Origin of the sequence: Marinobacter sp. (genome assembly GCF_040882185.1) — a bacterium.
In the GTDB taxonomy this organism is placed as follows: domain Bacteria; phylum Pseudomonadota; class Gammaproteobacteria; order Pseudomonadales; family Oleiphilaceae; genus Marinobacter.
This window is the reverse complement of record NZ_JBBEBW010000020.1, coordinates 227875-342161: the sequence shown is the minus strand read 5'-3', so window position 1 is coordinate 342161 and position 114287 is coordinate 227875. Positions and strand designations below refer to the sequence as shown.

Here is a 114287-nt window from a genome sequence, read left to right as displayed (position 1 = left end):
TAAACTGCTCAGGAAGTTAAGGGCAGAAGAGGATGCCTGGGAAGTAGTCACGTTTGATGACGAAGCTATGGCACCTATCTCTTATGTAAAACCAGTGCTGGCAGTTCAGGGCTAAAGCGGGAAGCTTAATCCTGAGCGTGGCTTGCGAGTTTTTCGAGAACCTCGCGTAAGTTTTTGTCCTTCGTGTGCCCGGCTTCTTCTTGGAGAAGCCGGGCATTTTCATTACTGAGCAGTTCTCTGGCGGGCAGTGTCCGGTCGCTGTATCGAGCCGGGATAACCTTGACCTGAAAGCGCCAAACGTAACAAAACATCTCTTTCTCACGAAGTTTCTCCATAATCTCGTGCTGCCTGAGCCTCAGTTGACTTGCAATGGAGGCTGATTCGGCACTGACGGTAACATCGCCTTCGTGACTGCTGATAAATCTGACGCCCGACCTGAGTGTCGCCGGGATCGCGTCCAACACTTGCTCTTCAGCGCTCTGATGCAGCTCCGCTTTGGCCAGCAGATTGCGAAGGGCAGATGCACGACCGGTGTTGTCGGCAAGAAGCTCCAGAATTGATTTTTTTTTCATGTGCGGGCTAACCACTCGGCGAATCAGATTACTATTAGTTACACTTCGGCACGGTTTATCTGCGATGCCTGTATTACACTTTTGATTACACACTCGTAAATTGCGTTGGAGCCGATGTCCAAGGCTAATGATCTGATGTCATTACCACTTTTCGATTGAAGCTCCGTTTATTCTGCCCATGATTGAGTTGTCGGAATTTTCTTCCGCAATCAGGCGAAGGATGTCCCCGGCAGGCCGATAAGTTTACAGCAAGCGCTCGGCGGCAGGACGACGGTGCAGCTTCTGTATGAGTATAGACAAACCTATGAATATCATCCTTGTTAGTAAGGGGCACGGCAAGTCCCGTGTGCTTTCGATCAATGTACCCATTACGCTCGGGCTGACCATTCTGGCGCTGTCGTTCATTCTAGGCTCCGCATGGCTGGGTTACGCTTTGGCAGATCAGCAGCGCCTTTCTGAGAGAGAGGGCATTTCGTCCCCGGTGGTCGAGCAGTGGCGATCACGATTGCAAGCCCAAAGGGATGAGCTGAGTCGGGTCGAACGACGTACGCTCCAACAAGTCGATGCGCTCACCCTACGCCTCGGTGAAATGCAGGGTCGACTGTTGCGGTTGGACGCCCTCGGTCAGCGATTTGTTGAATCCGGCCTGATAGGTAGCGAAGAATTCAATTTTGATCAGCCCGCCGCTGTAGGTGGGCCGGAAGACTCCTTCGAAGGCGAATCGTTCTCTACGCCGGAGCTGAGTATGATGATCGAGCGACTGGAGTCACGGATCGCTGACCGGGAGCAGCAGTTGCGGTTACTGGACAATCTCATGTCCCGGAAAAAAATAGAGGATGAGCGATTTGTGGCGGGCCGTCCGATAACCTGGGGCTGGTTATCATCGCGTTATGGCTATCGGTCTGACCCGTTTACCGGTCGTCGTACCTGGCACGCGGGTGTCGATCTCGCTGGTAAGGAAGGTAGCGATATTATTGCGGTAGCTGCTGGTGTGGTCACATATTCCAATGACCGGCATGGGTATGGGAATCTGGTTGAGATTGACCATGGCGACGGGTTGATCACCCGTTACGCTCACGCCAAAGAGCTGAAAGTGGAAGTTGGCGACGTGGTTCAGAAGGGGCAAGTGGTTGCGCTGATGGGCAGCACGGGCCGATCGACGGGGCCCCATGTTCATTTTGAAGTCCTGAGAAATGGCAAAAGCCAGAACCCCGAAGACTACATTCAGCGCGCCAGCCGATAACATCGTTCGGCCGTCTTTCGCGCCCCGGTATCGACACTGTGGGCCTCTGCCTTTCGCCCTTTGATTAAATAAGGTTAGAATGCCGTCTTCACCGGCGCGGGTGAATGGCAGACCTGAGTAACTACCGGTCCGCTCCCCGGCCGAGACTGTCCGCTCGTCGTTAATGACGATGCGACTACCGATAACCAAAGAAGTAGTAGTCTATGTTCACGAAGCTTGTAACCAAGATGTTCGGCAGTAAAAATGCGCGCGAAATTAAGCGGATGCGTAAAGTTGTTGCGCGAATCAATGAGCTCGAGGAAACCTTTAGCGGATTGTCGGACTCTGAGCTGCAAGGCAAGACTGCTGAATTTCGCCGTCGTCTGGACGAAGGCGAGACGTTGGACCAGGTATTGCCAGAGGCCTTTGCGACCGTTCGCGAGGCCAGTCGTCGTGCCATGGGGATGAGACACTTCGATGTACAGTTGATCGGTGGCATTACCCTGCACGAAGGTCATATTTCCGAAATGAAAACCGGTGAGGGTAAAACCCTGGTGGCTACCGCGTCGGTTTATCTGAATGCGTTGACGGGTAAGGGCGTTCACGTCGTAACGGTAAACGATTACCTGGCCCGGCGTGATTCCGAATGGATGGGCAAGCTGTACCGGTTCCTGGGGATGCAGGTTGGCGTAGTAGTGGCTGGCCAGTCGACTCAGGAGAAGCGCGACGCTTACGGCGCAGACGTCACTTATGGCACCAATAATGAGTTCGGTTTTGACTATCTCCGTGACAATATGGCGTTTAGTACTGCGGAAAAAGTCCAGCGCGGACTGAACTACGCCATAGTAGACGAAGTTGACTCGATTCTGATTGACGAAGCTCGAACGCCATTGATTATTTCCGGTGCCGCCGAAGACAGCTCCAAACTTTATCGGGAAATCAACGCTCTGGTGCCAAGCCTTGAGAAAGGCGAGGTGCCGGAAGAAGGCGACCCCACCGGCGACTTCTCTATCGATGAGAAAACACGACAGGTTGACCTGACAGAATCGGGCCATGAGAAAGTCGAAGAGCTGCTCTCACAACGTGGCTTGCTGAAGGAAGGCGAGAATTTGTATTCCGCTACCAACCTCAGCCTCTTGCATCATGTGCATTCTGCTTTGCGTGCTCACCACCTGTTCCAGAAAGACGTGGACTATATCGTTCAGGGCGACCAGGTCGTCATCGTTGATGAGCATACCGGGCGCTCAATGCCTGGTCGTCGCTGGAGTGAGGGGTTGCATCAGGCGATCGAAGCGAAGGAAGGTGTGAATATCCAGGCGGAAAGCCAGACATTGGCGTCGACCACCTTTCAGAACTATTTCCGCTTATATAACAAGCTAGCTGGTATGACCGGTACTGCGGACACCGAAGCATTCGAATTCCGCCAGATCTATGGGCTGGACGTGGTGGTGATTCCACCGAATAAGACTATCCAGCGCATCGACTACAACGATCTTATCTATCTGACCCAGGAAGAAAAATTCCACGCAATCATTGACGAAGTCAAGGATGCGACGGCCGAAGGGCGGCCGATTCTGGTGGGTACCGCTTCTATTGAAGCGTCGGAACTGTTGTCGATGTTGCTGAAGAAAGCCAAGATCGAGCACAAAATTCTCAACGCAAAACAACACGAGAGTGAGGCTCAGATCATCGCCCAGGCTGGCCGCCCCGGCGCAGTGACCATTGCCACCAACATGGCGGGTCGCGGTACCGACATCGTACTTGGCGGCAACTGGGAATTTGAAGTTGCCGGGCTGGAAAGCCCTACCGAAGAAGACATAGCCAAAATAAAGGCGGCTTGGACGGAGCGGCATACCCGGGTGCTGGATGCAGGTGGGCTGCATATAATCGGTACCGAACGGCACGAATCTCGCCGGATTGACAACCAGCTTCGCGGCCGCGCAGGGCGCCAGGGTGACCCCGGCTCCTCCCGTTTCTTCCTGTCTCTTGAAGACAACCTGATGCGAATCTTCGCCCCCGACAGGGTCAAGAACATCATGCAGGCGATGGGGATGAAAAAAGGCGAGGCTATTGAACACCGGATGGTGACCAATGCCATCGAAAAATCCCAACGCAAAGTTGAAGGCCGTAACTTCGACATGCGTAAAACCCTGCTGGAGTACGATGACGTTGCGAATGATCAACGTACCGTTATCTATGAGCAGCGCAATGAAGTGATGTCCTCGCAGGATATTTCCGAGATCGTTCAGTCGATCCGTGAAGATGTGGTAGATGCGCTGATTACCGAGTTTATTCCTCCCCAGAGTATTTCCGAACAGTGGGATGTGGCTGGCCTGGAAGCTCAACTGCAATCGGAAATGGCCATCACGCTACCCATTCAGCAATGGCTGGATGAAGATTCCAAGTTATTTGAGGAAAATCTCAGGCAGCGCATTCTCGAGGAGATTGTGGCTGACTATAAGACCAAGGAAGAAGTTGTCGGGACAGAACCCATGCGCAACTTCGAAAAGCAGGTATTTTTGCAGGTTATGGATACCCTGTGGAAAGAGCACCTGTCTAATATGGACCACTTACGCCGCGGCATTCATCTGCGGGGCTACGCCCAGAAGAACCCAAAGCAGGAATACAAGCGCGAAGCCTTCAACCTGTTTGAATCCATGCTGGATACCATGAAGCGGGATGTTATTCGGGTGCTGTGCCATGTCAAAGTTCAAACCCGGGAAGAAATGGAAGAGGTTGAAAAGCGCCGTAAAGAAGAGCTGGATCGGCAGTTATCGGCAGCGCGTATGCGTCATGATGAGACCAGTGCTACCTCCCAGCAGCAAGGCGAGGGCGATATCGCTGAGAGCAACCCGGGAAATGTTGCGGACACGTTTGTCCGGCAGGAGCCGAAGGTGGGGCGCAACGAACCTTGTCCCTGTGGATCGGGCAAAAAGTACAAGCAGTGTTGCGGTAAAGTCAGTTAATCAGCGCCGATAATACGATGAAATGACAGCCCGCATCCTGACGCTCAGGTTGCGGGTTTTTGCTTCCGGCAGGGTCGGAAATGTGGGAATACAAAGGAGATAAACCGTGGCGGTAGGATTAGGACCATTACCTGAATTTTTTCCTGTGCGGGGCGTCAGGGTGGGCATTGCCAGTGCCGGTATCAAAAAGCCCGGGCGCAAAGATATTGTCGTTTTTGAGCTGGCGGAGGGCAGTCAGGTCGCGGGCATATTTACCCGTAATCAGTTTTGTGCCGCTCCGGTTACCGTCACACGTCGGCATCTTTCAGAGGCTGCTCCACGCTACCTGCTGATCAATACGGGTAATGCCAACGCGGGGACTGGTCGAAAGGGCGTAGTGGACGCAGAGCAATGCTGCAGTGCACTTGCCGCAATGGCGGGCGTTAGCGAGGCCGCTGTGCTGCCCTTTTCCACTGGCGTGATCGGAGAGTCGCTGCCGGTCGTCAAAATCACCGGGGCATTATCGGCAGCACTTGAAGGGCTTGGCGAGGAGCGCTGGGGCGAGGCCGCTGAAGGGATCATGACCACTGATACCCTGCCCAAGGGAGTTTCCCGACAGGTTGTGCTGGGTGGTGAAACGGTAACGATTTCCGGCATCAGTAAAGGGGCTGGCATGATACGCCCGAACATGGCAACCATGCTGGGTTTCATCGCGACAGATGCGAAAGTTGAGTCGACTTTGCTGCAAACTCTGGTCTCTGAGCTAGGGGAAGCATCGTTCAATCGCATCACCATTGACGGCGATACCTCCACCAACGATGCCTGTATCCTGATGGCAACCGGCCAGTCGGATGCCCCGGAAATAGGCCCTGATAGTCCGTTTCTGGCTGATTTTCGGGCCGCTCTGGAGGATGTTTTCATGACTCTCGCCCACGCCATTGTGCGGGACGGAGAGGGTGCCACCAAATTCGTGACGATCAATGTCAGCGGCGCCGAAACGCAGCAGGAAGCGCTTGACGTGGCCTATACGGTAGCCCACTCACCGCTGGTGAAGACGGCACTGTTTGCCTCTGATCCTAACTGGGGACGCATTCTCGCGGCGGTCGGCCGGGCTGGCGTTCCTGATCTGGATATCGACGCAATTGAAATTCATCTCGATGACGTGTGTCTGGTCCGTCACGGCGGACGGGCCGAGGATTACAGTGAAGCTCGGGGTAAGGCAGTGATGAGCCAGCAGGAAATCACTATTTACATCGATCTCAAGCGAGGCGATGTTCATGAACGAGTGTGGACTTGTGATTTCTCCCACGATTACGTGACTATTAATGCTGACTACCGGACCTGAATTCTCGCAATGGGTACATGTGGCGGTCGCCGTAATTCGACGGCAGAACCGGGTACTGGTTGCCCGCCGGCCAGATTATGTCCATCAGGGCGGATTGCTCGAGTTCCCGGGCGGCAAGGTAGAAGCGGGGGAGTCTGTACAGCGTGCTCTGATCCGCGAAATCGCGGAGGAAACCGGGCTCGAAGTGCCTGAGTATTCATTGAAACCGCTGATCGGTATAGGGCATGACTACGGGGACAAACGCGTTTTCCTGGATGTTTGGAGCACTGAGTGCGTCATAGGTGAGCCTGAGGGCCGCGAAGGCCAGGAGGTGAACTGGCGGACCGTCGAAGGCTTGCTTGATGAGGATTTTCCGGCTGGCAATCGACCCATTATCCGTGCTTTGAAGCTGCCTGATCGATATTGCATCAGTGGAGCTTTTGATGACATTTCCGCAGGCCTGGAGCGACTCGAGCGCCAACTGCGTGCCCATCGTCCGGCGATGGTCCTGTTGCGAGCCCCCTGGCTTACCGGGAACGATTATGCAGAGCTCGCACGAGGGGCCTCGCGCCTGTGCCAGCGCTTTAGTGCACCGTTGCTGCTACATGGTCGCGTCGATTTGCTGGACGAGGTGTCGGCGGCGGGCATTCATGTGACGTGGGAGCAGGCCCGGAGCCTTTCCCGGCGTCCAGTACCTGGACATAGGTGGTTCGCGGTGTCGTGCCATAGCGAGTACGAGATCGCCCAAGCGAGTCAGTTGGAGGCGGACTTTATTACGCTTGGTCCGGTCATGCCTACCCTGTCCCATCCTGGGGCAGCCACCTTGGGATGGCTGCGTTTCCAGGAACTCGTGAAGGCGGCCAATGTGCCGGTTTTCGCATTGGGTGGGATGGTGGATCATGACCTTGAAACAGCACGAATCAGAGGGGCGCAAGGCATCGCAGGCATCGGAAACTGGTGGTGACCCGGGTTTCTGTTATGCTGGGGCAAACACCATGATCCGGAGGCTCTGTGAGCAAACTGACCCACTTGGATGACAAAGGTGCCGCCCGCATGGTGGACGTCACCGCCAAAGCGGAAACCGAGCGAGAAGCACGGGCCGAGGCCCGCATTACAATGGCACCGGAAACTTTGGCAATGATCGTTGATGGTGAGCACCCCAAAGGCGACGTGCTTGCCGTAGCCCGGATTGCCGGGATTATGGCGGCCAAGAAAACCCATGATCTCATTCCTCTTTGTCACGTCCTTAATCTCACATCGGTCAAGATCGAACTCAGTCCGGAACTGGAGCCAGCGGCCGTTCGCATTGAAGCCCGCTGCAAATTGTCGGGTCAGACCGGTGTCGAGATGGAAGCGCTGACAGCGGCCAGTATTGCGGCCCTGACGCTCTATGATATGTGTAAAGCGGTGGACCGGGGTATGGTTATCGAAACGGTCCGGCTACTTGAAAAAACGGGTGGTCGCAGCGGCCACTGGCAGGCGGTGTGATATGAATAGTTCTTCCCCTTTGATCGATAATTTCGGAAGGCACGTTACCTACGTGAGAATCTCGGTGACTGACCGGTGTGACTTTCGCTGTGTTTATTGCATGTCGGAAGAGATGGTTTTCCTGCCCAAATCGCAAGTTTTGTCATTGGAAGAAATTGAAGTGCTGGCCCGCAACCTGGTCGCCTGCGGCGTAACCAAGATACGGCTGACCGGTGGCGAGCCCCTGGTGAGACCAGGGGTGGTGGAGCTGGCGAAAAACCTCAGTGCTTTGCCCGGGCTTCGGGAGCTCTGCATGACGACTAACGGTAGTCGTTTGCAGGATTTGGCTGAGCCATTGAAAGCCGCTGGCGTGGATCGTCTTAACGTCAGTCTGGACAGCCTGGATGAAGAGCGTTTTCACGAGCTCACCCGCACAGGGAGGCTTGGCAAGGTTCTGGCGGGAATCGAAGCCGCCCAGCGCGCAGGCTTTGATCACACCAAAATCAACGCGGTCGTTTTGAAAGGCCGCAATGATCATGAAGTGCTGCCGCTGGTTGACTATGCTCTGGGCCAGGGGCTCGATCTGAGCTTCATTGAAGAAATGCCATTGGGCGTCATTACCGAGCACGACCGTGCCAGTGCCTTTTTCTCCAGCGATGACATACGGGAGGTGATTCGGTCCCGCTACGCGCTTGAATCAGTGGCCGACGATACCGGCGGACCATCACGCTATTATCAGATCCCCGGTCACGCCAGCCGCATAGGGTTCATCTCCCCGCACAGCCATAATTTCTGCGGTGATTGCAATCGGGTGCGGGTTACCACCGAAGGCCGGTTGTTATTGTGTCTCGGTAATGAGCACTCACTCGATTTAAGAGAGATTCTCAGAAATGGTTCGTCTGATCAGGTTTCTGTAGACGCCAGAGTGCAAGAAGCCTTGCATGACGCAATGTTAATCAAGCCAGAAAAACATCATTTTGACCTTGACGATGAGCCCCAGATACTCCGTTTCATGAGTGCGACAGGCGGTTAGGGGCGAGACAATGCCCTGGGGCGGAGTGTGGTGTGAAGCAGGCGGCCAGTCAGTCGTTATCGGATTTCAGGAAAAAGCGAGCTGAATGCGTCTTGCCTTCGTAATTCACTCTTATATAAAGCCCGGCCAGGACGGCATGATCTTGCTACGCCCAGTAGCCCTGTTCTGCTAAAATGCGCCGCTTACAAATTCAAGACGAGGTATTTTCGTGGTGGTTCGTTACGTCGACACTTGCCGACTACCGACGCCGTTTGGCGTTTTTGACATGCACGGGTTTGAAGAGCCTGACACTGGTAAGGAGCACATTGCGCTTACGCTGGGTGCGCTCGACAGCGATGAACCCATGCTCGCCCGGACCCACTCTGAGTGCCTGACCGGAGACGCTCTTTACAGCATGCGCTGTGATTGCGGCTATCAGTTGGAGGAGGCTCTCCGCAGCATCGCCCGGGAAGGCCGGGGATTGCTGATGTATCTGCGACAGGAAGGGCGGGGCATCGGGCTATTGAATAAAATTCGCGCCTATAACCTGCAGGACCAAGGGGCGGATACGGTGGAAGCTAACGAGCGTCTCGGTTTTGCAGCTGATCTCCGCGACTACACTATGTGTCGTGACATGTTGGACCATCTGGGTATCAAGAGCCTCAGGCTGATGACAAACAATCCCCGCAAGGTGGACGCGTTGACGGCGCTGGGTATCGAAATCGTCGAGCGGGTTCCGCTACACGTAGGGCGGAACCCCCATAACGAGCATTATCTCGACACCAAGCAAAGCAAGTTAGGGCACTGGATGGAAACCCATCAGGACGACGATATCGCCATGTGAGCGGGGCCTGAGCCCTGCTTCTGCCTGATCAGCTCTAGCCTCTGTTCTATCGACGACCGTATCCCTTCCCCATCAAGACCACACTCTGCCAACAGTTCGGCATGTTTGCCATGGTCGACAAAACGGTCCGGCAGACCAAGCTGAAGTACGGGCATAACAATACCTTCGGCGTTCAGATATTCAACCACAGCGCTACCTGCGCCCCCGGCTATGGCATTCTCCTCCAGTGTAACCAACACTTCATGGCTTTCAGCCAATTGGCGGATCAGAGCTTCGTCAAGTGGTTTCACAAATCGCATATCTGCAACGGTTGCTCCCAGGGCGTTAGCCGCTTCCATGGCGGGCCCCAGTAAAGTCCCGAAATTGAGAATGGCGACTCCGCCCCCGTCCCGAACCCGGCGGCCCTGACCAATAGGTAAGGGGGTCAGCGCCTGCTGGATAGTGGCACCGGGGCCGGTTCCTCGGGGATAGCGCACCGCGGCAGGGCCATCGAACGCCAGCCCGGTCTGAAGCAGTTGCCTGACCTCGTTCTCGTCCGAGGGTGCCATAATAATGAGGTTAGGGACGCAGCGGAGGTAGCTGAGATCGAATGCGCCTGCGTGGGTTGGGCCGTCTTCCCCGACCAGACCAGCGCGATCAATGGCAAAAAGTACGTCCAGATTCTGGATTGCCACGTCGTGAATCAGTTGATCATAGGCACGCTGCAGGAACGTCGAATAAATTGCCACGACCGGCTTGGCTCCATCGCAGGCCATCCCGGCAGCAAGGGTGACAGCGTGTTGTTCAGCGATGGCCACGTCAAAATAGCGATCCGGAAAACGCTGACTGAAGGTGACCAGGTCAGAGCCTTCACACATCGCCGGTGTAATACCTACCACACGCTCATCCTGCTCGGCTATATCGCATAACCATTGGCCGAAAACGTTGGCATACTTCGGTCGTTTGGGGACGCTGGCGACAGGCGCAGGTGTTTCAGCCGGAATTGGCTCGATCTTATTAATCGCGTGATAGCCAATAGGATCAGCCTCTGCAAGGTCAAATCCTTTGCCTTTTTTAGTTACTACATGCAGAAACTGAGGCCCGTCCAGCTCCCGGATGTTTTCCAGAGTTTCCACCAACAGCGGAAGATCATGACCGTCGATAGGTCCGATATAGTTAAAGCCCAGCTCTTCGAATAAGGTGCCGGGGGAAATCATGCCCTTGAAGTGCTCTTCCGTTTTCCTGGCCAGCGCCATCAGATTGGGAGTCGCCTGAAGTACGCGTTTGCTGCTGTCACGGACCTGGTTATAGGTACGGCTGGCGAGAAGCTTGGCAAAATAATTCGATAGGCCACCGACATTGTGAGAAATGGACATGTCGTTATCGTTGAGAATAACCAGCAGATCGGCGCGAATATGGCCTGCATGGTTGAGCGCCTCAAATGCCATGCCTGCGGTCATCGCCCCGTCACCGATGACGGCAATACTTTTACGGGGTATATGTTGCATACGGGCCGCTATGGCCATGCCCAGAGCAGCGCTGATTGAGGTACTTGAGTGCCCGACGCCAAAAGTATCGAAGGGGCTCTCAGCGCGTTTTGGAAAGCCTGCGAGACCGGACTTTTTCCGTATGGACGACATAAACTTGCGACGTCCAGTCAGAATCTTGTGGGGATAGGCCTGATGCCCGACGTCCCAAACCAGGCGGTCTTCAGGTGTGTTGAAAACATAATGCAGCGCTACGGTCAGTTCCAGTACGCCCAGCCCGGCACCAAAATGTCCGCCGGTCTGGCCCACGGACCACAGCAAAAATGAGCGCAATTCTCTCGCCAGTTGCGACAGCTGATCGTCCTGTAACAGGCGAAGCTGGTCTGGCGTCTCTATCCGGTCGAGCAAAGGCGTGTTGGGCTGCTGCGCCGGGATTTCCTTGAATAAATAGGTGTCCTGCATCCGCTCGCGTCTTTTCCAGAAAATTCGGCTGTATGGTGACAGCTCATATTATAGGGGACTAAAGGGGGTAGTTTCACATCTAAAGACCCCCGAAAGCTCAATGATTACGCGCTACCACGAATCCTGCCATAGCTCTGAGGGACTCTGCTCGGCTGCCGAACGGCGTCAGGCTCTCCAGAGCAGCGTCCAGCAGCTGGGACAAATGTATACGGGCACCCTCAGCGCCCAATAAGGCCGGGTAAGTCGGCTTGGCTCGTGCGACATCCGACCCTTTGGGTTTACCCATCACCTGAGTGTCCCCCTCAATATCCAGCAAATCATCCTGAACCTGGAACGCCAACCCCAAGGCGCGCGCATAAGTGGTCAGATGGTGTAGCGTCGTGTCTTCGATACTGGCGTCTGTGAGCGCTCCGATACGTACGCTGGCCTCGATCAGCGACCCGGTTTTCAGACGGTGCATGGTTTCCAGCTCGGCCAGGGTGAGAGTCTGGCCCACAGCATCGAGATCAATGGCCTGCCCGCCTACCATACCCTGGTGGCCGCTCGCGGTCGCAAGTTCACGTATCATGCGCAACCTGATCTGGGCGCTCAGTTCAGGTGCCAGGGAAAGCCATTCAAAAGCCAGGCTCTGAAGGGCGTCACCCGCGAGAATGGCGGTGGCCTCGTCAAAGGCAATATGGGTGGTTGGCCTGCCCCGGCGTAACTCATCATTGTCCATCGCTGGCAAATCGTCGTGAACCAGGGAATAAGCGTGGATCAGTTCGATGGCACATGCGGGTACCCGCGCCAGTTGGGCAGTCTGACCAACCACCAGGGCCGCTCCAATACACAACGCCGGACGTATGCGCTTGCCGCCCCCGAGTACACTGTAAAACATGGCTTTCTGCAGCGCTTCTGGGGTGTTATCGCCGTGATCAAGACGTCGCTGGAGTTCGGCATCCACTTCTGCTCGGCAGCGGTCAATAAAGCTGGCATCGGGTGTTAATGTGAGCATCAGGCCGTGGCATCCGGGTTGAAAGGCCGTGTCTCCAGTTCACCGTCATCACGCTGAACCAACTGCTCGACCCGCTGTTCGGCGGATCTAAGCGCCTGCTGACATTCGCGGGTCAGTTTCACTCCTCGCTCAAAGGCGGACAGTGACTGTTCCAGCGACAGTTCACCCTGTTCCAGGTCCCGGACCAGGGCTTCCAGCTCATTGAGTGACTTTTCAAAGTCTGAGATCGAGCTTACGCTTGTCTGCTCGGCCATGGTGATGGACCTCCGATGGTTGCACGGTTTGGGCGGAAGTATAACAGAGGCCGTAGCTTAAAAAGACTGCCTTGCGTCGATTCAGCTATCCTGTAAATGAGCAGTTTGTAACACTATCGAGGCGATGCCAACACATACCAGGAGTCTGCCATGTGGGATGGTAAAGACCGACGACAGTTCTACCGGGTGAGTGATAGGGTGGCGATGCGATATACCCGGTTGCGGGACGAGGCAGCGGTCTCATCTGAGCAGGCGAGGTTGTCGCTCCATAACCGACTGTCCGCGCTCGACCGGGAACTGGCCCATGAGCTGGCGGCTCTGGCAGAGCAATGTCCCCGGACCCATCACGTGGCGACCCTGATAAACGAAAAGCTTGCCATGGTGATGGCCGCGCTCGGTCTGAAGGAATATCCCGACGATACGACTTTGCAACCGCTGGAGGTCAACATCAGTGCCAGTGGGCTGGCGTTCGATGTAGATGAGTGGGTTAAGGCCGGTGAGCGCCTCCGGATTGACCTGTTGTTCTTCCCGGAGGCGGAGCATTTCAGCGCTATTGTGAAGGTGCTCAGTTCCGATACCATCGCTGGCGGCTATCGTTTACGAACTGATTTCGAGCGGCTCCCGGAAAATGATCAGGAACGCCTGATTCGTCATATCCTCAGTGTCCAGTCCCGAACTATTCGCCAGCTTCGTTATCCACCCGCCACTTGAATTGAAGCCGCCCATCATCGCGACCTTCCGGACCCCAGGACTGCTCAGTCACCATCACCTGACCCATTACATCGACCGTGGCAATAGTGGTTGCTCGGGTGCCATAGTCGCGGCCGCTGATAAATGGCGAGGACAGCATGCGCTCCAGTTCGATACTCACGCCGGTTGCTGGCAGGCACTGATCCGGTGCTGGTTGAGTATCCTGCATTTGACCGATCAGCACATCGTGTAACTGACCGGTATGATGACAATCGCTCTGTGCCAGTGTTTGCCCCATCGAGTCCCGTAATTTGAGCAGTTTCGGCCATGGGCTTTGCAGTAAATGGTTGCTCACTCCGTACAGTCCGGGTAGAAGCTTCCGCCGAATAGCGCTGTCCCGGTTGCTGTAGTACTCCCCGCCCCTGGTAGTGAGACTGATGAGATTAAAGCCTGCGTAGTCATCGCCTGCTTGCTGCAAGTGTTGTTCGATATCGGATGGGGTTTCTGTGGCTGCCAGCAATGGTAAGGCGCCCCGTGAAACGTTCCGGGGCTTTGCTCCACCTTCGCGTACATTGGTAACCGCGCTGACATGGCCATCTTGGGTCACCGCAAGCCAGGTACCGCCGGAAGCCAGGTCCCTCCCGGCCAGGACGCCGGGTTCGTCCCACCAGTGCATAGCTGCCGTAGCCCGCGGGTGAAACTCATCCCTGTTTGCTGTCACCACCAGTGGAAATTGGGGGTGAAAACCCACGGAGAACACGATCAAACACATAATCACGACCTTCTGATAAACGCAGTGCGACGAGCCGAGCCTTCGGGAATGGCCTTTAGTGGTGATAATCCAGCCAGCGCTTGTGTATCATAGCGCCTTTATTCTGAATTGGCGGAAACGTCCATGACAATGCTGCTAATGACCGGACTTTACCTGATATTGGGTGCGTTCGCTGGCGTGCTTGCCAGCCTTTTCGGCCTTGGCGGCGGATTCATCATTGTACTGATCGCCAGCTTTGATTGGCATCCGTTTTCTGATCTGAACTGAGAGTCCGTTTATGCTTCGTCATCCCGAATTTGACCCGGTTGCCATATCCCTTGGTCCGATAAAAGTTCACTGGTATGGCCTGACCTATCTGGTCGGCTTTCTGGTGGGCTGGTGGCTGGGTCGGTTGCGCGCCCGAAAACCCGGTTCACCGGTCACAGAGGAGCAGATGAGCGATCTTTTGTTCTACATCGCCCTCGGCGTCATTCTGGGCGGCCGGTTCGGATATGTGATCTTCTATAATTTTGATCAGTTTCTTGGTGATCCGCTCTGGTTGCTGCGGGTGTGGGAGGGGGGAATGTCCTTCCACGGGGGCCTGATCGGTGTGATGCTCGCGTTCTGGTGGTTTGGTCGTAAAATCGGCCGCAGTTTTTTCCAGATTGCCGATTTCGTTGCCCCTCTTGTACCAGTAGGTCTGGGTGCTGGCCGGATTGGCAACTTCATCAACGGTGAGCTTTGGGGCAAGCCGACCGATGTGTCATGGGGGATGGTGTTTCCGCAGGCCCAGGATACCCTGGCGCGACACCCTTCCCAGCTTTATCAGTTTGCCCTGGAAGGTGTGCTGTTCTTCATTCTGCTGTGGTGGTTTTCATCGAAACCCCGACCTCGCATGGCGGTCAGCGGCTGTTTCCTGTTGCTCTATGGCATTTTCCGGTTTTTGGTGGAGTTTGTGCGTCAGCCGGACCCGCAGCTTGGCTACCTGGCATTTGACTGGCTCACCATGGGACAGGTGTTATCTTTCCCGATGATACTCGCCGGATTGGCGATGATTGCTTTTGCCTACAGGAGAGACGTTAGATGAAAGCCTACCTGGAGCTGATGAAAGACGTGGTTGATAACGGTATGGATCGTGGAGATCGTACCGGCGTGGGTACCCGTTCGGTGTTTGGTCGCCAGATCCGTTTCGATCTGACCGACGGTTTTCCGTTGGTCACCACCAAGAAAATCCATCTGCGCAGCATTATCTACGAATTGTTGTGGTTCCTGGCGGGTTCTACAGATAATCGCTGGCTGCAGGAGCGCAAGGTCAATATCTGGAACGAATGGGCGTTAGAGGACGGTGATCTCGGGCCAATATACGGCAAGCAGTGGCGAAGCTGGCAGTGCCCCAGTGGTGATGTGGTTGACCAGATTCAGGAGGTGATTCATCAGATCAGGACCAAACCCAATTCCCGAAGACTGGTGGTGTCGGCCTGGAACCCGGCTGAACTACCGGATGAATCGTTGAGCCCTCAGGCCAACGTTGAAGCTGGCCGGATGGCGCTCGCACCGTGCCATTGCCTATTTCAATTCTACGTCGCTGACGGTCGGCTCTCCTGCCAGTTATACCAGCGCAGTGCAGACCTTTTCTTGGGGGTGCCTTTTAACATTGCCTCCTACAGCCTGTTAACTCACATCATTGCGCAGCAGTGCGATCTGGAAGTAGGTGAGTTTGTGCACACCTTTGGAGACTGCCACCTTTACCAGAACCATCTCACGGATGACATCGTGTTTGAACAACTCAACCGTCAGCCTCGCCCTTTGCCAAAGCTGAAAATAAAGCGCAAACCAGCGTCGGTGTTTGAGTACGAGCTGGAAGATTTTGAGTTTGAGGGTTATGAGCCATATCTGGCGATTAAGGCCCCCATCGCAATTTGAGCCGTTCTTGTGCTCAGGTTCTGTCGCCAAACAAACCGGAGGTGAGTCCTTATGCGAAAGGCACTGATTGTCGCTATGTCAAGGAACCGGGTTATCGGTCGGAATAATGCATTGCCCTGGTACCTGCCGGAGGATTTACGTTATTTCAAGCAAGCGACTATGGGAAAGCCCATTATCATGGGCCGTAAAACCTGGGATTCAATTGGACGACCATTGCCCGGGCGGTTGAATATAGTGGTTACCCGTGACAGGGATTGGCAGCCGCCCGCAGGTGCCGTCAGAGATACATCCCTTGAGCAGGCCTTTGTCCGCGCCACCGCGCAGGCAGAACTTGAGGATGGCGACGAGGTCATGGTGATCGGAGGTGGGCAGATTTTTGCCGATGTGCTGCCACAGATAGATCGGATGTACGTTACCGAGGTGCACGCAGAAGTTGAGGGTGACGCGTACTTTCCGGAGGTCAATTGGGATGAGTGGGAGGAAATCGGACGGGAGGATTTTTCCGCGTCCGATAATAACCCTTACGACTACAGCTTCGTCATTTATCAGCGTTTGTCGTCGGTCTGACGGACGGGTCGCTTGCTTGGTGGCTTGCCGCCGGGCTTACCACCAGGCTTGCCGCCTTTAAATGGGGGTTTGTTAGGACCCCCTCTGCCAGCGCCTTTCTTGAAGCCCGGCTTGGGCCCGCGACGCTCATTGCCGCCATCACGACCGCGACGCTCCGGTGACGGAATTGGCAGCGCGGCAGGTTGCTCCAGTGGCAACGCGCCGGGCTGAGCCGTTTCCATCCAGCATGCCATCGCACCGGCGAGAATGGTCATATCGATGTTCTTGCGTTCTGAAATGCCTCTCAGCATCTCAACCGCTTTTTCAAGTTTACGGTCTTCTGCAAAGGTCATCAGTTGGGTTTCAAACTGCTCTTCCCGCATTTTCTGCAGGTCGGTAGGGGAAGGCAACTGGTAAGCTTCCATTGGCGAGTTGGTAGCGCGCTCAAGGGTGCGCAGCCAACTGCGTTCCCGTGGCGTAACCAGCAAAATCGCCTTGCCTTCGCGGCCAGCACGACCGGTACGGCCAATACGGTGAATATAAGCTTCAGTATCGTACGGTACGTCGTAGTTGATAACGTGAGTGATCCTGGGGACATCAAGACCCCGCGCCGCCACGTCCGTAGCAACTACAATATCCCGTTTACCGCTTTTAAGATCTTCGACGGTCAGCTCGCGCTGGCGCTGATTGAGATCACCGTTCAACGGCGCTACCGCATGACCGCGGGCTGAGAGCTTTTCTGCCAGCAGCGTGGTTTCCGCTTTCGTGCGCACAAAGATAATGGTGGCATCGAAGGGCTCAACTTCCAGTATGCGGGTCAGGGCGTCGAGCTTACGTTCAGCATAAACCGGTAGAACAAACTGTTTGGTGCGCGCAACAGTCTTGGTCTGACTTTCAATTTTGACTTCAGCGGCATTGCTCAGGTAGGTCTGCGCCACTTTCCGGATCGGGCCGGGCATGGTGGCAGAGAACAAGGCGCGTTGGCAGTTGTCCGGCGTAGCTGCCAGTATTTCTTCAACGTCGTCAATGAACCCCATGCGAAGCATCTCGTCGGCTTCGTCCAGAACCAGTGCTTTGACGGTATCAAGTTTCAGAGTGCCGCGACGCAAGTGGTCCAGTGTGCGTCCCGGGGTGCCAACGATAACCTGCGCTCCGCGCTTCAGCGCTTTCAGCTGCGGGTAAAAGTCCTGGCCGCCGTAAATCGGCAGAACCTGAAAGCCGCGGATTTTACTGGCGTAGGTGGTAAACGCCTCGGCCACCTGAATGGCCAACTCGCGGGTTGGCGTCAAAACAAGAATCTGGGGTTCTTTGGCATTGTGATCGATGCGACTCAGCAACGGCAGCGCAAAGGCGGCCGTTTTACCGGTGCCGGTCTGGGCGGTACCCAGCAAATTATCGCCGCTGAGCAACAGCGGAATGGCCTGTTCCTGAATCGGAGATGGTTTTTCATAACCGACAGCAACCACGGCTTCGAGGACGGCGGGATCAAGACCGAGATCGGCAAAAGACAATTCAGACATTAATGTACTCGGAATTCTGGGAAGGAGGAGATGCATCGCAAGGCAATGCGTTAATAGTGTTTATGGTAGTCGATTTGGTCGGGATTTGATAGACATGATTCGTTCATAACTGTATGCATTTGCCCTCACCGAGTTCGGATCGGGTTATGGTGACGGATGCAAATCGATTCCGAACTGAGGAAACTTCGTGAAACCAATAGAAACAATAAAAGTGCTAGCAGCCAGCGTGATTGCGGTTGTGGTCATGGTGGGTATTGCCCGGTTCTCCTACACGCCGATGATCCCCGAGATGGTAGCGGCGCTTGGGTTGAGCAAATCAGTGGTAGGCATGTTGGCAACGGTGAATTACGCCGGATACCTCACCGGTGCGGTCGTTATCACCCGGATCAGCGATCTTGATCTCAAAGTGCGGTTGTACCAGCTCGGGCTGGTGGTTGCGGTGATTTCGACGGTTCTCATGGGGTATACAACCAACGTGTGGTTGTGGTTCCTGTTGCGCTTTGTCTCTGGCCTGAGCACGTCAGCGGGTATGTTGCTGGGGGCAGGTCTGCTGATGAGCTGGCTGATCAAGAATAATCAAAAATCAGAACTCGGGGTGTTCTTCTCAGGTATCGGACTCGGGATTGTGTTAACTGCGGTGGTGGCAGAGCTGATTAAGGAGACTTTTGCCTGGGATCAACAGTGGGTGATTTACGGGCTGGTGGCGCTGGTGCTGCTGGTGCCTGCCTGGCGCTGGATGCCGGATTACCGGGCCTGCACCTTGCCCCGGACTGGAGGTGCCGCCGCCGGGGATGAGAGAAGCCGGTTTATCCGAATTCTGCAACTGGCCTATTTCTGTGCCGGGGTTGGCTATGTAGTGACAGCGACGTTTTTGGTGGCCATCGCCGAGTCCATGCCCGAGCTCAGGGGCCACGGCTGGCTGATCTGGCTCATTGCCGGCCTTGCCGCTACACCCGCCTGCTGGCTCTGGGACGTGTTCTCGCGTCGCTGGGGGCAATGGCTGGCGCTGTATTTGGCCTATGCGCTCAATGCTGTGAGTATTCTGATGTTGATCGTCGATACCAGCATGGCCAGTGTGATGCTCAGTGCAGTGATTTATGGCGCTGGCTTTATTGGTATTGTCAGCATGATGCTGGCGATGGTAGGGCGTGTGTTTCCCGAAAACCCGTCCCGACCCATGAGCCGACTGACCTTCAGTTATGGTATTGCCCAGATGCTGGCGCCCGCCGTGGTGGGGTACCTGGCCGATGTGGAGGGTAATTACACCAACGGCCTCTGGCTCACCCTGATTGTGATGGCACTCGGTGTGGTCGTGCTACATTTTGCGCGCAAGACACAACAGCGAGAGCAGGGCGCGCCCGCACCGTTCCCGGATTAACGTCCGGGCGTCTGACTCGCAGTGCCGTTAGTCCATTTCGGCTAACGTGTCGCTGACGATACCTGAATCCCGAAGACCTCCGAATCGCTTGTAAAACTTGTCACCTGGCCCCGGCAATGGGCCGGAGGCGTTCTCCAAGGTCTGATCCAGCCATTGTTCGGCGCGCACATGGATTTTCCGGTACAGGTTGCGACACAGCTGCTTGGCACTGCGGCCCTCCCAGTCACCCGGTAAAAGTTCTTCGGGCAGCAGCGGGTCCCGGAGCAGGATTTTGCGATATTCGTGAATCAGGAGGATCCGGAGAATCAGGCATTCCTCCGGGCCCAGGGTGTCTTCGGACTGCAGCTCACGCCAGAGGGGTCGGAATTGCGTCAGGAAGCGTCGGTAACGGCCTCCAAGCTCCTCCAGGTTCCAGCTTTCGCGGACCTGCAGGCGAAGTGCCCGGGGACTTTTCTGCTCCATCGGAATGGTTTGCATCACGACGGTGTCGTCCAGAGCGCCCCATTCCTGCAACATCGGAATCAGTTCGCTGCGGGTAAACCGAGGGTGTTCCATCAGCCCCGGGGCCATGCTACCAAAGCTGAGCCACTTCAATTCTTCCCGAACCTTCTGGCGTAGTTCCGGGGCCAGCTGATTCAGGTATACAAGGCACCAGCTACCGCTCCATTCCTCAGTATCGAGATTGTAAACGTGCTGGAAGGCCTGTTCGAACCGACGTAGACCCTGGCCTGTGAGGCTGTAATAGCTGCAGCGTCCGACCTTTTCGGTTTGCAGCCAGGATTCCTGAACCAGTCGATACACTGACGTGCGTACTAGCCGCTGGCTGATACCCATGGGCTCGAGCAGCTTCATCAGGCTGCCAAGCCAGACATTCCCACCGCGGGGAACGATGGCATCACCATAGATGCTAATGATGAGAGAACCGGCCCGGAGTGGTCGCTTCTTTTGGAAGTTTTTGACGAGCAGTTCGAGTTGGCTTTTTGCAGTCATGGGCCTAGGTTCGCAAACAAGAATCAATGAAACACGTGGCCCGTATTATGCGGGTCTTGCGTGTCAGGTAAAGGTTTGTCTCTTTCATGGCCATTCTGGCGCCTTGGCTCAGTGTCGGCTTTACTTAAGAAGTGTCAGTCAGGCTCCCTGAAATCGGTTGACATGAAAGTTATGATACAATAACTTCGTTTGATATTCGTCTGTGGTATCGAATTATACCGAGAACGAAGTAACAAAAAATATACTCATAAGCCCCTGCACAATTCGGGAGAACAAAAATAATGCTTAAAACAATGATACGTCGCGCCGGGAAATGCGCAGCGGTTGCAGCTGCCGGTCTCATGATGATGAGCGCCCAGGCTGCTGAACCGATTAAAATTGGGTCGTTCCTGTCTGTGACAGGTCCGGCGTCCTTCCTTGGTGATCCCGAGCTGAAAACGCTCGAGATGTACGTGGAAAAAATTAATGAGGATGGTGGTGTTCTGGGCCGCCCACTCGAACTGATCCATTATGACGATGTTGGAAACGCCTCTTCTGCGCGCAACTTCGCCAGCCGTCTGATTCGGTCGGACCAGGTAGATATTATCGTTGGCGGCAGTACCACTGGCGCCACCATGGCGGCGGTGCCTCTGATTGAGCAGGCGCAGGTTCCCTTTATTTCCCTGGCGGGCGCTGTCGTTATTACCACCCCAGTGAAAAAGTGGGTCTTCAAGACGCCTCAGTCGGATCGCATGGCGGCAGAGCGCATTCTCGCTGACATGAAAGAGCGCGGTATCACCAAGATCGGTCTGATTTCCGGTACCGATGGTTTTGGCAGTTCCGGTCGTACCCAGACTCTTGAAGTGGCAGAGCAGATGGGAATGGAAGTATTGGCGGACGTCACTTACAGCGGATCTGATACAGATATGACGGCCCAGCTGACCAATATCCGTAACACGAAAGGTGTGGAAGCGGTTCTTAATTTCGGTTTCGGTCAGGGCCCGGCAATTGTAACCCGCAATTATGCTCAGCTTGGTATGGAACTGCCGTTCTACCAGTCTCACGGCGTCGCCTCTGATGGTTTCCTCGAGCTGGCCGGCTCCTCCGCCGAAAGTCTTCGACTGCCAGCTTCACCGCTACTGGTTCCGGACTCATTGCCGGATAACGACCCCCAGAAAGAAGTAGTCCAGAACTACAAGGCTGAATATGAGGCCCGGTGGGATGCCAAGGTGTCAACCTTTGGTGCCTATGCCTACGACGGCCTGATGTTGGCGGTCCGCGCCTTTGAAGAGGCCGGTTCGACGGACCCTGAGGCGGTTCGAGAGGCGCTGGAAAACATCACGGGTTATGTTGGTGTAACCGGTGAATTCAACATGTCTCCGGAGGACCATAATGGCCTCAATGCAGATTCGTTCCGCATTCTGGAAGTTAAGGATGGCAATTGGAAGCTGATCAACTGATACCCCTTTAACCTGTCTCTCGGCTGGCGGCTGTTCTCGTAGGACAGGTCGCCAGCCGATGTTCGACCGGAACCACCGCTATGCTCGCAGAATTCCTACAGTACCTGTTTACCGGGATTACTATCGGCGCGACCTATGCCCTGATAGCTCTTGGTTTTACCCTTATTTACAACGCCAGCCACGTTATCAACTTCGCCCAGGGCGAATTCTTGATGATTGGAGGCATGGCGACGGTTTCCCTGACGGCGATGGGCGTACCGATGATTGTGGCGGTCGTGCTCGCGGTTATCCTGGCTGGCCTCCTGGGGATTGCGCTTCAGCGTCTCGCGATCGCTCCCGCCAAACAGGCGGATGTGGTGACCCTGATTATTATTACCATTGGCGCGTCCATCTTTATCCGCGGTGTCGCCCAGGTAGTGTGGGGCAAGCAATACCACGTGATGCAGAATTTCAGCACTAGTGAGCCGATCGAGGTATTCGGTGCCGTGCTTAATAGTCAGAGCCTCTGGGTTTTGGGTGTCGGCGCGGTGTTGGTGGTCGCGCTGGTGTTGTTCTTCACCAAGACGCTGATTGGCAAGGCTATTCTGGCCACCTCCATGAACAAGGAAGCAGCACGTCTGGTCGGTATCCGTACTCAGATGGTTCTGATGCTGGCGTTTATGGTTTCTGCAGTGCTTGGTTCAGTTGCTGGCATTGTGGTGGCTCCCATTACGTTCACGTCCTACGACATCGGCATCATCCTCGGCCTGAAAGGTTTCGTTGCTGCGGCCATCGGTGGCCTTGGCAGCGGGGTGGGTGCTGTGGTCGGGGGCCTCGCCCTTGGCGTTGTTGAAGCCATGGCGTCAGGCTATCTCTCCTCTGATTACAAGGACGCGGTGGCGTTTTCCATGATTCTGCTGGTGCTTTTCTTCATGCCCCGCGGATTATTTGGTGCCAAAGTTGTGGAGCGCGTCTGATGCTGAACCGGTTTATGCAATCGCGCCTGCGAGGTCTGGTGATCCTCGCGCTCATTCTGATTATTCTTCCGGTCTTTCTGGGCAATCCGTTTCATTATGAACTAGTCATCCAGATGGCTATTATTGCCGCGACCGTTATCGGCCTGAACCTGCTGGTCGGCTTTGCTGGCCAGATCAGTCTCGGCCACGCCGGTTTCTTTGGCCTCGGCGCCTATTTCTCTGGTATTGCCACGGGAACCTATGGCTGGTCGTCATTGCCAGCGTTGGTGGTGGGTGCCATTGTCGTGGGTTTTATTGCCTGGATTGTAGGGCGCCCGATCCTTCGTCTTAAAGGGCATTACCTGTCCATGGCAACCCTGGCGGTCGGCTTTATCATTGCCATTATCTTGAACAACGAGCGTGCCATGACGGGTGGCCCCGATGGTATGCCAGTTCCTGCGTTCGAAGTATTCGGCTGGGAGCTCAGTACCTTTGGCCAATATTCCTTGTTGGGGCTGGAGATTTCCGGCGTTCAGGCCTGGTATATCCTGGCCAGTGTGGTTCTTCTGCTGGCGGTCTGGTTCGCCCTGAATCTGATTGAATCGCCCATTGGCCGGGCACTACGCTCCGTGAAAGGTTCGGAAGTGGCTGCCAGCGTGGTGGGAGTGAACACCGCGAAGTACAAAAGCCTTGTTTTTGTTATCTCCGCTGTTTATGCGAGCGTTATGGGAAGTTTTTACGCCCACTTTCAGGGTTTTATCACGCCGGCGGTTGCAAGCTTCGAATTTTCCATTCTCTTTATCACCATGGTTGTTCTCGGCGGCATGGGCTCGACCTTCGGGGTAATTCTGGGCGCGGTGGTACTGAAACTATTGCCTCAGGTGCTGGCTGATTTTCAGGAACTGGAAACGGTGATGTTCGGCCTGATCCTGATGCTTACCATGATTTTCATGCCCAAGGGTCTGCTCCCGACTCTGACCGCAATCGTCTCCAGACGAATGCGTAAGAAAGCGGGAGATGGGGCATGACTGCACTGGTTGAAGTCAAAGAGCTGGATAAGGCCTTTGGTGGTGTTCATGCGGTGGAAGGGGTCAGTTTCGCAGTGGAGGCCGGGCAGGTTTTTTCCGTGATCGGCCCCAACGGCGCTGGCAAGACCACGCTGTTCAACCTCATCACCGGCCTCTACACCCCGACAAAAGGCGAGATTCTGCTTAACGGTGAGAGTACCGCCAAGCTGGAACCGAATCAGCTAGCGGAACGGGGTATGTGTCGGACCTTTCAACAGATGCAGATCTGCATGAATATGACCGCCATTGAAAATGTAATGCTGGGCCGGCACCTTCATCTCAAAAGCAGCCTGTTCACCACGCTGTTCCGGTTGCCGTCGCTGCGGCGTAACGAGGCAGCTGCCCGTGAGCGCGCGGCCGATCTGATGAAGTACGTTGGCTGTGGTAATTACCTGAATTCAGAAGCCTCGGCGATGTCATACGGTGCTCTCAAACGCCTCGAGATTGCACGGGCTCTTGCTGCAGAGCCCAAGGTCATCCTGCTGGATGAGCCGGCTGCTGGCCTGAACGCCGTAGAAACGTCGGCTCTGGAAGAGTTAATCCGGAAAATCGCGGAACAGGGCATCACTGTGATGCTGGTTGAGCACGACATGAAGCTGGTGATGAATATATCTGACCGGTTACTGGTGCTGAACTATGGTCGCGTTCTGACCCAGGGTACACCCGAGGAAATCCGTCAGAACCCGGAGGTTATAGCCGCCTATCTGGGTGGCAGCTGTACCCAAGAGCAGTTTGGTGGCCGGGGCCTCAAGCACGCGGATCGGGTGACAGCGCCGCATGCGAAGAAGGAAATGCTGTCCATTAAGGGGTTGGCAACCTCTTACGGTCAGATCGAGGCGCTGCACGATATTGATGTCCGCATCAATAGCGGTGAGATCGTTTCGTTGGTGGGCGCCAATGGTGCGGGCAAATCCACCCTGCTCATGACCATTTCCGGATTACAGCCCACGGACGGGGGCACGATTACGTTCGAGGGCAAGGATCTGGCGAAGGTTCCTGCTGATCAACGGGTTGCGGATGGCATCGTGCAGGTACCGGAGGGGCGACAGGTGTTCAAGAACCTCAGTGTGCACGACAACCTGCTGCTCGGCGCCTACAGCCGTGGCAAGACGCCGGAGGTCCTGGAGGATCTGGAACGCATATATACCAGGTTTCCTATTCTTCGCCAGAAGCGTCATAACCTGGCGGGCGAGCTGTCCGGTGGCCAACAACAGATGCTGGCCATGGGTCGGGCGCTTATGGCCAAGCCAAGACTGCTGCTTATGGATGAACCCAGCATGGGTCTGGCGCCGCTGATCATCGAAGAGATTTTCAATATCGTCAAAGAGCTCAAGGAAGAAGGTATTACCATCTTCCTGGTCGAGCAGAATGCGTCCCAGGCACTGGCGTTGGCCGACCGTGGTTATGTGCTTGAAACCGGAAAAGTGGTTGTTGAAGGAACTGGCCGCGAACTGCTCAGCAATGAGAAAGTTCGCGAGGCTTACCTGGGCATGTGATGTTTCAGGATCCGGTGCACTTGAAGAGTTGTAAGGGCTTCAAACAGGGTTTACCTCTTTGTCCTGCCGGGTGCGTATCAAGGTAGGACGGCCGGTGTCCAGCGCCTTGATCAACTGCGACTGTTTTTCCCGGATACCTTCTGCCGCCTGTTGCCGTACCGGCCCATAGCCACGCACGTCGGCTGGCAGTTCTGCCAGTTGCAGAAAGGTCTCATAGTTGCTGGTGTCCAGTTCCCGACCAATACGGGCCACCAGGTTCTGATAGTCAGTCAGCATGGCGCGATCCAGCTTCCGGTCCGCGGAGTAACGGAACGGATCCATCACCGTGCCACGCAGAGTGCGGAGTTTTGCCAGTAGTGTGAAGGCCCGGAAAATCCAGGGGCCGAACCGGCGCTTTTTCGGGCGCCCCTGCGCATCGGTTTCGCTGTTGAGCAGAGGTGGGGCCAGGTGGAAGTGCACTTTGAAGTCCCCCTCGAACGTTTCCTCCACCTCTTTCATGAAGCCGGTTTCTGCGAACAAGCGGGCCACTTCGTACTCGTCCTTGTAAGCCATAAAACGATACAGTTGCTGTGCCACGGCTCGGGTCAGCAGCAGGTTGCTTTCTCCCAGAACTTCCTCGGCTTTGCAGACGTCGGCTACCGTGCTCCGGTACTGGTCGGCCCACCGCTGATCCTGATAGTTGATCAGGTGGTTGTAGCGGGTCTCGATAAGCTCATCCAGTGTCGGTTCGGCTTTCAACTCAGCTGTCTGCGAGTCGCTGTCTTCCAGCAGATTCGTGACTGCATTCAGTTTGACAGCCGCCAGTTGGCCCCAGCCGAAGGCTTCCTTGTTGCGTTCGATGGCGACGCCATTGAGTTCAATGGCCTTCATCAGAGCTGCTTTGGACAGAGGTAGCAGGCCTTTCTGCCAGGAAAATCCGAGCATCATCACATTGGAGAACACGGTATCACCCATCAGCTTCTCGGCGATGCCAGTGGCGTCGAGTTGATCAAGATGGTCCCCACCTACGGCAGCCCGGAGCAGGCCCAGCCGTTTGCTGGCCTGCATATCGGCGTCGCGGAAGAGCACGTAGTCGGCGGTGGGCAGTTCTGCTTCGTTGGCGACAATCCGGGTATGGTTCGGCCGCAGTACACTTAACGCTTTCTGGGAGGAAGCGACCACCATATCGCAAGCAATCACCGCGTCGGCCTGGCCATTGCTGATCCTTACCTGATGCAGTTTGTCCGGGGACGGCGCCAGGCGTACGTAGCTCAGAACGGTGCCGCCTTTCTGGGCGAAACCGGTGAAATCCAGTACCGAGGCGCCCCGTGATTCCAGGTGCGCTGCCATAGTGACCAACTGGCCCACTGTGACGACGCCGGTGCCGCCAACACCGCCAACGAGGAGATCATAGGAGCCGGTCAACACAGGAATTCTTGGGGCCGGTACCTTAGCCAATCTGCTGGTCAGTATCGAGCCGGTGTCCATGCCACGGGACTTGCGTAGTTGGCCGCCTTCAACGGTGACAAAGCTGGGACAGAAGCCGTTAACGCAGGAGAAATCCTTGTTGCAGGAAGACTGATCGATCTTGCGCTTACGGCCCAGTTCGGTTTTGCGCGGCACCACCGCAAGGCAGTTGGACTGCACCGAGCAATCTCCACAACCCTCACAGACATGGTGGTTGATAAAGACCCGTTTTGCCGGATCCGGGAACTGGTTACGCTTGCGGCGCCGGCGCTTTTCAGCGGCACAGGTCTGGTCGTAGATCAGAACGCTGCAGCCGGAAATAGTCCGGAGTTCCCGCTGAACCGTATCCAGCTCGGAACGGTCGTGGAAGCTGACGTCTTTCGGAAATTGGTCTCTGTGGCCATCGTACTTTTCTGGTTCGTCACTGAGCACGACTACTCGGCGAACCCCTTCCGCCGCTACCTGCTGGGCAATCATCGGAACGGTGATCTGGCCATCCACGGGCTGGCCGCCAGTCATGGCCACGGCGTCATTGAAGAGAATCTTATAGGTGATGTTGATGCCTGCAGCCACGGCCTGGCGGATGGCCATGGAGCCGGAATGGAAATAGGTGCCTTCCCCCAGGTTCTGGAACACGTGGGGGTTGCCGATATAGCGGCTCTTACCGATCCAGTTGACCCCTTCGCCACCCATCTGGATCAGGGACTCCGTGTTCCGGCCCATCCAGGAAGCCATAAAGTGACAGCCGATGCCCGCGAGCGCTTTGCTGCCGTCCGGCACTTTGGTGGAGGTGTTGTGAGGGCAACCGGCGCAGAAATAGGGAAGCCGCCTGACGCCCCCCGGGTCCTGGGCATTGGACATGGCGCTGATCTCAGCCATACGCTCGCTGTAGTCCATGGAGAAGAAGCGACCGAGCCGGGCGGAGAGGAAGCCGGCCACCAGCTTCGGACTCAGCTCGCCCACATAGGGAATCAGCGGGCGTCCCAGTTCGTCCTGTTTGCCGGTAATCAGCACCTCCCCGGGGCGGTCCGGCTCAGACATATATTCCTTGATCTGGCTCTCGATGATGCCTCGCTTTTCTTCGATCACCAACACCTCTTCCTTACCGTGAACGAAGCTGAGGATGCCGCGACGCTCCAAAGGCCAGACCATACCGATTTTGTAGATATCCAACCCCATATCCCGGGCCCGGTCCTCAGTAATACCGAGCAGGTCCAGAGCTTCGAGCAGATCCAGATGGCCCTTGCCAGTCGTGACAATGCCGAAGCGAGCTGCCGGGTTATTGAACAGGCAGCGGTCGATAGGATTGGCTCTGGCGAAGGCCTGCACGGCGGCGAGCTTATGTTCGATACGGGTTTCCAGTTGCGGGCCGGGCAGGTCCGGCCAGCGGTAGTGGAGGCCGCTTTCGGGGGCGGTAAAGTCGTCGGGTGTCAGGAATTCCGGCTGGGGTGGCAGCTCCACGGACGCCGCACTTTCCACGGTTTCGGAGATGGCCTTGAACCCGACCCAGCAGCCGCTGTAGCGGGACAGGGCGTAGCCCCAGAGGCCGAATTCCAGATACTCGGCGATGTTGGCCGGGTTGATGGTGGGCATAAAGAAACTCATGAAGGCCACATCGGACTGGTGGGGCATTGATGAGGAGACGCAGCCGTGGTCGTCCCCGGCGACAACGAGAACGCCGCCATGGGGGGAGGAACCATAGGTGGTGCCATGCTTGAGCGCATCACCGGCTCGATCTACGCCTGGGCCTTTGCCGTACCAGAGGCCGAACACCCCATCCACCTGCCGGTCGTCGTCGGTTTCTACCTGCTGGGTGCCCAGCATAATGGTTGCCGCGAGATCCTCGTTGATGGCCGGAACAAAGTCGATGCGGTTTTCATCCAGCAGGGTTTGGGCTTGCCAGAGCGCCAGGTCGTAGGCTCCTAGCGGCGAACCCCGGTAGCCGCTGACAAGCCCTGCCGTGTTTAATCCCTGTTTTCGATCAAGCTCTGCCTGCATCAGGGGAATGCGAACCAGTGCCTGTGTTCCGGTCAGGAAAACCCGGCCTGACGTTCGCAAGTAGCGGTCTTCCAACTGGTAGTCGTCAAGCTGGCGGGTATCAGCGGCCATGGCGCGCTCCTTATTGTTTACTTTATGACCAGAATTCTAGAGGGAAGTGCGCAAAAGGTGCTTGCTTATTTAGAGGGTTTTTTTCAATGTAGAGAAAGAAAATTTTTTAAATCACTATAAAAAGAAAGAACCTTTGACAAAAATTGGGTGTTACCAAATGAAACAGGTTGATCTGGACAAGCTGGACCGGCGCATTCTGTCTGTATTGCAGCAGGACGGGCGCATCAGTAACCAGTTATTGGCGGAACAGGTGGGGTTATCGCCGGCGGCCTGCTGGCGGCGGGTACGGACGCTTGAGGAAAGCGGTGTGATTCAGGGCTACCAGGCCAGAGTGGACCCGGAGCGTGTTGGGCAAGGGCTGTGTGTGCTGGTCAACCTGTCGCTGCAGCGCCACAACCTCGACAGTACGGCTGAGATCGAGCAGCAGGTCAGCAGCTATCCGGAGGTACTGCAGTGCTTTGCCGTTACCGGAACTGCCGATTTTGTGTTGCGGGTTATTCTGCCGGACATGGCCAGCTATGACCGCTTCCTGAACCAAAAGATCTTCACCTTGCAGGGCATTGCTCAAGTGAATTCAAACTTTGCTTTGCGGGAAATCAAGAATACCGAGACCATCCCGGTGGATGGTCTGGTATGAGGGCACAACGAAGGGCGCCTAAGCGTATAACGAGTAACCCGGTGTTACTCGGGCTTCTTGGCAACCAGTGTGAGGATGTCGTAGCTCGCCACCAGTTCGTCGTTCTGGTTAGTAACCTGAACATCCCAGACCACCACACCCTGCGGGTGGCCATCCGGTGAGGTGCGGCCCTGATCAATCTTGCGCTTGCAGGTCAGTCGGGCACGGATAGTGTCGCCCGGGGCCACCGGCTCGATAAAGCGCAGGGTATCGAGGCCATAGTTCGCCAGCACCGGACCTTCGCCTGGATAAACGAACAGACCAGCCGCAGCGGAAAGCACGAAATAGCCGTGGGCAATACGCTTGCCGAACTGGGAGTCCCGCGCCGCAATTTCGTCAAAGTGCATGTAGAAATGATCGCCAGACAGGCAGCCGAAGTTCACGATGTCCGCCTCGGTGACGGTACGGCGGTGGGTTAGCAGAGATTCATTAATCTGCAAATCTTCAAAGTGGCGTCGGAACGGGTGCACCTCAGTTTCGATCAGATCAGCACCGCGTACATACTCTCGGGTGACCGCAGCGAGCATGATCGGGGAACCCTGGATCGCGGTTCTCTGCAGGTAATGGTGTACTGCACGGATACCACCAAGCTCTTCACCGCCACCGGCGCGCCCGGGGCCGCCATGTTTGAGCATGGGCAGGGGAGAGCCATGGCCGGTGGATTCCTTCGCCGCTTCGGCATCCAGAAGGTGCAGACGTCCGTGGAAGGCCGCCAACAGGGGGACAATCCTGCCAGCAATGGCTGGATCGCGGGTGGTCAGGGTAGTGACCAGTGAACCACGACCTTTGGCGCACAGAGCGACGGCGTCTTCGAGGGTGTCGTAAGGAATGACCGTTGCCACCGGGCCAAAGGCTTCAATGTCGTGAGCGCCACAGCCGTTTTCAGGATCCCGGCACAGCAACAGGTGCGGTTCGATGAACGCGCCTTTCTCAGTGCCTTCGCCGGTCGGCTTGAAGCTACCGTCGCCACCAAGGACCAGTTCGCTGGTCTTCAGCAGTTCCTGGATGTTGGTTTTGACGTCTTCAAGCTGGTCGAGGGAAGCCAGGGCCCCCATGCGAACACCTTCGACGGAAGGATCGCCGACCGTGACTTTTGATAGCCGCTCCTTGAGCTTTTCGCAGATAGCGTCCACCTGGCCTTTTGGTGCCAGGACCCGGCGAATAGCGGTACATTTCTGGCCAGCCTTCGCGATCATTTCACGGCTCACTTCATTCACGAAAATATCGAATTCTTCGTGTTCGGGGGTTACGTCCGGCGCCAGAATGGCGCTGTTCAGGGAATCGGCCTCGGCATTGAACGGAATCGAGCGGTTGATAATGTTCGGATGATTTTTGAGTTTGCGAGCGGTGGCAGCGGAGCCGGTGAAGGTCACCACGTCCTGCTCTTCAAGGTGGTCGAACAGGTCGCCGGTGCTGCCGATGATGAGCTGCAGGCTGCCTTCGGGCAGCGCACCGGATTCCTGCATCAGGCGCACGGCCAGTTCGGTGACATAACAGGTCGAGGTTGCTGGCTTAACAATGGAGGCCATGCCCGCCAAGAAGGAGGGTGCAAATTTCTCCAGCATGCCCCAGACCGGAAAATTGTAGGCGTCGATGTGCACGGCGACACCGCCCCGGGGCACCAGGATATGGGTGCCCGCAAAGTGGTTGTTCTTACCTAACGGCGTTACCGGGCCTTCGTGCACGACATTGCCGGATGGCAGCTCGCGCCGGCCCATGCTGGAATAGGCGAATAAAGTACCGAAACCGCCGTCAATATCAATTCCGTTGTCGCCTTTGCTGGACCCGGTGTGCATCGAAAGTGCGTACAGTTCTTTCTTGTGCTCCTGCAGGTAGAGAGCCATCGCCTTCAGGGCCAGGGCGCGCTCCTGGAAATCCATGGCCATCAGGTTCCTACCGCCTACTTTGCGGCCGTACTCAACGGCTTTCCTGAAATCCAGCGTGTCATCATGGGTATGCGCCACGATGTCGCCATTGACGGCACTGGGCAGGGCCTTGGCGGGTTTTTCACCGACCCACTGGCCGGCGACATAACTTTTGAGAACTGACATGGGACGCTCCATTCGTTTCTGAAACGCCAAGGCAAATCACCTCTACGCGAGACTTGCCTTGGTTGTTGACTGGCTGGGGCCTACATCTCGTCGTAATCGAGAACAACCTTGTCGCTCACCGGATAGCACTGGCAGGAAAGCACGTAGCCGGCTTCTACCTCATAATCTTCGAGGGCAAAGTTCTGGTCCATTTCCACTTCGCCTTCCACTACCTTGGCGCGGCAGGTAGAGCAGACGCCCGCTTTGCAGGAATAGGGCAGATCGGCGCCTTCCTCGTTGCCGGCTTCAAGGATGCTCTTGGTGTCGCGAACCAGTGGGAAGGTCAGTGAGCGGCCGTCGGCGATGACCGTGACTTCACTCACCGATTGTGGGTCCACTCTGGACGGAGCACGGTCCTTACGGGCCCGGGGCGCGCCACCGGCGGGCGTGAACAGCTCGAAATGGATTTTGCTTTTGTCCAGGCCGTGACGAAGCAGAGAGTCCCGCACGGTTTCGGTCATCAGTTGGGGGCCGCAGATGAAAGCGGCCGTGAGATCTTTGGCGTTGATCCAGTGGTCGAACAGGGCATCGCACTTATCATGATCAATTCGCCCGTTGTACAGGTCGATGTCCTGCTCTTCACGGGTAAAGATATACACCAGGTTCAAGCGGGCCATGTATTCATTCTTGAGGTCCTGGAGTTCATCCCGGAACATGGTGCTGCTCGTGGCCTTGTTGCCGTAGAACAGGGTGACTTCGCTCCTGGACTCGGCTTCCAGGGTCGTTTTGACGATCGACAGGATCGGGGTAATACCACTGCCAGCGGCGACCGCCAGGTAATGGCCCCGATGTTCGGGGTCGAGATCAATGGAAAAGTGGCCCTGGGGCGGCATGACTTCGAGTGTTTCGCCGGGTTTTAGCTGCTCATTGGCGAACGTGGAGAACAGACCGCCCGAAACCTTCTTGACGGCAATGCGCAGCTCCCTGTCATTCACGCTGGTGCAGATCGAGTAGGAGCGGCGGACTTCCTCGCCATCCAGTTGGGTTCTGACAATCAGGTGCTGACCCTGCTTGTAGATAAATTTGTCCGCCAGGTCTTCCGGTAAGTCAAAGGCAAGTGATACGGCGTTTCTTGTTTCAGGTCTGACCTCTCTAAGGGTCAGCGGATAGAATTTATTCATAATCGTATCGGCTCTAGATGCATTTGAAATAGTCGAAGGGCTCGAGGCATTCCTTGCAACGGTACAGGGCTTTGCAGGCGGTGGAACCGAATTCGCTGACCCGTTCGGTGTGCTCGCTGCTGCAAAGCGGACAGACTATAATTTCCGGTTCGCCGAGCAGGCTCATCTTGCTGGAACTGCCCTGTGGCGGGGCAATTCCGAACATCCGAAGCTTGTCTTTTCCTTCGGCTGTAATCCAGTCGGTGGTCCAGGCAGGGGTCAGCACCCGGTTGATCTTCGGATCCCGGAAGCCCGCGGCGCGCAAGGCTTCGGTAATCAGTTCCTCAATCAACTCAGTCGCTGGGCAGCCCGAATAGGTCGGGGTGACATCAACGGATAACGTCTTGCCATTCCAGTTGACGGAACGGACGATGCCGAGTTCCACAACACTCACTGCGGGCACTTCAGGATCTTTGACATTCTTGAGAAGTGCCCAGATGTCGTCCTCCGTCAGCAGATCGAGACGGACGTTTGCCGGTACCCGATCGCTGGCAATCAGGGTGTCGACAGTTGACCGGCTCTCTGAATCACCAGGTTGTGGCATCGGGATAGGTCCTCTGCAGAAACTGCATTTCCGCCAGAATGAAACCGAGGTGTTCGGTGTGCTCGCCGTGCTTGCCGCCCAAATACATCCAGGCGTCTTCGGCACCAGGGATCAGGGTTGCCTGGGTGAGTACCTCGTTGACCATTCCGCACCAGTCTTTGGCAAGCTGGTTTGGATCCGGGCCAATGCTGGCCTCGGCCATAACATGATCGGTGTCGTCTGGGGTAATCAGTTCGCCGGTAAAGCGCCATAGGATATCCACAGCCTCCTGCATGCGACGGTGACTCTCTTCCGTGCCATCGCCCAGACGCTTGACCCATTCGGACGAACGACGCAGGTGATAGGTTGCTTCTTTCGCCGCTTTGGCGGCGATGCTGGCTATGCGCTCATCGCTGGACGAGGTCAGGCTCCTGAGCGTGAAGTAATGCCACACGTCAAAGAAGAACTGTCGGCCCATGGTGACCGCATAATCCTCATTGGGCTGCTCGGTGAGCAGCAGATTGCGATAATCGTGGGCATCGCGACGAAACGCGAGCTTGTCGGCATCCCGGCCATCATCAATCACCTCGGCAGCGTATTCATACCAGTTACGGGCCTGGCCGACGAGGTCGAGGGCAACATTCATCAGTGCCATTTCTTCCTCAAGAGCCGGGGCCTTACCGCATAATTCGCAAAGGCGCTGGCCCAGAATCATGTCGGAATCTGCCAGGCGCAGCAGGTACTCTTTGAATGCTTCTGCTTCTGCTTCTGCTTGTGTCATGGAGAGCTCCTTACATGTGTCCGACTTCATCGGGCAGCTTGTAGAACGAAGCATGCCGGTAAATCTTGTCTTCCGACGGATCGAAAAGAACCTCTTTTTCATCAGAGGCAGAAGCCGTGATGGTATCGGAGGGTACAACCCAGATGCTCACACCCTCGCTACGGCGGGTGTACAGATCGCGGGCGTTTTCCATGGCCATTTCGGCATCTGCGGCATGCACGCTACCCACGTGTTTGTGGTTCAGACCGTGCTTGGAACGCACAAAAACTTCGTAAAGGCGCCATTCAGACATGCGGTATTCCTCCGGTATCAAGCAGCATTTGCGCGCTGTTTCTGTTTTTCGGCATAGGCGACGGCCGCTTGGCGAACCCAGGCGCCTTCATCAATGGCTTTCTTGCGCGTATTGATGCGTTCGCGATTGCAAGGGCCGTTGCCCTTGAGCACGTCGTAGAATTCCTGCCAGTTGATTTCGCCAAAATCGTAATGACCGGTTTCTTCGTTCCATTTCAGGTCCGGATCCGGCGCGGTACACCCCAGGAACTCGAGCTGCGGAATCGTCTGGTCAATGAACATTTGACGCAGTTCGTCGTTGCTCTTGCGTTTGATCTTCCAGGCCAGGGACTGTTGAGAGTTCGGGGACTCGTCATCGTGCGGACCGAACATCATCAGGGCAGGCCACCAGAGCCGGTTTATGGCGTCCTGAACCATGGCTTTTTGCTCTTCAGTACCTTCACGCATCATGTCCAGCAAAATCTGGTAACCCTGGCGCTGGTGGAAGCTTTCTTCCTTACAGATGCGGACCATTGCGCGGGAGTAAGGGCCATAGGAGGTGCGTTGAAGCACTACCTGGTTGACGATTGCCGCGCCGTCCACAAGCCAACCTACCGCGCCCATATCCGCCCAGTTCAGGGTCGGGTAGTTAAAGATGCTGGAATACTTGGCTTTGCCCTGGTGCAGTTTTTCAATCTCTTCATCGCGGTCAGCACCCAGGGTTTCCATGGAGCTGTAGAGATACAGGCCGTGGCCTGCTTCGTCCTGAATCTTCGCCATCAGTTGAAGTTTGCGCTTGAGATTGGGAGCCCGGGTCACCCAGTTGCCTTCCGGCAACATGCCGACCACTTCGGAGTGGGCATGCTGGGATATCTGGCGAATCAGGGTTTTCCGATAGCCTTCAGGCATCCAGTTCTTGGGTTCGATCTTGATTTCGGCATCGACCTTCTCCTGAAATTCACGTTCTTCAGGCGACATCTCTTCTTTGGTCTTCAGGCGCTTGGCGCCTGTTTCAACGAGCTGGGCGTACATAAACAAATACCTCCGGATCGGGCCTGTTGTGCTGTTGTCCGTGAACAGCGACGCCCTCAGGAATGACTGAAGGCCAATGACCCCATATTATATGATACTGAATAAATATCAATATATGTCTTTGTGTGTCACGTTAATATTTTCAGTCTGTTGGGTTTCTTTTATCATGTTGATTTAAAATATAAAAAATATGATACGCAATAAAATTCTATTGAGATTGATGACGGAGAAGAAAACTTAAACCGCTGAGCCAGATAGGGGGTGCCGTGGCTGGGGGCTGCGGTAGCGGGGAGTCAGCAGCCACTGCAGCCACTGGAGGGACTGGCTCCCTGCCCGACTGGTCCCGAAGCCCTATTTATTGCGGCGATCAAACACGCGCTTGGCTTTACCTTCAGAGCGGGCCAGGGTATTGGGTTCCACCACTTCAACACGGATGCTGATGCCGACGTAAGACTTGATGTGGTGGACCAGTTCCTCGGCTGCCTTGGCGCGCACTTCATCGCTGGAAACGCTGGGCTTGAGCTCCGCGCGAACATCCATGCAGTCCAGGTTGCCTTCCCTGTAGACCTCGATTTCGTAGTGTGGTGCCAGCGCCTCGCATTTCAGCACCTGCTCTTCGATCTGGCTCGGGAACACGTTCACGCCCCGAATAATCAGCATGTCGTCAGTGCGGCCGGTAATCTTGTCAATCCGGCGCATGGGCCGGGCGGTTCCCGGCAGCAGTCGGGTGAGATCCCGCGTGCGATAGCGCAGAATCGGTAGGGCAACCTTGGTCAGCGAGGTGAACACCAGTTCGCCGTACTCGCCATCGGGCAGCACTTCGCCGGTTTCCGGATTAATGATTTCCGGATAGAAATGGTCCTCCCAGATGGTAGGACCATCTTTGGTTTCGATGCATTCCATGCCAACGCCCGGACCCATAACCTCGGACAAACCATAGATGTCCAGGGCCTGGATGCCGACCCGTTCTTCGATTTCGGTACGCATGGCGTTAGTCCAGGGTTCCGCTCCGAAAATACCCAGACGCAGAGGCAGCTTGTGCGGATCGATCCCCTGGCGATCCATCTCATCAGCAATGTTCAGCATGTAGGAGGGCGTGACCATAATGATGTCGGGCTCGAAATCCTTGATCAGCTGAACCTGTTTTTCAGTCTGGCCGCCAGACATGGGAATGACCGTACAGCCGAGACGCTCGGCGCCGTAATGAGCGCCTAGACCACCTGTGAAAAGGCCATAACCATAGGCCACGTGTACTTTATCCCCGGCATGGCCGCCGCCAGCGCGAATGGAGCGGGCGACAACGTCTGCCCAGGTGTTGATGTCATCCTGGGTATAACCGACGACGGTTGGTTTGCCGGTGGTTCCGCTGGAGGCGTGCACCCGGACCACGTCTGACATGGGCGTGGCAAACATACCGAATGGGTAGTTGTTCCGCAGGTCCGCCTTAGTGGTGAACGGTACCTTCGCGAGATCTTCGAGGGAATGAATATCCATCGGCTTGAGACCGATATCATCGAACGCTTTTCGGTAGAACGGCACATTGGTATAGGCGTGAATCAGGCTCCAGCGCAGGCGCTGCAGCTGTTCGTGACGGAGCTCGTCAATACTGGCGGTCTCCATCCGGTCGAGTTTGCCAATTTTCTGAAGTGGTAAGCTCATGATTCTGTCCTGCTTTGTTCTTATAGGGTAATAGAAGCTGGTAATGCCTGGGCTCGAGCTTATAAGCTTTTTGCCAAATCGCGTACGGTGCCACGAACCTCGTAGGAGCGGCCCCGAAACAGGGCCACCTTGCGCCCGTCCTGGTTGATTAATGTGATGTCGTAAACGCCGGTGCGGCCGCCGCGGGCCTGCTCCTCGGCAGTAGCGGTCAGCCGGTCGCCTTCTTTGGCGCCATACATGTAATCAATGCTGCAACCGGAGGCTACGGTGGCCCGGTCATAGCTGTTGCAGGCGAAGGCGAAGGCGGAATCGGCCAGCGTGAACAGATAGCCGCCATGGCAGGAGCCGTGGCCCTGAATCATGTCTTCGGTGATGGTCATGGTGAGCACGGCCTTTCCTGGGCCGACGGACTCTATACTCATGCCCAGGTTCTGACTGGCGCGATCACGGGCGAACATGGCTTTTGCGCATTCTTCAGCAAGTGTTTGCGGGTCTGTTTCGCTCATGAATAATGCCTCTTCAGTGCAAGAACGTTTTCTGACCTGGCGTTAGAGTTTCGGGTGGCAAGGGTGGGAAAGGTGAAAAGTACCGGCATGAATCATTTCCCCTTGAACGCTGGCGTCCGCTTTTCCATGAAGGCGGCGACGCCTTCGCGGTAGTCTTCGGTCTGCCCGGCCATGCGCTGGAAATCCCTTTCCAGATTAATTTGCTCTTCAAAAGAATGGCTGGCACTGGCGTGGAGAGCCTGTTTGATCATCGCAAGACCTTTGGTGGGCTGGGTGGCAAAATGGCGGGCCAGTTTCATGGTCTCGTCCATCAGCTGATCGTTATCCACGCAGCGCCAGATCATACCCCAGCTCTCGGCCTGTTCGGCGCTGATTTTTTCGCCGAGCAGAGCCATACCTTTGGCTCGTGCCATACCGGCCACGCGGGGTAAAGTCCAGGTGCCCCCGGAATCGGGCACCAGCCCAAGTTTGCAGAATGCCTGAACGAAATTGGCAGAGCGCGCCGCCAGTGTGATGTCGCAGGCAAGCGCAATATTGGCACCGGCCCCGGCAGCGACACCGTTGACGGCACAGACGACGGGCATAGGCAACTCCCGCAGGCTGAGCATCAGCGGGTTGTAGTAATTCTCCAGGGAGGCGCCCAGGTCAGGCGCTTCCTGGTCCGGGGATACGCTGCGGTCAGAGAGGTCCTGTCCGGCGCAAAAGCCCCGGCCGGACCCGGTAAGAACCAAAACCCGAACGGACTCGTCGTTGCGCACGGTGCTGATGGCGCCCCGCATGCGTTCGTGCATGTCGACATTGAAACTGTTGAGGCTGTCCGGGCGGTTCAGGGTAAGGAGAGCCACACCCTGATCGATTTCAAGAAGAATGCTCGGCTGAGTCATGGCGGTATCGTCCTGTCGTTTGTTTTTGGGATAGCTGGAAAAGCCTGTTGGACCGGTACGGCGCTATCGATTGCAAAAAATGAGTATATCTAAGAATTGATACTGGTCAATCATTAGGGTTCGTTGATTTTGTATCGCTTTAGTTCGGCGAATCGAAAGATGTTATATATGCCATTGATAATATTATTTAAAGTTTCTTATTATGTGATTTATTATTGGTTTTATAGCAGTTTTAGCGGCTTTTATGACATGATAAATCGTTCGTAATGCGATAATGTGATACGGAAAATAATTTAAATTAACTTTTCGGGTTCTGTTTTTTGCCTTTGCTCAGGAGAGCGTTATGCCCAGTTACAGTATAGAAGGCGTTGTTCCCGTCGTTCACCCGTCCGCTTATATTCATCCCACTGCCGTGCTGATCGGCGATGTCTGGATTGGTCCTGATTGTTATGTGGGACCGGCTGCCTCGCTGCGCGGAGATTTCGGCCGGGTCGTACTTAAGGAAGGCTCCAATATTCAGGATAACTGCGTGATGCATGCCTTCCCCGGTATGGATACGGTGATTGAGAAAGATGGCCATGTAGGTCACGGCGCTATTCTCCATGGTTGCATCGTCGGAGAGGGCTCCATGGTTGGCATGAACGCAGTCGTTATGGACGAGGCTGTTATCGCTCCCCGTTCCATTGTCGGCGCCGGGGCCCTGGTGAAAGCCGGTTTTCAGTGCGAGCCTGCGTCTTTGGTTGTGGGTACGCCCGCAAAGGTATTACGGACGCTGAGCGATCGCGAGATAGCGTGGAAAGCGAAGGGAACGGAAGAGTATCAGAGACTGACCCGGCGCTCCCTTGCGAGCCTGGAGGAATGCCAACCCCTGACGGAAGCGGAGTCTGATCGGCCCCGGGTTAATGCGGGTAATTACGAGCCAAAGCACCACAGTTAAAAGCTGTGTGAGCGAGGCAATGTGCGGCCTGTAGCTCGGGAGTGTTTCAAACAGCGGCTTCAGACTTTAATGCGTCGTTGATAATGCGGGCAAAATCTTCTGGTGAATCTTCCTGAAGGAAGTGGCCGCCTCTCAACGTGATGTGGGGTTGGCCGTGGGCGCCGGGGATACGTCTTTGCATATAACGATCGCCCCCGCGTGTAATGGGGTCGCCGCTGCTGAAACAGGTAATGAAGGGCTTCTTCCATTTTGCCAGAGCCTGCCAGGCGGCCCGGTTGGCCAGGCTGGCAGGGTCTTCAAGCGACACCGGTACCAGCTTCGGAAAGGCGCGTGCGCCAGCTTTGAAATCAGCTGAGGGAAACGGAGCGTCGTAGGCGGCCATTTCGGCTGCGGTCAGGGTTCTGCCGGTTCCCAACTGCACGATCCGGCTGACGGGAAACCAGGGGCTGTAGGTCGCGAAGGCTTTCCACAGGGTGAATGCAGCGGGCACCGGGGTTTCGCCGGTAGGCAGCATGCCATTACCGACGATAATGCACTGAAACCTTTCCGGATGCTCGGCTGCCAGTCGCAGGCCCAGCAGCGACCCCCAGTTCTGACAGACCAGCGTAATGTTGGTGAGGTTGAGTTGTGTCAGCCACTCGGTCAGCCATGTCATGTGGCGTTCGTAGCTGTAATCACTCACATCTGAAGGTTTATCGGATTTTCCAAAGCCGATCAGATCCGGTGCCAGCACACGGTGGCCAGCCCCTGCCACTCGGGGAATCATATGGCGATAAAGATATGACCACGACGGCTCGCCGTGAAGCATGAGCACGGGATCACTTTGGCGGGGACCTTCGTCCACAAAATGCATCCGGAGTTCGGGTTGAACTTCCAGATAATTGGGATCAAAAGGATAGTCTGCCAAGCCCGCAAAACGGGAGTCATCGGTTCTCAGAATACGCATGCCATCGACTGTCCTGACTGATCGGTGCGCAGCCACTTATAGGGCCAGATCAGCACAGCATAAAGCAGATGGTAAAAAGGTGTGTTTGGTTTCGGTAACAGTGCGTAGGCCTATTGCTTCAGGAGTCCTCAGGATGCCATCTTCCTGATCGGTTCAGAGCTGTCGATCTCGGCCATGGCCTCATCACAGCAATTAACGGCACCGCAATCATCGGCAGAGCAGAGGCCGAGGGTCTGACAGGCAATATCAAACCGATTGCGACCTTCATTGCGGAAGATCTTGGCTCTGGATAAGGTCGAATTGCAGTGCCCGCAAAGCAACGTGGGGACGGCGCTACCTTTAGCTAATAATGCGATAAAATATTCGTGTTGACTCATAAAGCCTCCTGAAAAATCACTGTATCTTCAAAGTGTGACAGTTGGGGGTCACGGCCACAGTGAAAATGCGGTAACAGGTGTTTTGGCTTCTGTGTTTGGCGCGATCAGTCGTCCAGGCCTGGTAGGGGGCGGCGATTGGAGCGTTTGTCTTCCCAGTCAAGATCCTGGGGGTTATACCAACCCATGGCTCGATACACCCTGGTGTGGGTGGTCGCTGAAAGCGTTTGCCAGAGCGCGGCGAAATCCTCCAGCCCCTGATCCCGATGACGTTGCTGACGGCTTTGCAGGCGCGCAATTATCCTGGGTAGGTGAAGCGCTTCCCCAAGTTGGCCAGGAACGATGACTTCCTGCCCCAGAACCTTTTTGCGATGGGTTCGGCTGGCCAGTATTGTCTTCAGAGACAGCGCTGCTTCCAGCGCTGTCTCGGTTGTAAACGTTTGGATGTTCAATGGGGCCGACCTGTGCTTCTGTTTCCGCACGTCTGTGCTTTTTCCGGGTGCAATTTCCCACTATACAATGAGCGTGGTCACAGTGGCCACGGGTGTCATGGTAGGGTATAACATGCGCTCTCTGTCACGGGTTCAATGGACGGACACTGTATATGTACGAAGATCTTGAAAGGCGGTCTTTTCTCGCCATGCTGGTGCTGGTGTCACTGGCATTCATCTTCCTGATGATGCCTTTTTTCGGGCCCATTTTCTGGGCAGTCGCCATTGCGCTGATCTTCCACCCGGTACAGCATTGGCTAAAACGAAAAATAGGTGATCGGCCGAACAGCATTGCGTTGCTCACGCTACTTTTATGCATGATTATCGTGATAATTCCTGTAATCGTGCTTGTGTCTTCGCTCATCGCGGAAGGTATTGGGCTTTACCAGCAAATTCAGGATGGACAGATCCGTCCAGGCGATTACATAGACCAGGTTAACAGCTCGTTCCCGGCGATTGAGGCTTTTCTTGCCCAATTCAATATAGATTTTGCGGCGCTGCGTGACCGGGCAGCCAGTGCTTTTGTCGGTGGCAGTCAGTTCATGGCGAAACAGGCGCTGGGAGTGGGTCAGAATACCTTTCAGTTTTTTCTCGGCCTGGGGCTCATGATTTATCTGGCATTTTTTCTGCTTCGGGATGGCACCAAACTGGTGGAGTTGTTGATCCGTGCGCTCCCGCTAGGGGATGAGCGAGAGCGGCTTCTATTTGCAAAGTTCGCAGAGGTTACCCGGGCAACTGTGAAGGGTAACCTCCTGATTGCGATCATTCAGGGTGCTTTAGGCGGTTTTATCTTCTGGGTTCTTGATATCAAAGGCGCATTGCTGTGGGGCGTGGTGATGGCTATCGTCTCTTTGCTGCCAGCGATCGGCGCTGCAATTGTATGGGTGCCTGCTGCGATTTACCTCGCCGCAGTTGGCGATGTAGTCTCCGCCCTGGTGCTGACAGCCTTTGGCGTGGTTGTGATAGGTCTCGCAGACAATGTTTTACGGCCCATATTCGTGGGGCGAGACACCAAGCTGCCGGATTATATCGTGCTGCTCTCAACCCTGGGGGGCATCGTTATGTTCGGCATCAACGGCTTTGTGATGGGGCCGCTGGTGGCCGCGCTGTTTATGGCGTTCTGGGGTATTTTTATCCGGGAGTTCAGTCAAACCGATGTTACCCCTGTTACACCTGGAACCATTGAGCAACCCAAAGACAACAATGAGACCTGATCCCCTTACAGGGCCCTGTAGTATGCTAATGTGTAGCGTGACTATGCAGGCCTGATGGCCGCTTCACAATGATAAAAATAACGCTGTGCAGGAGTGAATTATGACTTCCGGAATTTGGCAGAATCGTAAACTGGCGACGGTGGTAACCGGTGTTCTTTTGAGCGCAGGGGCTTTCCATGCCTCAGCCAATGAAACGGTTGCCCTCAAGAACGCGCTCTACGGCGCAGGATACGAGATCCAGAGCGTCAGCGCTTCCATGGATGCGGCGACAAGGTCAGCACTTGAAGCGTTCCAAAGCGACCATCCAGATCTCAAAGCTACTGGGGAGTTGAACGAAAATACCAAAAAGGCATTGGGTTTGGTGTCTGTTGAAGTGGCAGTTTCTAAGGCGCCAATTACCCAAACGGCCAGCGCCGTTACGGTTCAGCCCCCTGAGGAAGAAACTGCTCAGGCGCAGGTAGAAGATGAGGTTGAGGAAGATGATGACGGAGGTTGGTCATTCTTCGATTAATCGCCAGCAAAGCGTAGGCCTCGAGTGCGGCTGATACTTTACTTGGGCGCGCTTCGAGAGGCTGCCATCCTAGGCGGTCCCGCTCTTCACGGCGCCTTCTTCAACGTCATCCCCGGGAATCCCAGCGACTGTGGCTTCCTGGCTTTCAAAGACTTTAGCCGGAACCTCGAAGACGTAGACCTCTTCATCCACTCCCGCGATTTTCACCACGCAGCCGTTCAGTGCAATATCGCCCAGCCCGCCCTCGGCGGAGTAGATGCTCAGTGAAAGGACACTGGCGTCATCGTGTTCGTAATAGCGCTTTGCATTCTCCACAATCTGACGGCCAGCTCTGAGAAACAGTCGCTCCCGATCCGCTTGGGTGGCCAGCATTGAGCCATTGCCGGGCAGAGAGAGCCCGATTGCTTCGGTCAGGAAGGCAGGGAGTAAAGCATACCATCGTGGCCCATGGCGATTACCTCTTATGTTATCGGGTCAATAAAGCCCAAAAGGATATCAGATAAACCCATTCGCGAATGGTTGTTTTGACGCCCCACAGTTACACTTGGTTGCCTTATGCGAAGACCCTGCGCCGCGGATTAAACGGGGAGCGAGGCTGCAATGACTGAACGGAAAAGGAGTTTGCCTATGGCTGGCCGTGAGAGCTTACCTCTGCGCCGCCTTAAACTGTTTCAACCGCTGAACCGTCTGACCGACGATCAACTGATACTGCTTGCCAGCAGGGCGGAACGCAGAACACATTCGCCCGGCCAGAAAGTGGTCGAGCGTGGTGTTCGTGACGGCATGGATTATTTCCTCGTCGCAGGCACAGTAGAGCTCAAAGCGGGGGACGGGCGCACCTCGAAAATCGAGGCTGGCGGTGAGAAAGCGCTCACTGCCGTCGCCCGCCTGCAACCCCGTATGTATGACGTGGTGGCAGTCGCATCCTGTGATTTCCTTGTCGTCGAACAGGATATTCTGAACCAGATGCTGCGGGACGCCCCTTTGATCCAGGCTGACTTGGACTCCATGGTGGATGAAACCAGCGGTGGAACCGACGAGCATCGGCTGCTAATGGAGTTCTACGCGGAGCTGAGATCAAATCAGGTGTCGCTGCCGAGCGTGCCCGATGTAGCCTGGAAAGTCCGTCGTACTGCCGACCGCGAAAATTCAACAGCGGAAGAAGTTGCCAGCGCAATTACCGCTGATCCATCAATCGCCGCAAAGTTGGTGCGCGCCTGCAACAGCCCGCTTTATCGCGGGTTCAACGATGTCCGGAATGTCAGGGAAGCCGTAATCAGGCTTGGCACCCGTACGACCCGTCAGTTGGTCACGGTGTTTGCTATGCGGGAGGTGTTCAGCACCAAACAGCCCTTCCTGCAGAAATCCATCGACGCTCTGTGGAAACACTCCCGGGAAGTGGCGGCGCTGAGCTGGGTGTTGGCGGACAGAGCAACCCGGATCGACCCAGACGAAGCCTTACTTGCAGGTTTGTTGCACGACATTGGCGCTGTCCCGGTGCTGGTGCATGCAGAGCATTATGCCCGGCTTTTCGCGGACGCAAATTTGCTTGATCATGCGCTTGGTGAATTGAAGAGCGATGTGGGAGCCGCGATACTGGAAGCCTGGTCGTTTCCGGCGACCTTTGTTGAGGTGGCTCGGCACGCAGAGGATTGGCAATATGAGTGTCGGCAGGATCTGCCGCAACTGGTGGATGTCGTTCAGGTCGCGCAACTTCATGCGATGATTGCTGCCCAGCAGAATGCCGATCTTCCGCAGTTTGAAGATGTGCCGGCTTATCGCCGGTTGGGCGGGCTTGAACTGAATGCATCGCGCAGCCTCCAGATGCTTACGGAGGCGCGTGCCCGGGTTGATGAAGTGCACCGCCTGCTCGCTATTCACTAACCCCGGAGTCCTATTCAAGGTGGCTGAACCTTTTATGCATGTACCTTTGTTTCCACTGAATTCGATTGTTTTGCCGCGGGGGAGAATCCCCCTCCAGCTTTTTGAGCCGCGCTACATAGATATGCTCACCCGTTGCCTGAAGGAAGATCGGGGATTTGTGGTGGTGTTGCTCCGTGAAGGGCTGGAAACGGGCACTATGGCAGCCTTTTACGATATCGGTACCTATGTACGGATTATCGATTTTCAGCAGCTGGATAATGGCTTACTGGGCATTACGGTTGAAGGTGAGTCCAAGGTTTCTGTTGTTAAGGCCTGGCAGGCCCCCGATGGCTTGAACGTAGGGGACGTTGAGTGCCTGCTGGACGAAGCCGAATTGGAAGTGCCCGACGAGTACTCCGAATTGCCAGTCGTTCTGAGAGCCTTACTCAAGCATCCTGTGGTTGATGATCTGGATATGGAAGTGATCTTCGACGACGCTCGGGATGTGGGCTGGCGCCTGACTGAGTTGCTGCCTCTGGACAAGCAGGAGAAACAACGGCTGGTGGAACTACAAGATCCGATCGAGCGTCTTGAGCGCTTGCATGCCTTGCTCGAAGCATTGGAATAATCAGGGTGATGAAGGGTTCAAAGGCGCATATCCCACGACAGCCTCGGGCCACTTGAGCACCAGATACACCGCCAGACCGACCAGCCAGAGCAGAATGGCGATGATGGTTGAGGAGTCGAGTTTGAGGGGTGTATGGTCATAACGGCTGTAACTGGCGCGCAAGAATCCACACAGGGAAAGCCCCAGCAGGGTGCCGCCGACCACATCGGTGAACCAGTGGACACCAAGGAAAAGTCGGCTCCCGGCCACTAACAGCATGGGGAGGCTAAAAGCAAGATAGACCTGCCAGCGTTTTCGGTTGCTGAATTCTCGTGCGACAAAACTGGCAGCCAGCCCGGAAAACATCGCAATACTGGTGGCATGGCCGCTTGGAAAAGCCCAGGAGTCGGGCAGCGTTGCCACCAGTTCAGGCCGTCCGACAGCAAAGCTCGCCTTCAGGCCCGTTACGGTCACGCTGGTGATCAGCAAGCCGGCTGCGACGTGGATCGCCGCCGCATAATAGCCTCGGAAGGCAAAGACTGCGATCGCCAACAGCGCTCCCAGGCTCAGGGGCCAGATATCTCCCAACAGCGTAAAAAATAACGCGGGCGAATCGAGAAGCGGCTGACGTAGAGAGCTGAAAAAGCTTGCTACCTGTTGGTCGAAACCCCCAAGCAGATCGGTGGCAAGATTGAGCGTGGCCCAGATTGCAAACAGGGCGCCAGCGCCAAGCCCAAGGCTGAGAGATCCCAGGGGGAATTCGCCACCCTGAGCCGGGCGGGCACTGGAAAATGATCGCCAGAACTGATGGGTGGCATTGTAACGCATCGTCCACCGCCGTAACCGGTTATAGAGGCGGCTTTCGTTGTCCAGCCCCCAGCGAAGCCGGAAAAATACCAGATAAATAGCCGCAAGAATCGCCACGCTGAGCCCGATGACAGGATAAAGCTGAGGCGGTAACTTGATATCAGAAGCCAGTGCGCTCCCGACCAGATATCCGGGCAAAACATAGACGGGTGCCCAGCCAATCGCAGAAAGAATATTGAACGTGAAGAAGCGTCGGGAAGGCATCCGGAAAGCGCCAGCGATCAGCGGAAGGACCGGCCTGATCGGCCCTAAGAACCGGCCGATAACCACACTTTTGCCACCGTGCAGCATGAAAAAGTGTTCTCCCCGCTGCAGCATCCTGGGGTAGCGACTGAACGGCCAGACCGAGTGCAGGCGACCTTTTAACTGGCGGCCCAAACAGTAACTCAGGCCATCCCCGAGTATTGCTCCAGCCCCCGCCCACATCAGCGCCTCGCCCAATGGCACGCCCGCCTTACCAGCCAGGGCAGCAACGGCAAACAGGATGGCGACCCCGGGTATGACCAGGCCCGCGATAGCCAGGGATTCCAAAAACGCAATCAGAAACAGGCCAGTGGCAAGCCACGCCGGGTTGGCGGAGAACCAGCCAGTGAATGTTTCCAATACGCCGGGTGTCATGTTCAGTGACGATCTCCGTGGCTGTACCAGATGTTGTCATGACCGCGTTGTCGGGCCTGTTGAAGTGCTTTCGCGGTGCGGCCACGCAAGGCGTCGCTGCGGGTATCGCTGGCTATTCGGGTAGTGCAGCCCAGGCTCACGGTGAGCCGTCCGATTACCGGCCATCGGTGTTCCGCCAGGGTGCGCCGGATGCGTTCGGCAATCACCCGGACGCCTTCTTCCGGGGTAAAAGGAAGGATGAGGAAGAATTCGCCATTCCCCAGCGTGTAAAGTGTGTCGCCGGCCCGAATCACACCGAACAACTGCTGGGTCACTTCCCTTGAAAGATTCTGCATGGCGGTTTCACCGTGCAGATCCTTCGCCTCTCCCACGTAGTCCATGCCGATCAGGATGACCGAGACTGAGTGACCAGTGACGTTGGCCCGGCTGATTTCCTTCTGCAAGGTCTCGTTCAGGAAGCGGGCATTGTGGGCACCGGTGACGGGATCCGTGATGGCGAGATCCTCGGCTGACTGAGCCATATGGTTGTAGTGCCATATGTACAGAGAGGCTGCGCTGAGGACGATCAGCAGCGCCATGGTAGTTAACAGGGTTTCAGAGATCGGCAGGGTGGCAAACAGGTAGCTACAAAGCAGCAAGATGACCGCAATCGATAGAATGAGCCCCTGGCGCAACGGCAGAATCAGCATATTCAGCAATATCGTCGGCAGGCACCAGTAGCTGATGTCCGCTCGGTCGAGAGTGAAGAGCGCCGCGACAATGGCTGCATTCAGTAATGCAAGTATCACCAGATGCCCCGGAGCCTTGAGCTGCTGGCGCCGCGAAATCAGGGTATAGACTGCGCCTATGCCGGTTAGCAATGCCAGACCCGTGGCCAGGTAGAAAAGTTCGTAGAATCCGTACCGCAGATTTTGGGATGCCAGTGCGATGATGAACAGGGTGGCAAGGCCATAGCCCGCAAGGTGCGTATAGGTACGAAGCCGGGTTTCAGTCACGCTAGACTCCTCCCATTGATTTAATCGCAGTGCCGGACCAGGGACTGTATGACTGAACACGGTTGCCACCCTGTTGTTGCGCTCGTTTCAGGGCGTTGGCAGCAGAGTGCTGCAAGCTGTCAGCGTCGTCGCCGATGTTGAGCCCTGCGATACCGGCGCTGATGGTCAGATCCAGTTCATGGGAGATCAGGAGTGACCGGAGCCCTTTGCGGATTTGTTCGGCTTTGGCAGCGGATTCTGCCGTCGTATTGCCTGGCAGAATGATCAGGAACTGGAGGTCGGCGACGCGGTAGTAGCTGTCGAAGTCCCGTAATTGGGAGTGCAGGAAGCGCCCGATTCTGGGCAATATGGCGCGAATGTCAGCATCCAGGTCAGAATCATTAAGATGTGTGTCCAGGCCAATCATGATGATGGCCATGTCGGTGCCCTCCCGTTCGCTGCGTTGTATCTCCTTATGAAGGTCCGCGGACAGGTAGTCCCGGCTCGCGGCTTGGGTCAACTCATCTGTGCGGCGTAGCGGAGCGAGTTGCCGCGTTTTGTACTCGCGCAGGAATACCAGCAACCCGGCGATGGCTGTGGTCAGCATCAGTGAGCTTACAAGCTGGTGCCTGGCAGGGCCCGCTTCTGGCATCAGGGTCGCTACCATGACGGCTACCATAGCAAGCATCACCAGCAATACGGCCCAGGCCAGGGGGAACAACGCGAAGCTGATGAGAGGGACGGCGTAGAGCCAATGTGTCAGGCTGGCAGGGCCGAGCCAGAGACTCGCTAACAAAAAGACCGTCAGGGCCAGTGCGATAGTGCGGTTGATGCCTACCCATACTGTGCGCTCGTGACCAGGATCCATGGCAGGTGTGGTCCAGACCAGCGCGGCAGCCAGAAACGCTGCAGCAGCTGCAAGCCAACTTGAGATGGCGGCTCCGTAAACGGCGAGTCCGACTAATAACAGGCAGCTTAGGCGGGCAAAGCGACTGAGCAGAAATTTGTCGGCCATCTGGGCCATGCTGTCCGTCCTCGTGTTTTATCCGTTCTGCCACAGGGTATCCTAAAATCCACCATGCTGTGACTTGTCATGCAGCGGTATAATAAACACTTGAGGTGCGTACTTAAATCCGTGAAGGTAAAGTGTGCACTTTATTTTGACGTTGATTGCATTTTGACGTTGATTACTTCAGCAAGGGTAATGGGATGGACATTGCAGGTTATATGGTGGAAGTCGGCCAGCAGGCGCGTGCAGCCGCGGCGCAGGTAGCGCGCTCTGCGACCAGCACGCGCAATCGTGCGTTGTTGGCGATGGCAGAGGCGCTGGATGATGCCCGGCATGAATTGGCCCTGGCAAACTCCAGGGATCTCGAAAAAGGGCGTGAAAATGGCCTGGAAGCGGCGATGATGGACCGGCTCGAGCTCACCCCTACGCGAATTGACGGTATGATAGAGGGGCTGCATCAGGTTGCTTCGCTGGCAGATCCGATCGGCGAGATCACCAATATGACCTACCGGCCTTCCGGCATTCAGGTAGGCAAGATGCGGGTGCCACTGGGCGTTATCGGGATTATTTACGAATCACGGCCCAACGTGACCATGGAGGCCGCCAGCCTCTGCCTTAAATCGGGTAATGCGGCCATTCTCAGGGGTGGGTCCGAAGCGATCCATTCCAATCAGGCGATTGCCCAGTGTATTGCCCAGGGGTTAGCGGAGACTGGCTTGCCCGACGCCTCGGTGCAGGTCATCAAGACAACAGACAGGTCTGCCGTGGGTGAGCTGATAACCATGACAGACTATGTTGATGTCATAGTGCCACGGGGTGGTAAAAGTCTGATCGAGCGTATCAGCCGTGATGCCCGGGTCCCAGTCATTAAGCACCTCGACGGCATTTGTCACGTCTACATTGACAGTCACGCCGACCCTGAAAAGGCAATCAATATTGCAGTGAATGCCAAAACGCATCGATATGGCACCTGTAACACTATGGAAACGCTATTGATTGATGAAGAAATCGCTGAGGACCTCCTGCCCTTGTTAGGCCAGGCCTTCCAGGCTAAAGAGGTTGAGCTGCGAGGTTGTGAGAAAACAAAGGCGGTATTGCCCGGCGTGACTCTTGCCACGGAAGACGATTGGCACACGGAATATCTTGCGCCGATTCTGGCGGTGCGTGTGGTGAGCGGGCTTGATGGCGCCATAGCTCACATTAACCACTACAGCTCGCAGCATACCGACAGCATTGTCACCGAAAACTATACCCGTGCAAGAAGGTTTATCACGGAAGTGGACTCCGCATCGGTCATGGTCAATGCCTCGACTCGCTTTGCGGACGGGTTTGAATACGGCCTGGGCGCAGAGATCGGTATTTCCACAGACAAGATTCACGCCCGCGGCCCGGTAGGTCTGGAGGGGTTGACCTCCCAGAAATACGTCGTCTTTGGCGACGGTCATGTGCGGACGTAGTCGGCGATGCATCTGATTTTCGGGGGCACGTTTGATCCTGTACACAATGGTCATCTCCGGCTGGCCATCGAGCTCAAGGAACGGCTGGGGTTGACTCAGGTAGCTCTGGTACCGTGCCACATTCCGCCGCACCGGGAGCGTCCTGGTGCTGACAGCTCCGAGCGTCTGGATTTACTGAAACTGGCGATCTATGGAGAACCCGGGTTGGTAGTGGATGACCGGGAACTGGTCCGCGACGGGCAGTCCTTCACGGCCGATACGCTGCGCCAGCTGCGCGCGGAACTGGGTGAGCAAAAGCCCTTGGCGATGGCCGTGGGCACGGATGCCTTTGCAACCTTTGACCGCTGGCAGGACTGGCAACAGATACCTGAGTTGGCGCATATCATCGTGGTCAATCGCCCGGATTCGGCTCTCGCCCCGGAGAGCGAGCCAGCCAGGCTCTTGATGTCCCGCCGTGCCACTGAAGCAGGTCAGCTTCATCTGCAACCAGCTGGCCTGGTGTTGGAAGTAGAATTGCCTCAGCTATCGATTTCCGCTACCGCAATCCGGAGCACCATCGCGCAGGGACAATCCCCTCGTTACCTTTTGCCAGACAGGGTCTGGGATGCGATTCGTTCAAACAGCCTTTATGGAGCCCGCTCGGGGGAGCATTGAAAGGTGCCGTCCACGGTTATTTCTGCGTGCCCTGTATCGATGTTTTAGTGCTACAATCGCCGCTGAATCTCAATTTGTCGGGCGGTAACCAGAGTTGCCGGCCGCGTTACAGGGTAATTATGCAGGCAGAGCAATTGAAAGAAGTGGTTATTAACGCGCTGGAAAATGTGAAAGCTAAAGATGTGAGTATCATCGACGTGCGTGACCGGACCAGCGTAACCGACTACATGATCGTTGCCTCCGGTACCTCCAACCGGCATGTGAAATCCTTGGCAGACTCCGTCGTTACAGACGCACAGGACAACGGCGTTCGCGCGTCCAGTGTTGAGGGCGCAAGTGTCAGCGACTGGATTCTTGTAGATCTGGGTGATGTGGTTGTCCATGTGATGATGCCTGCTACCCGTGAGTTCTATGATCTTGAGCGGCTGTGGCGGGATGCTCCGAGTGTGGGCGCTGCAGGCAGCGAATAAAGGTGCGGTTGCGGCTGATTTGCGTAGGGCAGAAAATGCCCGACTGGGTAACGCTGGGGTTTAATGACTACGCAAAGCGCATGCCTCCCGAGCTCGGTGTCGAACTGTCAGAAATTGCCCTTGCCCATCGTGGAAAAAACGCCGATATCGTTCGCATGGTACAACGTGAGGGCGAGTCGGTGCTTGCTGCCGCTGGCAAGGGTGATCGTTTGGTTGCGCTTGAAGTTGGTGGAAAAGCCTGGTCCACGGCGCAGTTGGCGAAGCAACTGGAAAGTTGGCAGCAAGACGGCCGCGATGTCAGTTTTATGATTGGCGGGCCGGATGGCCTGTCAGACGATTGCCGGGCGCAAGCGGACCAGATGTGGTCGTTGTCGCCGCTGACGTTACCGCATCCACTGGTCAGGATCGTGCTGGCCGAACAGCTTTACCGGGCGTGGTCCATCACCCGAAATCATCCATACCACCGCGCTTAGGACGACACCATGCCTTGGGGCGAGTTCAAAGACACGGTCGCCGAACGACGTATTTTTCAGCATCGGACCCTGGTGGCTCTGCTATTGCTGTTCGTCATGATGGGCCTGCTGATGGCCCGCATGTATTACCTGCAGGTAGTCCAGCACGATACCTACACCACGCTCTCCGATAAAAATCGTGTTCAGGTTCAGTCCGTCGCGCCAACCCGCGGCCTGATATATGATCGTAATGATGTCTTGTTGGCAGAAAATCGTCCGGTTTTTAATGTCACCATCGTACCGGAGAGGGTCGCCGATATTTCCCAAACCCTCAGCGACCTCCAAGCCATTCTGAATATCTCAGAAGAAGACCTTGACCGCTTTCGTGGCCGGCTGCTTGAACCCCGCCGACCCTTCCAGGAAATACCGCTGCGCTACGATCTTACCGAGCAGGAAATCGCGAGTATGGCGGTCCACCGTCATAACCTTCCGGGAGTTGAGGTGAATGCCGAGCTGGTTCGATACTACCCCTACAGCGAATTGACTTCCCATGCCCTCGGATATGTTGGCAGGATCAATCGGGATGAACTTCAGCGTATTGACCCGGTCAACTATGCTGGCACCAATTACATTGGTAAATCGGGTATAGAGCGCTTCTACGAACAGGCACTGCACGGCAAGGTGGGCTATCAGCATGTTGAAACCAATGCCCGGGGCAGAACGTTGAGAGTACTGGAGCGGGAAAGTCCGGTACCTGGCGAAGACATCCGTTTGCACCTTGATATTCGTCTCCAGCAATATGCTCATGATTTGCTGGATGGCCGACGGGGAGCCATCGTAGCCATAGAGCCAAAGACGGGGGGTGTGCTGGCGCTGGCGAGTGTACCCGGCTTTGATGCCAACTTGTTCGTCACCGGTATTGGTGTCGAGGCTTACCGTGAACTTAACGAATCGCTGGACAAACCGCTGTTTAATCGCGCCTTGCGAGGACAGTACCCCCCGGGATCGACTATCAAACCGATGCTGGCGATTGCAGCCCTCGATAGTGGCTCCACCACCCGGGACCGTGAGATCTGGGACCCGGGCTATTTTCAGTTGAAGCCAACCGGACGTCGCTTTCGTGACTGGAAGCGTGGAGGCCATGGTTGGGTTAATCTGAAGGACGCCGTGGAACAATCCTGCGACATCTATTTCTATGATGCTGGCGTGCGCATGGGTGTTGATGTCATGCATGATTACCTGAGCAAATTTGGTTTCGGGGAGGAAACCTCACTGGATATCAGTGGCGCATTATCCGGCCTGGTACCTTCCCGGGAGTGGAAGCGAGCTCACCGGAATGAGCCCTGGTATCCTGGCGATTCTGTCAACATGAGCATCGGTCAGGGGTTCAACTTGGCGACACCGTTGCAATTGGCCACAGGCACGGCGGTTTTGGCGAACAGAGGCGTCTGGAATCAGCCACGGCTGCTGGCCGAGATTCTGGGAGATCATGACTTTGAGGAAGGTCTTTTTGGTGAGGAGCGGGAAGATATTGTCTTGAAAGACCCAGCCACCTGGACATTTGGCATCGAGGCCATGGAGGCGGTCATGCACGGTGCCAAGGGCACGGCGCGTGGGGCTGCCGGTGATGCACCCTATCGGATGGCTGGCAAGACGGGGACTGCACAGGTTTTCAGTCTCGCCGAGGACGAAGAGTACGATGAGGAAGAGGTGCGGGAGCGGCTTAGGGACCATGCGTTGTTTATCGGGTTCGCCCCCGTGGAAGATCCTGCCATAGCGGTGGCAGTGATTGTGGAGAACGGCGGCAGTGGTAGCGGAACGGCTGCACCGGTTGCGCGGGCCATTTTTGATGCCTGGTTACTGGGTTTTCCGGCTGCTGATGAGCCAGTATTGGTGGAATCGAATCCGGAGGCTGGCGAGTAATGGGGTTGCGCGATTTTACTCGTCCAATGACTCATCACCCGCTTTCCGGGGCTCGGAGTATTTGGGCAGCTCTGCATATTGACCCTTTTTTGCTGGTACTTTTGTTGGTGCTGCTCAGTTTTGGTTTGATCGTGTTGTTTAGCGGGGGTGATGGCCGAATCGCCCTGGTTAAGGCGCAAAGTGTCCGGATAGGGCTCGCGCTCGTGGTGATGTTTGTATTTGCCCAGCTGGACCCGTCGGTTTACCGGCGTTGGGCGCCCTGGCTATACGCTTTAGGGGTACTCGCGCTGGTAGCGGTAATACTGGTCGGCGTAGGTGCCAAAGGCGCTCAACGTTGGCTGGACTTGCCGGGTTTGCCCCGTTTCCAGCCCTCGGAACTGTTGAAAATCGTGGTGCCAATGACAGTCGCCTGGTATCTCTCACGACACTTTCTGCCTCCGAAGTTGTCTCATGTTGCGCTTGCGTTGGCGATGGTGCTGGTTCCGGTGGCGTTAATCGCGAGACAGCCGGATTTGGGTACCTCGGTGCTGGTGGCTGCGGCCGGGTTGTTCGTGGTGTTTTTTGCCGGTATTCGCTGGCGCATAATCAGCGCCTTTTTTGTGTTGGTATCGATTGCGGCCCCGTTACTGTGGTTTTTCGGTATGCGTGATTACCAAAAGCAGCGCGTACTGACGTTGCTGGACCCGGAGAGTGATCCGCTGGGGGCTGGCTGGAACATCATGCAATCAAAAACGGCGATTGGCTCCGGAGGTTGGAGCGGCAAGGGGTGGATGCAGGGAACGCAGTCGCACCTGGAGTTTCTGCCCGAAAGTCACACCGATTTCATTGTGGCCGTGCTCGCAGAAGAGTTCGGGTTTGTGGGCATTTTCGCTTTGATGTCATTGTACCTCCTCATTCTCTTGCGCTGTCTTTACATTGCCGTCAATGCTCAGGATTCCTTTAGTCGTTTGCTGGCGGGCGCCTTGAGTATGACGTTTTTCATTTATGTGTTTGTCAATGTGGGCATGGTAAGCGGCTTATTACCAGTAGTGGGGGTGCCGTTGCCTCTGATCAGTTATGGCGGCACCTCTATTGTCACACTGATGGCGGCATTCGGTATCCTGATGTCGATCCACACCCATAGGCGTATGATCGCCGCTTAGCGCGGGTTACTTTTTGGTTAGGTTGGTCGCGAACCCATGGTGAATGTCAAACGCAGCATGATAGTCTCCTCGGCATTCTGCGTGCCCTGTGTTCACAGGTAATTGTTAGCAATCCTCAGAAATGATTTTGCAAAAGGGTTTCCATGAATATGCAGCCGGTCAGTCGATTCTTCCTGTGTTCTGCGGGCATCTTATTGTTCGTCGTCGGGGGGCAGGTGTCAGCCGAGGGGGTATCAGAAAGCAATTATGCGGAATCCCGGGCAGGTAAGACTTTCATTCAGGCCTTATCCGATGAACATGGGTTTGAGCGCGCTGAGCTGACCCGTTGGCTTGGCCAGGCTGAACGACAGGACGGCATCCTGAAGTCCATCAGCACCCCTGCCGAGAAAACTCTCGAATGGCATGAATACCGAAGAATATTCATACGTGATGAGCAGATAAAGGATGGCGTAGCGTTCCTGGATAAATATCCGGAAGCGTTCGAGCGTGCAGAGAATGAGTTCGGCGTCTCGAAATATATTATCGCGGCAATTATCGGGGTTGAAACCCGATATGGTCGTTACCTCGGGAGTCACAGAGTGCTGGATGCGCTGGCGACACTAGCGTTCGATTACCCGCCCCGAAGTACTTTTTTCCGTCGTGAGCTGGGCGAGTTTTTTCTGATGACCCGGGAACAGGACTTTGATCCGTTAGAAGTGAAAGGCTCCTACGCGGGAGCCATGGGCTACGGTCAGTTCATCTCAAGCAGCTACCGTCATTACGCGATTGATTTTGATGGTGACAAAGTTGCCGATCTTCTGACTAACCCGGTGGATGCCATTGGCAGTGTAGCTAATTATTTCGCCCGACATGGCTGGGGCAGTGGCGCCCCGGTGGCGGAACAGATCAGGGATGCTGGTGCCCTGGATGCAAATTCTGCGTTATTGACGACGGGTCTGAAGCCGTCCAGAACGGTTTCAGACTATCGCACGGCCGGGCTTTCGCCGGAGGCTGGAGTGTCTGACGATGAGCCTGCCCGCGCCATTCTTCTGCAAGGTGAAGACGAACCGCAGTTATGGCTGACCTATAAGAACTTCTACGTTATTACTCGCTATAATCACAGTCATCTATACGGCATGGCGGTTCTCGAATTGTCTGATGCACTGCGGAGTCTTCATGAGGAGTCATCATGACGAGTCATAAGTCACTTTGTGCCGCGCTGACATTGCTGGTACTTGCTGGTTGCAGCTCTGCTCCCAAGGAGACGGACCATTCTTCCCGATACACCATAAGTCAGGACCGGGCGCCGTCTGGGAGCTTCGATGTGAGTGGTCTCGAAGATGCCCGGCCACGTTATGAAGCCCCTCGCAAAGCGGGCAACAAGTCGCCTTATACCGTTTGGGGCAAACAGTATCAGGTGATGCCGTCGGCTGATGGTTATGTCGAGCGGGGTATTGCCAGTTGGTACGGTGAGAAATTTCACGGTCATAAAACATCTAACGGCGAAACGTTTGACATGTACACCATGTCGGCGGCTCATAAATCGTTTCCAATACCGGGTTACGCTCGCGTAACGAATCTGGATAATGGTCGATCCGTGGTCGTAAGGGTGAATGACCGAGGCCCTTTTCACGGGGACCGGTTAATTGACCTTTCGTACGCAGCGGCAAAAAAACTCGGGTATCAGTCCAGGGGAACCGCCCGCGTGGAAGTGGCGGCCATAACGGTTCGCCCGGATGGCGGCATGAGCCTGGCGGGCGAGCGCTATCCTCAGGTAGAGACGCCCGTTGCGGTGGCAGAGCAAACCACGGAACCCGGAGAAGCGCTATACGTGCAGTTGGGCTCGTTCAGCCAACGCAACCCGGCGGATGGATTGCGGGATAAAGTACGTCAGCAGACCGGAAAGTCGGTCCGGGTGCGCAAGGTGGAAACCGCAACCGGTTCGTTTCATCGTGTACAGGTGGGTCCGTTTGGAAACGCGGATGAAGCAAAGCGTGAACAACAAGCGCTGGCGAGTCGTGGGTTTGACCAGGCTATTGTCCTGACAGATTCTCGCTAATACCCGGTATTGGACTGTTCATCAATGCGATGGACCGATACTGAAATACATCTAATGATACTGAAAGCACTCATGGCAACTTCTATGTTCAGACACATCATTGCAGTACTGCTTCTCTCGTTCACGGTTGGCAGCGCCGTGGCGCAATCGGTCCTGATTCCTTCACCGCCGTCTATTGGGGCGGGTTCCTTTGTTCTGATGGACCCATTCAGCGGCAAAATACTGATTGAAGGGAATAGCCACGAGCGCCTTCCCCCTGCCAGCCTGACCAAGATGATGACAGCCTATATCGTCGAGAGAGAGCTGGACGAAGGGCGAATTGCCCTGACCGATATGGTGCCCATCAGCGTCAATGCCTGGCGTACCGGTGGCTCACGCACCTTTGTCAAAGAAGGGACGCAGGTATCGGTGGAAGACCTTTTGAAAGGCGTAATTATCCAGTCGGGTAACGACGCCAGCGTGGCACTCGCGGAGTTCGTTGCGGGCAGCGAAAGCGCATTTGCCGATGTGATGAATCAGCAGGCTCAACTATTGGGCATGAAGGATACTCAATTCGTTAATGCCACCGGCCTGCCTTCGCCGGAGCAATACTCTTCAGCTTACGATCTTGCGCTGCTGGCAAAAGCCATCATCAATGATTATCCGGAAAATTATCCGCTCTACTCGGAAAAGAATTTCACCTTCAATAATATCCGGCAGCCCAACCGCAACACGCTGTTGTGGCGTGACCCTACGGTTGACGGGCTCAAAACCGGCCATACCGAAGAGGCGGGCTATTGCCTCGTCGCTTCTGCTCAACGTGAAGATACCCGCTTTATTGCAGTGGTCATGAAAACAGACAGTCCGAATGCCCGCGCTCAGGAAATTCAGAAGATGCTCAATTATGGTTTTCGTTACTACACCAGTGAGCGACTTTTCAGTGCAGGTCAGAAGTTGCTCGACAGTCAGATTTGGGGTGGCCAGTCGGACCATATTAAACTCGGTGTGAAAGACGAGGTGTTTGTCACCATCCCAAGGGGCTCGAAATCATCGCTTGAGTCCGTGGTGGATGTGGACAACGTCATCAAGGCGCCAATCGAGATGGGTCAGGAACTGGGTAGGGTCAAGGTATCGCTGGATGGAGACGTTCTGGTAGATGAGCCTATTCTTGCGCTCGAGGGCGTTCAGGAAGGCGGTTTTTTCAAGCGTATTTGGGATGCAATCAGGCTATTCTTCGTCCAATTATTTTAATGGCAGAGCAGGAGTCAACGGTTGTGAGTGAACCGACACCGCCAAAAATCGAATTTCCCTGTGATTACGTGATCAAGGTCATTGGTGACGCTGCGCCAGACTTTATCGAGTTTGTCGTGTCTGTGGTTGAGGGGCATGCCCCCGGTATCTCAGATGGAGATATTACCGTCAATGACAGTAGCAAAGGCCGTTTTTGCTCCGTCAGCCTGAAAATCGTAGCTACTGGAGAGCCTCAGCTCCAAGCCCTGTTTGAAGAGCTCAAGGCGAGCGGTCGCGTTCATATGGTGCTGTGAACCCTGTGCCCAAGTTGATTATCCGGACGCTGGGGGTGCAGCCTTACCTCGAAACCTGGCAGGCCATGAAAGACCTGACAGCCTCCCGGGGACCGGAAACACCAGACGAACTCTGGTGCGTGGAACACCCGCCGGTATACACCCAGGGCCAGGCGGGCAAACCTGAACATATTCTTGCGCCGGGGAATATACCGGTCGTTCAGGTGGATCGCGGTGGTCAGGTGACTTACCACGGCCCTGGCCAGTTGGTGGTCTACCTGATGATTGACCTCAGTCGGTCAAAAACGGGTATCAGATCGCTTGTGGACCTGATTGAGCAATCATTGGTGAGGGTTCTGGCTTACCAGGGCATCGACGCAGCTCCCCGTCCGGACGCGCCCGGTGTATACGTCGGCGATTCGAAAATAGCCTCACTCGGGTTGCGGGTTCGCCGTGGTTGCTCTTTTCACGGTCTGGCGTTGAATGTTGCCATGGATATGGAGCCGTTTGCGCGTATTAACCCTTGTGGCTACGCCGGTCTGGCGATGAGTCAGGTACAGGATTTTGCTCCCGGCGCTACGGTGACCGAATTGGCCGCTGGCCTGACCGATGAGCTGGCATCACGACTCGGCTACAGCCCCGCAGACCGCCTTACGTACTGAAGTGGTTATGGTGCAGATGTGGTTGCGGTGCAAACGTGACCGTGCAACGCTATGTAGCCGTATAATGCTGTAAAGCTGAAATTCCCGAATCCGGAAAGGTATTGATGGCCTCCAAACGCCCAAGAAATTCCGTAGCCCGTATTAAAACCGGCAGTTTTGAGCGAAGACTGACCCTGACTCGCGCAGGGCTTTTTGCAGGTACCCGTGTGGCATCCCATATGGCGACCAACTGGTTCGGCAGCAAGGATCACCGGGAGGATCGTCACCGAAAGATGCTCTCGAGTCAGGCCGAATTTCTGGTAGACGAACTGGGAAAACTTAAAGGTAGTGTCGTCAAGATCGGCCAGGTTATGGCGCTGTATGGCGAGCATTTTTTACCGGAAGAAGTAACTGAAGCGCTACACACTCTGGAAGATCAGACCACTTCACTGGAATGGACCGCCATTGAACGAGTGCTCAAGGACGAGTTGGGGGAGCAACGTTTCGGCGAGCTTGATGTTGACCCCGACCCCATCGGTGCAGCGTCTCTTGGTCAGGTTCATCGCGCCCGGCGTCGCAGTGATGATCTCGAACTGGTGCTCAAGGTGCAGTATCCGGGTGTCGCTGATGCGGTAGATAGCGACCTGGATTCAGTGGCCCAGCTATTGCGTATCGCGCGCCTGGTTTCGTTTGGCCCGGAATTCAAGGACTGGCTTGAAGAGGTAAGACAGATGATGCATCGGGAGGTGGATTATCATCTGGAGGCCAAAACCACTGAAAAGTTCCGTCAGATGCTGGATGGCGATTCCAGATTTGTCGTGCCGCGGGTGCTGCCTGAATATTCGACGGATCATATTATCGCTTCGACCTATGAACCTGGCCATTCGGTCAGTTCGGTGGCGGTAAAGGAACTTTCGCTCGATCGCCGCAGTGAGCTGGGGCGTGCAGCACTGGAACTGTTCTTCAGGGAACTGTTCGAGTGGGGAGAGATGCAGACGGATCCCAACTTTGGAAATTATCGCATTCGTATCGCCGGTGAGCCCGGCAATACTCATGAACGGGATCAGATCGTTCTGCTCGACTTCGGGGCAGTGCAAAGTTACCCCGAAAGCTTTCTCGAGCCGGTGATAAGGATGATCCGGGCCTCCTACGAAGGTGACCTCGAAGCTGTCATAGAAGGTGGCGTAGAACTGCGTTTCATGAGCGCCGACTGGCCCGACGACATACTCAAACGATTTGGTGAAGTCTGTATGTCCGTGCTTGAACCCCTTGCGGAAGACGCCGACCAATGGCCGCCAAATGCTGTCAATGAGCATGGACAGTATCGTTGGAAGCAGAGTGACTTGCCTTCCCGGGTAGCCCGGCAAGCTGCACGCTCGGCTATCAGCCGCTACTTCAGGGTGCCTCCCAAGGAGTTCGTATTCCTGAATCGCAAACTGATCGGGGTGTACACGTTTATTGCGGTGTTGAATGCCGAGTTTAATGGTGAAGACATGCTTCGGCGCTACCTGTACGGTGCACCGGATGCCTGAACGATTGAGAACCAGAGCCTCAGCCCACAGAGCCCCTCAGCCCACAGAGCCCCTCAGCCCATCGTGGCTGAGGCCTCCAGTACCAGCCAGAGCACCACGGCGTAACGGGCGCCCTTACCGATAGCCACCAGGATCACAAAGTTAAGCCAGGGTACTCTCATAATTCCGCCTATCAGGGTCAGGGCATCGCCACCGATGGGCAACCATCCCATCAGGAGCGACCACTGGCCAAAACGGTTGAACCGCACCTGGGCACTCTCCAACTGCTTATCCGTAATCGGAAACCAGCGTTTATTCTTGAAGCGCTCCACTTGCCTGCCGATAACCCCATTAACAACCGAGCCAAGGGTGTTGCCAAGGGTTGCCCAGAACCAGAGCCATTCGATGGGGTAGCCCTGAGTGGCCATGCCGCCCAGCAAGACTTCCGAATACGCCGGTAAAACCGTCGCTGCCGCAAAGGCTGTCAGAAAAAGACTTAAGTACTCCAAATGCAGCTCCGAAAGATTAAAATCCTTTCAAATCAACAGGCCTGCCCGCTGATGAAAACATTGTCCCTGAAAGTAAAACTCTACGTACTGCTCCTGCTGATGGGGCTCAGCACGATCATTCCAGCCCAGCCCAGCTGGAAGAGCGCATGACAACAGATAGCCGTAAAATGGTACAGATTATGGTGGTTGAGCGCCTGAATGCAACGGCGGGACACTAGTTAACTCCTGATGAGAATTGATTGCTTTTCGCTATAGGAAACATTTGAACAGTGCTGTTTGATTTCGAAAGTAGCCCTGTCACTATGGAAGCGTTCTCAATAGCAAAGACGGGGACAGTGATTGACGTTGCTTACACTGATTGAATGTTGGGGAGTCCTGTTATGGAACGTGTAACGATTTTTGGCCGCTCAAGTTGTGGCTTTTGCGTGCGTGCCAGAGAGTTGTGTGAGATTAAAGGTATTCCGTTCCGTTATGTCGATATTGTAGAAGAGAGCATAAGCAAAAGTGATCTTGGAAAGACCATTGGCAAACCTGTTGAGACGGTTCCCCAGATTTTTGTGGGTCAGGAACACATTGGCGGGTTCGATCAGTTTTCCCGGTATGTGGAGCAAAGTGAAACCGCAACGACCCAATAATGACTGGCAAAATTATCAAGAACCAATAAAAAGGCGCCCGTTCTCTGAGGGGGCGCCTTTTTATTGGCCAGTTACTGTTTGACCTCTCAGACCTCAAAGCCCAGCTTCAACTTTTTCTCCGCGAGAACGCCTTTGATGTGTGCGACTCGGGGCAGGCCGTTGTCGAATGGTGGAAAACTCTCCCCGGCAATCAGCGGCTCCAGGTAGTCACGGCAATCCTGGGTGATGGCAAAGCCGTCGTCGCTGATAAAGTGGATGGGCATTTTCTTTTCCTGGTTCGCCACTTCACTTAGCGGAGCTTCACCAATTCGCCAGCGGTAGGGCCGACTCTGCTCACGCACAATAATGGGCATAACCGCCTGTTTACCGGCCAGAGCCATCTCTACCGCCGCTTTACCAACGGCGTAGGCCTGTTCCACATCTGTGGCAGACGCAATGTGTCGTGCCGAACGTTGCAGGTAGTCCGCCACCGCCCAATGATACTTGTAACCCAGAGCCTGCTTCACCATGTTCGCCAGTGCGGGTGCAACGCCGCCAAGCTGAGTATGGCCAAAGGCATCCTTGTTGCCGGCATCGGCCAGGAAGCGGCCATCTTCATACTGCGCTCCCTCAGAGGTCACAATCACGCAATAGCCATACTCAGTGACGCAGTGCTCAACGCGTTTCAGGAAGGTATCGCGGTCAAAGGGAATTTCCGGAAACAGGATAATGTGCGGTGGCTCACCTTCGCCTTGTCCTGCCAGACCCCCGGACGCGGCAATCCAGCCAGCGTGACGCCCCATAACCTCCATTATGAAAACTTTGGTGGATGACTCACACATTGAGCGGATGTCCAGGCTGGCTTCGAGAATAGAGGTAGCCACGTATTTGGCGACCGAGCCAAATCCCGGGCAGCAATCGGTGAAGGGCAGGTCGTTATCGACGGTTTTCGGAACCCCGATGCAGGTGATCGGGTAGCCCATACGATCAGCGAGTTGAGATACTTTATAGGCAGTATCCTGAGAGTCACCGCCACCATTGTAGAAGAAATAACCGATATCATGGGCCTGGAATACTTCGATCAGGCGCTCGTATTCCCGACGATTTTCGGTGAAATTCTTGAGTTTGTAGCGGCAGGAGCCAAATGCTCCACCGGGGGTATGAATCAGGGCGTCGATGGTTTCGTTGGTTTCTTCGCTGGTGTCGATCAGTTCTTCCCTGAGCGCGCCAATAATGCCATTGCGACCCGCATACACAGTACCAATTTTATCGGGATGCTTGCGGGCAGTCTGGATAACGCCTGCTGCGCTTGCGTTAATGACGGCGGTTACGCCACCGGATTGGGCATAAAACGCATTCTTGATGGCCATCTTGGGCTGGTGCCTCCTGCTGATTGAACTCGTGCCCGGCATAATACGCCAATTGACGGCATTTTTCATGACCTCCGGGCAACCAAAATACCCTTGACGTCATAGCCTGTATAGCCGACGCTTGGCACCAATTAGTAGTAGCGGGACAGGTCAAGAATGCGCATTCATATATTAGGGATTTGTGGCACCTTTATGGGCAGTCTCGCTGTGCTGGCACGCCAGCTTGGCCATGAAGTAACCGGTTCAGACCAGGGCGTCTATCCACCCATGAGTACCCAGTTGGAGGCTCAAGGTATCGAGCTCATGCAGGGGTATGACCCGGCTCACCTCGAGCCTGCTCCTGACTTGGTGCTGATTGGCAACGCCATGTCCCGGGGCAATCCCGAAGTCGAAGCGGTGCTCAACCGGAATATAGACTACATGTCTGGTCCTGAATGGCTCGCCCGGGAAGTTTTACGTAAGCGTTGGGTGCTGGCGGTTGCGGGTACCCACGGTAAAACGACAACCACATCCATGTTGCTGTGGATACTGGATCAGGCCGGTTTTGACCCTGGTTACCTGGTCGGTGGCGTGCCCTGTGATTTCCCGGTTTCTGCCCGGTTAGGTTCCAGTGATTTTTTTGTCATCGAGGCGGATGAATACGACAGCGCTTTTTTCGACAAGCGGTCAAAGTTTGTACACTACCGCCCCCACACAGTTATCCTCAACAACCTTGAATTCGATCACGCCGACATTTTTGATAATGTCGAAGCCATCGAACGTCAGTTTCACCATCTTGTCAGAACCGTGCCATCCAACGGTTTGATCGTGCGTCCGGCCCGGGATACGCACCTGGACAGAGCCCTTGAGCTCGGATGCTGGAGCCAGGTGCAATCCACATCCATTGGCGGTGAGGTTGACACTGCCGATTGGCGTGCGGAACTGCTCGCTGATGACGGCAGTCAGTTTGTCGTGATTCACCATGAACAACCGGTGGCGACCCTGAAATGGACTCAAACCGGGCTGCACAACGTGCGCAATGCGCTCGCTGCCATTGCGGCGGCGCGCCACGTGGGGGTGACGCCTGACCACGCAGTTACGGCGTTGTGTCATTTCTCCGGGGTCAAGCGCCGTATGGAGTTGCTGGCGGATATTGGCGGCGTGAAGGTATACGACGATTTTGCCCATCACCCTACCGCTATTGCCACCACACTTGATGGATTGCGGAACAAGGTCGGGGAGGACACCATCATCGCCTTGATCGAGCCGCGGTCCAACACCATGCAGCAGGGGGTGCACCAGGATACCTTGCTACCCAGTACGGATCAGGCAGACCGTGTGATCTGGGCTAACCTTAACAAGATGACATGGCTCCCCGCCCTGATTGACCAACAGCGGGGTCTCGATAAAGAGCGTCATATTCTTGAGTCCAGCGTACAACGTCTGGTGGCCAGAGTGGTCGACGAGCTGACCCAACCCTGCCATATCGTCATCATGAGCAACGGGGGGTTTGGCGGCATCCACCAAAAACTGATTTCCGAATTGGAGCGCACCTTTGGCTGAGCACTGTGCCGACGATTTCAAGCAGACCGTCAACCTTGCACTCACTGGCGCTTCCGGTGCTCAATATGGCCTTCGCCTGCTTGAATGTCTGGTCGCGGCCGGGTGTCGCGTGCATGTGATGATCAGCCGAGCAGCCCAGGTTGTTATTGCAACCGAAACCGAGCTGAAGTTGCCCGGTTCGGCGAAGGCGATGCAAGCGACCCTCACGGATCTTTACGGCGCCCGGCCTGGCCAATTATTGGTATTCGGGCGGGAAGACTGGTTTGCGCCACCGGCCTCCGGTTCCGGGATCAAGGCCCCAATGGTCGTGTGTCCCTGCAGTACAGGCACCCTTTCGGCGTTGGCGACCGGTGCCAGTAATAATCTTATCGAACGAGCGGGCGATGTAGCCCTTAAAGAACGGCGCCCGCTTATTCTGGTGCCCCGGGAAGCGCCGTATTCCGAGATCCACCTCGACAATATGCTGCGCCTGACCCGAATGGGCGCCACGATAATTCCAGCCAGTCCCGGGTTTTATCACAAACCGGAGCGTATTGAAGACCTGGTGGACTTTATTGTGGCCCGTCTTCTGGACCATTTGGGGCTCTCGCAAGACCTGATGCCACGGTGGGGGGAGGACCGGGTAGCCCGGAAAATCGCTCACGACTGACGATTGGTTGGTTTTGGCTACTGCAAATGATGCTTTTCACCATTGAGCAAAACCGGCTACCCGTCGAGACTCTGGGGACGACAACGAAAACACAGTCACCCACAGAGGTTCATCATGATTCCACGCATACTCTTCGACGCCGACCTTGATGGTTTCAGGGATTCCGTCCGCCGTTTTCTCGAACAGGAAGCGGCTCCTCATCATGCCCAATGGGAAAAAGACGGCCAGGTCAGCCGAGAACTTTGGGAGAAAGCGGGTGCGTTAGGCTTCCTCTGCCCGATGTTACCGGAAGAGTACGGCGGTGTTGGTGCGGATTTCCGATACAGCGCGGTGATTATGGAAGAAGTATCGCGGGCGGGGCTGTCAGGCATTGGCTGGACTTTGCATTCCGATATTGTCGCGCCCTATATTCTGAATTACGGTTCGGAAGAGCAGAAGAAGCACTATCTTCCGCAGCTTGCGACCGGTGAAATGATCGGCGCAATAGCGATGACCGAGCCTGGCGCCGGGTCTGACCTGCAGGGCGTAAAAAGCAATGCCATCAAACAGGGCGATCACTACATCCTCAATGGCTCGAAAACCTTTATCACCAATGGGCAGATGGCAGATCTGGTGATTGTAGTGGCGAAGACAGAGCCCAAGGAAGGGGCCAAGGGCACCAGTCTGTTTCTGGTGGAGTCGGCCTGGGACGGTTTCGAAAAGGGTCAGAACCTGAACAAGGTTGGCATGAAAGCCCAGGATACTTCTGAGCTTTTCTTTCAGGATGTGAAGATACCGGAAACCCATCTGCTCGGTGGCCGTGAAGGCCAGGGTTTTATCCAGCTCATGCAGGAACTGCCTGCTGAGCGTTTGCAGGTTGCTCTGACAGCCGTGGCCGCGGCAGAAGCCGCCTGGGGCTGGACGCTGGATTACGTCAAAGACCGCAAGGCCTTTGGCAAGCCGGTCATTGCTTTCCAGAATACCCGGTTCAAAATGGCAGAAATGAAAGCGGAGATTACCGCGGCGCGGGTGTTCACCGATCGCTGTCTGGAGTTGCATCTTGATCGCAAGCTGGATATTCCCACTGCGGCCATGCTGAAACAGCTCACCACCGATCTGCAATGCAAGGTCATGGACGAGTGCGTCCAGTTGCACGGTGGCTACGGTTATATGTGGGAGTACCCCATCGCCCGGGCCTGGGCTGACTCACGGGTTCAGCGCATTTATGCTGGTACCAATGAAATCATGAAAGAGATCGTGGCGCGCTCGTTTTAGAAATTAGCGCTTGTAGCTTTCTTGAGCTGTGACTTTCGGGGGTTTAAAACGAAGTGGTCAAAAGCCATTTCCTGGGGAAGGAAATGGTGCCGAGGAGAGGACTTGAACCTCCACAGGGTTGCCCCTACTAGCACCTGAAGCTAGCGCGTCTACCAATTTCGCCACCTCGGCAGGTGACTAACAGCCTTCGTGTGTTTCGATGATCTGCATTAGATCACTGATATAGGGAAGGTTCTGCAGTCGGTTAAGGCAAGCGCCTAAACCAGTGGCGCGTACTTTAATCATTCGGAAAATCGCTGTCAAACGTTTTTTTAGTAGGTGATTGTGCCACCTTGTTAGGCACCTTCGTACTCAGGACGTTATACTCCGTTTACACTCATAGCGCCGCCCGCACAATGATGTGCCCTGCGGCAAAAAGGCATAAGACGGAATGTTTTTCAGAAAAAAGAAGCAAACAAAAGTAGATCAGGATCCTCACGCCAAGCGTGAGGCGCAGAATTACGATAACCCCATTCAAAGCCGCGAGTTTATTCTGGAGCATCTGCGAGAGCGAGGAGCTCCCGCAACTCACGAAACCTTGTGTGAAGAATTGGGACAGCATAGCCCTGAGGGCATTGAAGCCCTGCGCAGACGTTTAATCGCAATGTGCAGGGACGGGCAGGCGATCTGTAACCGCCGTGGCGCCTATCTCCCTATCGATGAAGCGGATCTGGTGACGGGCCGTGTGGTCGGACATCGCGACGGGTTTGGTTTTCTGGTGCCTGACGGTGAGGGCTCCGACCTGTTTCTGAGCGCCCGCCAGATGAAGCTGGTATTCCATGGCGACAGGGTAGCCGCCCGTGTCGATAGTACGGATGATCGCGGTCGTCGGGAAGGCGTTATTGTAGAAGTACTCGAACACCGTACCCAACAAACAGTCGGGAGATTGTTCAGGGAAAGCGGTATCTCGTTTGTGGTACCGGAGAACGCCCGAATTAACCATGAGGTCCTGATTCCGGAAGACCAGTGTGGCGAGGCCTATCATGGCCAGTACGTAGTGGTGGATATTGTGCGCCAGCCGACTGCTCGTACGAAGCCGACAGGCAAGATCGTCGAAGTGCTTGGTGACCATATGGCTCCGGGTATGGAAATAGACGTAGCAATACGCTCCTATGATATTCCCCACAGCTGGCCGCCCGCGGCTGGTGAACAGGCAGCTGCTATTCCGGCAGAGGTCACCGAGACCGACAAGGCCAACCGGGTCGATCTGCGCGGGATGCCATTGGTGACCATCGACGATGAAACCGCCAGGGACTTTGACGATGCGATTTTCTGCGAGCGTCGCCCGCGGGGTGGATTTCGGCTGGTTGTGGCTATTGCTGATGTCTCGCACTATGTCCGGCCAGGAACGCCGCTGGACGAGGAAGCCATCAATCGCAGTACCTCGGTGTATTTCCCAGATCACGTTGTGCCCATGCTGCCGGAAAAGTTGTCCAATGGCCTGTGTTCGCTGAACCCCGGCACAGACCGTCTATGTATGGTGGCGGACATGACCATCAGCTCTGCTGGCCGAATCAGCAGTTACACCTTTTATCAGGCTGTCATGCACAGTCATGCCCGTCTGACTTACAACAAGGTGAGTGACATTCTGGAGCGTCCGGACTCCGAGCCAGGGCAGCAGCTCCGTGAGCAATACGCTAATGTATTGCCTCACCTCGAAGTGCTTTATGACGCCTATAAGGTATTTCGCAAGGCGCGCACCGAGCGTGGTGCTATTGATTTTGAAACGACGGAAACCCGGATCATTTTTGACGCCACCCGCAAGATCGAAGAAATCATTCCGGTCTATCGCAACGACGCTCACAAGATTGTCGAAGAGTGCATGCTCTGCGCTAACGTGGCGACTGCGCGGTTCCTGAAAAAACACAAGATCCCGTCGCTGTACCGGGTTCACGATGGACCGTCAGCCGAGCGGCTCAGTGCGCTTCGCCTGTTCCTGGGCGAGCTTGGCCTGCAGTTGACCGGGGGGGAGAAGCCGACTTCCGCGGATTACCAGAAGCTGTTATCGAGTATTAAGGAGCGTCCGGATGCCAATGTCATCCAGACTGTAATGCTGCGATCTCTCAGTCAGGCGGTATACAGCCCCGAGGAGAGTGGCCACTTCGGCCTCGGCTTTGGCAGCTACGCTCACTTCACGTCTCCCATCCGTCGTTATCCGGACCTGATTGTTCACCGTGGCATCAAATCGATCATCCACGGCGGTAAGAAGACGGACACGGTTATCCGGCCCGACAGTTCAGATGCCGAGCTTGGCAAGTATCCCTACGATCTGGCCAGTATGGTGAAATTTGGCGAGCATTGTTCCATGGCAGAACGTCGTGCCGACGATGCCACCCGCGATGTTGAAGCCTGGCTCAAGTGTGAATACCTGAAGGAACAAGTCGGCGAAGAGTATGATGGCGTCATTGCCGCCGTGGTGCCCTTTGGTTTCTTTGTTGAGCTTAGTGGCGTCTATATAGAAGGCCTGGTTCATGTGTCCACGCTCAGTGGTGATTATTTCCACCACGATGCAGCCAAGCACCGGCTGATCGGGGAGCGGACGGCAATCAGCTTCCGTCTGGGCGATAAGGTGCGTGTAAAGGTTGTTCGCGTTGGCCTGGAGGATCGCAAGATTGATCTGGAGCTGGTAAGTGAGCCGCCGCGCCGACAGGCAGATAGAGATGCATTGAAAGTGAAAGATCGAGGGCCCAAGAAGGATAAGGCTCGCGGCGGCGAGAGCCGTGGTAAATCCGGCGCTCGCGGCGAGCGTTCCGGCGCCAAAAAATCCGGTGGGCGAGGTGGCAAGCCGGTTTCCGCAAAGGAACGCCTGTCCCAGGAAGCAGCGAAAGGCGCTGCCGGAGGTGGCGAAAAGTCAGCTCCAGGCGCCAAGCCAAAATCCGGAGGTCGGTCCAGAAAAACGGGTGGTGCTTCTAAATCACCGAAAGCAGGGAAGTAAGCTGTGGCGGATGAATTCGTCTTTGGCTGGCATGCAGTAGAAGCAGTTCTGAAGCGGGAATCCAATCGCCTCCAGCGAGTCTGGATTCAGACTGGTCGGCAGGATCGCCGGGTGCAGCAAATCAGCGAGGCACTGGATGAACTCGGAGTTCCCTGGCAGGTGGTTCACCGGCGGGAACTGGATGCCAGGGTCGCCGGTGTGCATCAGGGTGTTGTTGCCCAGGTGGGGGAAAGCAAGGAGTGGACTGAGACCGACCTGATGACGCAGTTGTCGGCAGGCGGGACGCCGCCATTTCTGCTTGTGCTTGATGGCGTTACGGATCCCCATAATCTGGGAGCGTGCTTGCGCACCGCCGATGCTGTTGGCGTGCAGGCGGTGATTGTGCCGAAAGATAAATCTGCGGCACTCACACCTACTGCTCGTAAGGTTGCCAGCGGTGCTGCAGAAACGGTACCGCTGGTGCGGGTGACAAACCTCGCCCGGTTCCTTCGTTCACTACAGGATGAAGGTGTCTGGCTGATAGGCACTGCCGGGGAATCGGCAACCACGCTTTACCAGGCTGATTTTACCGGCCCTGTGGCGCTGGTAATGGGGGCCGAGGGCAAGGGTATGCGGAGGCTCACCCGTGAGCACTGTGACCTGCTGATCAATATCCCCATGCAGGGCCACGTTGATAGCCTCAATGTCTCGGTGGCGACGGGCGTCTGCCTCTATGAGGCCCTGCGTCAAAGGCTTGCATAGTCCTCCATCGACGCTTAGAATGCGTGTCCCCCTTTTTGGGGGTGGCGACTTATTGTCTGGAATTCGTTTCTTGCATCCGACGCCCTGTTGATAAAACAGAAAAAGCGGTAGCTGCCAGCGAGCACTACCACCTCCTTGCTTTGTCCGGGCACCCCCGGGGAAGCTGCATAAACCGTAGGGAGAACTCATGCGTCACTACGAAATCGTATTTATGGTACACCCTGATCAGAGCGAGCAAGTGCCCGCGATGATCGAGCGTTATACTGGTGTCATCGGTGAAGATGGCGGCCAGGTACATCGCCTTGAAGATTGGGGCCGTCGTCATCTGGCCTACCCGATCAACAAGATCCACAAAGCTCATTACGTCCTGATGAACGTTGAATGTTCGCAGGCAGCGATGGACGAGCTGACTCACAACTTCCGTTTCAATGACGCGATCATACGTGATCTGATTATTCGTCGTGAAAGTGCGGATACTGAGATGTCCCCGATGAAGGCCTCCGAGTCTCGGGAAGATCGTCGTTCTGGCGGTGAAGAACGCCCACGTCGTGCAGCGGAAGCTGACGATCGTAACCAGGCGGAAGATGACACCCAGGACGAAGAAGAGTAATCCACCACCGGAGTTGAGGAGTTAATTCATGGCTCGTTTTTTTAGACGTCGCAAGTTTTGCCGCTTTACCGCGGAAGGCGTAAAAGAGATCGATTACAAAGATCTTGAAGTCTTGAAAGGTTACGTTACTGAAACTGGCAAAATCGTGCCCAGCCGTATCACCGGCACCAAGGCACGGTACCAGCGCCAACTGTCGTCCGCGATCAAACGCGCTCGCTACCTGGCACTGCTGCCTTACTCGGATGGTCACGACAACTAAGTAACTAAGTAACAACAGGATTCGGGACCATGCGTGCATTGGCACAGTTTGTAATGCGCGGTCCCATGCAGGCAGCAGGGGTTGCAGCATTTACGACGGCAGTACCCTTGCTGTTCTGGATTGGCGCCGCAGTTATTGGCCTGGTCATTCTGAGACTGGGGCTGCGCCAGGGTTTGAGCATTGGTCTGTGGGCATTGCTTCCGGCACTTGGCTGGAGCTGGTTCGGACAAGACCCGACCGCTCTGGCGGTACTGCTCGAAGTCGCGCTCATGGCCGCGGTTCTGAGAACTTCCCAGTCCTGGCAAAAAGCACTGCTATCGGGAAGCGCGCTGGCATTGATTTTCGGTTTGCTCTTGCCAGTCCTGTATCCGGGGCTGCTGGAACAACTGATTCAGACCGGAGTGTCGTTCTACCAGCAGTACAACGCAGAGGTCGCCCGGGAAATGGGCGCCCAGCTGGAGCCGGTGATCCGGCAGACTATGAACGCAAGCATGGCAGGCACCTTTCTGGTCGCCGGAGTTGTGCTCACCATGGTCGCCCGAAGCTGGCAGGCAGGGTTATATAACCCTGGCGGGTTCCGCAAGGAATTCCATGCGCTGCGGTTGTCCGGGCCGGTGGCGACGATGTGTATCGTCGCGATGTTTGCCGGGCCTGTACTGGGGTTGAACTCCTTGCTGGTGGCCTGGGTAGCGGGTTTACCGCCCATCATTGCGGCAGTGGCCCTGGTACACGGGGTTGTCGGACGCAAGGGGTTGAGCAAACAGTGGTTGGTTATGTTCTACATAGCGATGCTGTTGTTGGGGCCGAGTCTGTTGTTGCTGTTGCTAATTGTGGCATTTGTGGATAGCTGGCTGGATATCCGGGGGCGAATAAAGCCTTCGAAACCAGCCGAATAAAGCATAAGAGGTTAACGAGATGGAAGTTATTCTGCTCGAAAAAGTAGCAAACCTGGGTACCCTGGGTGACAAGGTCAAGGTCAAGGCTGGTTACGGTCGTAACTACCTGATGCCTTATGGTATCGCCGTACCGGCAACCGAGGCCAATCTGAAGGCGTTCGAAGAGCGTCGGGCGGAGCTGGAAAAAACAGCAGCTGACAAGTTGGTTTCTGCCAAGGCACGCGCTGAAGCCCTTGAAGGCGCTTCCTTCACCATCAGCTCCAAAGCTGGCGATGAAGGCAAACTGTTCGGTTCTATCGGTGTTCGTGACATTGCTGATGCTGTCAGCACCAGTGGCACGGAAGTCGAGAAGAGCGAAGTACGTTTGCCGGAAGGCCCGCTACGTTCGATTGGCGAATACGACATTGAGCTGCAGCTGCACTCTGACGTTGTAGTCGAGATCAAGCTGTCGGTTGTTGCTGAGTAAACTGCAACACGTGCGATGATGCCTGGCGCTCCGAAAACCCCGGTTTTGAGGGGCCTGAGCTATCAACTGCACTGAGTGAGCAACGGCTTGCGAACGGGTATAAGTTTGTATTCCGGTGTCACTGACGAGCCCGGTCCGCGAGAGCGGCTTCCGGGCTTGTTGCTTTCTGATATGCTTACACCTTCAAGTGATCGTCCCGGCCAAACCGGCCTCACGATCTGGCATGGCAGACACCTCACTGAAGAAGTATTTCATGGCAACGACCAACCTGAAGCCGTCATCGATGGACAGCGAAACCAGCAGAATCAAAGTGCCGCCTCATTCACTTGAGGCAGAGCAGGCGGTTCTGGGTGGTCTTATGCTGGATAACCGTCGGTTCGATGAAGTCTCGGAAATCATTACCTCGTCGGATTTCTATCGTCAGGATCACCGGTTGATTTTCGGAGCTGCGGAGCGGCTGGCTGCCGAAAGTGAGCCGTTGGATGTAGTTACCCTCGCGGAGTTCCTTGAGCGGGCGGGAGATATCGAAGATTCCGGCGGCCTTTCTTATCTGGCCGAGCTGGCCGAAAAAACGCCGGGCGCGACAAATATCAAGGCGTATTCCCAGATTGTTCGTGAACGCTCCGTGTTGCGTCAACTTATCGAAGTATCGGGCGGCATATCCGATTCGGCTTTCAATCCGCTGGGGCGCACCAGTGATGAGATTCTGGACGAGGCCGAGCGTAATGTGTTCCGAATTGCGGAGTCCCGTACCCAGTCGGGTTCCGGCCCCCAGGCCATCAATCCGATCCTCACCAAGGCGTTAACGCGGATTGAAGAACTGTTCGAGTCGGGAGACACCATCACCGGTCTGACCAGCGGCTTCAAGGATCTGGATGACTGGACTTCCGGTATGCAGCCGTCGGATTTGATCATCGTCGCCGGGCGGCCCTCCATGGGTAAAACCACCTTTGCCATGAACATGGTCGAGAATGCATTGATCAGTACCGGCGAACCCATTCTTGTGTTCAGTATGGAAATGCCAGCGGATGCCCTGGTCATGCGTATGCTTTCCTCGCTGGGTCGCATAGACCAATCCCGGATGCGCAGCGGCCGTCTGGAAGAGGAAGATTGGCCCCGGCTGACCTCCGCGGTCAGTCTGCTCAAAGACAAGCCACTGTATATTGACGATACACCAGCTCTGAGCCCGACCGAAATGCGCTCCCGCGCTCGCCGGGTGGCCAGGGAGAACAATGGCAAGTTATCAATGATCATGGTGGATTATCTGCAGCTCATGCGAGTACCGGGCAGCAATGAAGGCCGGACTGCAGAAATATCCGAGATATCTCGCTCCCTTAAAGGTCTTGCCAAAGAGCTCAACTGCCCGGTCGTGGCGTTGTCGCAGCTTAACCGAAGCCTTGAGCAACGACCGAACAAACGGCCCGTTAACTCCGATTTGCGGGAATCAGGCGCCATTGAGCAGGATGCCGACATCATTATGTTCGTCTATCGGGACGAGGTGTATAACGAGGATACTCAGGATAAAGGTATTGCGGAAATTATCATCGGCAAGCAGCGTAATGGCCCAATTGGGACCGTTCGCCTGGCCTTTATCGGCAAATTCACCAAGTTTGAAGATCTTGCTCACGGTGATTATGGCGGAGATTATTGATGCCAAGAAATACCGTAGCCCGAATAGATCTGGATGCCCTGCGATTTAACTTTGAGCTGGCCGCCGCCAAAGCTGGCAGCGCCAGGCCGATGGCGGTGGTCAAGGCCGATGGTTATGGACATGGCATTGGCGCGGTCGCCCGCGCACTCGCAACTGCGGCTGAATGCTTTGCGGTTGCCTGTATTGAAGAAGCTCAGGCTATTCGTGCTGAAGGCCTGACGCATCCGGTGGTTTTGCTGGAAGGAGTTCATGATCAGGCAGACCTCAAGACCTGCCTGAAAGAAGGTTTTGAACCGGTGCTGCACAGCAGTGTACAGGTAGATTGGCTGATTTCAGAACAGGTCCGTCCGGTTATCTGGCTGAAGCTGAATACCGGTATGAATCGCCTCGGGTTTAATGCCCGAGAGTTGGACAATGTAGTGGAGCGGCTCGCACCCCGGGAAGGCTTGATCAAGGGCCTGATGACACACTTCTCCTGCGCTGATGATCTTGATAACGCCGAAACTGCCGCGCAGACCGAGGTGTTCGTAAATGTTTCCGAGGCCTATCCGGATTTTCAACGCAGTGTCGGTAATTCAGCGGCTCACTTCCGTCCAGGCCAGGCACTCTTCGAGTGGAGTCGGCCTGGCATCATGCTTTACGGGGCGACCCCGATGATAAGCCAGAGTGGGCCTGAGCTCGGGCTGCGCCCGGTGATGTCATTGGAATCCGAGCTGATTGCTGTGCGAACGCTCGCTGTTGGAGAGCAAGTCGGTTATGGCGGTTCCTGGACCGCCGAGAAACCGACATCCATGGGCATTGTCGCGGTGGGTTATGGCGATGGCTATCCTCGCCATGCCGGAACGGGAACACCGGCCTGGATCAGTGGCTGTCGGGTAAATCTGATCGGGCGAGTCTCAATGGACATGCTGGCGCTTGACCTCTCGGCAGTGCCAGATGCCAGCATCGGTGACAAGGTGGAACTGTGGGGCGCCCATGTGGGGGTGGATGAGGTAGCGCGCCATGCTGGCACCATCGCCTATGAACTATTGACCGGCGTAACAGCCCGGGTACCCAGGCTGTATAGCGAATAGCCGCGCAGCGAATTCCTGTGGTGATCCGTCAGCCTCAGGCTCGCAGGTTAGGTCGTTAATAGAGTCAACGAGGCCTTGAAGGCCCTCGCCTTTGGCTAGAATGTGTATGCGCGATTATCAGATTAGTGATACAAATAGCGTTAAAGACGCTGGAACTGTATAGCAATCCGTTCAAGATATGGAGTGACGTTTACCCTGTGAATGTTGTCGTAGTGCACGATTATGGTCCTTTGGGACAAATTTTGCTGGAGCGGTTAAAAAAAACCTCGCTTCAACTAAGCCCGCTATTGGTTAGCGAACCGAGCAAGGCGGACCTTTCAGCCCTGGCTCAGTGGGTACCGGATGATACGGACCTGATCGTGAACGCCCTGTGGCTGGCGGACCCAGAAGAGGCGGAGATTGATCCGGAAGCAACCCGTCAGGCTGCGTTCAGCATCCCGATGGCGCTGGCGGAACATGCGCGGAAGCACAATCAGGCGGTAGTGCAGCTGTCAACGAGTTACGTATTTGATGGTCGTAAGCAGAGCGCCTATATCACGTCCAATCCGGGCCAGCCATTTACCCAGCTCGGTAACTGGCAGTGGGAGTGTGAGCAGGCTCTGCGCACGCTTATGCCCCGCCATATTATCCTGCGCACGGGTTGGAGTCTGGCGCGTTTTATTCGCAAGATACAGGACAGTGCCTCCGCCCATGAAACCATTGAGCTTTCCAGCCGGTACCGCGGTCAACCGGTCTCTTACAGTGACCTTGCCCGGGTCATGGTGGCCATCATCCAGCAACTGGATTGCGGTGCCGAGGTATGGGGAACCTATCAGTACGCCGGTGCAGAGACGATATCCCAGTACGATCTGGGACTGGCGCTGGTGGACCTGCCGGGTACACCCGGGGATGTCAGGGTAGTCGATAAAGTGCCGGGCTGGTCGTCACTGGAACTTGAGAACGCAACGCTGGGCTGTATCAAAATCCGGAACACGTTTGGCGTCAAGCAATTATCCTGGCGTTCCTGCCTGGAAGACGAACTTGAGGCGTTGACACTGACCCACGACTCCCCGGTCAGGGAAGCCGTGAACTGAGTTGCTCGCCGATGCCCTCTCGCCGATTCTATTCTGGCGTCTGCCGGTCTGTTCAGGCCAGGACGGATTATAGTTTTTTGAAGATCAACGATGCGTTCGTGCCACCGAATCCGAAGCTATTGGACATCACTGTTTCGAGATGAGCCTCTTTGGCATCAGGCCCGACCAATGGCATTCCAACGATTTTTGCATCCGTGGATTTAAGATTGGCAGTGCCGCTGATGAAGTTGTTCTGGAGCATCAGGAGTGTATAGATGGCCTCATGGACACCGGAAGCGCCGAGTGAATGGCCCGACAGCGATTTGGTGGATGATATTGCTGGAATGTGTTCTCCGAAGACTTCTTTAACTGCCCCCATTTCCGCTACATCGCCGACGGGCGTGCTGGTGCCGTGAGCGTTGATGTAATCGATTGGTGCCTCGACGGTAGCGAGTGCCTGACGCATGCAGCGCCTGGCGCCTTCGCCAGAGGGCGCTACCATGTCATACCCATCGGAGGTGGCGCCATAGCCGACAATTTCGGCGAGAATGTTGGCGCCGCGTTTTTGGGCGTGCTCAAGTTCTTCCACTACAACCATTCCACCGCCCCCGGCAATGACGAAGCCATCACGGCCACTATCGAACGGTCGTGATGCCGTTTCCGGGGCATCATTATATTTGGTGGAAAGTGCCCCCATGGCATCAAACAGCATGGTGAGGCTCCAGTCTTCCTCCTCGCCGCCGCCGGCGAAAACAATGTCCTGTTTGCCCATCTGAATCTGTTCCATGGCGTGGCCGATACAATGGGCGCTGGTAGCGCAGGCTGACGACATGGAATAGTTCACACCCCGGATTTTGAAAGCAGTGGCCAGGCACGCTGAAACCGTACTGGTCATGATGCGGGGCACCATGTAGGGACCGATGCGTTTGACGCCCTTGCTTCGCATCAGGTCAATCGCTTCCACCTGACTGGCACAGGACGCACCCCCAGACCCGGCGATCAGGCCGGTACGGTCGTTGGAGATCATTTCGTCGGTCAACCCTGAAGCCTCGATAGCCTGCTGCATCGACAGATAGCTGTACATGGCAGACTGGCCCATAAACCGCTTCAGTTTGCGATCAATGGCTGAGGTATCCACATCGATCGAACCGGATACCTGGCTGCGAAAACCGTTATCACGATAGGTTTCGTTAAAGCTAATACCGGATTTTCCGGTTTTTAAACTGTTTAGTACGTCATCGGCAGAATTGCCGAGGCACGACACTATGCCCATGCCTGTGATTACAACCCTTCTCATAAAACCTCCTTTCCGGACCTGCCTGCGGTAGCGCGGTGCAGGTTCCGTCGCTTGATCTGTAGTGCTATCAGTGTAGGCGGTTTCACCGTTAACCGGTATTTGACCTTTGCAGGGGGCTACTTCTTAGCGTTCTTTTTTTGTGCGCTGACTTGCTGTTCCGAGTGCAGCAGCTCTGCGGTTTCCTCCGCCACCATAGTCGGGGTTTCGAGACTGATCGGGCCAAGTCTTCCCGCGCGCAGTTCGTTGAGCAGTATTTCCGAGACTTTATGCAGATCCGGCACGCCGCCTCGGGCAAAGAAATTGCGTTGTACGGCAATGGCGTCCATCAATGCGAGGCCGTCGACCGGCAGAGTCTCGAGCTTGTAGCGTTCCATCAGGGCAGCCGGATACGCCTTCAACAGGTAATCGGAAGCAAACAATGCGACATCGTCAAACTCGATGACAGCGCTACGGATGGCACCGGTGACTGCCAGGCGATAGCCGCAGGCTGCGGGTGACAGCTTAGGCCACAGGAACCCGGGAGTGTCATACAGAAGAATGTTGTCCGGTAGTTTGATCACCTGCTGGGCCCGGGTGACCGCAGGCTCGTTGCCGGTTTTGGCTGCCGTCCGCCCTGCGAGTGTATTGATCAGGGTGGATTTGCCCACGTTGGGGATGCCCAGAATCATGACTCTCAGGGCACCGCGTTCACGGTTTTTGTGGCTGGTCATATCCTGGGCCACCTGGAGTATCCCCAGGGCTTCTGAGCGCTGATTATGAGTCAGGGTAATGGCCCGGAGCCGATCCTGCTGTTCCAGGTGTTGCTGCCACTGCCTGGTGATTGCCGGGTCAGCCAGGTCTCGCTTGTTGAGGACCTTGATCACCGGCGTGTCCCCGCGAAGGGCAGGCACAAGCGGGTTTTCACTGCTGAACGGAATGCGGGCGTCAAGCACCTCAATGATGAGGTCCATTTGCGGCATTATTTGTTTGATCTCCTTGCGGGCCTTGTGCATATGCCCGGGAAACCAGTTGATAGCCATGCTCGAAACTCCGTCGTAAACTGCAATTCGCGCCATTATGGACGGGAATGAATAATTTTTCACACTAAAGCCTATGCCGCCTCTGGTGCGGTGCTTGGGCGGTCGGGGCGTGACGTATGTACAAATTAACGGGGGAAGGGGTGAACATTTACCGATTTTTGTTTTAGGGTGTACGGTCTTGACTAGCTGAAACAAATGTTTGAACGGCGGAGAATACTATGAAACTGGTTAAAATGTTCGGAATTGCGTTGATTACATTGAGCTTCGGCTCTACGGCAATCGCGCAGCAAACTGCACCTACCACACCTGGTGGTCAGCCGGATCAGGTGGATCAACTTGCCGAACTGGTTGGGCTTGACGATGCTCAGCAAAAAGAGATTCGCGGCATTATTGAAGAAATGCAGGGTGAAATCAGTGAAATCCAGGCTGAAGCTCAAGCCCTTCAGCAGGAACTGCAAGCCCAGATCAAACCTGATTTTGATGAAGATCAAATCCGCGAGGACGCCGAAAAGCTTGGCGATCTGACCGGTGAAATGACTGCATTGTCTACTCTTATGCAGGCGAAGGTCGATAAAGTGTTTACTGAAGAACAGCGCGCAGAGCTCGAAAAGCGCATGCAGCAGATGCAGCAGCAGATGCAGCAGCGCCAGATGCAACAGCAAATGCAGTGAGTTCAGGCCTGAAAGGCTGAATTGAGAAAGCCGTTCCCGGTTTCCGGAAGCGGCTTTTTTTGTTCAGGAGAGCGTCAGGCGGCCTCTGGTCCGAATGGCTTGACCAGCACGATCAGTTTGGGCAAAAGGGTTAACGCGCCGAGCAGCGCCATCAGCATGGCGAATCCGGTAAGCAATCCGAAGTAGATGGTCGGTATGAAATTGGACAACACCAGTATTGAAAAGCCGATGATGATGGTCAGTGACGTATAGAACATGGCGCGACCGATGCTTTGATGACAGCGGTGCATGGTGTCGTGGTAATTGTGATCCTTTGCGAACTCGACCTTGAAACGATGGATGTAATGGATCGTATCGTCCACCGCGATGCCCACCGTAATGGCGGCAACGGTAATGGTCATCAGGTCCAGCGGTAACCTCAGCCATCCCATTAGCCCCAATACACTGCTGGCTGCCAGCACATTGGGGGCGATGCCGATCAGAGCCAGCTTGAGTGACCGGAACAGAATCAGGAACATTAGCCCGATGGCAAGAAACACGATGCCGAGGGTCTTGATCTGCGAGTCGAACAGGCTTTGCAGCATGTTGTTGTACATCACCGTCATGCCAGTGAAGGTAACCTGATCGTCCTCGAAGCCAAGCTCCCCCGTCAGGTGTTGATGAATCTGATCAAGCAGTTGCTGGCGCCTCAAATCTGGCGACGAGTCAATCAGACGCATGGTAAAGCGGGCCTGATCGTGTTCTTCAGAGATGTAGGGCATCAACAGAATTTCCCGCAGGTTATCCGGCAGCGCAGCGGGCACAAATGCCAGTTCCAACGCATTAAGTGGCTGGTCCTCATTCACCTGGGCCAGTAACTCGAGTGTGGTGGTGATGGAGAGAGTCTTGCCGGTTTCCGGTAAACCGTCCAGGTAATGGTGAACCTCCTCAAGGCGCTGCATCTTCTGATAAGTGAACCAGGTATCACGATAGCCTTCGTCCTCACCACAGTCATCGACAAACGGGTCGCAGTCGCTGGCAAACTCATCTTCAGCGAAGGCATCGTTGGTGAACGAGTCGCTGGTGAAGGGATCGCCGCCGCTGGCGGATTCGGGCGGCGCTTCGTCGGTAATAATCACATCCAGAGGCGACGTGCCCCCGAGTTCATTATCTATGGTCACCATGCCGCGATAGATTTCGGTGCTCTCCTTGAAGTAGTCGATAAAGCTGTTTTCCACCGTCAAACGGCTAATGCCGATAACGCAAAGCACCGCCAGCAATGCACTGGTGACCAGCACAGTGCCTCCAAACCGGTCAGTGAAGGTCGCGAAACGACGGGTGAAGGCGCGGCCCTCGTCGGCAGGCTGATTGCTCACCTTTGGCGGTAGTAGGGTCAGCAAGGCCGGAAAGATCACAAAGGTAATGATAAACGCCAGTGCCAGGCCCAGGGTCATCATCCAGCCAAAATCAATCACGGGTCTTATACCGCTGAACGTCAGTGACCCAAACGCGACAATGGTGGTGATGGCCATGAAAAAGCAGGGCTTAGCCATGCTGCGCACGGTATTGAGCATATGTTCACAGGGGTCGGCCTCCGGTGCATCGTGCTGAAATTCCCGATAGCGAACGATGAGGTGAATCGTCATGGATAGCGTCATGATCAGCAGCAGGGAGACGAAATTCGAGGAGATCACCGTGACCGGCTGTTGTATCCAGCTCAGATAGCCCATCACCAGCCAGACCGTAAACAGGCAGCACAGTAATGGCACCGCAACCCACCGCCACTGCCGGAAGATAATCGCGAGGGTCAATATGAGAAACAACACAACGCCAATGCCAAAGGTCGACAGATCACTCTGGATGAAGCTGATCATATCGGCAACGATCATTGGCACGCCGCCCAGATGCAATTCTGCGTCAGCCCGATAGGTGTCGAGCACGGCACGAACTTCGGCAATGGTTTTTTCCTGCTGATCGCTAACGGTTTCAGACAGCGAGGTGAACTCGTCACTGACCGCCTGCAGGCGTTCCTCGTCCGCGCTGGATAGCTCGCTTTCCCGGGCTTTATCCCGCAGCGAGTTGCGCTCTTCTAACAGTTCGAGATAGCTCTCGGGCGTGGGCAGGTTGACCTGAATGGCGGTTGTTCTGGCATCCTCGCTGATTAATAGATTGGGGTACAGCGGATTGCCCAGCAGCGCCTGGCGGGCGGTATCCAGAGGGACATCGTTCTCATCCAGGGTGCGGATTTGTGAATCCACGGTGTCCAGTGTGAGTTGTGGGCTGTGAAGCAGCGGGATATTGAGGATGCTGTTGGTCGAGGATACGCCTTCAAGCCCGGCCAGTTCATCCCGTAATGACCTGAGTGCACCCATGCCCTGGTCGGAGAACAGATCCGCTTCCGGGCGGTAGGTCACCACCAGAAAGTCATCGGAGCTGGTAAACCGCTGGGTCATGGTGCGGTATTGCTCAAGCGCCTGATCGTTCTCCAGCACCAGTGACTCCGCTGAAGCATCGAGCCGGAACTGGTCAAGCCGGAGACTGGCGATCACCAGAATCAGGGCAAATCCGATCAGAATGGCGACAGGGTGGGCGAGTACGATTCGACGGTACAGCGACGTGGCAGCGTTCATAAACATCCATGGGAATCCGATTCAGGTCAGGACGCAGTCTGCCACAGATCGGGCCCTAATGGGCCTCAATCCAGTACTTTGACCGGGATCTGGTTAACAGGAATCTGATTGGTGCTCGGTGTCGGGACGGCAGGCACGGCCAAACCAAGGTTATTCTTTTCGAACACCCGGTCTGCTCGGTAGCTGGAGCGCACCATCGGGCCGGACGGCACTTCCAGGAAGCCCTTTTCGAGACCGATTTCCCGGTAGCGGTTGAACTCTTCCGGTGTTACGTAACGCTCGACCGGCAAGTGGTTCGGGGTAGGGCGCAGATACTGACCCAGCGTCAGGATGTCGACGCCGATCTCGAGCAGGTCATCCATGGTTTGCAGAATTTCTTCCTCGGTTTCGCCGAGTCCAAGCATCAGGCTGGTCTTGGTGAGAACCTCCGGACGGTATTGCTTTGCGTGGGCCAGCACAGCCAGAGTCTTCTCATAACCTGCACGGGGGTCGCGGACACGACTGGTAAGGCGTTTGACGGTTTCGACGTTCTGGGCGAACACATCCAGTCCTGAGTCCACCACTTTCTCTACATGCTCCATAACGGCATCAAAATCTGGCGTGAGCGCCTCGACCGCGACTTCGGGGGTGCGATGTTTGATTGCAGACACGCAAGCCGCGTAGTGAGCCGCTCCGCCGTCGTCGAGATCATCCCGATCCACCGAGGTCAGTACAATGTAGCGAAGCCCCATGAGCTCAACGGACTTGGCGGTATTTTCCGGCTCGTCGTGATCCAGCCAACCCTTGGGGTTACCGGTATCGACGGCACAAAAACGACAGGCGCGGGTGCAGACCGATCCCATCACCATGATAGTGGCGGTACCGTTGTTCCAGCATTCGCCGATATTGGGGCAATGGGACTCCTGGCATACGGTGCTGAGCTTGTGATCCTTCACATTCTGTCGCACTGCCTCAAAACGTTCTCCGCCGGGCATACGAGCACGCAGCCACTTGGGTTTCGGTCCGGACGGCATGTCGTCATGGACCGTTCGTTTAATGCCATTTTTGATGGCAGAGAAACCATGCTCGTGACGGAATTTGGAACCGCTGGCAATACTGGATTTTGCGCTGTCGCTCATGACAACCGGGCTCTTGAATTGCGAAGAATTAGTTCTTAAGGGTAAGGATTACGGCAGGTTGATACAAGCCAAATAGGGGTAAACACGGGCCCACACGGACCGACATTGGTCTTACAGGGACGGTTTGAAAGCAGCAGCGACGGCAAAGACAATGTTCTTTGCCGTCGCAACCCGGGACCCGCTATGCGGTGGCAGTATTTAGCGCCTGGGTGATGTCGGCAATAATGTCATCGACATGTTCGATGCCGATGGACAGCCGGACCAGATCCTCACTGACGCCAGCGGCCTTTAGCTCGTCCGGATTAAGCTGGCGATGGGTGGTCGTTGCCGGATGGCAGGCCAGGGATTTGGCATCACCGATGTTCACCAGGCGATAGATAAGTTGCAGGGCGTCAATAAAACGGGCACCCGCCTCCAGGCCACCGGTGATTCCGAAGCTGAGAATGCCGGAAGCCTTGCCGCCGCATATTTTGTCGCAAGTAGCTTTGTAAGGGCTGTCAGACAGGGCGGCGTAGTTTACCCATTCGACCGAGGGATGATTCTGCAGAAAGTTTGCCACCTTCTCCGCATTCTCACAGTGGCGCTCCATTCGCAGAGCCAGAGTTTCCAGACCCTGCATGATCAGGAAAGCATTGAACGGTGCCAAGGCCGCGCCGGTGTTACGAAGGGGTACCACGCGGCACCGTCCGATGAACGCGGCTGGCCCCAAGGCATCGGTGTAGATTACGCCGTGGTAGGACGGGTCCGGCTCATTCAGCATCGGGAACTTGGCGGCGTTGGCTTTCCAGTCGAACGTGCCGGAATCGACCACCACACCCGCGACCGTGGTGCCATGTCCGCCAATGTACTTGGTTAGTGAGTGCACCACGACATCAGCGCCGTGCTCGAACGGTCTGCAAAGGAAGGGTGTCGCAACGGTGTTGTCCACGATCAAGGGTATCCCATGTTTGTGGGCGATTTCCGCCCAACGCTGGATATCCACGACGTTGCCCGCGGGGTTGCCGATCGACTCGCAAAAGAGGGCCCGGGTGTCGTCATCAATCGCCTGTTCCACCGCGTCGAAATCATCGTGGGGCACCATGCGGCAATGGATGCCCTGATTCGGCAATGAGTGGGCGAACAGGTTGTAGGTTCCGCCGTAGAGCTGACTCGTGCTGACGATGTTATTGCCGACTTTGCAAATGGTCTGCAGGGCATAGGTTATGGCCGCCATGCCGGAGGCGACCGCCAGTGCTCCCACGCCGCCTTCGAGTTGCGCCATGCGTTCTTCCAGCACTGCATTGGTAGGGTTCATGATACGGGTGTAAATATTACCCTGAACTTTGAGGTCAAACAGGTCGGCCCCGTGTTGGGTATCGTCGAACGTGTAGGACGTGGTCTGATAAATGGGCGTAGTGGCCGCGTGAGTAGTCGGATCGCCTTTAAAGCCCGCATGCAGGGCCAAAGTTTCGGGTTTCATGGTATGGCTTCCCTTTCAGTTATTATTGGGTGGAACGGCTGATCGAGTATGCCACAGAGAAAATTAAAATCGCAGGAGGCGAATTTCAGCCATAAAAAAACCCGGCTCTTTCGAACCGGGCTTTTCGAATACTGGTAGCAAGGGGCGGAGTTGAACCGCCGACCCCAGCATTATGAGTGCTGTGCTCTAACCAACTGAGCTACCTTGCCAACACCGTCAGAAGCCACATCGGCTCTAAACGAGGCGCGTATTCTCTGGATTTTGTCGGAAAGTGTCAACCCCTTTTGATTTTGGAAAAATTAAATGCGAACGCGTGTCATTTACCGAAAGCATCGATTGCTTTAGAGTACCGGTTCCTGTTTGTTTGCCTGGGTTGCTCTGTCATGTCTGTGCTCTCTTTATGCTAACCGGGTTAAAATCGTTGTTGAGCGGTGATTTTGAGCAGTTTCAGCAGGCGCTGGTGCTTGCTGATGACCCGCGCCCTTCAATTCCCATGAGAGATTGTCTCGCTCCCGAGCAGTTGGACAACTTGCTGAACCTGTACGCAGGCGACAACCGCGATGTCGATCGTAGGGCGCTGGCGTCGCTTTGGTCTCGAACTTATTTCCTGAGACTGGCGGTGCCGTCGATAACAGCAAATCTGGTGTTGGACTGGGAGTTACCGGTCGAGCTGGATGACATTGAGGTGATACTGACGCCGGACGGCCAAGCTGAGGCCTTTCGCATTTCCAGCGAGGGCAGGGCGTTGCCCTCATCCGGGGAGACGGTATTTGAGCGCTTCCAAACGCTGGTGGATGATAATTTCTCGCCTTTCATACAGGCGCTTTCCCGTCAGATAAAAGTGTCGCCAAGGGTACTCTGGAACAATGCCGGCAACTACGTGGAGTGGCTGGTGGGTGCGCTGGAGCATCATCTGGGGCCAGACCAGGTGTCTGCCGACGGACACCAACTGATCAACCTGCAGTTGCGCCCGGATGGCAGTCGAAACCCGCTATACCAACCGGTACGTTATGTGGAAAGATCGTCAGGGCCATCGCCGCTGCGGCAGCGTCGGCAATGCTGTCTTCGCTACAGGCTGCCTGAGCTTGGTCTGTGTGAGAATTGCCCCCATATAGACTGCCCACCGAAAGCCGCCCGTTGAGCAGGAACCTTGACGGTCAGCGCGTACCTGTTGCAGTAACGGGCACCAAGCTCAGTAAACGACCGCCCTCCAGGCTGACGCATGCCGTGAGCTGCTGTCCTGCGCGCCAATCCCCGGAGAGGTCTGTCAGAAGTCGCACGGTGGCGAGCCCGGGCTCGTTCCATTCAAGCAGTTCTGCATCCTCGAAATAGAAGCGTTTTCGGGTCAGTGGATAGAGCGCCTTGAACAGGCTTTCCTTGACCGAGAAGGCGAGGGTTGTCAGATGCCCCGGCCGCTGGGCAAGGTCCAGCTGAAATCGCTGGCGCTCAGAACTGGTCAGAATTTTCTGAACCAGCTTTGTGGCCCGGCTATCTGACAGCACGACTTCTGCATCCAGCCCCAGGCTAAGGTAATGTTGATTGCTGGCACCGATGGCAGCAGCACGGCCATGGCTGTGGGTGACCGAACCCGTTATGCCTTCCGGCCAGCAGGGTGCACGGTCGGCCCCCAATGAAGGCGCTGAGGCGTGGCCGGTAATACGTTTCACCGCTTCCCTGGCGCAAATCCGACCCACGAGATATTCGGTTTTGCGCTTATCAGCCGCGTCGGTGAGCTCTGAGGGGAGCATTATCTCGCTTTCGGCATACGCTTCGAGAGTAAACCCGCGATAGTCATAACTGGTGCTGATAAGCTGAACAGCCGGAAGTTCCTCTGACCATGGCCAGATACTCTCCAGAGGGCTGCAGCAAGGAGGAAGGTGGTTCACAGGAGACGGCAAAGGCACGACGAAATGGCCCGCAGGCCATTCCCGTGCGACACGGATAGCGGTTGTTTACACGTTAAACCGGAAGTGCACCACATCACCGTCCTGGACGATGTATTCTTTGCCTTCCAGCCGCCATTTGCCAGCATCTTTCGCTCCTGCCTCGCCGTTGTACTTAACAAAGTCATCATAGCCAACCACTTCGGCCCGGATAAAGCCGCGTTCAAAATCGGTGTGGATGACGCCAGCAGCTTGGGGCGCGGTAGCGCCGACCCTGACCGTCCAGGCCCGGACTTCTTTCACGCCTGCGGTGAAGTAGGTTTGCAGGTCCAGCAGGCTGTAGCCGCCACGAATAACGCGGTCAAGGCCTGGCTCATCCATGCCCATCTCTTCCAGGAAAACCAGTTTCTCGTCGTCCTCCAGCTCGGCAATTTCTGCTTCAAGCTTGTTGCAGATCGGCACTACGACTGCATTTTCCGACTCGGCGATTGCTTTGACCGTATCCAGGTAAGGATTATTCTCAAAGCCGTTCTCATCGACGTTGGCGATGTACATGGTGGGTTTGCTGGTCAGCAGGCAAAGTTCTCGTATAAGCGCTTTCTGGTCGCTGCTCAGGTCCATGCCGCGTACCGGATTGCCTTCATTCAATACCGGCAGTAGAGTCTGGAAGATTTCCAGTTGGGCTTTAGCATGCTTGTCGCCGCTTTTTGCAACCCGCTCAACTCGCCTGATGGCTTTTTCGACGGTATCCATGTCCGCCAGAGCCAGTTCGGTATTGATTACCTCGATGTCTGCGGCCGGGTCGATCTTGTTGGCGACGTGAATGACGTTGCTGTCGTCGAAGCACCGGACCACGTGGGCGATGGCATCGGTTTGCCGGATATTGGCCAGAAACTGATTGCCCAGGCCTTCACCCTTGGAAGCGCCAGCAACCAGGCCCGCGATATCAACAAACTCCATGGTTGTTGGCACCACGCGCTGGGGTTTGACCATTTCAGCCAGTTTGGTCAAGCGGGGGTCTGGCATGCCGACCACACCGGCGTTGGGTTCAATGGTGCAGAAAGGGAAGTTCTCGGCGCCAATACCCGCCTTGGTCAGAGCATTGAACAGGGTAGATTTGCCGACATTGGGAAGGCCGACGATGCCGCAATTAAATCCCATGGAGTGCCTCTAATTTGGTACTGAAAATGTTGCCGGATTATACCGGTGTCTGATAAACGGTGCGAGCAGTCCAGGGCTGAAAGGACCGGTCAGGGTGCAGGTTTGAAACTGTGAAGACGATTCATGGCTACAGGCAGTTTGCCGCTCGCGGCCTCAGGAAGCACGCGTATTGCTTCCTCAATAACCAGTTCAAGCTGGGAGCCTTCTTGCTTGCCGAGTCGGCCGAGTACATAGTTGGTCACCTGGCGGCTATCGCCAGGATGCCCGATGCCAAGTCTCAGGCGTAGAAACTCATTACTGCTCAGATGGGCAATGATATCCCGGAGGCCGTTATGACCACCGTGGCCGCCGCCTTTCTTGAGTTTGGCGGTACCGGGGAAAAGGTCGAGCTCATCGTGTGCAACCAGTATCTGATCAGGCTGAATCTTGAAAAAATCCGCCAGGGATTTCACGGCGAGGCCGCTGCGATTCATAAACGTGGTGGGGTACAGCAAATGCAGATCAAGACCGTGGAGACTGGCTCTGGTGTAAAGACCGTGATACTTCTTGTCGGGACGAAGGCTCTGGCCCGCAGCGCGGGCCAGAGCTTCAACGAACAGGGCTCCGGCATTATGACGCGTATTTTCATAGTCGGGGCCGGGGTTTCCCAGCCCAACCACCATGACAATTTGCTGCGCCATGTGCCATTACCCCCGGAGTAATTACTCCTTGTCTTTGTCCTTGCCTTTTTCTTTTGGTTTAACTTCGTCTTCTTCTTCAGCTTCTTCGGCGTCTTCAGCTTCGTCAGCCTTGGTGCCGCGTGGCATGTGGATCGAAACAACCGGAAGGTCGTGGTCTTCACCCTGGACCAGAGCAGCAACACGAACGCCTTTCGGTAATTTCAGGTCGCTCAGGTGAATAACCTGATCCATCTCGATGTCCTGCATGTCGACTTCGATAAACTCTGGCAGATTCTGCGGCAGACAGATAACTTCCACGTCGTTCATCTGGTGCGTCGGTACGCCACCCTGAAGCTTGACAGCTGGCGCTGTTGCTTCGTTGAGGAAGTGCAGCGGTACGTTGACGTGAATCTCGTGATCTTTGTCAACACGCAGGAAGTCAGCGTGGGTCAACAACGGCTTGTACGGGTGACGCTGCAGATCCTTGAGGATCACGCTCTCTTTCTTGCCGTCAAGTTCAATCGTCAGGATGTGAGAGAAGAAAGCTTCGTTCTCAAGAGCTTTTTTCAGCTCGTTGTGCCAAATGGAAACCGATACGGGAGTTTTCTCACCACCGTAAATGATTGCCGGGATTTTACGCTCTTCGCGACGCAGGCGGCGGCTCGCACCTCTCCCCTTAACGTCACGCGAGAAAGCTTCAATGATAAATTCCTGGGCCATGATACATACCTCAATAAGCATCTACAGGACTCGCGACCAAGTACACTGCAGATGTTTTTCTGATGTTCCCGAAAATAAAGATTATCTTTTTCGGGGAGTTAAACAAACCGGGAGCCTTAAAAGGCTCCCGGTTTGAATGTGTTCGGAAGGTGTTGCTTACTCAAACATGGCGCTGATGGATTCTTCGTTGCTGACGCGACGAATAGATTCAGCCAGCAGACCAGCCATTCCGAGGGGACGGATTCTACCACATTCTCGGGCTTTGTCACCCAGTGGAATGGTGTCGCAGACAACCAGTTCATCCAGTTCGGAGGCATTAATATTGTCAATCGCGGGCCCGGAAAGTACCGGGTGAGTGATATACGCGATAACTCGTGATGCGCCATGCTCCTTCAGAGCCTTGGCTGCCTTGCACAAGGTGCCAGCGGTATCCACGATATCGTCCACCAGAATACAGGTTTTGTCTCTGACATCACCGATGATGTGCATCACCTGGGATACGTTCGCCTTCGGACGACGTTTATCAATGATGGCCAGGTCGGCGTCGTCGAGGCGTTTGGCGATTGCACGTGCGCGAACCACGCCGCCAACGTCAGGAGATACCACGATAAAGTTTTCAAAGCGTTGTTTTTCAATATCTTCCAGCAGCACGGGTGTGGCGTAGATGTTGTCGACCGGAATATCGAAGAAACCCTGAATCTGGTCAGCGTGCAGGTCAACGGTCAGCACCCGGTCGATGCCGATGCTGGTAATCATGTCGGCTACCACTTTGGCGCTGATGGAAACGCGAGTGGAGCGAACGCGGCGATCCTGGCGTGCGTAGCCATAATAAGGGATTACCGCAGTAATTCGGGTGGCTGAGGCGCGACGGAGGGCGTCTGCCATAACGATCAGTTCCATCAGGTTATCGTTGGTTGGATAACAGGTAGGCTGGATGATAAATACATCGTGGCCGCGAACATTCTCGTTGATTTCTACGGTGGTTTCGCCGTCACTGAACTTGCCGACGGTGGCTTCGCCCATGGGGATGTGCAATTTCTGAGCGATACTTTTGGCAAGTTCCGGGTGGGCATTGCCCGCGAAAATCATCAGTTTGGACACGATTGAATCCTTCTCGGTATCAGAAGTCATATTGAAAAAATCAGGAGGGAATTGGCTGGGGTGGCAGGATTCGAACCTGCGCATGACGGGATCAAAACCCGTTGCCTTACCACTTGGCGACACCCCAGTATCGTGCTTTTGCTTGGCATCATCTCAGCTCTGTCAGCTTTCGGTGTAGTGGTGATAGGTTCACCCCTTTAGCTACGAACCCGGTGATGCCGGAAGGTTTGCTTGCCCAAACATTTTGGGCTTTGGATTCTGTTGGGAAACGTCCAAATATGCAAGCCCCGGTTCCGGTTAATCTTGCAGGTCCGAATTTCGACAGCCATTCCAGGCTTTGCTTAACCTCTGGATACAGTCTGCAAACTATATCTTCGCAGTCGTTTCGGTACCTCAAGGCGTCTCCCTCAAAAGCGGGCGCTATTTTGATTCTAGGGGTGTCCCTTGTCAACCCTTGCTGGGAAAAAATCAATCCTGTGTTGACGTTGCATGGCGGTTTCAGCACGACAAACCAGTCCTCCGGTGGCTGAGTCGCCGTGAGCTTTTCCCCGATACCTTCGCCAAAGGCTGCGAATCCCCGGATAAATACCGGCACATCGGCCCCCAGGGTGAGCCCAAGTTCAGCCAGTTCCTCCAGAGAGAAGTTCAACGCCCAAAGGTGGTTCAGCCCGAGCAGGGCCGTGGCGGCATCAGAACTGCCACCACCCAGGCCCCCGCCCATTGGCAGGCGTTTGGTCAGCGTGATACTGACACCGGGCACCGTTCGTCCTGCCTTGGCTTTCAGCAATCTCGAGGCGCGGAGGATCAGGTTGTCATCCTCAGGCACATCGGGAAGCCCAGGCTCAAGTGTGATCTCGCCGCCCTGCCGGAGAGTGAAGGTTAGCTCATCACCGAAATCGAGAAACTGAAACAGTGTTTGCAGCTCATGATAGCCGTCTCGTCTGCGCCCGTTAATGTGAAGGAATAAGTTCAGTTTGGCGGGTGCAGGCAGGATGAGTGTCATGGCTGACCTGGTGTGTGGGTCTGCCAGTCGGTAACGACCAGGCGTACCCGTTTGTCTTCTTTCAAGGCCGTAATCCTGGCCGGGAGTGGGGGTTGCTCATCCACAAAAGACCGCCAGCGTTCATAGCGAATTTCCCATCCCTGCTGGCGGATGACCGCCAGATCACCGGCGTCATTGAACAGCAATCGAAAATCGCTGGCCGGATCAGGTAGGCCCTTGACCCACCAGATCAGGCTGTCGATCGGCAATTGCCAGCCGGTGGCGGCTTCAATCAGTGCATTGGGATCGTTGGAGCGATAGGTCTCGCCATCGGGCAATGTCAGTTCAAGAAAGCCTGGAACCCCTTCAAGTTCCGTCCTGCCGAGGCCCAGAAACGCCGAGGACAGCGACAGTTGGTAATGCTCGTTATCCTGTACCCAGCGGTTGATATTAGCGGTACCGCTGTCTGAGGGTTGACGCACCGCGAGTTTCCCTTGTAACCGCCAATGCTGAAAGGCTTTAAGGGCCTCCTGACGCTGGCTCCAGCCCGTCGGTGGTTGCTCCGTCAGGCCTTCAGGCAGAGGTTCTGGAGGCGTCGTCGCGCAGGCGCTCAACCAGAGTGAGATGCAAACGATAAAAGTTGCTCTGAAACCCATTACAGATTCCGCTCCACGCCCAGGCGTTCAATGGTTTCCAGAATCATTTCATCGGACGGGTCCTGCTCCAGGCCTTCCCGCCAGATCATTCGAGCCTGCTCCTGCTGACCATTTTGCCAGAGGGCTTCACCCAGGTGAGCAGCAACCTCCGGGTCCGGGAAGGCCTCGTAGGCCGCCTGAAGGTAATCAAGCGCCTTGGTGGTTTCGCCCTTTTTGAACAGTACCCAGCCCATGCTATCGAGAATGGCCGGATTTTCAGGATCAAGGCTGAGCGCCCGTTCGATCAGCGCCTGGGCCTCATCAAAACGCGCAGAGCGGGTGGTCAGAATATAGCCCAGAGCGTTCAGGGCGACGGCGTTCTCCGGCTCCTGTCTGAGAATGGCGCGCAGGTCCTGCTCGGCTTCATCAAACTGGCCTTCGCTGTCATGCAGCATGGCTCGGGCATAGCGTATCCGGACGTTCTCGGGGTACACAGCGAGTGCCTCGTTGGCAGCGTCCATCGCCTGATCATTCTGCTCCATATCCAGTAAAAGGTTGATCTCCAGCAACCATAACCCCTCTGCATTATCCGGTGTTTTTTCCCTCAGATTCCGGAGATTCGCCAGCGCCTCGTCCAGATTGCCGGATTGCGCTCGAAGAGCGCTGACGCGGGCCAGGGCAGCCAGGTAATGGTTGCTGTCTTTGACCCGGTCATAGTAGCCAATGGCCGATTCGATATCGCCTTCTTCATCAGCAATACGGCCAAGATAGTAGTGGGCTTCGCTGCTGTGTTGGCCTTGCTCTATCAGTTTCGTCAGTTCCTGTCTGGCAAGATCGGTTTCGCCATTCTCAAGGGCAACGAGGGCATGTGAAAGCCGAAGGCCTGGGACGTTGGGGAATTGGTCAATCAGCCGCTTGAACTCGTCCTGAGCGGCCTGAAGTTGCCCTTCACCAATTAACATGCGCCCGTAAAGGGTGCCCATCTGGCGATTTTCAGGGTAGCGCCGGGTGTTGTAGAGCAAGTGGTCCAGAGCTTCCTGCTGCTGGCCTGTCTGGAAGAGCAGGTCGCCTTTCAGCACCAGCGCCGGTTGAAACTCCGGTTCTTCATCCAGTAATTGCTGCAACTGGGTGAGTGCGGCTTCGTTGTCTCCGATGACTTTCAACAGCAAGGCGATGCTGTAACGGATTTCATGGTTATCGGGATGGCGCTCTGCGATATCCTCATAGAGTCGCAGGAGTTCAAGCTGACTGGTGGGTGGAAGGCTGGTCGCCATGGCGGCGAGGCTGTCAAAGTCTGCATCGCCCCCCAGGTCCATGATCTGTTCCATGTGATAAAGCGCTTTTTCAAGATCGTTGCGCTTTACGCTCTGAATAGCGGCAACCCGGTGAGCCTGCAAGCTGTTTGGGTCGGTTTCCAGCCATAATTCTGCCAACTGGCGTTGGGCGTTATCCGCCTTCAGAGATTGCGAGATTCGCATCGCGCGCTCAATCACCGTCCGATCCTGGGATTGTTTGGCGGCCTCAACATAGTTCATCAGGGTGATGTCATACCGGCCACGCTGGGCGGCGATTTCTGCTGACATCAGAAGGTAGAGAATATCCGGCTCGAAATCCGCGTATTTGATCTCTGCGTTTCCAGTTGCGATGTCGGCAGTGGGTGCTAATGTTTCCGACTCTGGGGAGGGTGCGTCGTCATCATTCATCAGATTGGCGCAGCCGGAGAGCCCGAGCAGGCAGGTGGCTAGCAGAAAGGCCGATTTTTGCATGTGACTTCCCGTATCTATTTACGATATGCATGAGTCGGAATGACCTCATTCGCCGGAGCCTATGATGGCATAAGCACCTGGGCTTGCCCAATCTGTTGATCACCTGTTGATCAGCCCGACACACGCATTCAATGACCCGCCGAAGGCTTGTTCTGTCGGCATTTACCGAAGCATTTCGGGTTTAGGTAGCACCCGGCTGGTCAGGTCGGTAAAATAATGTTCATCAATTCTTTAGGCAAAAAGGTAGCCTCAATCGTCTTATGGCATTGCTAACGCTGGGCATTAATCACCGTACGGCTCCCCTGGAGCTGCGCGAGCGCGTCGCTTTTACGCCGGAGCGGATGGCGGAAGCGTTTGCCGAGTTGCGTGCGACAACCGGTGCCAGTGAAGCGGCAATCCTCTCGACCTGTAACCGCACCGAGCTCTACCTGGCCGGGGACGACGATTGTGCCCAAGCGGTGCTACGGTGGCTTTCGGGGTTTCACGGCCTTGAGGTCGCGGAGCTTGAGAGCGCGTTCTATATTCATCGGGATTCCGAGGCGGTTCGCCATATGATGCGGGTGGCTTCCGGGCTTGATTCCATGGTGCTGGGCGAGCCACAGATTCTGGGGCAGCTCAAGGATGCTTATGCGCTGGCCCGGGAACACGGTGCCAGCGGAGTGTTCTTGTCGAGGTTGTTCGATCAGAGCTTTACCGTCGCCAAACGGGTCCGCACCGAGACTGCGATCGGAGAAAATCCGGTGTCAGTTGCCTATGCGGCGGTAAGCATGGCGAGCCATATCTTCGCCGATATGTCGAAGAACACAGCGTTACTGATCGGCGCTGGCCAGACCATCGAACTGGTGGCTCGACACCTGGCCGAGGCTGGCGTCAAGAATTTCCTGGTTGCCAACCGCACCCTGGAGCGCGCCCAAACCCTGGCTGAAGCCCGGGGCGGGCGAGGCATTACACTGTCAGAAATTCCGGGCGTGCTCGCGAAGGTTGATATCGTTATCTCATCCACCGCCAGTCCGCTGCCCATCCTTGGCAAGGGCGCGGTGGAACGGGCCCTGCGAAAGCGTAAACACCGGCCCTATTTCATGGTCGATATTGCGGTACCCCGGGATATAGAGCCGGAAGTGGCGTCGCTGGCGGATGTCTACCTGTACACCGTTGACGACCTGCACACTGTCATTGAAGAAAATGTCCGCTCCCGTGAGGGTGCCGCCCGCGAAGCGGAAAACCTCATTCTGGCGGGAACCCAGACCTTCCTGTCGCAACTGCGAGCACTGGATGCGGTGGCAACCCTCAAGCAATTCCGCCAGCGCGCGGAGATCCTGCGGGATATCGAAATCGAAAAAGCCCTGCGTTCCCTGCGCAACGGCAGTGATCCCGAGACCGTGCTGCGCGGTCTCGGACGGGGCATCACCAATAAACTGCTACACGAGCCCTCGGTGCAGGTCCGCAAGGCGACTGCCGAAGGCCGGGTGGAAGTGACCAACTGGCTGCGCGAGTTGCACCAGCTTGAAGTCCAGGACGACGCCGTTTCCCCCACCCCGGAAAAAATATGAAAGCATCGATACAAAACAGACTCGAACGGTTGAATGACCGTTTCGATGAAGTCAGTGGCCTTTTGAGTGATCAGGGGGTGATTGGCGATCAGAATCGTTTTCGGGATCTTTCCCGGGAGTTTGCCGAAATAGAACCCATCGTCAATTGTTTCAGGGCCTGGCAACAGACTCGCTCTGAAATGGCTGAGGCGCTTGAGCTCGCCCGGGATTCGGATGCGGATATGCGCGCCATGGCCGAGGAAGAAATGGTCTGCGCTGAAGAGAAAAGTGAGGTGCTGGCGGAAGAACTCCATCATTTGATGCTCCCCAAGGACCCCAACGACACCAAGAATGTGTTTCTGGAGATCCGCGCGGGTACCGGGGGTGATGAAGCCGCTATTTTTGCGGGTGACCTGTTCAAGATGTACCTGCGTTACGCCGAAAGCAGACGCTGGCAGGTTGAAGTGATCAACGAGAGTGAGGGTGAGCATGGGGGCTACAAGGAGATTATCAGCCGGGTCTCCGGTACCGGGGTTTATGGTGCCCTGAAGTTCGAATCGGGCGCTCACCGGGTTCAGCGGGTTCCGGAAACCGAATCCCAGGGCCGTATTCATACCTCAGCCTGCACCGTGGCGGTTATGCCTGAAGCCGATGAAGCTGAAGCCATTGAAATCAATAAATCTGACCTGCGGGTGGATACATTCAGGGCGTCCGGTGCTGGCGGTCAGCACGTCAATAAAACCGATTCGGCCATCCGCTTGACCCACATACCCTCGGGTATCGTGGTGGAATGTCAGGATGAGCGCTCCCAGCACAAGAACCGCGCCCGGGCTATGAGTCTGCTGCAGGCTCGCCTGCAGAACGCAGAAAACGAGCGCAATCAGATCAGTCAGGCCGCGACCCGCAAAAGTCTGGTCGGCAGCGGGGATCGCTCCGAACGCATTCGCACCTACAACTTCCCTCAGGGGAGGGTGACAGACCACCGCATCAACCTGACGCTGTATAAGCTCGATGAAGTGATCGGCGGTGACCTGAGCTCGGTGATTGAGCCGTTGCAACAGGAGCATCAGGCCGAATTGCTGGCTAGTCTGGCGGATGACTGAGTCGTTGCTTACTTCGGAAGCAATGCTTCAGAAAGCAGCTGACGAGATTGACAGCGATACACCGAGGCTGGATGCCGAATTGCTGATGGCCCAGGCTACCGGTTGGTCCTGTACTTCGCTGAGGGCCTGGCCTGAAAGGCGTCTGACCGATGAGCAAGAAGAAACGTTTGAACGTTTTCTCGCTCGCCGGATGGCGGGTGAGCCCATCGCTCACATTCTGGGACAGCAGGAATTCTGGTCGCTTACGCTTAAGGTTAACAGCGCTACCCTGATTCCCCGGCCGGATACCGAATGCCTTGTGGAAACCGCGCTCGCACTGGCTCTACCCGTTGATGCCAAGGTGCTTGATCTTGGCACCGGCACCGGTGCCATTGCACTGGCCCTGCGCTCCGAAAGACCCAGCTGGCAGGTGACGGCGACAGATGTTGTACCAGAAGCTACAGCCCTTGCCCGCTTCAATGCTGAGCAACTTGGGCTGACAGTCGATGTGGTGCACAGCCACTGGTTCAGCGAACTGCGGCCGGAGCGTTTCAACCTGATTGTGTCCAATCCGCCTTATATCGAGGCTGACGATCAGCATCTGAACGAAGGCGATGTCCGCTTTGAACCCCGTTCAGCCCTGACGGCAGGCGCAGACGGCCTGGAAGACTTGCGCCTGATAATTTCGCAAGCACCCGAATGGCTGGCACCCGGCGGCTGGCTGTTGGTGGAGCACGGTTTTGATCAGGCTGCGGCGGTGCAAGAACTTTTCACCGCAGCGGGTTTTGACGCCGTAGCCTCTCATCAGGATTACGGTCAACAGGACCGCTTGACGCTGGGGCAGCAACGAGCCGCTAAATCAAACCATTACCCCCTTCAACTGCAGGAGCCGACCGGATGTTAAATGACGACGAGCTGATGCGTTACAGCCGCCAGATTCTGCTGCCCTCGTTCGACATTGCTGGACAGGCCCGCCTGGAGTCCGCCAGGGTACTGGTGGTGGGCGCTGGCGGGCTCGGGTGTCCGGTGGCTCTTTATCTGGCCGCTGCTGGAGTAGGGCATCTTACGCTGGCAGACGATGACGTTATCGAACTGGCCAATCTGCAGCGCCAAATCGCTTTTGAAACTAGTCAGTTGGGAGAGTCTAAGGCCCAGGCTCTTGCAGAGCGAGTGCAACGTATTAACCCCTCGGTCACAGCGAAGGCCATCACGGAACGGCTTGAAGGTGGTGACCTGTTAGAGCAGGTGAAATCCTGTGATCTTGTGGTCGATTGCACCGATAATTTCTCGACCCGGTTTGCCATCAACAAAGCCTGTGTAGCCAGCAAGGTACCGCTGGTCTCTGGTGCCGCTATCCGGGGCGAAGGCCAACTGGTGGTTTTTGATTCCCGTCAAACTGAAAGCCCCTGTTACCACTGTCTTTATCAGGACCAGGGTGACGAGGAACTCAATTGTTCTGAAGCGGGAGTGATCGGCCCGCTGGTGGGTATAATCGGAGCCTGCCAGGCCATGGAAGCGATCAAGGTTCTGTCAGGCGTTGGCATGCCCTTGACCGGGCGCTTGTTGATTCTCGACGCTTGGCGCATGGAGTGGCGGGAGATGAAACTGGCCCGGGACCCCGAGTGTCCGGTTTGCGCTGAGTAGCCATGGGTTAGCAGGGCGGAGGCAGGTTTGCCCAAAACACGCCGTGGATACGTCCGTGTAGGCTCCGCTCCGCCATCCCTGGCTCCGCAGGGTTTCGGGCAAACCTGCCTCCGCCCTGCTGCAAGCTCCTTAGTCCTTTAACGCCTGAAACTTGGCAATCGCCTCTTTCCGGCTTTGCTTCAGGTCGACGATCGGTCTTGGATACCCTTTCGGGATAACACCGCCCTTTGTGCCGGGCTCGTGAATGCCCTTGCTGTCCAGCCTGGCCAGTTCCGGAACCCATTGGCGGATGAACTCGCCTTTGGGGTCAAAACGTTCGCTCTGGGTCGCCGGGTTGAATACTCGGAAATAAGGCGCGGCATCGGTGCCGGTTGAGGCGCTCCACTGCCAGCCACCATTGTTTGAGGCCAGAAAACCGTCCACCAGTCTGGACATGAAATAGGCCTCCCCCAGACGCCAGTCGATGAACAGGTTCTTGGTGAGGAACATGGCGGTAATCATCCGCAGGCGGTTGTGCATCCAGCCGGTCTCATTTAACTGTCTCATGGCTGCATCCACAATCGGCACACCGGTGCGGCCTTCTTTCCAGGCTTCAAAATTGCCCTCGGGTGTATTCCACTCCAGCGCTTCGGTTTCCGGTTTAAACGCCCGGTGCATGCTCACTCTCGGGTAGTGGAACAGAATGTTTATGTAAAAATCCCGCCAGGCAATCTCGGTCACCCAGGTAAATAAGCCTTCGTTCTCGCCGGACGCCAGCGCCTGCTGACCCGCCAGCCAGCATTGACGGCCGGAAAGTACGCCGTTGGCCAGATAGGGAGAGAGCAGGCTGGTGCCGTCAAGGGCCGGAAAATCCCGCTCCTTTTTATAGCTTTTGGCCCGCTGTTCTATAAACTCATCGAGCTGCTTGTGCGCGGCGTCTTCGCCCACCGACACCAGGGGTTCCGGAGCGTTCTGATAACCGGCCAGGCTGGTGGAGAGATAGTTCGGGGCTACGGGGTCAGCCATTTTAGTTGGCGCTGGAAACGGGTTAGGCGTGTTGTCTCCGGCCCACTCGCGCCAGCGGCGGGAAAACGGCGTAAACACCGAATAGGGTTCCTCCTGCTGCGTCAGGATAGTACCGACGGGCGCAACAGTCTGGTCGCGGTATTTGTTGACCTTGATATCAGCGCTGGTGAAGCTTTGGTGAACGGCTTTATCGCGCCGCCGCTCATTGACGCCGTATTCCTCGTTAAAGTGAAGATGCTGGACGCCCTGGGTCTGGCAATAGGACAACAGTGTGTCGATGCTGTCGTCGAACCTGCGGGCTTCGAGAATATCGAGGGTAATACCAAGGCGGGCCAGAGCATCAGATAAAGCGTTGACGTGATCCACTACAAAACGGATACGTGCCAGCGACCAATCATGCTCCTGCCACTGCTCCGGGGTCACCAGAAAACACGCTCGCACGGCCTCGCCCTGCTTGCAGGCAGCTGTTAAAGCAGGGTTGTCAGAGACGCGCAGATCATTCCTGAACCATACTAGTTGTGTCATTCGTATTCCTGTTGGGCAAATCAATATAAATCACAGACTTGTGTATTCGCTGGCGCCTGGCAATTGGATTATAGTGAAGGCCACTGCGTAACTTGCCCAGCACTCGCTGCAGAAACAAAGGAAATGGCCCATGCCAACTCAAACGGCTGAGATTCACGCCGAGAATATCGCCATCTCAACCAAACTGGTACCCCTGGGCTGGCGTGAGTGGGTCGCCCTGCCGGAACTGGATATTCCGCGCATCAAGGCTAAGGTAGATACGGGCGCCCGAACCTCGTGCCTGCATACATTTCGTATGGAGCCCTACACTGACGAGGCGGGTAAGCCCCGGGTAAAATTCTGGGTTCATCCTGTACAGCATGATTTACACCAGGTGGTGGAGTGTGACGCAGCCGTGATTGATGAGCGCATGGTGTCGGACTCCGGCGGCCACCGGGAGCAACGCCTGGTGATACAGACAACTTTGCTGGTGGGTGAGTCCCACTGGCCAATTGAAATGACATTAACCAATCGGGACTCCATGCGTTTTCGCATGCTGATTGGCAGAACCGCGATGGCAGGTAACAGCGTCGTACTGCCTGAATCTTCCTATTTAGCCGGGGAACCGGTGTTAAGGACCCTTAAATGAAGATAGCCGTCCTGTCCCGTAATAAATCACTTTATTCCACACGACGCCTGATTGAAGAAGGGCTGAACCGTGGTCATGAAATGCGGGTCATTGATTGTTTGCACTGTTATATGAACATCACCTCCGCCAAGCCCCAAATTCATTATCGCGGCGAGACCCTGGATGATTTCGACGTCGTCATCCCGCGTATTGGCGCTTCTGTGACCTTTTACGGTACGGCGGTATTGCGTCAATTTGAAATGATGGGCGTATTTCCGGTTAACGAATCTGTTGCTATCACCCGAGCCCGCGACAAACTCCGCTCCTTGCAGCTATTGGCCCGAAAGGGGCTGGGCATGCCTGTTACAGGCTTCGCCAACAAGCCGGATAACATTCCGGATCTGATCAAGATGGTGGGCAGCACTCCCGTGGTCATTAAGCTGCTACAAGGCACCCAGGGCATTGGTGTGGTACTGGCAGAAACCCGCAAGGCGGCAGAAAGTGTGGTCGAGGCCTTCATGGGCCTGAAAGCAGACATTCTGGTACAGGAGTATATAAAAGAAGCGGGCGGCGCCGATATACGCTGCTTCGTGATTGGTGACAAAGTCATCGCCGCTATGAAACGCCAGGCAGCAGAAGGCGAGTTCCGTTCCAACCTGCACCGTGGTGGTACCGCTTCCCTGATAAGGATCACGCCGGAAGAGCGGCGCACCGCCATCGCTTCCGCCAAGGCCATGGGCCTGAATGTGGCCGGTGTCGACCTGTTGCGTTCGAGCCGTGGCCCGCTGGTGATGGAAGTGAACTCCTCGCCGGGGCTGGAAGGTATTGAAGCCGCCACCGGTAAGAATGTGGCTGGCATGGTCATCGACTGGACCGAGAAAAACCAGGCACCCTGGAAGACCCGTACCAAAGGGAGAGGTTAAGTTGGCAAGAGCACCCTTTAAGATTGCCGGTGTCGAAATCAAGGCTGGCACCCGGCAAACCGTAGAAGTACCGGTTGCCAAGTTATACACCCACACACCGCTGCACATCCCCGTAGAGGTAGTGCATGGCCGTCGTGAAGGGCCAGTGATGCTGGTCTGCGCGGCTATTCATGGTGATGAGATCAATGGCGTCGAAATCATCCGGCGCGTTCTGCGGAACGCCTCCCTGCGACACCTCCGGGGTACCCTCGTGGCGGTGCCGATCGTCAACATATTCGGTTTTGTACAGCGTACCCGGTATCTGCCAGACCGTCGTGATCTCAACCGCTGCTTTCCGGGCAGCGAAACGGGTTCTCTGGGGGGGCGTATTGCTTACCTGTTCCGCACCCTGATCATGGAAAACGTGACTCATATTATCGACCTGCACACCGGCGCCATCCACCGCTTCAACCTGCCGCAAATCCGGGCCGAACTGAAAAACCCGGAAACCGCGAGAATCGCCGAGGCCTTCGGCGCCCCGGTCATACTGAACGCCAGTCTACGGGAAGGCACACTGCGGGAATACGCCGATTCACTGGACATCCCCGTCATCACTTTCGAGGGGGGAGAAGCCCTGCGCTTTGATGACGTGGTCATAACGAGCGGCGTACGGGGGGTAATCCGGGTGATGCGTGCGCTGGAGATGCTGCCGACCAAGGCCGCGCGGAGTAAGCCGAGGAAGCGTTCCGAGATTGCCGCCACCTCTACCTGGGTGAGGGCTGATATCGACGGCATCATGCGTCCGATCGTACGGCTGGGGCAGCGGGTGCGCAAAGGGCAAAAACTGGCGGTAGTGGCAGACCCGTTCGGTGAAACGGAAACGGCGATCATCACCCCGGTATCGGGAATCGTCGTGGGCATGAACAACCTGCCATTGGTGAATGAAGGCGAGGCCATCTATAACGTGGCCCGATTCGATGAGCTGGACGAAGCCGAAAAGGCCATGGACTACTTCCGCTCTCGCTTCGACCCGGAAACCACCGAGGCTCTCATGCCGATGCACCCGTGGGATGATCAGCAGAAATAGAGCAAGCCAAAACAGGAGGCGCAAGCACCATGATCTGGGACCAGGCCATCATCGAATTAGAACCTTATTCCCGGGGTTTTCACCTCATCACGGATATCGTGGCCGCCCAGGGGCCGTCCCTTAAAAACTGCGAGATCGGCCTGCTTCACCTGTTCATCCAGCACACCTCTGCCTCCCTGGCCATCAATGAAAACGCCGACCCGGACGTGCGTGGTGATATGGAGCGCCATTTCAACGTGATGGTGCCTCAGAAGGCACCCCACTACGAACACACCACTGAAGGCCCGGACGACATGCCGGCCCACATAAAAAGCGTGCTCATCGGCCCTTCCGTTACCATTCCCATCAGCAACGGCCAAATGGCCCTCGGTATCTGGCAGGGCATTTATCTCTGTGAACATCGCGATAGTGCAGATGGGCGCCGGATTGTGGCTACATTGCAGGGGCGTTGGTGATTGGGGCAGCCATTTGCTCAATTTCTCCCTGGCTATACACATCGTTGGCCAAATTGCATTCTTCTGCCACCTGAATCAAAATATACCAAACATTGGTACTATCGAGGTGGCACCATGCAAAAGAATACCAGCATATCCCTGGGTCAACATTTTGATGCATTCATTACCGAACAGCTCAAAAACGGTCGATACAGTTCAACCAGTGAAGTAGTGCGTGCTGGTTTGCGTCTGCTTGAAGAAAGCGAAACCCGCCTGACCACACTCCGAAAATTGCTTAAAGAAGGCGAAGACAGCGGTTTTGAAGACTATTCCTACGATTCGTTTATTCGTGAACTAGACAACGAAGGACGCTGATGTCGAATTTCAAGCTTTCCAGGAATGCCAAAGCTGACCTCAAAGCTATTGCTTTTTACACGGAACGTGAATGGGGCCTGGAGCAACGAAACCACTACATTCTTCAGTTCGATCAATGCTTCCACCGTTTGGGAGAAAATCCGAATCTTGGGCAAACTTGCGATGAGATAAGTTCTGGCTACCGACTGTTTCTTCAAGGGAGCCACATTATTTTTTATCGGAACGTGTCGGGAAGTGTCGTAGAAATTATTCGTATCCTCCATAAGCGCATGCTTCCTGAAAAGGCAGTGAGAGGGTGACCAGTGAGCCTTAAAACTGTGACCGATATTTCAGTAACAGCTCAATCCTTGACGAGAGAACTTCCGCGTAGAAAGCGAGCCGCGAAAAAGCCGACGAGCTGCCGAAATTTTCCAGCGTCCAGACACTGGCAATAAAATCCCGCTCCGCTTCCCTATAGGCACTTCAGGCTGCCGACAACAGTGTCGCCAACAATAGAGCGATGACCTTAAAAGCCCCGCCCCTGATCGTCATTGATAAGCTCCCTGGTCGAGTAGTTTCCATCCCACAGAGCGCCGACTCTTAAGCCCCTCCATCACCTTTCCTCGAGATTTGTTCCAAGCTTTCCATCCTTGGTTAACATAGCGATCCACCTGATTGTGGCAAAATTTTTCCTGGAGGCGTCTTTGCAATAGCAGGTCAGCGTTTCTCTGACGGAGACTCGTCGCCGTTTTACAGTACGCCCTCAGAAGCCTGTGAAGCCGCATTGAGCCATGGCGCTAACAATTAATCGACTTCGTTTTAAATCCGAGTTCCCCTCTTCAATCCGCAAGCATAATCGCCACGGCCTCTTGGCCGCACTAACAGCCCCCCACACCAACAAAACGAAACAAATCTCCTCCCAGATGTGACCTCCATGGTCTGAATTGTGCTCCACAATACCGCCAGTAAGGCTTTGTTCTCCAAACAGGTGAAGTATGAATCAGCATTTTTTCAGGGCACTGTTTACCAGTCGTTTGTTGTTGCCGGTTTTTCTGGTGTTGGTGGTGGCCAGTGCCTTGCAGCTTTCGGTCAGCCAGTGGTTGATTAGCAGTGAGGTCGACGCCTTGACCCGTTCGGTGGAGGCTTCTTTGCAAGCTGGACGTGAGCGGGTGGGCGCCGGGTTTTCAGAGGCTAACGCGGATGTGGACAGGCGCCTCGGCGCGATGCGGGAACAGACTGCGTCAGAGCTGACGGGTCAGCTACAGGTTAAGCTGGGTGAGCGTCAGCAGCAGATTGCCGCCAATCTGGAGAAGGCAGTGATAGCCGAGGCTCAGGGCTTGGCGGATGCGGTGGCGGCGGTCGCCGCGCCGTTGATCTGGGATCGGGATGTGCCAAAGTTGACCGAGCTGGTGGAACTGATCGATTCGCGCGAGGCGGTGCTGTTTGCGGCGTATTTTGACCAGTACGGTGAGCGTCTGACCCGTTATGTCGACCGCACTGATGAGCGCGTAAAAGCGCTGATGGATCAAGGCGAAGGCCGGGGCGCCATCACTAAGGTACTGGCCGCCGCTGATAAAGCCGACGATGTGGTGATTATCACTGCGGACATTGCACCCCAAGGGTCTGTGATTGGCCAGCTCAAGCTTGGTTTGTCTACCCAGGCTATCGCAGAGGACATGCGCCAACTGGATGAACAGTTTGATACCACGGTGACGGAGAGCGCCGAGGCGGTCAGCAGTATCCTGCTGCAGGAGACGGGGCAAGTCAGTCAACGTTTACAGCAGCAGTTGGCAGATATTGAAACCATGACCCAGCAGGAAATACAAGCCACGGTGGATAGCATTAATGCCAAGGCTGCCGGGTTGTCTGGCAACCTTTCAGTGTTCTCAATTGTGTCGAGTCTTGTGTTGCTGGTGTTGATTGCGCTGGTGCTGGGTGCAGGGGTGCTACTCAAGATTAACCGGCTGAACCGGGCGATCTGGGATATTGCCGATGGCGAGGCAGATCTTCGCCAGCGGGTTGATCTGAAGGGGAAAGATGAGCTGAGTCATATGGCCGGGGGCATCAACCAGTTCATCGCCCGGATCCAGGCCATGGTGAGCCAGGTCAATTCGGCCGCCAACACAGCAGCGGGGCAGGCCGGTGAGCAGGGCAAGGCAAGTCGGGAAGCGGTTGAGGTGGTGAATAATCAGCAGCAGGAAATTGACCGGGTGTCCGCCACGGTAAGCGATATGTCAGGCTGTATTCAGGAGGTTGCTGAGAACATTCAGCAGGTTGCGGATTCGATCCGGGGTATTAATTCGGAAAGCGAGGCCACCGCCGATATTTCCCGCCAGGCGCGGGCTGAGCTGGACAGAATGGTGACGGAAGTAACTGAGGCAGTTGAGGTGGTGACCGAGCTCAACAATGAAAGTAGGGAGATTGGTTCAGTGCTGTCGGTGATCGGTGCCATTGCCGAACAGACCAATTTGCTGGCGCTGAACGCGGCTATTGAAGCGGCCCGCGCAGGCGAGAGCGGGCGCGGTTTTGCGGTGGTGGCGGACGAGGTACGAACGCTGGCCAACAGAACCCAGCAGTCCACGTCTGAAATACAGGTGATTATTGATCGTTTACAGAGCGGCAGCCAGAGGGCGGCGACCTCGATCAATAAGGCCTCCGAGCGAGTGGGTGCCTCCGCCAGCCAGTTCCGGTCTGCTGATGAACACTTCGAGAAGATCAATAACCTGCTGACCCAGCTACAAGACCGGGCTTTGGTGATCTCCGCCGCGGCTGAGGAGCAGAGTACCCAGGCCCGGGAAATCACCGGCAATGTTCACGACATGGAGCAGTCAGCAGAAGCAGCGGTGGTGGCCATTCGTCGTTCTGACAGCGCCAGCCAGGCGATCGAAACGGTGATCCGGGAGCTTCAGCAGGCATCGAAACAGTTCAAGGTTTGAACCTCGAGGGCCTGATTCGGGGAAAATGTCAGAGCACCGAAATGGTGCTCTGGTTGAACAGCCTGTTCCCCAGCTCGCGAATCATAGTCGGGCCGTTATCAATAAGCTAAAGTAACTCGTTAACTCGACTTGTAGCTGGAAAGTTTAACGATGGAAGATGCCCTTCACAAAATAACGCTTCGTCAATTACAGATTTTCCTGATCGCAGCGCAGACTTCGAGCTTTATACGCGCAGCGGAAATTTTGAGTCTGACCCCACCTGCGGTCTCCATGCAAATGAGCAGTCTGGGAGAAGAGTTGGGGGCGCCGTTGTTTGAGAAAAGGGGCCGTAACCTGGTGCTAACCGTGGCCGGAGAAACCCTGATTCCTTATGCTGAGCGCATCACCCAGACATTGGGTGACGCTAATGAAGCCATTGGAGCGTTAAAGGGCGTACAGCGCAGCACGGTTAAAGTGGGTATGGTCACCACCTCACGCAACTTTGGCCCTCATCTGGTGGCACGGTTCCAGGCTGAACATCGGGACACCAAGCTGGATATCGTCATTGCCAATCGCCGTAGCATCATTGAAAAGCTGGAACATCAGCAGGTGGATGTGGCATTGATGGGGCGCTCTCCCCGGCGTATTCAGGTTGAGTCAGTGCCGTTCGCGGATCATCCGTATGTGGTCATTGCCAATGCAAATCACCCTCTGGCGGGTAAGTCCTCAATTGACCCAAAGGAGCTTGGCACCGAAACTTTTCTGGTGCGGGAAAAGGGATCGGGAACGCGTATGGTACTTGAGCGCTTTCTGGAGGATAGCGGTCTGAGCGTGCCACGAATCCAGGAAATAGGTGGCACCGAAAACATCAAGCAAGCGGTAATGGCGAACATGGGAGTGGCGGTAATCTCCGGCCACACCATTCATTTAGAGCGTCAACTGGGGCTTCTCAGCGTACTCGACGTGCAGGGTATGCCGCAGATCCGGACCTGGTTCGCCGTTCACCTTAAAGGGCGTGAACTGAGTGAGGCGGCGACGAGGTTTGAGCAGTTTGTCAAAGAGCAGGGGCCTCAGTTCATGGCGGAGTTTTTTGGCGAATCTGCTACTCAGACCCCGTCAAAGGGCGCGAAATGAGGCTGTAGGTTAAGGCACGGACAGCAACGCCCGAGCGCGGGTGACCACCGGAAGGTCGACCATTCTGCCATCCAGAACCACCGCTCCCCGATGTTCCGCAATGGCGGTTTCGTAGGCTTCAATCACTCGTTTTGCGTGGCTGATTTCCTGTTTATTTGGCTGAAAAGTCTGGTTCAGGATGTCGACCTGACTGGGGTGAATGCAAAGCGCGCCATCAAAGCCCATCGCTCGCCCACGGTTCACCGAAGCGGCAAATTCATCCAGGTCGCCATATTCCGTAATGCTGCCTGGAAACCCGAAGGCTTGAATGCCAGCCGCCCGGGCGGCAAACACCACCTGCTGGCAAGGTTGAAACAGTATCTCCGGTGTTGGCTCAAAGTGGCCATCGGCACTCAGATCCTCGCCCCCGAGCGCGATGCCGGTCAGTCTGGTGCAGGACTTTGCCAGCTCGTTGACCTGGCTCAAGCCAGTAACTGTTTCAATCAAAGCCATGAGGTGAATGCTGCCGCCGGGCAGGCCTCGTTCAGTTTCCAGCTCGGTGATTAACTCGTCGATAAGCTGAAGGTGGCTCGCGCTCATGGCCTTCGGCACCAGAATTATCTGGACCCCCCGCACCACTGAAGCTTCGAGATCCCACACAGCGTTTCTCATATCGCGATTGATACGAACGCCCACCGTCAGGCCGTGCGAGTCGAGGTGGTTTACGGCGTCTGTGAGTTGGCTGCGGGCGGACGCTTTAAGATGTGGCGGTACGCTATCTTCCAGATCAAGAATGATGGCGTCCGCACCCCGGGTGTGGGCACTGTCTACAAAGCGTTGAATGTGAGCCGGAACAAACAGCAATGAGCGGCAACGAGGCAGCAGGGTAGTCATTCCGTTAACTCCTGTTCAGATCATGTTGAGGTACGGCAAATTCGTCGCGAATGGCCTGCGTATGCTCACCGGGCCCTGGAACCCGGCCATAGCTTGCAGCCTCAGGCTCGTATGAACGCCTGATCGCGGGTGCAACCAACTCTGCGTTTTCACCATCCGGCAGCGTAACTGAACGGCGGCGCAACTGTGGGTGGTCTGCAAAGGTTTCCACTGAGTTGACGGCACCGTAGGCAATGTCAGCCGATTTAAGCCGGTCTTCGAGAATCTGTCTCAGGCTGGAAGAAAAGACATGGTTAATGTAGACATCCAGCGCCTTTCGGTTGCTGACGCGGGCCTCGCCAGTGCTGAAGCGGGGGTCTGATGTTAGCCAAGGGTTTTCCAGTATCTCATTGCAGAACCGTGCCCATTCCCGTTCGTTCTGGACCGAGATGGCCAGGATTTCTCCATCTCTGGTTTCGTATCCGCCATAGGGTGCGATGGACGGATGATGCAGGCCGACCCGTTCCGGGGCTTTGCCTCCGTAGGTGGTGTGCAGAAGTGGCACGGTCATCCAGTCGGCCGCGGTGTCGAACAGGGACACTTTAATGCCGCTGCCTTTTCCGGTTCGCTCCCGCAACAGCAACGCTTGTTGAATTCCGATGACCGCATTCATGCCTGCGCCGATATCACAGATGGATACCCCTATGCGGCCATGGCCTTCGGGCGAGCCATTAATAGCGACCAGGCCGCTTTCGCATTGCACAAGAAAATCATAGGCTTTCATGTCCCGGTAGCGACCGGTTTCACCGTACCCGCTGATATCACACGTGATCAGGCGGGGGTGTCGGGAGCGCAACTCGCCGGTGTCGAAGCCAGCACGGCTTATGGCGCCGGGCGCGAGGTTCTGAACGAATACGTCCGCGCCTGAAAGAATTTGGTGCAAGAGCTTTGCGTCCTCCGGGTTTTTGATGTCTAGCGCGAGGGATTCCTTGCCATGGTTGGCCCAAACAAAGTAGGACGATTCGCCCTTAACCACGGTGTCGTATTTACGAGCAAAATCGCCGGCGCCACTGCGCTCAATTTTGATGACCCGGGCACCGCCTTCGGCGAAATGACAGGAGCAAAGCGGAGCCGCGACGGCCTGTTCTATGGTGACGACCCGAAGGCCTTCATAGGGTTTGGTGAGGGCGTTGCCGCCGCATTCGTTAATTGGCATTGATTGATCTCGCTGTCGGAGTGGGTTTTGCCGGAGGCAGCATGGCGATGCTGCGTCGCATTTCGTTGGCCACGATGTTCATGCCTTCATCAAAGCCCATGCCGGGCTTGACCAGCATTCGCATAGGGCGAGCGGCGAGAGCCAGGTGAACACAGGTGCGGGCGGAAACATCGGTTTCATTGCAAGTACCGCCCTGGTAAGCCTGCACGCCTCTGTCGTTGCAATAGCGGATGGCGTCTACCACGTTGTGGATGCTGCCGAGATCCGGTGTTTTGATCTGAACCATGTGGCAGCACTGGGCGTTGGTAAAATCCACCACGTCCTGGTAGGTGTTGCACCACTCGTCGGCTACGATGCCAACGTCCGAACCGAGCGCCCTCAGGCGGTCAGAGATAGCCCTGAGGGAATCGATCTGAAGTATCTTCTCACCGGCATCAATAGGCCCCTCGATTTGCAGGGGAAACTCGCCAGCGGCCTTGCCCAGGCGAGCCAGGTACTCTGCGATGCGTTGGGGATTCTGGTCGAAGATCAGGCCGATGGTGCCGTAAACGTCGATATGCAAATCTGGCCGGTAATCCGGGTTTTGACGTAGAGCACGGATGCGTCTCTCAAGCCAGGTCACGTATTCCAGCAGTTTTTCGCCGCGCTGCCCAAGCTTGTCTGCCACGTTGTTTATCAGCCCATGAGGCAGGGCATCGACTTGCTTGATGATCATCTTGTCGACTGCACGATAGCGATCATCACCGCTTTGGCCGAATAGAGGGACGGCCTCTGGTATCACTGGCAGCCGGTATTCACGACAGATCACCTCCATTTTCAAGCAACGGCTAGCGAGCGCGGCGGCTTCCAGCAATGCCTGGGAGACTCCGTACCGGATGGCGGTGTGCAGACGCTGGCCATTAATTTCGAGGTTATCGAAAAACCGGGTATTCTGGAGGAAGCGATCAACGGTCAAGCCCTCCAGAAGCGGTTTCAAATGAGTATTCATAAAAGTGACGAAGTGATCGGCGGTAAACAAGGGGTCACGGCCCCCGGCACCGGAATACTGCACTGCTGCACAATCCCCTACGGCGACGCTGCCATCTTCCAGAGTCAGTATCACTGACACACATTCACCGGCCTGACGAATGGAGCGAAAGCCTGGAGTCAGTACCTCACCCTGATAGGTGAAGCCGTCTTGTTTGGAGCCCCGTTTGATGGCTTTCTGATCGTCGAAATAAAAGGCGGACAAGCCACCCACAAATAAAGCGCGTGTTATTTTCATGAATCGGCTCGTGCTTTCCTGGCAAAGTGGTTAGGGTTTTAGCAAGGTCGCCCGATCAGGCGGCTGTTTGAGATCGCGTTGACATCATCAATAACCATCTGGAACGATGGCGCCCGCCCCTCGCTCGATGCCCGCTCGGCGATTTTGTCCCGGTGAAAAGCGAGTACGTCATCCGGCAAGGGGGCGTTGCCTTTATCGAGCACCCGTAAGGCCCCGTTGTCATCACGTATCGGCATCAGAGTGCCAGCGTTGGCCCGCGCAGGGGCGAAGGGAATATCCATAACCCCGGATTCAAATGCGCGGATGGTTCCGAGTGCAATATTGCCCTCACCAAGGGCGAACACCCGAGAGAGTACGGCCCGCACTTCGCGTTTTATCATGTCGGTTTCCAGGGCGACGTCTTCGCCTGCTGGCTTTTGCTGCTCGCCCAGCATGTTGATCATCTGGCGGGTTGCGCGGAGACCATCCCGGTTGGCTGCCATGGTTGGCACACCGCCCGCTTCATGGGGTGTTTTGACGATCACCTTGGTCGCCCCGGCCAGGGAAGCCGCTGCCGCGCCAAGGCAAATGACGCCGTAGGCTGATGACTCCTCATCCGGGAAGCCGCCCATCCATTGATGAAAGACGGCGCTGAGCTGGTAACCCGTAAACCCGGCTGCATTGAAATACTCGTCACCAAGCTCCCGTAGCGAGCGGATTGCCGCGATATCCTGAACCAGATTGCCGCCCTGGCCGTAACCCAAAGTGAGGCATTTGACCCCCTGCTCCAGGGCCAGCAAGCCTTCCAGAATCATTACGCAATGGGAGACAAACGGCGGCACCAGCGTTCCGGTCAGCGGGCCGAATGGTTCACGGTTGATGTGTACGCCCTCATCCTCATAACGGCCAACAAGCCGATCGCAGTACTGCCAGTGCCGAATGCTATCTTTGAGTTTCACGCTTTTTGCGTAGGGGATGTTGTAGGAGATGCCACCGCCTTCGTAACTGGTAAACCCTGCCGCCAGGGTGATCTCGGCCAAGAGGCGGGCGTCGGGCGTGCCATGTCGAACCTGAACCGGTTTGTCCAGTGCTTCGACCAGTTCCCGACAGCCATGGAGGCCGTGGTTGACTGCGGGAAAGCCGTTCATAAGGGAGCGGCCAGCTTCCCGTGAGCGGGCGATGCCGTTAGCGCATTTGTCGTATCGGTTGTGCCGGGTATAAGCGTCAATCGTGGTCGGTAACACATCGCAATGGGGCTGTAAATCCGTCAACAGGGTTATCTGTTCCTGCAACAGAGCTACCCCTGCTCGCGGCTGTAATAACGTTCGGCCAGCGTCGTCCGCCGCTTTCATCACGGCTGAAAATTGCTTCTTTTCCGGCAGACCGAGCTGATAGCGAACGCCGTCCTTGAAATTGACATCCGCTCCCGTCGGCCATGTACCGAGCACCACTTCTCGTTCAGAATCAAATATCCTGTCGCTCAGGCGTTTATTAACAAGCGGTTCCATCGAATCAAAGGGCATGGGTAGTTAGCTCTCGGGCTGCTGCTTCTGTAGAAGCGTTTAGCTGGGCGATACCGGCATGAGCTGCAGCTTCAGGGTAACCCCGGGCGACGTTGGCCAGTAACGGAAACAGGTAGTGCTTGTCGCGGTAGAACCTGACATTTCTTGGGGTCAGTATTTCTTTACCTTGCTCATCCAGGGCGAGGCATGCCAACCATGGGTTGGGATCAAACTGCTCCACTCTTGAGAGGTAACCGCCGGAACCAATGACTCGACGGATGCCCGACAAGTCACGGCCGGTCTGAACGTTCACCAGGCCATCAGTCTTACTCACCTGATGGATTCGTCCTGCATGGCGGCTGCAGGCATTTACGACGCAGGTACCGGCAAGGGCATCATCAAATACCCGTCCTGCCATGTCTTCAGGGATCGTGTCGGGGTTTTTGAATACTTGGTCCAGATGGGCGCGGAAAGCCTCGTTGGCATACCCGGTTTGCAGCAACATGCCCTGGATGAGGTCGTCCCCTGCGATAGCAGTTGTGACTGCAGAAACCCGCATGCCCAGATCGCCCTCGACGGTGCGCTTGACCAGCGGTTCTGGTAAGCCCCGTCGCACAGTGCCGCTAACGAGCTGTTCCTGGTGACAGGAATAAACATCTGTAGTGGCCCCACCGAGATCGATCAGCATGAACTCTTCCCATCCCGGAACGTGGGCCCGGATGTGTTCGCTGTATTCATAGATGGCATAGGGAGTGGGGGTTGGCTCTTCGCCGGTGGCCTCTACGATGATGTCCAGCCCTTTACCGCTGACAATGCTCGCCAGGAAAACCTCACGCATGGCTAACCGCGCAGGTTCGGGGTTCGGGCGCTCCAACGCCGGCAACAGGTTCTCTACGCAGGTCACATCCCGTCCCGAAAGCAGGTCGGTAACCTCGTACTGAATGGAGCGGTTGCCCGCGTAGACAATGGGGCAGGTCAGGGTGGATGCGGCAATAGCGGCAGCATTGTACAGCACGCAATCGGTATGGCCTCCGTCAGTACCCCCGGCAAATAGCAGGATGTCGGGGGGCGCGTCTTCCAACGCTACAATGTCATCGCGCGTCAGGCGGTAAGAATAAACCTGACTGAGCTTCGCGCCCGCCGAATAAGCAGCAATACGTGCCATCTCAGAGGTGACTTCGGGCACGATGCCCAGTGCTGCCACGGAAAGGCCACCCTTTGCTGATGAAGAATAGAACAACTGATCGGACGCGCCGCTCTGTTCAAGAGTGCGGTATACCTCGAAAAAACTGTCCGACAAGTTGTTGACAGATGTCGGGCGCGACGCCTGAGCAAGTAAGTGCAGCGTTCCGCAAGAACTCATTCTGAAGGCTGCACCTTTGGTCCAGGTGGACCCGATGTCTATGGACGTAATGATCATGCGGATTTGGTCAATGGCTCGCGGGCGAACCTCTGCTCGATGATGTCGTTTTTGAGGCACGTGATCAGTTCATGAAGATCAACGCGAGGCGAACAGACGCGGTCGAACCCCATTTTCCTGAACAGTGTTTCAATATCACGAAAATCGGACTTACCAATAACAAGGTTGCCGCCGACATACAGCAAAATGTCGTCCAGGCCTCGTTCGAGACAACGACCACGAAGGCCGTGACAGTCGATTTCGCCGTGGCCATAAATCGAAGACACCAAGATCGCATCGGCACCGGTTTCGATTGCCGCATCGATAAATTCATCCTGACTGACCATGACGCCGAGGTTAATCACTTCGATACCGGCCTGGCTCAGTACGCTGGCGAGAATCTTGTTGCCCACTGCATGACAGTCGGAACCGATAACACCCAGAACAATGGTGTACTCACGCGTATTCGATTTAGCTTTCATGGCGTTAATCCTTAACTTGCGGCCTGGCTACAGGAAAAGCGAGGCGGAAATAATCAGATGACGATATATATAATAGATAAGAAAAAGTTATTTATAAAGGTTTTAAAGGTAAGTTTGTCTGATTAATTAGTATTAGACAAATATTGCGCTCTTATGCAAATTTTGTTGTTTTGCATAAGGTGAAAGTGCGAATTTCGGTATTAAAGCCAGAGATGACAGCAGCTTAGGCAATAAAGTGGTCTGGCGCTGAAGATGAGTCTGGGAGGGGGAATGTTCCCAGGCAGGGAGATTTAGCTGGGACCCTTCATGACGCGGCCCCGGTCTTCTGTGGAAATTACAGGTGGGTGTTCGCTGCTCAGAGCTGAGCCAGCCGGGCATCCCAGAACGGTGTCAGCAAGTTGGGTAATTCTTTCGAAATACCCAATGAAGGCTTTAGCAAATCCAGCATGATAGGCACAGCAATCTGGGTATTGGCCCACTTCTGGCCGTACCAGTTTGTCATCAGATTGAACCACTCAACATTGCTTGTTGTCAGTACGCTGGCAGCTAGCCCGGCAAAAGGAGATAACAATGGCGCCTCGACAGAGCCGGGCACCGGAAAGTAACCATGGGGAAATCGCTCGGAGTTCTCCTCGATACGGTAGTTGTCATCATCGTCAGGCTGACGGTAGTAGAATACTTCACCCCGGGCAGTGGCCTGGAATTCGATGTCATCGGGTGCATCCATAAAACCCAGGTCCAGCAGTGAGCTGGTGACGGGTCGGCGCACTTCCACATCAATGGAGCGCCCGTTTTGCTTGGCATCCAGGCCATAGGAAAGGCCGTCGGTCCAGGGCAGTTCGGTCAGGGCCATGTACATAGGCACGCCCTGATAGGTGGGCCAGAACTCTTTCGCGGTAGCACCGCCCCAGGCCAGTTCATTGCCCTCCAGGTCAAATTTGGAAGCAAACAGGGTTTTCGGGATATTGATAAACGGAAATAGGGCCTGAAACTTGGGACGC

The 114287-nt window shown here is 55.6% G+C and carries 109 protein-coding genes, 3 tRNA genes and 1 pseudogene (2 of these 113 only partly in view); 63 read left to right on the top strand and 50 right to left on the bottom strand.

What is annotated here, in order from left to right; all coding sequences use genetic code 11:
• Window positions 1-115: the 3' end of a UDP-3-O-acyl-N-acetylglucosamine deacetylase gene (gene lpxC / locus WEB64_RS12320; RefSeq protein WP_368058178.1), read on the top strand. 803 nt of this gene lie to the left of the window's left edge; only the last 115 of its 918 coding nucleotides appear in the window; its start codon lies off the left edge, out of view; it ends in the stop codon at window positions 113-115.
• A 10-nt stretch (window positions 116-125) separates the two neighbouring features.
• Here lpxC and WEB64_RS12315 read toward each other — a convergent pair whose 3' ends face one another.
• The gene (locus WEB64_RS12315) at window positions 126-572 is read right to left on the bottom strand and encodes a DciA family protein (protein ID WP_368058180.1); all 447 of its coding nucleotides are present in this window, start codon (window positions 570-572) and stop codon (window positions 126-128) included.
• Between the two features lie 304 nt (window positions 573-876).
• Here WEB64_RS12315 and WEB64_RS12310 point away from each other — a divergent pair, with 304 nt between their 5' ends.
• The 7 genes from WEB64_RS12310 (at window position 877) to ribA (ending at window position 9386) form a co-directional block, all read left to right on the top strand.
• Window positions 877-1815: a M23 family metallopeptidase gene (locus tag WEB64_RS12310; protein WP_368065644.1), complete on the top strand. Its 939-nt coding sequence runs from the start codon at window positions 877-879 to the stop codon at window positions 1813-1815.
• 203 nt (window positions 1816-2018) lie between these two features.
• Window positions 2019-4760 carry a preprotein translocase subunit SecA gene (secA, locus tag WEB64_RS12305; protein WP_368058185.1) on the top strand — a complete coding sequence of 914 codons (2742 nt, stop codon included), beginning with the start codon at window positions 2019-2021 and terminating at the stop codon, window positions 4758-4760.
• 106 nt (window positions 4761-4866) lie between these two features.
• The gene (argJ, locus tag WEB64_RS12300) at window positions 4867-6084 is read left to right on the top strand and encodes a bifunctional glutamate N-acetyltransferase/amino-acid acetyltransferase ArgJ (RefSeq protein WP_368058187.1); all 1218 of its coding nucleotides are present in this window, start codon (window positions 4867-4869) and stop codon (window positions 6082-6084) included.
• Complete coding sequence (locus WEB64_RS12295) at window positions 6065-7027, top strand: Nudix family hydrolase (protein WP_368058189.1); 963 nt, start codon at window positions 6065-6067, stop codon at window positions 7025-7027. Before argJ ends, WEB64_RS12295 begins: the two co-directional genes overlap by 20 nt.
• 47 nt (window positions 7028-7074) lie before the next feature.
• Window positions 7075-7551: a cyclic pyranopterin monophosphate synthase MoaC gene (gene moaC / locus WEB64_RS12290; RefSeq protein WP_368058191.1), complete on the top strand. Its 477-nt coding sequence runs from the start codon at window positions 7075-7077 to the stop codon at window positions 7549-7551.
• Window position 7552: 1 nt separating this feature from the next.
• A complete protein-coding gene (moaA, locus tag WEB64_RS12285) occupies window positions 7553-8563 on the top strand; it encodes a GTP 3',8-cyclase MoaA (RefSeq protein WP_368058193.1) in 1011 nt (336 codons plus the stop codon).
• Between the two features lie 208 nt (window positions 8564-8771).
• Window positions 8772-9386 carry a GTP cyclohydrolase II gene (ribA, locus tag WEB64_RS12280; RefSeq protein ID WP_368058195.1) on the top strand — a complete coding sequence of 205 codons (615 nt, stop codon included), beginning with the start codon at window positions 8772-8774 and terminating at the stop codon, window positions 9384-9386.
• On the opposite strand, the gene dxs is transcribed toward ribA, so the two are convergent.
• The 3 genes from dxs to WEB64_RS12265 form a co-directional block, all read right to left on the bottom strand.
• Window positions 9362-11314 (bottom strand): 1-deoxy-D-xylulose-5-phosphate synthase, encoded by a 1953-nt coding sequence (dxs, locus tag WEB64_RS12275; protein WP_368058197.1) that lies wholly within the window; start codon window positions 11312-11314, stop codon window positions 9362-9364. The two genes, ribA and dxs, sit on opposite strands and share 25 nt — an antisense overlap.
• A 97-nt stretch (window positions 11315-11411) precedes the next feature.
• Window positions 11412-12308: a polyprenyl synthetase family protein gene (locus tag WEB64_RS12270; RefSeq protein WP_368058199.1), complete on the bottom strand. Its 897-nt coding sequence runs from the start codon at window positions 12306-12308 to the stop codon at window positions 11412-11414.
• Window positions 12308-12562, bottom strand: coding sequence for an exodeoxyribonuclease VII small subunit (locus WEB64_RS12265; RefSeq protein ID WP_368058201.1), 255 nt, complete (start codon window positions 12560-12562; stop codon window positions 12308-12310). The genes WEB64_RS12270 and WEB64_RS12265 overlap by 1 nt, the downstream gene beginning before the upstream one ends.
• A 150-nt stretch (window positions 12563-12712) precedes the next feature.
• Here WEB64_RS12265 and WEB64_RS12260 point away from each other — a divergent pair, with 150 nt between their 5' ends.
• Window positions 12713-13273, top strand: coding sequence for a PilZ domain-containing protein (locus WEB64_RS12260; RefSeq protein ID WP_368058203.1), 561 nt, complete (start codon window positions 12713-12715; stop codon window positions 13271-13273).
• Here the strand turns inward: WEB64_RS12260 and WEB64_RS12255 are convergent.
• Entirely contained in the window at window positions 13239-14024 is a 786-nt protein-coding gene (locus WEB64_RS12255) for an NRDE family protein (protein WP_368058205.1), read from the bottom strand. The two genes, WEB64_RS12260 and WEB64_RS12255, sit on opposite strands and share 35 nt — an antisense overlap.
• A gap of 123 nt (window positions 14025-14147) precedes the next feature.
• Between WEB64_RS12255 and WEB64_RS12250 the strand changes: the two genes are divergently transcribed.
• The 4 genes from WEB64_RS12250 to WEB64_RS12235 are packed head-to-tail and all read left to right on the top strand — an operon-like array spanning window position 14148 to window position 16493.
• Window positions 14148-14291, top strand: a complete 144-nt coding sequence (locus WEB64_RS12250; protein ID WP_368058207.1) for a hypothetical protein — start codon at window positions 14148-14150, stop codon at window positions 14289-14291.
• Between the two features lie 10 nt (window positions 14292-14301).
• Entirely contained in the window at window positions 14302-15090 is a 789-nt protein-coding gene (gene lgt, locus WEB64_RS12245; RefSeq protein WP_368058209.1) for a prolipoprotein diacylglyceryl transferase, read from the top strand.
• Window positions 15087-15926, top strand: a complete 840-nt coding sequence (locus tag WEB64_RS12240; protein ID WP_368058211.1) for a thymidylate synthase — start codon at window positions 15087-15089, stop codon at window positions 15924-15926. Before lgt ends, WEB64_RS12240 begins: the two co-directional genes overlap by 4 nt.
• 51 nt (window positions 15927-15977) lie before the next feature.
• Window positions 15978-16493 (top strand): dihydrofolate reductase, encoded by a 516-nt coding sequence (locus WEB64_RS12235; RefSeq protein ID WP_368058213.1) that lies wholly within the window; start codon window positions 15978-15980, stop codon window positions 16491-16493.
• On the opposite strand, the gene WEB64_RS12230 is transcribed toward WEB64_RS12235, so the two are convergent.
• Window positions 16472-17992 (bottom strand): DEAD/DEAH box helicase, encoded by a 1521-nt coding sequence (locus WEB64_RS12230; RefSeq protein WP_368058215.1) that lies wholly within the window; start codon window positions 17990-17992, stop codon window positions 16472-16474. The genes WEB64_RS12235 and WEB64_RS12230 overlap by 22 nt on opposite strands.
• Before the next feature lie 187 nt (window positions 17993-18179).
• Between WEB64_RS12230 and WEB64_RS12225 the strand changes: the two genes are divergently transcribed.
• On the top strand, window positions 18180-19370 hold the full coding sequence (locus WEB64_RS12225; RefSeq protein WP_368058217.1) for a YbfB/YjiJ family MFS transporter: 1191 nt from the start codon (window positions 18180-18182) through the stop codon (window positions 19368-19370).
• 27 nt (window positions 19371-19397) lie between these two features.
• On the opposite strand, the gene paaX is transcribed toward WEB64_RS12225, so the two are convergent.
• On the bottom strand, window positions 19398-20360 hold the full coding sequence (gene paaX / locus WEB64_RS12220) for a phenylacetic acid degradation operon negative regulatory protein PaaX (RefSeq protein ID WP_368058219.1): 963 nt from the start codon (window positions 20358-20360) through the stop codon (window positions 19398-19400).
• Between the two features lie 281 nt (window positions 20361-20641).
• On the opposite strand from paaX, the gene WEB64_RS12215 reads away from it, so the two are divergent.
• The 4 genes from WEB64_RS12215 (at window position 20642) to WEB64_RS12200 (ending at window position 25297) form a co-directional block, all read left to right on the top strand.
• On the top strand, window positions 20642-21799 hold the full coding sequence (locus WEB64_RS12215) for an ABC transporter substrate-binding protein (protein WP_368058221.1): 1158 nt from the start codon (window positions 20642-20644) through the stop codon (window positions 21797-21799).
• Window positions 21800-21879: 80 nt separating this feature from the next.
• Window positions 21880-22755 carry a branched-chain amino acid ABC transporter permease gene (locus WEB64_RS12210; RefSeq protein ID WP_368058223.1) on the top strand — a complete coding sequence of 292 codons (876 nt, stop codon included), beginning with the start codon at window positions 21880-21882 and terminating at the stop codon, window positions 22753-22755.
• Window positions 22755-23762 (top strand): branched-chain amino acid ABC transporter permease, encoded by a 1008-nt coding sequence (locus WEB64_RS12205; RefSeq protein WP_368058225.1) that lies wholly within the window; start codon window positions 22755-22757, stop codon window positions 23760-23762. Before WEB64_RS12210 ends, WEB64_RS12205 begins: the two co-directional genes overlap by 1 nt.
• On the top strand, window positions 23759-25297 hold the full coding sequence (locus WEB64_RS12200; protein WP_368058227.1) for an ATP-binding cassette domain-containing protein: 1539 nt from the start codon (window positions 23759-23761) through the stop codon (window positions 25295-25297). The genes WEB64_RS12205 and WEB64_RS12200 overlap by 4 nt, the downstream gene beginning before the upstream one ends.
• A gap of 39 nt (window positions 25298-25336) precedes the next feature.
• Here the strand turns inward: WEB64_RS12200 and WEB64_RS12195 are convergent, their stop codons facing one another.
• Window positions 25337-28852 (bottom strand): indolepyruvate ferredoxin oxidoreductase family protein, encoded by a 3516-nt coding sequence (locus WEB64_RS12195; RefSeq protein ID WP_368058229.1) that lies wholly within the window; start codon window positions 28850-28852, stop codon window positions 25337-25339.
• Between the two features lie 157 nt (window positions 28853-29009).
• Here WEB64_RS12195 and WEB64_RS12190 point away from each other — a divergent pair, with 157 nt between their 5' ends.
• The gene (locus WEB64_RS12190; protein WP_368058231.1) at window positions 29010-29489 is read left to right on the top strand and encodes an Lrp/AsnC family transcriptional regulator; all 480 of its coding nucleotides are present in this window, start codon (window positions 29010-29012) and stop codon (window positions 29487-29489) included.
• Window positions 29490-29533: 44 nt separating this feature from the next.
• Here the strand turns inward: WEB64_RS12190 and paaZ are convergent, their stop codons facing one another.
• The 9 genes from paaZ to paaG form a co-directional block, all read right to left on the bottom strand.
• Window positions 29534-31579 carry a phenylacetic acid degradation bifunctional protein PaaZ gene (gene paaZ, locus WEB64_RS12185; protein ID WP_368058233.1) on the bottom strand — a complete coding sequence of 682 codons (2046 nt, stop codon included), beginning with the start codon at window positions 31577-31579 and terminating at the stop codon, window positions 29534-29536.
• 80 nt (window positions 31580-31659) lie between these two features.
• Complete coding sequence (paaE, locus tag WEB64_RS12180; RefSeq protein WP_368058235.1) at window positions 31660-32739, bottom strand: 1,2-phenylacetyl-CoA epoxidase subunit PaaE; 1080 nt, start codon at window positions 32737-32739, stop codon at window positions 31660-31662.
• Between the two features lie 13 nt (window positions 32740-32752).
• Entirely contained in the window at window positions 32753-33322 is a 570-nt protein-coding gene (gene paaD, locus WEB64_RS12175; RefSeq protein WP_368058237.1) for a 1,2-phenylacetyl-CoA epoxidase subunit PaaD, read from the bottom strand.
• Window positions 33306-34082: a 1,2-phenylacetyl-CoA epoxidase subunit PaaC gene (gene paaC, locus WEB64_RS12170; protein ID WP_368058239.1), complete on the bottom strand. Its 777-nt coding sequence runs from the start codon at window positions 34080-34082 to the stop codon at window positions 33306-33308. The genes paaD and paaC overlap by 17 nt, the downstream gene beginning before the upstream one ends.
• A gap of 10 nt (window positions 34083-34092) precedes the next feature.
• Entirely contained in the window at window positions 34093-34374 is a 282-nt protein-coding gene (gene paaB, locus WEB64_RS12165) for a 1,2-phenylacetyl-CoA epoxidase subunit PaaB (RefSeq protein ID WP_166268559.1), read from the bottom strand.
• 17 nt (window positions 34375-34391) lie between these two features.
• A complete protein-coding gene (gene paaA, locus WEB64_RS12160) occupies window positions 34392-35384 on the bottom strand; it encodes a 1,2-phenylacetyl-CoA epoxidase subunit PaaA (protein ID WP_368058241.1) in 993 nt (330 codons plus the stop codon).
• A 351-nt stretch (window positions 35385-35735) separates the two neighbouring features.
• The gene (gene paaK, locus WEB64_RS12155; protein WP_368058243.1) at window positions 35736-37043 is read right to left on the bottom strand and encodes a phenylacetate--CoA ligase PaaK; all 1308 of its coding nucleotides are present in this window, start codon (window positions 37041-37043) and stop codon (window positions 35736-35738) included.
• A 59-nt stretch (window positions 37044-37102) separates the two neighbouring features.
• Window positions 37103-37549: a hydroxyphenylacetyl-CoA thioesterase PaaI gene (paaI, locus tag WEB64_RS12150; RefSeq protein WP_368058245.1), complete on the bottom strand. Its 447-nt coding sequence runs from the start codon at window positions 37547-37549 to the stop codon at window positions 37103-37105.
• A 92-nt stretch (window positions 37550-37641) separates the two neighbouring features.
• Window positions 37642-38433 (bottom strand): 2-(1,2-epoxy-1,2-dihydrophenyl)acetyl-CoA isomerase PaaG, encoded by a 792-nt coding sequence (gene paaG, locus WEB64_RS12145; RefSeq protein ID WP_368058247.1) that lies wholly within the window; start codon window positions 38431-38433, stop codon window positions 37642-37644.
• A gap of 343 nt (window positions 38434-38776) precedes the next feature.
• On the opposite strand from paaG, the gene WEB64_RS12140 reads away from it, so the two are divergent.
• Window positions 38777-39370, top strand: a complete 594-nt coding sequence (locus WEB64_RS12140; protein ID WP_368058249.1) for a phenylacetic acid degradation protein PaaY — start codon at window positions 38777-38779, stop codon at window positions 39368-39370.
• Between the two features lie 46 nt (window positions 39371-39416).
• Here WEB64_RS12140 and WEB64_RS12135 read toward each other — a convergent pair whose 3' ends face one another.
• The 3 genes from WEB64_RS12135 to WEB64_RS12125 form a co-directional block, all read right to left on the bottom strand.
• Entirely contained in the window at window positions 39417-40316 is a 900-nt protein-coding gene (locus WEB64_RS12135; protein ID WP_368058251.1) for a haloalkane dehalogenase, read from the bottom strand.
• A gap of 128 nt (window positions 40317-40444) precedes the next feature.
• The gene (locus tag WEB64_RS12130; RefSeq protein WP_368058253.1) at window positions 40445-40693 is read right to left on the bottom strand and encodes a hypothetical protein; all 249 of its coding nucleotides are present in this window, start codon (window positions 40691-40693) and stop codon (window positions 40445-40447) included.
• 104 nt (window positions 40694-40797) lie between these two features.
• A complete protein-coding gene (locus WEB64_RS12125; protein WP_368058255.1) occupies window positions 40798-41142 on the bottom strand; it encodes a hypothetical protein in 345 nt (114 codons plus the stop codon).
• Between the two features lie 152 nt (window positions 41143-41294).
• Between WEB64_RS12125 and WEB64_RS12120 the strand changes: the two genes are divergently transcribed.
• Entirely contained in the window at window positions 41295-42395 is a 1101-nt protein-coding gene (locus WEB64_RS12120; RefSeq protein WP_368058257.1) for an AI-2E family transporter, read from the top strand.
• Between the two features lie 100 nt (window positions 42396-42495).
• Window positions 42496-42906: a peptidoglycan-binding domain-containing protein gene (locus WEB64_RS12115; protein ID WP_368058259.1), complete on the top strand. Its 411-nt coding sequence runs from the start codon at window positions 42496-42498 to the stop codon at window positions 42904-42906.
• Between the two features lie 87 nt (window positions 42907-42993).
• Here WEB64_RS12115 and WEB64_RS12110 read toward each other — a convergent pair.
• A pseudogene (locus WEB64_RS12110) lies at window positions 42994-43320 on the bottom strand (dihydroxy-acid dehydratase); the annotation flags it as partial.
• Between the two features lie 213 nt (window positions 43321-43533).
• Between WEB64_RS12110 and WEB64_RS12105 the strand changes: the two are divergent.
• Both WEB64_RS12105 and WEB64_RS12100 read left to right on the top strand, forming a co-directional pair.
• Window positions 43534-44790 carry an HDOD domain-containing protein gene (locus WEB64_RS12105; RefSeq protein ID WP_368058261.1) on the top strand — a complete coding sequence of 419 codons (1257 nt, stop codon included), beginning with the start codon at window positions 43534-43536 and terminating at the stop codon, window positions 44788-44790.
• 34 nt (window positions 44791-44824) lie between these two features.
• Window positions 44825-45397, top strand: a complete 573-nt coding sequence (locus WEB64_RS12100; RefSeq protein ID WP_368058343.1) for an LON peptidase substrate-binding domain-containing protein — start codon at window positions 44825-44827, stop codon at window positions 45395-45397.
• Here the strand turns inward: WEB64_RS12100 and WEB64_RS12095 are convergent, their stop codons facing one another.
• From WEB64_RS12095 to WEB64_RS12085, 3 genes are read right to left on the bottom strand one after another with little or no spacing between them, the layout of a single operon-like run.
• Complete coding sequence (locus tag WEB64_RS12095; RefSeq protein WP_368058263.1) at window positions 45398-46861, bottom strand: bifunctional DedA family/phosphatase PAP2 family protein; 1464 nt, start codon at window positions 46859-46861, stop codon at window positions 45398-45400.
• A gap of 2 nt (window positions 46862-46863) precedes the next feature.
• Window positions 46864-47856, bottom strand: coding sequence for a GGDEF domain-containing protein (locus WEB64_RS12090; protein WP_368058265.1), 993 nt, complete (start codon window positions 47854-47856; stop codon window positions 46864-46866).
• 1 nt (window position 47857) lies between these two features.
• Window positions 47858-48859, bottom strand: a complete 1002-nt coding sequence (locus WEB64_RS12085; RefSeq protein ID WP_368058267.1) for a GGDEF domain-containing protein — start codon at window positions 48857-48859, stop codon at window positions 47858-47860.
• 185 nt (window positions 48860-49044) lie between these two features.
• Between WEB64_RS12085 and WEB64_RS12080 the strand changes: the two genes are divergently transcribed.
• The 12 genes from WEB64_RS12080 (at window position 49045) to WEB64_RS12025 (ending at window position 60655) form a co-directional block, all read left to right on the top strand.
• Window positions 49045-50301 (top strand): glutamate-5-semialdehyde dehydrogenase, encoded by a 1257-nt coding sequence (locus WEB64_RS12080; RefSeq protein WP_368058269.1) that lies wholly within the window; start codon window positions 49045-49047, stop codon window positions 50299-50301.
• 6 nt (window positions 50302-50307) lie between these two features.
• On the top strand, window positions 50308-50955 hold the full coding sequence (gene nadD, locus WEB64_RS12075; RefSeq protein WP_368058271.1) for a nicotinate-nucleotide adenylyltransferase: 648 nt from the start codon (window positions 50308-50310) through the stop codon (window positions 50953-50955).
• A 119-nt stretch (window positions 50956-51074) separates the two neighbouring features.
• A complete protein-coding gene (gene rsfS / locus WEB64_RS12070; RefSeq protein WP_368058273.1) occupies window positions 51075-51425 on the top strand; it encodes a ribosome silencing factor in 351 nt (116 codons plus the stop codon).
• Window positions 51426-51427: 2 nt separating this feature from the next.
• Window positions 51428-51898, top strand: coding sequence for a 23S rRNA (pseudouridine(1915)-N(3))-methyltransferase RlmH (rlmH, locus tag WEB64_RS12065; protein WP_368058275.1), 471 nt, complete (start codon window positions 51428-51430; stop codon window positions 51896-51898).
• Window positions 51899-51907: 9 nt separating this feature from the next.
• A complete protein-coding gene (gene mrdA, locus WEB64_RS12060; RefSeq protein WP_368058277.1) occupies window positions 51908-53800 on the top strand; it encodes a penicillin-binding protein 2 in 1893 nt (630 codons plus the stop codon).
• A gap of 26 nt (window positions 53801-53826) precedes the next feature.
• Window positions 53827-54942 (top strand): rod shape-determining protein RodA, encoded by a 1116-nt coding sequence (gene rodA / locus WEB64_RS12055; protein WP_368058345.1) that lies wholly within the window; start codon window positions 53827-53829, stop codon window positions 54940-54942.
• 143 nt (window positions 54943-55085) lie between these two features.
• Window positions 55086-56114: a lytic murein transglycosylase B gene (mltB, locus tag WEB64_RS12050; protein WP_368058279.1), complete on the top strand. Its 1029-nt coding sequence runs from the start codon at window positions 55086-55088 to the stop codon at window positions 56112-56114.
• Window positions 56111-56980, top strand: a complete 870-nt coding sequence (locus WEB64_RS12045; RefSeq protein WP_368058281.1) for a septal ring lytic transglycosylase RlpA family protein — start codon at window positions 56111-56113, stop codon at window positions 56978-56980. The genes mltB and WEB64_RS12045 overlap by 4 nt, the downstream gene beginning before the upstream one ends.
• An 84-nt stretch (window positions 56981-57064) precedes the next feature.
• Window positions 57065-58210 carry a D-alanyl-D-alanine carboxypeptidase family protein gene (locus WEB64_RS12040; protein ID WP_368058283.1) on the top strand — a complete coding sequence of 382 codons (1146 nt, stop codon included), beginning with the start codon at window positions 57065-57067 and terminating at the stop codon, window positions 58208-58210.
• Window positions 58211-58233: 23 nt separating this feature from the next.
• On the top strand, window positions 58234-58503 hold the full coding sequence (locus WEB64_RS12035) for a YbeD family protein (RefSeq protein WP_368065643.1): 270 nt from the start codon (window positions 58234-58236) through the stop codon (window positions 58501-58503).
• A 5-nt stretch (window positions 58504-58508) separates the two neighbouring features.
• Complete coding sequence (gene lipB, locus WEB64_RS12030) at window positions 58509-59144, top strand: lipoyl(octanoyl) transferase LipB (protein ID WP_368058287.1); 636 nt, start codon at window positions 58509-58511, stop codon at window positions 59142-59144.
• Window positions 59145-59248: 104 nt separating this feature from the next.
• Window positions 59249-60655, top strand: coding sequence for an ABC1 kinase family protein (locus WEB64_RS12025; RefSeq protein ID WP_368058289.1), 1407 nt, complete (start codon window positions 59249-59251; stop codon window positions 60653-60655).
• Between the two features lie 53 nt (window positions 60656-60708).
• On the opposite strand, the gene WEB64_RS12020 is transcribed toward WEB64_RS12025, so the two are convergent.
• Window positions 60709-61143 (bottom strand): YqaA family protein, encoded by a 435-nt coding sequence (locus tag WEB64_RS12020; RefSeq protein ID WP_368058291.1) that lies wholly within the window; start codon window positions 61141-61143, stop codon window positions 60709-60711.
• 380 nt (window positions 61144-61523) lie between these two features.
• On the opposite strand from WEB64_RS12020, the gene WEB64_RS12015 reads away from it, so the two are divergent.
• A complete protein-coding gene (locus tag WEB64_RS12015) occupies window positions 61524-61778 on the top strand; it encodes a GrxA family glutaredoxin (RefSeq protein ID WP_368058293.1) in 255 nt (84 codons plus the stop codon).
• Window positions 61779-61864: 86 nt separating this feature from the next.
• Here the strand turns inward: WEB64_RS12015 and WEB64_RS12010 are convergent, their stop codons facing one another.
• Window positions 61865-63127 carry a 6-phosphofructokinase gene (locus WEB64_RS12010; RefSeq protein WP_368058295.1) on the bottom strand — a complete coding sequence of 421 codons (1263 nt, stop codon included), beginning with the start codon at window positions 63125-63127 and terminating at the stop codon, window positions 61865-61867.
• Between the two features lie 156 nt (window positions 63128-63283).
• On the opposite strand from WEB64_RS12010, the gene mpl reads away from it, so the two are divergent.
• The 3 genes from mpl (at window position 63284) to WEB64_RS11995 (ending at window position 66572) form a co-directional block, all read left to right on the top strand.
• Entirely contained in the window at window positions 63284-64669 is a 1386-nt protein-coding gene (gene mpl, locus WEB64_RS12005) for a UDP-N-acetylmuramate:L-alanyl-gamma-D-glutamyl-meso-diaminopimelate ligase (RefSeq protein ID WP_368058297.1), read from the top strand.
• Window positions 64662-65318 (top strand): flavin prenyltransferase UbiX, encoded by a 657-nt coding sequence (locus tag WEB64_RS12000; protein WP_368058299.1) that lies wholly within the window; start codon window positions 64662-64664, stop codon window positions 65316-65318. Before mpl ends, WEB64_RS12000 begins: the two co-directional genes overlap by 8 nt.
• Before the next feature lie 114 nt (window positions 65319-65432).
• Window positions 65433-66572: an acyl-CoA dehydrogenase family protein gene (locus tag WEB64_RS11995; RefSeq protein ID WP_368058301.1), complete on the top strand. Its 1140-nt coding sequence runs from the start codon at window positions 65433-65435 to the stop codon at window positions 66570-66572.
• 84 nt (window positions 66573-66656) lie between these two features.
• On the opposite strand, the gene WEB64_RS11990 is transcribed toward WEB64_RS11995, so the two are convergent.
• Window positions 66657-66743, bottom strand: a tRNA-Leu gene (locus tag WEB64_RS11990).
• A 259-nt stretch (window positions 66744-67002) separates the two neighbouring features.
• Here WEB64_RS11990 and rnr point away from each other — a divergent pair.
• From rnr to WEB64_RS11945, 9 genes are all read left to right on the top strand, one after another.
• Entirely contained in the window at window positions 67003-69546 is a 2544-nt protein-coding gene (gene rnr / locus WEB64_RS11985) for a ribonuclease R (RefSeq protein WP_368058303.1), read from the top strand.
• A gap of 3 nt (window positions 69547-69549) precedes the next feature.
• Complete coding sequence (gene rlmB / locus WEB64_RS11980; RefSeq protein ID WP_368058305.1) at window positions 69550-70287, top strand: 23S rRNA (guanosine(2251)-2'-O)-methyltransferase RlmB; 738 nt, start codon at window positions 69550-69552, stop codon at window positions 70285-70287.
• Window positions 70288-70474: 187 nt separating this feature from the next.
• Window positions 70475-70897, top strand: a complete 423-nt coding sequence (gene rpsF, locus WEB64_RS11975) for a 30S ribosomal protein S6 (protein WP_368058307.1) — start codon at window positions 70475-70477, stop codon at window positions 70895-70897.
• 28 nt (window positions 70898-70925) lie between these two features.
• The gene (gene rpsR, locus WEB64_RS11970; protein WP_368058309.1) at window positions 70926-71156 is read left to right on the top strand and encodes a 30S ribosomal protein S18; all 231 of its coding nucleotides are present in this window, start codon (window positions 70926-70928) and stop codon (window positions 71154-71156) included.
• Window positions 71157-71185: 29 nt separating this feature from the next.
• Entirely contained in the window at window positions 71186-72052 is an 867-nt protein-coding gene (locus WEB64_RS11965; protein WP_368058311.1) for a hypothetical protein, read from the top strand.
• A gap of 19 nt (window positions 72053-72071) precedes the next feature.
• Window positions 72072-72518: a 50S ribosomal protein L9 gene (gene rplI, locus WEB64_RS11960; protein WP_368058313.1), complete on the top strand. Its 447-nt coding sequence runs from the start codon at window positions 72072-72074 to the stop codon at window positions 72516-72518.
• A gap of 253 nt (window positions 72519-72771) precedes the next feature.
• Entirely contained in the window at window positions 72772-74169 is a 1398-nt protein-coding gene (gene dnaB / locus WEB64_RS11955) for a replicative DNA helicase (RefSeq protein ID WP_368058347.1), read from the top strand.
• Window positions 74169-75242, top strand: coding sequence for an alanine racemase (gene alr / locus WEB64_RS11950; RefSeq protein WP_368058315.1), 1074 nt, complete (start codon window positions 74169-74171; stop codon window positions 75240-75242). The genes dnaB and alr overlap by 1 nt, the downstream gene beginning before the upstream one ends.
• 197 nt (window positions 75243-75439) lie before the next feature.
• Window positions 75440-76315: a sugar nucleotide-binding protein gene (locus tag WEB64_RS11945; protein WP_368058317.1), complete on the top strand. Its 876-nt coding sequence runs from the start codon at window positions 75440-75442 to the stop codon at window positions 76313-76315.
• 67 nt (window positions 76316-76382) lie between these two features.
• On the opposite strand, the gene fabB is transcribed toward WEB64_RS11945, so the two are convergent.
• Window positions 76383-77591: a beta-ketoacyl-ACP synthase I gene (fabB, locus tag WEB64_RS11940; RefSeq protein WP_368058319.1), complete on the bottom strand. Its 1209-nt coding sequence runs from the start codon at window positions 77589-77591 to the stop codon at window positions 76383-76385.
• 116 nt (window positions 77592-77707) lie between these two features.
• Window positions 77708-78610: a ribosome biogenesis GTPase YlqF gene (ylqF, locus tag WEB64_RS11935; protein WP_368058321.1), complete on the bottom strand. Its 903-nt coding sequence runs from the start codon at window positions 78608-78610 to the stop codon at window positions 77708-77710.
• Between the two features lie 218 nt (window positions 78611-78828).
• Here ylqF and WEB64_RS11930 point away from each other — a divergent pair, with 218 nt between their 5' ends.
• The gene (locus tag WEB64_RS11930; protein ID WP_368058323.1) at window positions 78829-79281 is read left to right on the top strand and encodes a Spy/CpxP family protein refolding chaperone; all 453 of its coding nucleotides are present in this window, start codon (window positions 78829-78831) and stop codon (window positions 79279-79281) included.
• A gap of 74 nt (window positions 79282-79355) precedes the next feature.
• On the opposite strand, the gene WEB64_RS11925 is transcribed toward WEB64_RS11930, so the two are convergent.
• The 4 genes from WEB64_RS11925 to WEB64_RS11910 form a co-directional block, all read right to left on the bottom strand.
• A complete protein-coding gene (locus tag WEB64_RS11925) occupies window positions 79356-81896 on the bottom strand; it encodes an RND family transporter (RefSeq protein WP_368065642.1) in 2541 nt (846 codons plus the stop codon).
• A gap of 59 nt (window positions 81897-81955) precedes the next feature.
• On the bottom strand, window positions 81956-83008 hold the full coding sequence (gene lipA / locus WEB64_RS11920; protein ID WP_368058327.1) for a lipoyl synthase: 1053 nt from the start codon (window positions 83006-83008) through the stop codon (window positions 81956-81958).
• A gap of 181 nt (window positions 83009-83189) precedes the next feature.
• Window positions 83190-84467 (bottom strand): O-acetylhomoserine aminocarboxypropyltransferase/cysteine synthase family protein, encoded by a 1278-nt coding sequence (locus WEB64_RS11915; protein ID WP_368058329.1) that lies wholly within the window; start codon window positions 84465-84467, stop codon window positions 83190-83192.
• A gap of 132 nt (window positions 84468-84599) precedes the next feature.
• Window positions 84600-84676, bottom strand: a tRNA-Met gene (locus tag WEB64_RS11910).
• A 191-nt stretch (window positions 84677-84867) separates the two neighbouring features.
• On the opposite strand from WEB64_RS11910, the gene fhuF reads away from it, so the two are divergent.
• The gene (gene fhuF, locus WEB64_RS11905; protein WP_368058331.1) at window positions 84868-85608 is read left to right on the top strand and encodes a siderophore-iron reductase FhuF; all 741 of its coding nucleotides are present in this window, start codon (window positions 84868-84870) and stop codon (window positions 85606-85608) included.
• A 16-nt stretch (window positions 85609-85624) separates the two neighbouring features.
• On the opposite strand, the gene WEB64_RS11900 is transcribed toward fhuF, so the two are convergent.
• From WEB64_RS11900 to WEB64_RS11860, 9 genes are all read right to left on the bottom strand, one after another.
• The gene (locus WEB64_RS11900; RefSeq protein WP_368058333.1) at window positions 85625-86215 is read right to left on the bottom strand and encodes a 4'-phosphopantetheinyl transferase; all 591 of its coding nucleotides are present in this window, start codon (window positions 86213-86215) and stop codon (window positions 85625-85627) included.
• A gap of 204 nt (window positions 86216-86419) precedes the next feature.
• On the bottom strand, window positions 86420-87511 hold the full coding sequence (ychF, locus tag WEB64_RS11895) for a redox-regulated ATPase YchF (RefSeq protein ID WP_368058335.1): 1092 nt from the start codon (window positions 87509-87511) through the stop codon (window positions 86420-86422).
• A gap of 89 nt (window positions 87512-87600) precedes the next feature.
• Window positions 87601-88191: an aminoacyl-tRNA hydrolase gene (pth, locus tag WEB64_RS11890; RefSeq protein ID WP_368058337.1), complete on the bottom strand. Its 591-nt coding sequence runs from the start codon at window positions 88189-88191 to the stop codon at window positions 87601-87603.
• 21 nt (window positions 88192-88212) lie between these two features.
• A complete protein-coding gene (locus WEB64_RS11885; RefSeq protein WP_368058339.1) occupies window positions 88213-88890 on the bottom strand; it encodes a 50S ribosomal protein L25/general stress protein Ctc in 678 nt (225 codons plus the stop codon).
• Window positions 88891-89046: 156 nt separating this feature from the next.
• Complete coding sequence (locus WEB64_RS11880) at window positions 89047-89991, bottom strand: ribose-phosphate diphosphokinase (RefSeq protein WP_368058349.1); 945 nt, start codon at window positions 89989-89991, stop codon at window positions 89047-89049.
• A gap of 52 nt (window positions 89992-90043) precedes the next feature.
• A tRNA-Gln gene (locus WEB64_RS11875) sits at window positions 90044-90118 on the bottom strand.
• A 21-nt stretch (window positions 90119-90139) separates the two neighbouring features.
• Window positions 90140-90994, bottom strand: a complete 855-nt coding sequence (gene ispE, locus WEB64_RS11870) for a 4-(cytidine 5'-diphospho)-2-C-methyl-D-erythritol kinase (RefSeq protein ID WP_368065641.1) — start codon at window positions 90992-90994, stop codon at window positions 90140-90142.
• Window positions 90991-91629: a lipoprotein insertase outer membrane protein LolB gene (gene lolB / locus WEB64_RS11865; RefSeq protein WP_368065640.1), complete on the bottom strand. Its 639-nt coding sequence runs from the start codon at window positions 91627-91629 to the stop codon at window positions 90991-90993. Before lolB ends, ispE begins: the two co-directional genes overlap by 4 nt.
• Window positions 91629-93374 (bottom strand): tetratricopeptide repeat protein, encoded by a 1746-nt coding sequence (locus WEB64_RS11860; protein ID WP_368065639.1) that lies wholly within the window; start codon window positions 93372-93374, stop codon window positions 91629-91631. Before WEB64_RS11860 ends, lolB begins: the two co-directional genes overlap by 1 nt.
• Before the next feature lie 260 nt (window positions 93375-93634).
• On the opposite strand from WEB64_RS11860, the gene hemA reads away from it, so the two are divergent.
• From hemA to WEB64_RS11840, 4 genes are read left to right on the top strand one after another with little or no spacing between them, the layout of a single operon-like run.
• Window positions 93635-94924, top strand: a complete 1290-nt coding sequence (hemA, locus tag WEB64_RS11855) for a glutamyl-tRNA reductase (RefSeq protein ID WP_368065638.1) — start codon at window positions 93635-93637, stop codon at window positions 94922-94924.
• Window positions 94921-96006 carry a peptide chain release factor 1 gene (prfA, locus tag WEB64_RS11850; RefSeq protein WP_368065637.1) on the top strand — a complete coding sequence of 362 codons (1086 nt, stop codon included), beginning with the start codon at window positions 94921-94923 and terminating at the stop codon, window positions 96004-96006. Before hemA ends, prfA begins: the two co-directional genes overlap by 4 nt.
• A 22-nt stretch (window positions 96007-96028) precedes the next feature.
• Window positions 96029-96889 (top strand): peptide chain release factor N(5)-glutamine methyltransferase, encoded by an 861-nt coding sequence (gene prmC / locus WEB64_RS11845; protein ID WP_368065636.1) that lies wholly within the window; start codon window positions 96029-96031, stop codon window positions 96887-96889.
• On the top strand, window positions 96883-97629 hold the full coding sequence (locus tag WEB64_RS11840; protein ID WP_368065635.1) for a ThiF family adenylyltransferase: 747 nt from the start codon (window positions 96883-96885) through the stop codon (window positions 97627-97629). The genes prmC and WEB64_RS11840 overlap by 7 nt, the downstream gene beginning before the upstream one ends.
• A 129-nt stretch (window positions 97630-97758) precedes the next feature.
• Here WEB64_RS11840 and phrB read toward each other — a convergent pair whose 3' ends face one another.
• On the bottom strand, window positions 97759-99159 hold the full coding sequence (gene phrB, locus WEB64_RS11835) for a deoxyribodipyrimidine photo-lyase (RefSeq protein ID WP_368065634.1): 1401 nt from the start codon (window positions 99157-99159) through the stop codon (window positions 97759-97761).
• Between the two features lie 130 nt (window positions 99160-99289).
• On the opposite strand from phrB, the gene WEB64_RS11830 reads away from it, so the two are divergent.
• The 8 genes from WEB64_RS11830 (at window position 99290) to WEB64_RS11795 (ending at window position 106592) form a co-directional block, all read left to right on the top strand.
• Complete coding sequence (locus tag WEB64_RS11830) at window positions 99290-99787, top strand: ATP-dependent zinc protease (RefSeq protein WP_368065633.1); 498 nt, start codon at window positions 99290-99292, stop codon at window positions 99785-99787.
• Window positions 99784-100689, top strand: coding sequence for a 30S ribosomal protein S6--L-glutamate ligase (gene rimK, locus WEB64_RS11825; protein WP_368065632.1), 906 nt, complete (start codon window positions 99784-99786; stop codon window positions 100687-100689). Before WEB64_RS11830 ends, rimK begins: the two co-directional genes overlap by 4 nt.
• A 1-nt stretch (window position 100690) precedes the next feature.
• Window positions 100691-101755 carry a succinylglutamate desuccinylase/aspartoacylase family protein gene (locus WEB64_RS11820; RefSeq protein ID WP_368065631.1) on the top strand — a complete coding sequence of 355 codons (1065 nt, stop codon included), beginning with the start codon at window positions 100691-100693 and terminating at the stop codon, window positions 101753-101755.
• A gap of 29 nt (window positions 101756-101784) precedes the next feature.
• Window positions 101785-102210 (top strand): secondary thiamine-phosphate synthase enzyme YjbQ, encoded by a 426-nt coding sequence (locus WEB64_RS11815; RefSeq protein WP_368065630.1) that lies wholly within the window; start codon window positions 101785-101787, stop codon window positions 102208-102210.
• 114 nt (window positions 102211-102324) lie between these two features.
• Window positions 102325-102564 (top strand): type II toxin-antitoxin system ParD family antitoxin, encoded by a 240-nt coding sequence (locus WEB64_RS11810; protein WP_368065629.1) that lies wholly within the window; start codon window positions 102325-102327, stop codon window positions 102562-102564.
• Window positions 102564-102863: a type II toxin-antitoxin system RelE/ParE family toxin gene (locus WEB64_RS11805; protein ID WP_368065628.1), complete on the top strand. Its 300-nt coding sequence runs from the start codon at window positions 102564-102566 to the stop codon at window positions 102861-102863. Before WEB64_RS11810 ends, WEB64_RS11805 begins: the two co-directional genes overlap by 1 nt.
• 675 nt (window positions 102864-103538) lie before the next feature.
• A complete protein-coding gene (locus WEB64_RS11800; RefSeq protein WP_368065627.1) occupies window positions 103539-105479 on the top strand; it encodes a methyl-accepting chemotaxis protein in 1941 nt (646 codons plus the stop codon).
• Between the two features lie 150 nt (window positions 105480-105629).
• Window positions 105630-106592, top strand: coding sequence for a LysR family transcriptional regulator (locus tag WEB64_RS11795; protein WP_368065626.1), 963 nt, complete (start codon window positions 105630-105632; stop codon window positions 106590-106592).
• Between the two features lie 9 nt (window positions 106593-106601).
• Here WEB64_RS11795 and WEB64_RS11790 read toward each other — a convergent pair whose 3' ends face one another.
• From WEB64_RS11790 to WEB64_RS11760, 7 genes are all read right to left on the bottom strand, one after another.
• The gene (locus WEB64_RS11790; RefSeq protein ID WP_368065625.1) at window positions 106602-107465 is read right to left on the bottom strand and encodes a CoA ester lyase; all 864 of its coding nucleotides are present in this window, start codon (window positions 107463-107465) and stop codon (window positions 106602-106604) included.
• 4 nt (window positions 107466-107469) lie between these two features.
• Complete coding sequence (locus tag WEB64_RS11785; RefSeq protein ID WP_368065624.1) at window positions 107470-108660, bottom strand: CaiB/BaiF CoA transferase family protein; 1191 nt, start codon at window positions 108658-108660, stop codon at window positions 107470-107472.
• Window positions 108650-109924 carry a methylaspartate ammonia-lyase gene (locus WEB64_RS11780; RefSeq protein WP_368065623.1) on the bottom strand — a complete coding sequence of 425 codons (1275 nt, stop codon included), beginning with the start codon at window positions 109922-109924 and terminating at the stop codon, window positions 108650-108652. The genes WEB64_RS11785 and WEB64_RS11780 overlap by 11 nt, the downstream gene beginning before the upstream one ends.
• Before the next feature lie 38 nt (window positions 109925-109962).
• Window positions 109963-111426, bottom strand: a complete 1464-nt coding sequence (locus WEB64_RS11775) for a methylaspartate mutase subunit E (protein ID WP_368065622.1) — start codon at window positions 111424-111426, stop codon at window positions 109963-109965.
• Window positions 111416-112825, bottom strand: coding sequence for a glutamate mutase L (locus WEB64_RS11770; RefSeq protein ID WP_368065621.1), 1410 nt, complete (start codon window positions 112823-112825; stop codon window positions 111416-111418). Before WEB64_RS11770 ends, WEB64_RS11775 begins: the two co-directional genes overlap by 11 nt.
• Window positions 112822-113286 carry a methylaspartate mutase subunit S gene (gene glmS, locus WEB64_RS11765; protein ID WP_368065620.1) on the bottom strand — a complete coding sequence of 155 codons (465 nt, stop codon included), beginning with the start codon at window positions 113284-113286 and terminating at the stop codon, window positions 112822-112824. Before glmS ends, WEB64_RS11770 begins: the two co-directional genes overlap by 4 nt.
• Window positions 113287-113641: 355 nt before the next feature.
• Window positions 113642-114287 carry the 3' end of a pilus assembly protein TadG-related protein gene (locus tag WEB64_RS11760; protein ID WP_368065619.1) on the bottom strand. 1757 nt of this gene lie beyond the right edge of the window, so the window shows 646 of its 2403 coding nt (coding positions 1758-2403); its start codon lies off the right edge, out of view — the gene reads right to left on this strand; it ends in the stop codon at window positions 113642-113644.

Bases quoted from the DNA above. Each gene is read 5' to 3' on its own strand.
- WEB64_RS12315 (WP_368058180.1), bottom strand. From the start codon at position 572: ATGAAAAAAAAATCAATTCTGGAGCTTCTTGCCGACAACACCGGTCGT.
- WEB64_RS12310 (WP_368065644.1), top strand. From the start codon at position 877: ATGAATATCATCCTTGTTAGTAAGGGGCACGGCAAGTCCCGTGTGCTT.
- secA (WP_368058185.1), top strand. From the start codon at position 2,019: ATGTTCACGAAGCTTGTAACCAAGATGTTCGGCAGTAAAAATGCGCGC.
- WEB64_RS12295 (WP_368058189.1), top strand. From the start codon at position 6,065: ATGCTGACTACCGGACCTGAATTCTCGCAATGGGTACATGTGGCGGTC.
- moaA (WP_368058193.1), top strand. From the start codon at position 7,553: ATGAATAGTTCTTCCCCTTTGATCGATAATTTCGGAAGGCACGTTACC.
- dxs (WP_368058197.1), bottom strand. From the start codon at position 11,314: ATGCAGGACACCTATTTATTCAAGGAAATCCCGGCGCAGCAGCCCAAC.
- WEB64_RS12270 (WP_368058199.1), bottom strand. From the start codon at position 12,308: ATGCTCACATTAACACCCGATGCCAGCTTTATTGACCGCTGCCGAGCA.
- WEB64_RS12265 (WP_368058201.1), bottom strand. From the start codon at position 12,562: ATGGCCGAGCAGACAAGCGTAAGCTCGATCTCAGACTTTGAAAAGTCA.
- WEB64_RS12260 (WP_368058203.1), top strand. From the start codon at position 12,713: ATGTGGGATGGTAAAGACCGACGACAGTTCTACCGGGTGAGTGATAGG.
- WEB64_RS12255 (WP_368058205.1), bottom strand. From the start codon at position 14,024: ATGTGTTTGATCGTGTTCTCCGTGGGTTTTCACCCCCAATTTCCACTG.
- WEB64_RS12250 (WP_368058207.1), top strand. From the start codon at position 14,148: ATGACAATGCTGCTAATGACCGGACTTTACCTGATATTGGGTGCGTTC.
- lgt (WP_368058209.1), top strand. From the start codon at position 14,302: ATGCTTCGTCATCCCGAATTTGACCCGGTTGCCATATCCCTTGGTCCG.
- WEB64_RS12240 (WP_368058211.1), top strand. From the start codon at position 15,087: ATGAAAGCCTACCTGGAGCTGATGAAAGACGTGGTTGATAACGGTATG.
- WEB64_RS12235 (WP_368058213.1), top strand. From the start codon at position 15,978: ATGCGAAAGGCACTGATTGTCGCTATGTCAAGGAACCGGGTTATCGGT.
- WEB64_RS12230 (WP_368058215.1), bottom strand. From the start codon at position 17,992: ATGTCTGAATTGTCTTTTGCCGATCTCGGTCTTGATCCCGCCGTCCTC.
- paaX (WP_368058219.1), bottom strand. From the start codon at position 20,360: ATGACTGCAAAAAGCCAACTCGAACTGCTCGTCAAAAACTTCCAAAAG.
- WEB64_RS12215 (WP_368058221.1), top strand. From the start codon at position 20,642: ATGCTTAAAACAATGATACGTCGCGCCGGGAAATGCGCAGCGGTTGCA.
- WEB64_RS12210 (WP_368058223.1), top strand. From the start codon at position 21,880: ATGCTCGCAGAATTCCTACAGTACCTGTTTACCGGGATTACTATCGGC.
- WEB64_RS12205 (WP_368058225.1), top strand. From the start codon at position 22,755: ATGCTGAACCGGTTTATGCAATCGCGCCTGCGAGGTCTGGTGATCCTC.
- WEB64_RS12200 (WP_368058227.1), top strand. From the start codon at position 23,759: ATGACTGCACTGGTTGAAGTCAAAGAGCTGGATAAGGCCTTTGGTGGT.
- WEB64_RS12195 (WP_368058229.1), bottom strand. From the start codon at position 28,852: ATGGCCGCTGATACCCGCCAGCTTGACGACTACCAGTTGGAAGACCGC.
- WEB64_RS12190 (WP_368058231.1), top strand. From the start codon at position 29,010: ATGAAACAGGTTGATCTGGACAAGCTGGACCGGCGCATTCTGTCTGTA.
- paaZ (WP_368058233.1), bottom strand. From the start codon at position 31,579: ATGTCAGTTCTCAAAAGTTATGTCGCCGGCCAGTGGGTCGGTGAAAAA.
- paaE (WP_368058235.1), bottom strand. From the start codon at position 32,739: ATGAATAAATTCTATCCGCTGACCCTTAGAGAGGTCAGACCTGAAACA.
- paaD (WP_368058237.1), bottom strand. From the start codon at position 33,322: ATGCCACAACCTGGTGATTCAGAGAGCCGGTCAACTGTCGACACCCTG.
- paaC (WP_368058239.1), bottom strand. From the start codon at position 34,082: ATGACACAAGCAGAAGCAGAAGCAGAAGCATTCAAAGAGTACCTGCTG.
- paaB (WP_166268559.1), bottom strand. From the start codon at position 34,374: ATGTCTGAATGGCGCCTTTACGAAGTTTTTGTGCGTTCCAAGCACGGT.
- paaA (WP_368058241.1), bottom strand. From the start codon at position 35,384: ATGTACGCCCAGCTCGTTGAAACAGGCGCCAAGCGCCTGAAGACCAAA.
- paaK (WP_368058243.1), bottom strand. From the start codon at position 37,043: ATGAGCTTACCACTTCAGAAAATTGGCAAACTCGACCGGATGGAGACC.
- paaI (WP_368058245.1), bottom strand. From the start codon at position 37,549: ATGAGCGAAACAGACCCGCAAACACTTGCTGAAGAATGCGCAAAAGCC.
- paaG (WP_368058247.1), bottom strand. From the start codon at position 38,433: ATGACTCAGCCGAGCATTCTTCTTGAAATCGATCAGGGTGTGGCTCTC.
- WEB64_RS12140 (WP_368058249.1), top strand. From the start codon at position 38,777: ATGCCCAGTTACAGTATAGAAGGCGTTGTTCCCGTCGTTCACCCGTCC.
- WEB64_RS12135 (WP_368058251.1), bottom strand. From the start codon at position 40,316: ATGCGTATTCTGAGAACCGATGACTCCCGTTTTGCGGGCTTGGCAGAC.
- WEB64_RS12130 (WP_368058253.1), bottom strand. From the start codon at position 40,693: ATGAGTCAACACGAATATTTTATCGCATTATTAGCTAAAGGTAGCGCC.
- WEB64_RS12120 (WP_368058257.1), top strand. From the start codon at position 41,295: ATGTACGAAGATCTTGAAAGGCGGTCTTTTCTCGCCATGCTGGTGCTG.
- WEB64_RS12115 (WP_368058259.1), top strand. From the start codon at position 42,496: ATGACTTCCGGAATTTGGCAGAATCGTAAACTGGCGACGGTGGTAACC.
- WEB64_RS12105 (WP_368058261.1), top strand. From the start codon at position 43,534: ATGGCTGGCCGTGAGAGCTTACCTCTGCGCCGCCTTAAACTGTTTCAA.
- WEB64_RS12100 (WP_368058343.1), top strand. From the start codon at position 44,825: ATGCATGTACCTTTGTTTCCACTGAATTCGATTGTTTTGCCGCGGGGG.
- WEB64_RS12095 (WP_368058263.1), bottom strand. From the start codon at position 46,861: ATGACACCCGGCGTATTGGAAACATTCACTGGCTGGTTCTCCGCCAAC.
- WEB64_RS12085 (WP_368058267.1), bottom strand. From the start codon at position 48,859: ATGGCCCAGATGGCCGACAAATTTCTGCTCAGTCGCTTTGCCCGCCTA.
- WEB64_RS12080 (WP_368058269.1), top strand. From the start codon at position 49,045: ATGGACATTGCAGGTTATATGGTGGAAGTCGGCCAGCAGGCGCGTGCA.
- nadD (WP_368058271.1), top strand. From the start codon at position 50,308: ATGCATCTGATTTTCGGGGGCACGTTTGATCCTGTACACAATGGTCAT.
- rsfS (WP_368058273.1), top strand. From the start codon at position 51,075: ATGCAGGCAGAGCAATTGAAAGAAGTGGTTATTAACGCGCTGGAAAAT.
- mrdA (WP_368058277.1), top strand. From the start codon at position 51,908: ATGCCTTGGGGCGAGTTCAAAGACACGGTCGCCGAACGACGTATTTTT.
- rodA (WP_368058345.1), top strand. From the start codon at position 53,827: ATGACTCATCACCCGCTTTCCGGGGCTCGGAGTATTTGGGCAGCTCTG.
- mltB (WP_368058279.1), top strand. From the start codon at position 55,086: ATGAATATGCAGCCGGTCAGTCGATTCTTCCTGTGTTCTGCGGGCATC.
- WEB64_RS12045 (WP_368058281.1), top strand. From the start codon at position 56,111: ATGACGAGTCATAAGTCACTTTGTGCCGCGCTGACATTGCTGGTACTT.
- WEB64_RS12040 (WP_368058283.1), top strand. From the start codon at position 57,065: ATGTTCAGACACATCATTGCAGTACTGCTTCTCTCGTTCACGGTTGGC.
- WEB64_RS12025 (WP_368058289.1), top strand. From the start codon at position 59,249: ATGGCCTCCAAACGCCCAAGAAATTCCGTAGCCCGTATTAAAACCGGC.
- WEB64_RS12015 (WP_368058293.1), top strand. From the start codon at position 61,524: ATGGAACGTGTAACGATTTTTGGCCGCTCAAGTTGTGGCTTTTGCGTG.
- WEB64_RS12010 (WP_368058295.1), bottom strand. From the start codon at position 63,127: ATGGCCATCAAGAATGCGTTTTATGCCCAATCCGGTGGCGTAACCGCC.
- mpl (WP_368058297.1), top strand. From the start codon at position 63,284: ATGCGCATTCATATATTAGGGATTTGTGGCACCTTTATGGGCAGTCTC.
- WEB64_RS11995 (WP_368058301.1), top strand. From the start codon at position 65,433: ATGATTCCACGCATACTCTTCGACGCCGACCTTGATGGTTTCAGGGAT.
- rnr (WP_368058303.1), top strand. From the start codon at position 67,003: ATGTTTTTCAGAAAAAAGAAGCAAACAAAAGTAGATCAGGATCCTCAC.
- rpsF (WP_368058307.1), top strand. From the start codon at position 70,475: ATGCGTCACTACGAAATCGTATTTATGGTACACCCTGATCAGAGCGAG.
- rpsR (WP_368058309.1), top strand. From the start codon at position 70,926: ATGGCTCGTTTTTTTAGACGTCGCAAGTTTTGCCGCTTTACCGCGGAA.
- WEB64_RS11965 (WP_368058311.1), top strand. From the start codon at position 71,186: ATGCGTGCATTGGCACAGTTTGTAATGCGCGGTCCCATGCAGGCAGCA.
- rplI (WP_368058313.1), top strand. From the start codon at position 72,072: ATGGAAGTTATTCTGCTCGAAAAAGTAGCAAACCTGGGTACCCTGGGT.
- dnaB (WP_368058347.1), top strand. From the start codon at position 72,772: ATGGCAACGACCAACCTGAAGCCGTCATCGATGGACAGCGAAACCAGC.
- alr (WP_368058315.1), top strand. From the start codon at position 74,169: ATGCCAAGAAATACCGTAGCCCGAATAGATCTGGATGCCCTGCGATTT.
- fabB (WP_368058319.1), bottom strand. From the start codon at position 77,591: ATGAGAAGGGTTGTAATCACAGGCATGGGCATAGTGTCGTGCCTCGGC.
- ylqF (WP_368058321.1), bottom strand. From the start codon at position 78,610: ATGGCTATCAACTGGTTTCCCGGGCATATGCACAAGGCCCGCAAGGAG.
- WEB64_RS11930 (WP_368058323.1), top strand. From the start codon at position 78,829: ATGAAACTGGTTAAAATGTTCGGAATTGCGTTGATTACATTGAGCTTC.
- WEB64_RS11925 (WP_368065642.1), bottom strand. From the start codon at position 81,896: ATGTTTATGAACGCTGCCACGTCGCTGTACCGTCGAATCGTACTCGCC.
- lipA (WP_368058327.1), bottom strand. From the start codon at position 83,008: ATGAGCGACAGCGCAAAATCCAGTATTGCCAGCGGTTCCAAATTCCGT.
- WEB64_RS11915 (WP_368058329.1), bottom strand. From the start codon at position 84,467: ATGAAACCCGAAACTTTGGCCCTGCATGCGGGCTTTAAAGGCGATCCG.
- fhuF (WP_368058331.1), top strand. From the start codon at position 84,868: ATGCTAACCGGGTTAAAATCGTTGTTGAGCGGTGATTTTGAGCAGTTT.
- WEB64_RS11900 (WP_368058333.1), bottom strand. From the start codon at position 86,215: ATGCTCCCCTCAGAGCTCACCGACGCGGCTGATAAGCGCAAAACCGAA.
- ychF (WP_368058335.1), bottom strand. From the start codon at position 87,511: ATGGGATTTAATTGCGGCATCGTCGGCCTTCCCAATGTCGGCAAATCT.
- pth (WP_368058337.1), bottom strand. From the start codon at position 88,191: ATGGCGCAGCAAATTGTCATGGTGGTTGGGCTGGGAAACCCCGGCCCC.
- WEB64_RS11885 (WP_368058339.1), bottom strand. From the start codon at position 88,890: ATGGCCCAGGAATTTATCATTGAAGCTTTCTCGCGTGACGTTAAGGGG.
- ispE (WP_368065641.1), bottom strand. From the start codon at position 90,994: ATGACACTCATCCTGCCTGCACCCGCCAAACTGAACTTATTCCTTCAC.
- lolB (WP_368065640.1), bottom strand. From the start codon at position 91,629: ATGGGTTTCAGAGCAACTTTTATCGTTTGCATCTCACTCTGGTTGAGC.
- WEB64_RS11860 (WP_368065639.1), bottom strand. From the start codon at position 93,374: ATGCAAAAATCGGCCTTTCTGCTAGCCACCTGCCTGCTCGGGCTCTCC.
- hemA (WP_368065638.1), top strand. From the start codon at position 93,635: ATGGCATTGCTAACGCTGGGCATTAATCACCGTACGGCTCCCCTGGAG.
- prfA (WP_368065637.1), top strand. From the start codon at position 94,921: ATGAAAGCATCGATACAAAACAGACTCGAACGGTTGAATGACCGTTTC.
- prmC (WP_368065636.1), top strand. From the start codon at position 96,029: ATGCTTCAGAAAGCAGCTGACGAGATTGACAGCGATACACCGAGGCTG.
- WEB64_RS11840 (WP_368065635.1), top strand. From the start codon at position 96,883: ATGTTAAATGACGACGAGCTGATGCGTTACAGCCGCCAGATTCTGCTG.
- phrB (WP_368065634.1), bottom strand. From the start codon at position 99,159: ATGACACAACTAGTATGGTTCAGGAATGATCTGCGCGTCTCTGACAAC.
- WEB64_RS11830 (WP_368065633.1), top strand. From the start codon at position 99,290: ATGCCAACTCAAACGGCTGAGATTCACGCCGAGAATATCGCCATCTCA.
- rimK (WP_368065632.1), top strand. From the start codon at position 99,784: ATGAAGATAGCCGTCCTGTCCCGTAATAAATCACTTTATTCCACACGA.
- WEB64_RS11815 (WP_368065630.1), top strand. From the start codon at position 101,785: ATGATCTGGGACCAGGCCATCATCGAATTAGAACCTTATTCCCGGGGT.
- WEB64_RS11810 (WP_368065629.1), top strand. From the start codon at position 102,325: ATGCAAAAGAATACCAGCATATCCCTGGGTCAACATTTTGATGCATTC.
- WEB64_RS11805 (WP_368065628.1), top strand. From the start codon at position 102,564: ATGTCGAATTTCAAGCTTTCCAGGAATGCCAAAGCTGACCTCAAAGCT.
- WEB64_RS11800 (WP_368065627.1), top strand. From the start codon at position 103,539: ATGAATCAGCATTTTTTCAGGGCACTGTTTACCAGTCGTTTGTTGTTG.
- WEB64_RS11795 (WP_368065626.1), top strand. From the start codon at position 105,630: ATGGAAGATGCCCTTCACAAAATAACGCTTCGTCAATTACAGATTTTC.
- WEB64_RS11790 (WP_368065625.1), bottom strand. From the start codon at position 107,465: ATGACTACCCTGCTGCCTCGTTGCCGCTCATTGCTGTTTGTTCCGGCT.
- WEB64_RS11785 (WP_368065624.1), bottom strand. From the start codon at position 108,660: ATGCCAATTAACGAATGCGGCGGCAACGCCCTCACCAAACCCTATGAA.
- WEB64_RS11780 (WP_368065623.1), bottom strand. From the start codon at position 109,924: ATGAAAATAACACGCGCTTTATTTGTGGGTGGCTTGTCCGCCTTTTAT.
- WEB64_RS11775 (WP_368065622.1), bottom strand. From the start codon at position 111,426: ATGCCCTTTGATTCGATGGAACCGCTTGTTAATAAACGCCTGAGCGAC.
- WEB64_RS11770 (WP_368065621.1), bottom strand. From the start codon at position 112,825: ATGATCATTACGTCCATAGACATCGGGTCCACCTGGACCAAAGGTGCA.
- glmS (WP_368065620.1), bottom strand. From the start codon at position 113,286: ATGAAAGCTAAATCGAATACGCGTGAGTACACCATTGTTCTGGGTGTT.